Genomic DNA, 108,523 nt, shown 5'->3' with positions numbered 1-108,523 from the left:
CTTGAACGCCTCCGCAGCACCTACAGACATGATCGGGTGGGTGCTGTGCGTCGGCGTCCTGCTTCTTTAGACGACGGACACTCACGGCCATCACCCTCTCCCCCCACGGCATCCCGCTCCCTCCGTCGTTTCTGCCATAGCCGCTTTTCGCAAGCGTATTAGCCTGTCATGGACGGCTCGCGTATGATATTGGGTTTTTTACTCCCCGAATGGGGTGACATTTGGAGACCGATACGTGAAACAAACAATCCCACTGCTTGCCACTGTGGCATTGCTGTCAACGTTGGGGGGATGTGCGACCGAGAGCTCCCGCTCCCTGCCGGCACAGAAGGTTGAAAGTGCGAGCAAGCCCTATGCCGGCGCACGGACCCTGATTGCGGTTGGTAAGTTCGACAACCGCTCCAGTTACATGCGCGGCATTTTTTCCGATGGCGTTGATCGTCTGGGCGGGCAGGCCAAGACCATCCTGATCACCCACATGCAGCAGACCAACCGCTTCAACGTCCTGGACCGGGACAATCTGGGTGAAATCAAGCAGGAAGCCGCGATCAAGAAACAGGCCCAGGCACTCAAGGGGGCGGATTACGTCGTGACCGGCGATGTGACCGAGTTTGGTCGCAAGGAGGTGGGTGACCATCAGCTGTTCGGCATTCTGGGCCGCGGCAAGTCGCAAACCGCCTATGCCAAAGTCAACCTGAACATTGTCAACATCGTGACTTCCGAGGTGGTGTACTCCAGCCAGGGCGCGGGCGAATACAGCCTGTCCAACCGCGAAATCATCGGTTTCGGCGGTACGGCCAGCTACGACTCGACCCTGAACGGCAAGGTGCTCGACCTGGCGATTCGCGAGGCCGTCAATAATATGGTCGCGGCCATCGATTCTGGTGCCTGGCAACCGGGCAAATAACGATAACTAGCAACATTAAAAACAACATGAAGAAGAACAGATTTTCAGAACGGCGTATTTTGACATTGGCCCTGCTGGGCAGTGCCCTGCTGGCCGGGTGCAGTACCGCGCCCAAGACCCTCTACCAATGGGAGGGCTATCAGCCGCAGGTGTACGAATACTTCAAGGGACAGGGTACGGAAGAGCAGATCACGATTCTTGAGAAGGATTTGCAGAAGATTCGAGCGAAAGGGAATATGCCGCCACCAGGCTATCACGCTCACCTTGGCCTGTTGTATTCCGCTATCGGCAAAGGTGATCAGGTGGTGCAAGAATTCCAGACGGAGAAAGAACTGTACCCGGAATCGTCGGCCTACATGGATTTTCTGCTGAAAAAATTCAAGAAGCGCGAGGGTTGAGATGTTGAAAAAGATTCTGAAGCGGCTGGTTTGCTTGTCGGTGGTCATTCTGGCCGCAGGGTGTGCCGCGCCCAAAAACTATGATTACTCGGCCTTCAAGCAAAGCCGTCCGCGCTCGATCCTGGTGCTGCCGCCGTTGAACGAATCGCCGGATGTCAAAGCGACCTACAGCATGCTGTCGCAAATGACATACCCACTGGCCGAGGCCGGCTATTATGTGCTGCCGGTTACGCTGGCCGACGAAACGTTCAAGCAGAACGGCCTCACCACCGCCGGGGACATCCACGCGGTGGCGCCGGCCAAGCTGAAGGAAATCTTCGGCGCCGACGCCGCGCTGTACGTGACGGTATCCAAATACGGGACGACCTATACCGTGTTTGACAGCGTAACGACGGTATCGGCCAATGCCAAGCTGCTCGATCTGAAAACCGGTGAAACGCTGTGGACGGGCTCTGCTTCCGCCTCAAACAATGAAGGCGGCAACAATTCCAACGGCGGTTTGATCGGCGTGCTGGTTGCGGCGGCCATCAAGCAGATCGTCAATAATGTCAGCGATGCCGGCCATTCAATTGCAGGTGTCACCAGCCAGCGCCTGCTGGCTGCAGGTCGGCCGAACGGCATTCTTTACGGTCCGCACTCGCCGGTATACGGAACAGATTGACCGCAGGTCGATCATGCCAAAGGCCGGCATGATCATGTAAATCTGCAAAATTTTCAGATAGCCAACGAAAATGCCAGTCAGCTTACCTGACTGGCATTTCTTTTAAACGAAGCAAGCAATTCGGCTGGATTGAGCTGGGTCTGTCTCGCGCCTATGTGTTGGGTCCCGGACGTTTGATTACAACGATTTCCAGCGTTCCTGACCGACGAGTTGCCGTTTCAGGCTGGTCATGACAGGCGACCGATTGCTTGTTCAACGAGGTTTGGTGATCGGGTCTGAGGCAAGATCAACCGTTTACCAGTATTTCTCGAACAGCATGTTGCCGGCTAACCCACGGCGGCAGGGAGAAAAATTCCGCTCGTTAAGCATTTTCCGCATGTCTACCGTAAAGTCCGGATTGCCGCACACCATGATTCGGTCGCGTTCGGCATTGATCGGGGAAAGGCCGAGTTGGTTTTCCAGCTGGCCGGTTTCGATTAGTACCGGGATGCGATCCGCTAGCCGTCCAGAATCGGGCTCGCGGGTGACGACCGGGATGTAATGGAATTGGCCATCCGACTGCTGCTGCATGGCTGTCAGCTCCTGGTCGTAAGCCAGCTCGACCCGCTGGCGGGCGCTGTAAACCAAGACTATCCGTTGATACTTGGTGAAGATGCTGCCTTCTCTCAGCAGGGATACGTATGGCCCGACACCGGTGCCGGTTGCCAGTAGCCATAGCACCTCACCTTGAGACAGGCTCTCTTCCAGGAAGAACCCCATGGGGTTTCGGTCGATCAGGATCGAAGCATTGATCGGCAATTCCGCAAGCAAGGGCGTCAGCTTTCCTTCCGGGATGATGGTGAGCAGAAATTCCAGTTGGGGCTGGTCGGTAGACGACACAATCGAATAAGGCCGCCAGACGGGCCTGTCGAAGCACGGCAGGCTCAGACGGGCGTAGTGCCCGGGTCGGAACAGGTAGTCGCTGGGACGGGTGGTGGTGATTGAGAATGTCTGCTCTGACCAGTAGTGAATCGCCGTCACGGTCTCCAGATGGCTGGCGCCGATATCCATTCCATTTCCTCCCTGCTAATGCATCGCCCTCGCCTTGCTGGACCAGCCATCAGCCTGACCAAGTGGCTCATGGCTTGAGCAACGGCCCACTCGGGGCCGTCTCCCTCTTCCAAGAGGAAAGGGTTTAGTACGCCCCCATATAGTCACGCTTACCCACTTCCACCCCGTTGTGGCGCAGGATCGCGTATAGGGTGGTGACATGGAAGAAGAACTGCGGCAGCCCGTAGTTCAGCAGGTAAGCCTGGCCGGTGAATTTCCGCTCTTTTGGCGTGCCCGGGCGCGTAATGATTTCACGCTCTTCGTTGCCGTCAATTTGTGCCGGCGTGAAGCCGTCGACGAAAGCCAGGGTCTTGCTGATCAGCGCTTGCAGGTCCGCAAACGTCTGTTCGTTGTCCTCGTACTTGGGCACTTCTACGCCGGCAAGCCGTGCCGATACGCCACGGGCAAAGTCGGCGGCAATCTGCACCTGGCGAATCAACGGGAACATATCGGGAAACAGGCGGGCTTGCAGCAGTGCGTTCGGGTCGATGTTCTTCGCCGCGGCATGCTCTTCGGTCTTGGCCAGAATAGCGCTCACGCTGTTCAGCATTTGCTTGAAGACGGGCACGGAGGTGGCGTACAGGGAAATGGTCATGGGGCTTCCTTGGGGAGTGTGGCGTGAGTGTCGTGGTCAGGATTATAGGCAGGAACGGCCGAGGCTCGGCATCGGTGTCGCCCTCACACCGGCGTCATTGCCGCGAAGGCGGGGCTGGCCGCCAAGCCGTTGGCACGTCGGCCGAGGTGACGCGGCCCGGTCTCGGTCGTTAGCTTCTCATGCCAGCCGGTCGGCGTGCTCCTGTATCACTGCCGCAATCAGTTCGGCGATGAGCTGTACGCGGGGCGAGCGCCGCACGTCGGGATGCACTGCCAGCCAGATGTCTCGCTGCATCGGCGCGACCGCCCCATCCAGTGCGATCAGGTCCGGATCGTTTCTGGCGATGAAGTGCGGCAACACGGTCACGCCCAGCCCAGCGCGGCAGGCCTGATGCAAGGTGGCGAAGTCGTTGGCGACCAGCAAGCACGGCGCCCCGCCGGCGTATTCGGCCAACCATGCCTGCTGCGGCCCGCCTTGCAGGGATTCGCCATAGCCGAGAAACGCCCATTCGGCACGGGGTATCTGCTGCCAGCGGCGGCTCCCGTACAGTCCGTAGCCCATGCTCCCCAGGCGGCGGGCAACCAGGCCGGGGGCGTCCGGGCGCGAGAGCCGGATGGCCAGATCGGCATCGCGACGATGCAGATTGGCGGCGCGCACTTCCCCCACCAGATCCAGCACGATGCCGGGCCAGCGATGGCGCTGCGCCGCCAGCAGCGGCATCAGGAACTGGCTGGTCAACACCGGCGGTGCGGACAGCCGGACGGTGCCTTGCATGGCGGTCATGCTCTGGGCGGCGCGGCTGAACGCGAGCGCTTCGGCTTCGAGGCGTTGCGCGGGCTCCAGCAACGCGCTGCCTTCGTCCGTCAGTTGCCAACTGCGCTGCAGACGGTCGAACAGGCGCAAGCCTATCCTCGCCTCCAGCGCGCCGACCCGACGTGCCACCGTGGAGTGCTCGACCGCCAATGAGCGCGCGGCGGCGGACAGGCTGCCCAGCCGGGCCAAAGCAAGAAAATAGCGCACGTCGTCCCACGCGAGTTCATCCGGGCGCGCAGCCGCCCGCTCTTCTGTCGAATTTTGCACAATCACTGGGCCGATATTGGGAATTCCGGTTGATTCTGCACAAGGCTATCGTGGCTGTACATCGTCAACGGAGCAAAATCATGAGCCAGCCATTCACCCGCGCCATCCGCATCGCCGAGCCCGGCGACCCGTCTGTCCTCCAGGCCGCAACGATCCCGCTGCCGCCGCTCGCACCGAATGCGGTCCGGCTGCGTCAGAGCGCGGTCGGGGTCAATTTCGTCGACATCTACCAGCGCAATGGTTTCTACCCGGTGCCGCTGCCGGTGGTCCTGGGCGTGGAAGGCGCCGGCGTGATCGAGGAAGTCGGCAGCGCCGTCACCGCCTTCACCATCGGCCAGCGGGTTGCCTGGGCCGGAGCATCCGTCGGCGGTTATACGGGCGTGCTCGACTTGCCGGCAGACCGGGCGATCGCCCTGCCCGATTCGGTGGCCAGCGATGTCGCGGGCGGCAGCCTGCTGCGTGGCATCACCGTCTATATGCTGCTCCAGCAGGTGTGGCAGTTGACGCCGGGCCAGACGGTCTTGGTGCACGGTGCCGCGGGCGGGCTCGGCCTGCTGCTGATCCAGTGGGCCAAGGCGCTGGGCGCGCGTGTGATCGGCACCGTCAGCGGCCCGGACAAGGCGGCGCTGGCCTATGCCCGCGGGCTGGACCGGGCGGTGGATTACCGGCAGGAGGATTTTGTCGCGGCGGTGCAGGACTATGCCGGCAAGGGCGGGGCAGACCTGGTGATCGACGGAATCGGCGGCGAGACGCTACTGCGCAGCATTGCCGCCGCGCGGCCGGGCGGCATGGTGGCGAGCATCGGCTGGGTGTCCGGGGCCGGGGAGCCCGCCGAGGCCGGCGAGATCGCGGCAGCCCGCGGAGTCACGCTGACGCGGCCCAGCGTGCTCGGCTTCATGGCCGACCCGCAGCACTACCATGCCGGGGCGCAGGCCACGCTGGCGCGGCTCGCCTCCGGCCTGGTCGTCGATATTGCGGCACGCTTGCCGCTCGAGCAGGCGAGTGAAGCGCACCGGCGTCTGGAGGCCGGCGAAGTGCGCGGCGCCTTATTGCTGGAACCCTGAGCGGCGGTTTGCCCGACCGGCTTGGGCCCGGACCTGCTCGTCCCGGCCCAGTCGGGGTGACTATCGCGGCAGGAAGAACCGTTTGAGGCGTCCGTTCTGGCCGGCAATAGTCCCTGACCAGGACGGACGACTGGCGCATCTCACCGTTAATTCTGGGGGGCGAGCGACTTCTTTTGGCTAATGGACAAATACGATACCAAGCCGAGGATGGTCGCGAGGAAGATCGCACTCGTACCTACGGTCCCCAAGCCTAAACCGCCGTTGCTAGCGGGTTGCGACAGGAGGTCGCCGCACGACGCGCCAAACGGCCGGGTAAGCACGTAGGCAATCCAGAACGCTGCGATCGCGTTGGCTTTGAAGGCGTAATGGCCAATGGTGACGGCACCGATCAGAGCAATAAAGATCAGCGCAGAGGTCGCGTAACCTAGGTGCAAACCTTCTGCGACAAGGTCACCCGCCGCCGTACCCAAGGCAAACGTGAACAGGATGGCCGCCCAGTAAAAGAACTCGCGTTTGGTGGTGTAAATGGTGTGAATGGACAGGGTTTTTTCGCTGGCATACCAACCCGCAAACGTCGCCAACAGTGCCACGCTAAACACGGTGGTGGTCGTTTCCAGTGTCACATCAAAGTGATCCACCAGATTGTCGGTAATGAGCGTCCCGAAAATACTGATGAGGACGACGGTGATCCAGTAAACCCACGGGACGTATTTCTTGGACCGAATCTGAGCGAACAGCGCAATCAGAAGCAACACCCCCATTATTATGGAGGTGCCGGTCAGGCCGAAATTCAGATTGAATGAAAGAAAATCGGCGGCCGTTTCTCCGACGGTCGTGGCCATGATTTTGATTATCCAGAAGAAAATCGTGACTTCTGGAACCTTGTTCAGCATTCGCGCGTTGCTTTCACTCAGAGCAGTGTTCATAGGGTTTTCTCCTGACAGGATCAATGGGGGTACGAGATGGCAGGGCTCACTCTGGTCGGCGAAGCTTAAGAGGAGCTTATGATCTCATCTCACCCCCAACCGCCAGGGCTGTTCCGTTCTAGAGCAGCGCCTTGAAGCGTAGTAAGCGGTTGAATTGATAGCGTTTTTAGAAGGGTGCCTGAGCGATGTTGGCTTTGTGGTTGAAGCGCAACAGCTGAACGTCCAACGGCGGAAACTGGCCAAGATGGCGGTGGAATAAGGCAGCTGCCCCCTGTCGAACACAGCGTTACATCTCCTCACATTTGGTGAACAGACGGGCGGGGTCGGGCTTCGTAGTATTCATCTCAAGGACGCGCCGAACCAGACGCCACACCGATACGAAACCAAACGACTGAGGAATACCATCATGAAAAAACTGACCCTGATCGCCCTGTCCGCTGTGTTTGGTCTGGCTTCGGCTGCCGGCTTCGCCGCTGATGCCAAACCGGCCACCGCCGTTAAAGTAGCCGCTTCGGCCCCGGCCGCGGCTTCCGCCCCGGCCGCCAAGCACCACCACAAGAAGGCGCACAAGCATCACGCCAAGAAGGCCGCTTCGGCCCCGGCGGCTCAGAAGGCCCAGGCCGCCAAGGCCAACGCTTCGGCTCCGGCGGCTTCCGCCCCGGCTGCCAAGAAGCACCACAAGGCCACCAAGCACATCCACAAGGCCACCCCGAAGAAAGCCGCTTCGGCTCCGGCGCAGAAAGCCCAAGCCGCCAAGCACCACAAGGCGACCAAGTCGCACAAGCACAGCCACAAGGCTAGCGCCAAGAAGCCGGCCGCTTCCGCCGCCAAGTAAGCTGATGGCTCGGAGCCTGGGGCTCCCCCATGACGCCGCTACCGTATTGGCCGAACCGGCCGGTTTCGGTGGCGGCGTTGTCGTTTTCTGCCCGCCTGGGCACCGTGTTACCCAACGGGCGTGATGTCATGCCTTCTACATGGACACTTGATTATCGTCAGGCGGCAGTGCAACACTCCTAAGGGAGTCAGCCTCGACGAGCCGCGCCTTCCGGCGGGCTTGGGGCTGGATCGTGATGTTCCCACTTCGGCAACGACAAGGAAGATGACTATGCGCAAGTTCGTGATGATCGCTCTGGTAGCGCTGGCTTCGGCCAACGTGGCGGCCTACGCTGCCGACGCTTCGTGTACCGCCAAGGCGGCCGAGAAGAAACTGGCCGGTGCCGCCAAGGACAGTTTCGTGAAGAAGTGCGAGAAGGACATGAAGGCGGCCTCGCCGCAGACGATGTGCGAGGGCAAGGCGGCCGAGAAGAAGCTGGCCGGCGCGGCCAAGAACAGCTTCGTGAAGAAGTGTATGAAGAGTTAAGCGGCTCGGCAGCCCGCCGTCGCTTTCTTAGCGAGGCCCAGCCAGTGATGGCTGGGCCTTGTTGCGTTCAGTGGGCCGGGTTTTATGGAGCGCGGGTTTGGACTGTGGCTTTGTCGGTCTCGCCCGACCGGCGACCTACTTTTCTTGCTTCGCCAAGAAAAGTAGGCAAAAGAAGGCGACCCCGATGCGCTGGCCTTCGGCTTCCCTCGCGCCTGCCAAGCGGCCAGGCGCCGCCGAACTCGCGCCGCGCTAACGTCGCGGCACTCGAACATGCGGGGCTTAAGACCTGGCCGCTTGACGATCGCTCGGCAGCGCAAAGGGGGATGGGCAGGACGATTGCAGCGGCAGTGGATTCGGAAGATTGAACACCGCGACGAACTGAACCGCGGACTATCTTTGCCATGGTTGGCCGAAATCGACCTTATCCGGTAGATCACCCATAGCGCTCTTTCGGCCAACCTTTACACTTACCCACAGCAAGGCGCAAGCAGGCGGTTTTATCCACAACCCCCAATCGCTCTCGCACTCTGTTGATTTTCCAAGCCAATTCACGACTGCCACCTACCACCACCAATTCCCCTTCGACGCCGCCGAGGACGACCCGCTCAGCGGGCCGGCGTCGTGGGGTCGCCTTTTCTTTGGGTTCTTTCTTTTGGCGAGACAAAAGAAAGAACCTCGCCGGTCGGGCGAGACCGACAAACTCACAGCCCAAACAAGCGTCTCCTACGGCCTCTACCTCGATCCCATAAAGAACCTTGGTCTGGCCAGTTCCCGGTTGATCCACTTCCTCAATGAATACGATCGACCGGGTGGCAGCCGCGCCTGCACGGACTAATACGGGGTATGGAGCGGTGTTTCTACTTGGGAAGGAGGAGCCAAGATGCGCCAGCTCGATTATCAGATCCTGACCGTGGACAACGGCGCGCCGATCAAGCTGTGGACCAACGGCGTACCGGTCGACGAAGCGGCCAAGCTCCAATTGATGAACACCGCACGGCTGCCGTTTATCTTCGACCACATCGCGGTGATGCCGGACGTGCACCTGGGCAAGGGCTCGACCATCGGCAGCGTGATCCCGACCCGCGGCGCGATCATCCCGGCGGCGGTCGGCGTCGACATCGGCTGCGGCATGATCGCCGCGTGCACCTCGCTGACGGCAAAGGACCTGCCGGACAACCTCGGCCCGCTGCGCCGCGCGATCGAGATCGCGGTGCCGCACGGGCGCTCACCGGGGCACCGCGACCCCGGCGCGTGGAACACCCCGCCACGCGAGGTGGACGCGGCGTGGCAGCAGCTCGCGCCGGGTTTCAAGCGGATCACCGACAAGTACCCGAGGCTCGCCAAGACCCACCACCGCGTGCACCTGGGGACGCTCGGCACCGGCAACCACTTCATCGAGGTGTGCCTCGACGAGGCGGACCGGGTGTGGTTCATGCTGCATTCGGGCTCGCGCGGCGTCGGCAACGCGATCGGCTGCCTGTTCATCGAGCTGGCGCAAGACGACATGCGCCAGCATATCGCGAACCTGCCGGACCGCGACCTCGCGTATCTGAAGGAGGGCAGCCGGCATTTCGACGACTACGTCGAAGCGGTCGGCTGGGCGCAGGCGTTCGCGCGCCAGAACCGCGAGCTGATGATGCAGAACGTGATCGCCGCGGCGCGCCAGGCGCTCGGCCGGCCGTTCGACGCCAGCGTCGAGGCGGTCAACTGCCACCACAACTACGTGCAGCGCGAGCGCCATTTCGGCACGGAGATCCTGGTGACGCGCAAGGGCGCGGTGTCGGCGCAGCGCGGCGAGCTCGGCATCATCCCAGGCTCGATGGGCACCAAGAGCTATATCGTGCGCGGGCTCGGCAACGAGGACAGCTTCTGCTCGTGCAGCCACGGCGCCGGCCGGGTGATGAGCCGCACCGAGGCGAAGCGCCGCTTCACCGTGGCGGACCAGGTGCGCGCGACCGAGCACGTAGAGTGCCGCAAGGATAAAGACGTGATCGACGAGATCCCGATGGCGTACAAGGACATCGACGCGGTGATGGCGGCGCAGCAGAGCCTGGTCGAGGTGGTGCATACCTTGCGCCAGGTGGTGTGCGTGAAGGGCTGAGAGCCGCCAGCAAACCCCTCCCGGCGTTGTTGCGCTGCCTTGCCGTACTAGCTGTACTGTCTGCGGCAGCGCGCCTAGCCGGGATCGCTGCACTGGGGTTTGTTAGCGGCTCTAGCGTTCGGCCAACGTTGGCCGAACGCTTTCCCCGTCAACCCGCCGGCTGCAGCACCGGCATCACGCTGTCGCTGACCTTCCAGCGGCCTTCGCCGCTCAGCTCGAGCTGGCGCGGGTGATGGGTGAGCAGCGTGCTGCGGTGGCCGACGCTGACCAGGATGGTGTCGGCCAGCCGCTCGCGCACCAGCCGGTACATCGCGTCCTCCATGCCCTCGTCCATCGCCGAGGTGGCCTCGTCGAGGAAGGCGGCCAAGGGGCGGGCGAGCAGCAGCCGGCCGAACGCCAGCCGCTGCTGCTCGCCGAGCGACAGGATCCGGCCCCAGTCGGCGGGCTCGTCGAGCTGGTGGGTCAGGTGGCCGAGCTGCACGTCGAACAGCGCCTGCTGGGCGCGCGGATCGTCTTCGAGGCCGGGCGCGGCCGGGTAGTACAGCGCGTCGCGCAGCGTGCCCAGCGGCAGGTAGGGCTTCTGCGAGAGGAACAGCACGTTGCTGGCCGGGCGGACGATCTTGCCGTCGCAATACGGCCACAACCCGGCGATCGCGCGCAGCAAGGTGGTCTTGCCGGCGCCGGAGCGGCCGCGGATCAACAGCGGCGAGCGGGCGTCGACGCTCAGCGACACGTCTTCGAGCAGCACCACATTGGCCGGGGTGCGCACCGTCAGCCCTTCCAGCGCGACGCGGTGGCCTTCGTCGCGCACGTCCGGCGTGGGCAGCTCGTTCGCGTTGACGATCGAGTCGGTGAAGCCGGACAGACGGTTCAGCACCGCCCGGTAGCCGGCGAAGTCGTCGTACGCGCCGCGGAAGAACGACAGATTGCCGTGCAGCGTGTCGAACGCCTGCGTGGTCTGCATCAGGTCGCCGAGCGTGATCTGCTTGGTGAAGAAGCGCTGCGCCTGGATGATCATCGGGAACACCACCGCGATCTGGCTCGCGATCAGGTTGAAACCCTGGAATTTCATCGACCGGAACACGATCCGCCAGACGTTGTCGATCAGCCGGCCGAAGCGAGTGCGCAAGAGCGCGCCCTCGACCTTCTCGCCGCAGTAGAACGCCACGCTTTCGGCGTATTCGCGCAGCCGCACCAAGGTGTAGCGGTAGTCGGCGTTGAAGCGTTCGTTGAGGAAGTTCAGCCGGATCAGCGGGCGGCCGACCTTGAACGCGATCACCGTGGCGACCAGCACGTACAGGTAGACCAGGAACACCATCCCCCTGGGGATCACCTGGCCGAACAGGTGCACCTCGCCGGACAGCCCCCACAGGATCAGCGTGTAGGCGAAGGTGGAGACCATCGCGTTGACCACGCCCATCGACAGCGACAGCGAATTGGACACGAAGCTGGCGATGTCCTGCTGGATCCGCTGGTCCGGGTTATCGCCGACATCGGACAGGTACTGGCTGCGATGGTAGGCCTGCTTGTCGAGCCAGCGGGACAGCAGGTGCTCGTTGAGCCAGACCCGCCAGTGGATCGAGAAGCTCTGCTGGATGTAGTAGTCGATCAGGATGCGCACGATGTGCACGCTGGCGAGCGCCCCGAAGGTCCACAGGCTCAGCCAGAACGCCGGCTCGTCGAGCTTTTGCAGCGCGGTATAGAGGCCGTTGTACCAGGTCGAGATCAGCACGTTGATCCGCACCGCCATCAGCGTCAAGAGCAGGATCAGCGCCAACACCGCGAGCGGTTTCCAGCTGCGCCGTGGCGAGAAGTAGGGGCCGGCCAGCGCCCAGAACTGCTTGCCCCAGAGGGTAGAGCGGACCAGCAGATAGCCGACCGCGATAAACAACACCACGGTGATGCCGTAGGCCTTGGCCAGCCACACGGCGCTCGCGAACAGTTCCTGATTCCAGTGCATTTTTACTCCAGGACAGCCCTTGTCGTTGGGATACCGGCGCTACGCCGATAAATCACCATACTACGGCAACGGCGGAACCGCATTCATTGCTTCCATCGCCATCGGCCAGCGCACGCTCACCCGCAGGCCAGGCGCGCCCTCGTGCAGCGTCACGCGGCCGCCGCTGCGGGTGACGATACTGTTCACGATCGCGAGCCCCAGCCCCGAGCCGACCTCGTCGTTGCCGAGCATGCGGTAGAACGGGTCGAACACCCGCTCGCGTTCCGCCGCGGGAATGCCCGGGCCGGTGTCCGCGACCGTCAGCACGACCGCGTCCGGCTCGCGCCGCACGCCCAGGTCGACCCGCCCGCCCGCCGGGGTGTAGCGGATCGCGTTGTCGACCAGGTTGCGCAGCACGGTCAGCAGGTCGAGCTGCGGCAGACCGAGCGACAGTTCTTCCGCCTCGACCACGCCCAGGTCGATCCGCTTCGCGTCGGCGAGCGGCAGCAACTCCTCCAGTACCCGCCGAAACACCGCCGGAACCGACACCGGCGCCGCCGCGGCGGGCGGCTGCGCCTGCGCCTGCGCGCGCGCCAGGCTCAGCAGCTGTTCGAGCAGCGCCTGCGTGCGCTGCATGCCCTCGCGCAGTGCCGCGAGCCGGTCGCGGGCCGCGGCCGGCAGCGCGCCGTGCGCCAGGTTGTCCACCTGCAGCGACAGCGCGGTCAGCGGGGTGCGCAGCTCGTGCGCCGCGTCGGCGACGAAGCGCCGCTGCTGCTCAAGCGACTGGCCCACCCGGCCGAGCAGGCGGTTGATCGCGGCGCTGAACGGTTGCAGCTCGGCCGGCAGCTCGTCGTCGGCGAGCCGGGCCAGGTCGTGTTCGCTGCGGCGATCCAGTTCGGCCGACAGGCGGATCATCGGTTTGAGCATCTGTCGGACCAGCACGCCGACCAGGCCCACCAGCAAGGGGATCAGCACCAAGAGCGGCACGATGGTCTGAAACGCGCTGTGCCGGGCGACTTCGTCGCGCACCTCGGTCTGCTGGCCGACCGCCAGCCGTTGCCCGTTGCGCAGCGTCCGGACATACAGCCGCCACGAGGCGTCGCCCACCGTGACGGTCTGCAAGCCGTCCGGCAGCTGCCGGGGCAGCGCCAGAGCGCCGGCCGCGTCGAGCGGCTGCACCACCAGCCGCGACGCCGGGTCGGCGATGGGTGCGAGGCGGTTGCCGACCGGCAGATTGTGTTCGTCGATCAGCGCCGCCACCTGGCGCAGCTGGTCGTCCTGCAGCTCGTTGGCCTCCTGGAACGCCCAAACGAACGCGGCGGCGCCGGCGATGATCGCGATCGCGACGATCAGCACCGACAGCCAGACCGACAGCCGCACCCGCAGCGAGCGGTTCAACCGTCTTTGGACACCATCCATCCCACCCCCCTGACGTTCTTGATCGCGCTGCTGCCGAGCTTCTTGCGCAGCGAGTGGATCAGGAATTCGACCGCGTTGCTTTCCACCTCTTCGTTCCAGCCGTAGATGCGGTCTTCCAGCTCCTGGCGCGACAGGATCGCGCCGGGGCGCAGCAGCAGCGCCTGCAGCAGCGCGAACTCGCGCGCCGACAGCAGCGCCGCGATGCCGGCCGAACGGGCTTCGCGGGTGGTCGGGTCGAGCGTGATCGCGCCGTTGCTCAAGAGCGGGCTGGCTTGCCCGCCCTTGCGCCGGAGCACCGCGCGCATCCGCGCCAGCAATTCGCCCATCGCGAACGGCTTGAGCAGGTAATCGTCCGCGCCGAGGTCCAGGCCGCGGATCCGCTCGTCGACCCCGTCGCGTGCGGTCACGATCATCAGCGGTACCGGGTTGTCGCGGCTGCGGGTCTGCCGCAGCACCTCCAGGCCGTCCTTGCGCGGCAGGCCCAGGTCGAGCAGCACCAGGCCGTAGCTCTGGGTCTCCAGCGCGGCGAGCGCCTGCTGGCCGTCGCGGACCCAGTCCACCGCGTACGCGGCTTCCTTCAGCGCCTGCGCCACCGCCTCGGCGATCATCCGGTCGTCTTCGACCAGCAGTACCCGCATCTGCGCCCCCTCGCTCCGAACCCGCTTATCCGACCAAGCCCGCCTTGCGGCGCTTGGTCCAGCGCAACAGCACCGGGACGCCGAGCAGCAACAGCGAGGTGGTGGGCATCATGCCGACCGACAGCCAGCCCAAATGCTGCTGTATCCAGCCGATGCTGCCGAGCCAGTACCCGCCGAGCATCAGGCTGCCGCACCACATGATCCCGCCCACGCAGTTGTACAGCGCGAAGCGGCGCGGGCACATGCCGGTGAGGCCGGCCAGAAACGGGGCCATCGTCCTGACGATAGGCACGAACCGGCCGATCGACACGGTCGGCCCGCCGAAACGGTCGAAATAGTGTTTGGTCTTGGCGAGATGCTGCGGCTTGATCCAGCCGCGCCGGACGATCTGCTGGCCCAGCCGCGACCGGCCGATCGCGTAGTTGGTGCCGTCACCGGCAATCGCCGCGGCGGTCACCATCGCCACCGGCACCAGCGGCGACAGGCCCGCCAGGCCGAGGAAGGCCCCGGCCGCGAACAGCATCGAGTCGCCCGGCAAGAAGGGCAGCACCACCAGGCCGGTTTCCAGGAAGACCACCAGCGCGATCAGGCCGCAGCCCAGCGGCCAGTTCTGCGCCAAGAGCGCGATCAGGCCCTGGTCGTTGCTCACCCAGCTCAGTAGTCCGGTAAACAGCATTGCCTCACTCCGTCACCCCAGATGCTCAGTCGCCGGCGGCCGCCGCGACGAGAAAACCGCGAGTGTAACGCAGCAGGATGACCTTGCCGCGCTGGAGCACGACGGGCGGCGCAGCCGCAGGCAGACCGAGTTGGAGTTTGACCAAAGAAAAACCGGCAAGCGCTGCTTGCCGGTTTTCATCAGCTTGGCCGAAGCGCAGGCGCTCAGGCGTTGGGGCGCCCGAATTTCTTCGCCATGCCGGCGATCAGACCCAGCGTGGTCAGGTAGGCGACGATCTGCATGCCGGCCGGACGTGCGGTGTAGCCGATCAGCGCGTGCAGCATCTTGCCGATCACGCTGGTATCGGTGATCAGCCAGGAGCTATCCCAGACCATATCGCCCCAGGCCGGCAGCAGGTCCGCCGCGATCAGGAAGCCGACGCCCTGGCTGGCCATCCCGGCCGCGAGGAAGATGATCAGCGCGTTGGTCACCGAGAACAGCCGACGCGTCGAGATCTGCAGCAGGCCGAAGTACAGACCGGCGCCGAGCGCCACGCCGCCGGCCAAGCCGATCAGCGCGCCGACGACCATCTGCCCGGTCTGGCCCGGGTCGCCGGCGGCGATGCCGTAGAGGAACAGCACCGCCTCCGAGCCCTCGCGCAGCATCGCTACCCCGACCACGATCGCCAGGCCCGACAGCGAGCGCGTGCCCGCCGTCACCGCCTTGCCGACCGCGCCGAGCTGCTGCGCCATCTCCCGACCATGCTTGCCCATCCAGATGCTGTGCCAGGCCAGCATGACCACCGCGATGAACATCACCGCGGCGTTGAAGATTTCCTGGCCCATCCCGGACGCCCAGGACGAGATCGCGCCGGCGAACGCGGCGACCAGGCCGGCACCGACCAAGCCGCCGAGCACGCCGGTGCCGACCCAGAAGCCACGGCCGGGCACCGACTTGGTCGCCGCCATCACGATCGAGACGACCAGCGCCGCCTCGAGGATTTCCCGGAAAACGATCAGTATCGTGGAAAGCATGCTCGGGCCACCCGCTTACTTGACGATCAGGCGGGTCTTCGACGCCGCTTCGTGGTACTCGTCGTGGAACTCGTACTGGCCGGCCTTCAGGGGCCCGATGAAGAAGCTGGCTTCCTTGCCGCCTTCGACCAGCTTGCCGCCCTTGAAGTCGTCGCTCATGAATTCGGCGGTGGTCTTGTCGAGGTTCTTCAGCGTGATCTTGACCTTGGTGTTGGCCGGAATGGTCAGCTCGGCCGGCGTGAACTTGTGGTCTTTCAGCGACAGCGAGAACGCTTGTTCGGCGGCGAACGCCGAACTTGCCAACGGCAGTGCCAACGCCAGCGCGGCGGCAAACTTGGAAAGCTGATTCATGTCGTGACCTCGAGGGTAGATGCAAGGAAGTGCCCGAGCCGCAGCCCTGGCGATTAAATAAGAAGCGTTATCATCGTAGGACGAGATACTTAGCTGAAACTTAGCCACCGCGCCGCGGTAACGCCAAGCCGGCCCGCTCCGACCATCCGGCGGCGGCGCTGGCCGCCGCGCCCGCTTTGCGTTAGGGTGGCGGCGCCCGTCAACCCCTGGAGTGCATCTTGGAACGCATCGCCGTCATCGACTTTGAAACCACCGGCATCAGCCCCGGTGCCACCGGCCGCGCCACCGAGATCGCCGCGGTGCTGGTCGAGGACGGCCGGGTGGTGGACCGCTACCAGAGTCTGATGAACGCCGGGGTGCGCGTGCCGCCGTTCATCGAGCAGCTGACCGGGATCAGCACCGCGATGGTGAAGAACGCGCCGCCGGCCGCGACGGTGATGGCCGAGGTCGCCGACTTCGTCGGCGAGTCGCCGCTGGTGGCGCACAACGCCGCGTTCGACCAGAAGTTCTGGGACGCCGAGCTGGCACGGATCGGCCGGACCCGCCGCCAGGCGTTCGCCTGCTCGCTGCTGCTGTCGCGCCGGCTGCTGCCCGAGGCGCCCAATCACAAGCTCGGCACGCTGACCGCCTGGGCGCGACTGCCCGCCACCGGCCAGGCGCACCGGGCGCTGGCCGACGCCGAGATGGCCGCCAACCTGCTCGGCCACCTGAGCGAGCGGCTGACCCGCCAGTACGGGCTCTCCCATGTGTCGCACCGCCTGCTGTGCGAACTGCAGAAGGTGCCGGCCGCCAAGGTCGGCCAGTTCCTGCAGCGCGCCACCGCCCGGGCTTAAGTGCCTCGGCCAGGCCCTTCTTAACCGTCGATTCCTTAATTCACGAATTCACGCCTTCAGCAGATTGATCGCGGTCGGGTCGACCGTGGCGCCGCCGCCGCTGACGCTGGCGCGCGCGCCGTGGCCATCGAGCGTCAGTCGACATGACAGCTTACTGATCGCCGCGCCGGTGCGCTCGACCAGCAGCTCGACCGCACTCAAATCGCCCTTGGCCATCAGCCTGACGTATTGGCGCTGACTCTGCGCCGCGATCTGCCAGGCATCTCGGTGCCGGCCGCGCTGAGCTGCACGAAGCGATTCTGCAGCCCCTCATCGGCGGCGAACAGCGCCTCGATCCGCGCCTTGTCGGGGTGAGCATTACTGACCGCCGTGGCGCCGTTGAAGCCCGGCGACAGCTCCAGCTCGGGCGGGATCGCGATGCCCAGCTCGCGGCAGCGTCGGTTCAGGTCGGCCGAAAAGCGCTGCAGTTCGATCGCGAGGCGCTGCGGCAGCGAGGACTTGTCGATCATGTTGCCCGTCTGCGGGAACGACTCCTTGTCGAGCAAGGAGAGAGGGGGTGCGTCGGCGGCAGTCGCTGCCGGCGCAGGGGCAAGATCTGCCGACGCGCTCTGGCGCGCCAGCTCGGCGACGAAGCCGGCCGCGGCCGGCACGACCGGTGGTCAGCCGGTCTGGCGATGGGTGGAATCGTTGGCGCTGCCTGCGGGGCGGGCGGGGTTGATGACGGGCATCGCGAACTCCTCGCTGTGATGGAAAGCCACTGCAGCAGCAAGTTTCATGCCAATAAAATATTGCCTACATAATTCTATATGCCGTGCAGGCACGGCGTCGGCATGCTGGTAGGATAATCCGCTGACATACCCCGCCGGTCGGCCTACCCCTCCCGCCCGGCGGGTCCGCCCACAAGGACCCCCACCATGCCTGCCCTCTCGCTGCCGCTACCCCGGCAACTGCTCGCCCCATCCGCGGCCTGCCGCGCTCGGCCTACGTACAGGTGCTCGCCACACTGATCAACAATATGGGCGGCTCGTCCAAGCTGTTCCTGCCGCTGTACTTCCTCGAACACTACCGGCTCGGCTACGCACGCATCGGCCTGATGATGGGCGTGTACGGCCTGGGCAGCTTTCTCGGCGCCTACTTCGGCGGCAGCCTGTCCGACCGGGTCGAGACGCACCGGCTGACGCTAGCTCTGTTGGCCTGCAGCGGCGTGATCAGCCTGCTGCTGGCGACCCCGCTGCCGTTGGCGGCATTCCCTGCTATTGCTGATCGCCGGGCTGTGCGACGGCGGCTTCCGCCCCGGCAATATGCGGCTGGCGCTGGAGCCGTGTAGCCCGGCGCAGCGGCCGACCGCACAGGGGCTGCTGCGGATGGCAACCAATCTCGGCGGCGCGCTCGCCGGCATCAGCGGCGGCCTGCTCGCCAGCGTCGGCTACCACTGGGTGTTCCTCGCGCAGGGCGTCGCCAGCCTGCTCGGCGCCGCCTGGATGCTGCACAGCTACCGGCGCGAGCCACCACCGCCGCGCCTGGCGCCGCCGCTCGCCGGCCGCGAGGCCGGCCGCTCGGCCTGGCTGGATAAGCCGTTCCTGGTGTTCATCGCCGGCCAGCTATTGGCGCTGACCGTGTTCGATCAGATCTACGGCACGCTCGGGCTGTTCCTGCGCGAGCAGTATCGGCTCGGGCCGCAGTGGCTCGGCTACCTGTTCACGCTGAACTGTCTGATGGTGGTCGGGCTGCAGCTGCCGATCGCGCACCGAGTCGGCCACTGGGGGCTGGCGCGCAGCTCGCACGCAGGCGTGCTATGCGTCGGCGCGTCGTTCCTGGTGCTGAACCTCGGCGACAGTGCGCCGTGGGCGCTGGCGGCGATGGCGGTGCTGACGGTGGGCGAGCTGTTGATGTTGCCGACCTGGGCGGCGATCGTGATGTTGCGCTCGGAAGGGCGGCGGCGCGGCCAGTATATGGGCATCTACAATGCCGCCTGGACCGGCCGCACGCTGTTCGCGCCGGCCTTGGGCACCTGGGCGTATGGCCAGTTTGGCGGGCCGCTGTTGTGGTGGCTGTGTGCGGGGGTGGCGGGGCTGGCGCTGGCCCTGCATGGGCCGACGCTGCCGCGGATGCTGGGGCGGGAGTAGTTGCGCTGTCCTGTAAAAAAGGCGGCCTTGTGGCCGCTTTTTTTGATTCTGCATCGCTTCGTTGGAATGGTGGTGGGGACGGCGGCTTTGTCGGTCTCGGCCAGCCGACCATGCCTTTACTACTAATTCATCGGTCGATGGTAGTCGGCGTGAGTGGTGCGACAGCGCCGGTCCCGCCCGGCGGGGCGGCTCACTTTTCTTGCTTCGCCAAGAAAAGTAAGCAAAAGAAGGCGACCCCAGTGCGCTGGCCTTCGGCTTCCCTCCCGCCTGCCAAGCGGCCAGGCGCCGCCGAACTCGCGGGCGGCTAACGTCCGCCCACTCGAACAAGCGGCGGCTTAAAACCTGGCCGCTTGACGATCGCTCGGCAGCGCAAAGGGGACGGGCAGGATGATTGCAACGGATGTGGATTCGGGAGGTTAAAAAGGCGACGGCAGACTTGTGGACTTACTCGCCAAGGTTGGCCGAAGCAGACCTTATCTGGCGGGATCACGCATCAGGCACTTTCGGCCAACCTTGCGTTTATCCACAGTAAGTCGTCGATCTCAGCCTTTATCCACAACTATCAATCGTTCCAGCAAACTGCTGACGTTCCGAGCCCACTCACGACGGCCACCTACTACCACCCCTGCCCCTTCGACGCCGCCGAGGACAGCACGGCCAACGGGGGGTGTCGGCGAGCACTGTCCGAGTGCCGGCTTCAGCCGGCGCGAGTTGCGCAGCCGCCGTTGGCCGTGGCGCCCGTAGGGCAGCCCGCAACGCGGGCCGGCGTCGTGGGGTCGCCTTTTCTTTGGGTTCTTTCTTTTGGCGAAACAAAAGAAAGAACCTCGCCAGTCGGGCGAGACCGACAAGGCCTCAGCCCTCACCTACGTTGGCCGAAAGCACAGATCTGATGAGGTGTTGCCCCCTCCCCCTCATCCACAAGCATGAAGCCCGCCCCTTACAAAAAAAGCGGCCCAGCGGCCGCTTCTTCACTCCGAAACCACGCCTTTCGGCCAACGTTCAGCCGCGCTGAACCGCCAGACTCCGCCGCGGCGCCCGCACCAACTGCCACACGCACAACACCCCGGCAAACCCCGCCCCCGCCAGACACACCCCATACCAACCGACCGCCGCGTAGGCAACGCTCGCCGCACTCGAGCCGGCCGCGCCGCCGATGAAGTAGCTGGTCAGGTAGACGGTGGTGATCCGGCTGCGCATCTCCGGCGCCAGCGTGTAGATCACGCTCTGGTTGGAGATGTGCAGGCCCTGCACGCCGATGTCGAGCAGCAGCACCCCGGCCAAGAGCGCCACCAGCGACTGTGCGCCGAGCGCGATCAGCCCGAACGAGAGCAGGATCGCGCCGCTGCACAGCACCGTCGCCACCCCGCCGCGGCCGCGGTCGGCGAGCCGCCCGGCAAAGCCGGCCGACAAGGCGCCGGCGGCACCGGCGAGGCCGAACAGGCCGATCTGCCCCTCGGAGAAGCCGTACGGCGGCTGGCTGAGCAGGAAGGTCAGCCCGGTCCAGAATACACTGAAGCAGGCGAACGCCAGCGCGCCGTACAGCGAGCGCAGCCGCAGCGCCGGCTCGGTGCGGATCAGCGTGACGAGCGACTTGAGCAGCGCGCCGTACTGGAACGAAATGTCGCGCGGATCGCGCGGCAGTGCCCGCGCCAGCAGCAGGGTCAGCAGCGCCACCAGCAAGGCCGCGACCACGTACACCGCGCGCCAGCCGGCCAGCTCGGCGATCAGCCCGGACACGGTGCGCGCCAACAGGATGCCGAGCAGCAGACCGCTCATTACCGTGCCGACCACCCGGCCGCGCTGGCGCTCGTCGGCGAGCGACGCGGCGAACGGCACCAGCAATTGCGCCGAGCAGGAACTCATGCCGACCAGCACGCTCGCCAGCGCGAAGCTGCCGAAGCCCGGGCTGAACGCCGCGACCAGCAGCGCCAGCACGCTCGCCGCCAACAGGCCGAGGCTCGCCGGCTGACGGCCGAAGCTCGTGGCGATGGTCGCGAGCAGCGGCTGCGAGTAATAAAGGTTGGCGATGACGGTGCCGCAAGCGATAGCGAACAGCAGCGTCAACGGCCGCGACAGGTGGTGGGGGTAGTGGTCATCGGTGCATCAACCCAGGTTAGGGCAGCCAACATGGCAGCGTAGCGCTAGGCGCCCTGCCGTAGACAGTACAAGTAGTACGGCAAGGCGGGGCAACAACGCCGGGAGGATTTTAGCTACGCAGAAACTCGCAAAAGCCTCGTTTTGTTGGCGGCTCTCAATCGGACGTCGCCACGCCGCGCATCGCGGCGGCGTAGCCCTGCGGTGTGTAACGGCTGGTCACCAACAGCATCGCCGCGGCCGACACGATCAACAGCAGCCAACCGGCGGTGAAACTGCCGCTGGCGTCGCGGATCCAGCCGATTGCGAACGGCGCCAGCGCCGCGATGATGAAGCCGAGCCCCTGCACGAACGCCGCCAGCTCGCCGGCGGCGCGCGGTTCGTGCAGGTGGTCGAGCGTCAGGATCAGGCTGAGCGCGAAGCAGCCGCCCAGGCCGAAGCCGGTAGCACTCACCCACAGCCAGGCTAGCCGTTCCGGACACACGGTCAGCCCGACGAAGCCGACCAGCTGCAGGCACAGGCCCAAGGCCAGCCAGGGGCGGCGGTCGGCGCTTTTGAGCGCCAGCGCCGGCAGCGTCAACGCGGCGACCACCTGCGCGGCGGTCATCAGGCCGAGCAGGCTGCCGCCCTGCTGGGCGCTCAGGCCGCGCTGCACGAAGAACGGCGGCAGCCACGCCACCATGCTGGTATAGCCGCCGTTGATCAGGCCGAAATAGAGCGCCAACAGCCAGGCGCGACGGTTGCGCAGCAGCGCCCCGAGGCCGCGACCGGCGGCTCGCGCCGGCTCGGGCATCTCGCCCGGCGCCGTCCGCCACACTGCGAGCGCCACGACCGCGAGCAGCGCCCAGACCCCCAGCCCGGCGTGCCAGTCGTGCAGGCGCCGCGCGAGCCAGGGGCTCGCCACCGCACCGAGCCCGCCGCCGCCCATGATCGCCGCCGAATAGAGGCCCATCGTCTGCGGCAGCCGCGCCGCGTAGTTGTGCTTGATCACGCCGGGCAGCAAGGCCTGGATCAGCGCGACGCCGACGCCGACCAGCGCGGCGCTGGCGATCAGCGCGCTGCTCGTGGCGGCGCTCCAGCGCCAGCCGCAGGCGGCGCCGATCACCGCCAGGCCGAGCGTCACGCCGTGGCGGTCGCCGAGCACCCGGCTGACCCGACCGCCGGCCAGCGCGAACAGCCCCATCGCCAGCACCGGCAGGGTGGTCAGCAAGGAGGCGAGCCGAAACGGCAGGCCGGTGGCGGCGCGGATGTCGCCCAAGAGCGGACTGATCGAGGTCAAGGTCGGGCGCAGGTTCAGCGCCACCAGCAGCAGCGCGGCCAGTAGTGCCGCGCCGCCGCGCGCGCCGACGCGCGGTGCGGCGAGTGCCGCCGAGGACTCAGCCATGCTGCGCTCCCCGATATAGGCCCGGCGCACACTGTCTCATCGGTTCCATTGATTGCTTCTCCCTGTCTACTGCTTGCCGAGTGTAGGGACGCGCTTGGCTATTTAGAAATGAAATGATTGAATGTCTGCTAGTGGCATTTACACTGGAAACACCATGCTCGACTTAACGCTGCTGAAAAGCTTCGTCGCGGTCGTCGACTGCGCGAGCTTCACCCGCGCCGCCGAGCGGCTGCACCTGACCCAGTCGACCGTCAGCCAGCAGATCCGCCGCCTCGAAGACGCGGTCGGCCGGCCCTTGCTTGAGCGCGGGCCGCGGCTGGTGCGGCCGAGCGAAGACGGCGAGCGGCTGCTCGGCTACGCGCGCCGGCTGGTCGCGCTGGCCGACGAGGCGAGCGACCTGTTCGGCGCCTCGCCGCTCGACGAGGTGCTACGCCTCGGCCTGCCGGAGGACTTTGCCGCCGGCCGGCTCACCCCCTTGCTCGCCGCCTTCGGCCGCGACCACCCCGGGCTGCGCCTGGAGGTGACCAGCGGCCTGAGCGGCGAGCTGCAGCGCCTGTACGACGCCGGCGAACTCGACCTGATCCTGGTCAAGCAGCTCACCGGCCAGCGCGCCAGCGTCGCCGCCTGGCCGGAGCCGCTGATCTGGGTCGACAGCCTGGCACACCCGGCCTTAGGCAGCGAACCGCTGCCGCTGGCGGTGTTCCCGCCCGGCGGCCTGTACCGCAACGAGATGATCCACGCGCTCGAGGTGCTGGGGCGACGCTGGCGGATCAGCTACTGCAGCACCAGCCTGACCAGCCTGTGCGCCGCGGTCGGCGACGGCCTCGGCATCAGCCTTATCCCGCGCCGCGCGCTGCTGGCAACGCACCGCGTGCTCGGCGCGGACCTGCCGGCGATCGAGGTGATGGAGCTGTCGCTGCAGCACCGCGCCGGCCTGTCGCCGCTGGGTCTGGCGCTGGCGGCGCGGCTGGCCGCCGCCTGCCGCGACGGCGCGACACAGGCCGAGGCGGGCTGAGTGCCTTTCAGCCAACGTTGCCAGCCGACCTCGCTCAGACAGTCCATGAAGCGACGCCGACCCGCCCCGGCGTGCAGCCGAACTGGCGCTGGAACGCCTCGATAAACGCCGAGGTCGAGCCGTAGCCGCAGTCGGCCGCGACCCGGGTCACCGCCTCGCCGGCCTGCAACCGCGGCAGCGCCGCGAACAGCCGCAAGCGCTGCCGCCAGGCGCGGAAGTTCAGCCCGGTCTCGGCGCGAAAATGCCGCGCCAGCGTGCGCGCGCTGGCGCCGACCCGCTGCGCCCAGTCTTCCAGCCGGCGCTCGTCGCCCGGTTCGGCCAACAGCGCGTCAGCGATGCGGCGCAGCCTCGGGTCGGCCGGCAAAGGCAGCACCAGCCTGGCCGGCTGCAGCGCCCGCAGCTGGTCGAACAGCACCGCCACCAGCCGGTCCACTTCTGCCGTGTCCGGCTCGGCGGCGGCGAGTGCGGAGCCGGCGACGATCAGCTCGCGCAGCAGCGGTGTCACCGTCAGCGGCTGGCAGGCTTGGCCGAAGCCGGCCGGCAAGGCCGCGTCCAGGTACAGGCTGCGGCACCACACCTCATGCTCGACCCGCACCCCGTGCGCCAGCCCGGGCGGAATCCACAGCGCCTGCTCGGGAGAGAGCAGGTAGCGGGCGCGTTCGGTCTCGACCTGCATCAGGCCGCGGCTGGCGTAGAGCAGCTGCGCCCACGGGTGGCGGTGCAGTGGCACGGTCGCCCCGGCCGGGATGGTGTGGGCGCGGAAGTACACCGGGCCGGGCAGCGTGGTCCAGTCGGGGATGAATACGGCAGGCTGTCCGGTTGGCGGCATGGTCTGGCGGCTCGGCGCAAGTGGCGGGATCAGCGCGCATGATAGCGTGGCGCTCCATTGCAATGACAAGGAGCTAACCATGAGCAGCCATACCTCCCTCGCCCGCTTGGGCGTCCCCGAACTGGCGAAACGCAAGGGCGCCGGCAGCCTGGTGTCGCTGACCGCGTACACCACCCCGATGGCACGGCTCGCCGACCGCCATGCCGAACTGATCATCGTCGGCGATTCGCTCGGCATGGTGCTGTACGGGCTGCCGAGCACGCTCGGCGTGACGCTGGAGATGATGATCGCGCACGGCCAGGCGGTAATGCGCGGCAGTAGTCGCGCGGTGGTGGCGGTCGACCTGCCGTTCGGCAGCTATCAGGGGTCGACCGAGCAGGCGTTTGCCAGTGCCGCGCGGGTGCTGGCCGAAACCGGCGCGCAGGCGATCAAGCTCGAAGGCGGGGTGGAAATGGTCGAGACGGTGCGTTTCCTGACCGCGCGCGGCGTGCCGGTGCTGGCCCACGTCGGGCTGATGCCGCAGCAGCTGAACGCCTTGGGCGGCTTTCGCGCGCAGGGCCGCGACGCCGCCGGCGCCGCCAAGGTGCGCGCCGACGCGCTGGCGATGGCCGAGGCCGGTGCGTTCGCGGTGGTGCTGGAGGGCATCGCCGAACCCTTGGCGCGGGCCTTGAGCATCGAGTTGCTCATCCCGACCATCGGCATCGGCGCCTCGCCGGCCTGCGACGGCCAGGTGCTGGTCAGCGAGGACGCGCTCGGCCTGTTCGGCGACTACACGCCGCGCTTCGTGAAGCGCTACTCCGAGCTGCTCTCCGACGCCGACGCGGCACTGGAGCGCTACGCCGCCGAGGTGCGCAGCGGCGCGTTCCCCAGCTTGGCGCACTGCTTCGGTGTGGAACGTGCATGAGAAAGGGGAGCCGGCAGGCTCCCCTTGCTGTGACATTGCGTTCGGCCGCCGAATCACTCGGTGGTGCTCGGGTTCCAGAACGCCTGGCTGACGAAGTCGTGGCTGACCAAGAGGCCGACGATGCGGTCGAGCTCGGCCGAATCGACCGAAGTGGCCTGCAGGGTCGCGTTGATCTCGACGTCGTCGTCGCCGAACGGCAGCACGTCGAGGTCGGCGACCGGGTAGTTGGCGGTCTCGAGCATCGCCTCCATCGCCGCGAGCGCGGTCTTCTGCTCGGCGCGGCTGGCGATCACGCACAGGATGTAGGTGAGCTCGCTGGCCGCGTCGTCGATCGGCCGGCGGTTGATCGCGTTGGCGAGCGGGCGCAAAAGCGTGTTGGCCGACAGCACGAAGCCGGCAGCCAGCACCGCCTCGCCGATCAGCGACGCGCCGGCGCAGGCCCCGGCCGCGGCCGAGCCCCACAGGGTCGCGGCGGTGTTCAGGCCGCGCACGTTCAGTCCTTCCTTCATGATCGCGCCGGCGCCGAGGAAGCCGACCCCCGACACCACGTAGGCGACCACCCGGGTCGCACCGTCCGGCCCGGCCAGGCGCCCGGCCAGATCGACGAACACCGCCGCGCCGACCGCGACCAGCGCGTTGGTGCGCAGCCCGGCGGTGCGCTGCCGGTACTGGCGCTCGTAGCCGACGATAGAGCCGAGCACGAACGCCACCGCGAGACAGATCAGAGTGTTGAGCAGCAGCCAGGGGCGGAAGTTTTCGATCACGTCCAGGGTCATGATCTTCCCCTTCTAAAAAGACGAGCGATGCTGACGGCATCGCTCTGGATTATTGCGGGATTCGGCCAACCTTGCTGCCGCAAGGTTGGCCGAATCGATTTCGATCGCGGCCAAGTCCATCGTTTCCCCGATCAATGACTTGCCCAACGTAGCCGCGGAGAAACCCCAGCGCAGCGGTTCCGGCTAGGCGCGCCGCCGCAGACAGTACGCACTGTACGGCAAGGCGGCGCAACAACGCCGGAAGGGGTTTATCCGCGGCGGCCCAAGACCTACTGCCACCCGTAGCGGCGGGTGTAGATCCCCTTCATCGCCTGCACCAGCGCCATATAACCGAACAGGATCACCACCAGCCACGGGAAGTAGGAGAGCGGCAGCGCCGTGAGGTGGAAGTAGTGCGCCAGCGGGCTCATCGGCAGCGCGATGCCGATCACGATGATTGCGGCGGTCATCGCCAACAGCGGCCAGGCGGCGCGGCTCTGCAGGAACGGCACCTTGCGGGTGCGGATCATGTGCACGATCAGCGTCTGCGACAGCAGGCCCTCGACGAACCAGCCGGACTGGAACAGCGTCTGGTGTTCCGGGCTGTTGGCGCTGAACACGAACCACATCAGCGCGAAGGTGGCGATGTCGAACACCGAGCTGAGCGGCCCGAAGAACACCATGAAGCGGCCGATCTCGTTCGGGCTCCACTGCTGCGGCTTCTCCAGCAGCTCCTTGTCGACGTGATCGAACGGGATGGCGATCTGCGACACGTCGTAGAGCAGGTTCTGCACCAACAGATGCAGCGGCAGCATCGGCAAGAAGGGGATGAACGCACTCGCCACCAGCACCGAGAACACATTGCCGAAGTTCGAGCTCGCGGTCATCTTGATGTACTTGAGCATATTGGCGAAGGTGTTGCGGCCTTCGACCACGCCCTGCTCCAGCACCATCAGGCTCTTCTCCAGCAGGATGATGTCGGCCGCTTCTTTCGCGATGTCGACCGCCGAATCGACCGAGATGCCGATGTCGGCCGCGCGCAGCGCCGGCGCGTCGTTGATGCCGTCGCCCATGAAGCCGACCACGTGGCCCGCCTCGCGCAGCGTGCGCACGATCCGTTCCTTCTGGCTCGGGTTGAGCTTGGCGAACACGTTGGCGGTCTGCACCACCGCCGCGAGCTGCGCGTCGCTCATCGCGTCGACCTTGTCGCCGAGCACCACGCCGCGGATGGTCAGCCCCACCTCGCGGCAGATCTTCTGCGTCACCAGCTCGTTGTCGCCGGTGAGGATCTTCACCTCGACGCCGTTGGCCGCCAGCGCCGTCAGCGCCGGCCGGGTGGTTTCCTTCGGCGGGTCGAGGAAGGCGATGTAGCCGGTCAGCGTCAGCTCGCTCTCGTCGCCGACGCCGTAGCTGTCCTTGCTCGGCAGCAGCTCTTTCGCCGCCACCGCCACCACGCGCAGCCCCTGGTGGTTCAGCTCGGCGGTCACCTTGCGGATGTCGGCCAACAGCGCCGGGGTCAGCGGCTCGACCTTGTCGCCGTGGCGCACGTGGGTCGACACCGCCAGCACTTCCTCGAGCGCGCCCTTGCAGATCACCAGGTGGGTGTCCTCGTGGCGGCTCACCACCACCGACATGCGGCGCCGCTCGAAATCGAATGGGATCTCGTCGACCTTGCGGAACGCCTGCGCGACGTTCAGCTCGCGGTGCACCTCGGCGTGCTCGAGTACCGCCACGTCGAGCAGGTTCTTCAGGCCGGTCTGGTAATAGCTGTTGAGATACGCGTACTCGAGCACCTCGTCGCATTCCTCGCCGTACACGTCGGTGTGGCGCTCGAGGAAGATCTTGTCCTGCGTCAGCGTGCCGGTCTTGTCGGTGCACAGGATGTCCATCGCGCCGAAGTTCTGGATCGCGTCGAGCCGTTTGACGATCACCTTCTTGCGCGACAACAGCACCGCACCCTTGGCGAGCGTCGAGGTGACGATCATCGGCAGCATTTCCGGGGTCAGGCCGACCGCGATCGACAGCGCGAACAGCGAGGCCTCGACCCAGTCGCCCTTGGTGAAGCCGTTGATGAACAGCACCAGCGGCGCCATCACGAACATGAAGCGGATCAACAGCCAGCTGACCTTGTTCACGCCGTGCTGGAACTGGTTCAGCGTGCGGTCGCTGCGGGTGACCCGTTCGGCCAAGGCGCCGAAGTAGCTGTGGTTGCCGGTGCCGACCACCACCGCGGTGGCCGAGCCGCTGACCACGTTGGTGCCCATGAAGCACAGGTTGTCGAGCTCGAGCGGGTTACCGGTCTTGCCGTCGCGCTGGGTCGGGAATTTTTCCACAGGCAGCGATTCGCCGGTCATCGCCGCCTGGCTGACGAACAGGTCTTTCGCCGCCAGCACGCGCAGGTCGGCCGGGATCATGTCGCCGGCAGACAGCCGCACCACGTCGCCCGGCACCAGCTCTTTGATCGGCAGCTCGAGCTGGCGCACCCGGTATGCGGTCGATGCCGCGCCGGCGCCGTGCCCGGCCCGCGGGGCCAAGAGCTTGGCCGAACGGCGCGACAGGCCGTCCGGCACCAGCAGGCTGGCCGGCAGCTCGGCGTTGCCTGCCGCCTGCAGCTGCAGCCGGGCGGCGAGCGCGCGCTCGGCCCCGACTGCGGCGACATCACCGTCCTCGACCGGCTCACGGCGCAGCACCGTGGCGGTGTTGCTGACCATCGCCTGCAGCTTCTCGGCGGCGCGGTTGGAGCGGCCCTCCTGCACGAAACGCAGCAGGGTCGACACCACCACCATCGTCGAGATGACCACGGCGCCCTTCATGTCGTCGGTCAGGTAGGACACCAGCGCCAGCACCGTCAACAGCACGTTGAACGGGTTGCGGTAGCACAGCCACAGGTGCTGCGCGCCCGAGATCGGCTTCTCGTGCTCGACCTCGTTCGGGCCGACCCGCTCGCGGCGCTCGGCGGCGTCCGCCTCGGTCAGGCCGTCTTCGCGGCTGTGCAGCTTGGCGAGCAGCGCCGACGGCTCGAGCCGCGCGGCGGCGGCGAGATCACGCGCCAGCTCGGCCGGCAGATCCTTGTTGGTATTGGCGCCGCGCAGCATGTCGAGTATCGCTAGGCGGCGGAAGTGGCGGGTGTTGACGCCCTTGTTGAGCAATTGCAGCAACTGCTGCTTGAAAAAATCGAAACGCATGATCTCTCCTCGGCCGCGGAGTGAATGGCCGGCCTCGGCCATCGCCCGGCGGCGATCCGATGTTGAGTCGAGCAAATCAATGCGCACCCGCGTCTGCCAGCCCTACGGACAGGCACACGCCGGCGCACCCTCGACCGGCCGAAACGCACGACGCCAACGGCGCCGCACCGCGGCGAGCGGCGAGGGTTGATTCGCAAAACAAGTAGTGGGAGAGCGCGGAACCGGCGAAGACCGGCTCGGACACCGCTGCCCGTGTCAGGCACGGCAGCGGCAGTGAAGACTGTCGTTACCTATGCCTGGACGTGGTTGGCCGATACCGGCCTGGGACCGTTACTAGAACAACTGTCCAAGTCAGGAACTCCATTCGAAATGACGGGCGGACCATACCACAGCCCGGCGCCACTGGGTATGACAATAGGAAAGAAAAGCGCCGATTCGTCGCCAATGTGACGAAAAATGGCACAACTTCGTCATTCACGACTACTTCAGGTAGGAACGCAACACCGCGAGTACCCCTTCCAGCTCGCGCTCGCGCTCCTCGGGTGAGGTCACCTCCGGGCCGAGATGCTCGCGCAGATGGCCTTCCAGCACCTGCGACATCAGGCCGTTCACCGCACCGCGGATCGCGGCGATCTGCTGCAACACCGCCATGCAGTCGGCCTCCTGATCGAGTGCCTTTTCCAGCGCCTCGGCCTGGCCCTTGATGCGGCGCACCCGGGTCAGCAGCGGTTTCTTGTCGCGCGTGGTATGCGGCATTCTGCTCGGTCCTCTTAAGATCAGATACAGGGGGATAGTATTAAGAGACGCCACAGGGAAACCTCAGCCATGCCGTTCGGCCAACCCTGGCACGAGGTCCTCATGCCGACCCTCACCGAGCTGTTGCATGGCAACGCCTGCGTCTAGGGCGCGATTCTACCCGGCGCGCGGCATGGGCTGGAACCGGCTTGCTCGAAATGGCAGCGATTCGCGGCCGCATCAGCCAGGCGGCGGTGCTGTCGCACTCGCCGATCGTCTGGCCGGGCTGTCGAGGGTGGGGGACAGTGCTTACTGCAGCGGCGCCGGGGGCGCCCCGCGGCCGGATGCCAGCAGCGTGGCGCGGGCGGTGCCGAGGTAGCCGTGCAACAGCGCACGGTGGCGCCGCGTGTCGTAGCGCAGCCAGATCGCCAGCCAGTGGGGCGGCAGGCCGAACGCGGCGAGCGACGCCAGCGCGTCGTGCTGCAGCCGGCAGCCGGCGTCGGTGCAGTCGTAGGCGAGCGCCAGCGTGTCCGAATAGCTGCGTCGGCCGACCCGGCCGAGCTTGTCCGGCCACGGCGCGGGGCCGAGCAGCACCCGGCCGGTGTAGAAGCACTGAGAACGCAGGTAGCTCTGGCAACTTTTCAGCTGTGCCGCCCAGCAAGCCACGAGACGCGGTGGCAAGGTCAGCGGCGAAGGTGGTCCTGTCATGGTTTCGCTCCGCTTTTGTTGCAACGCAGCATTTTTTATACGCCCCCATCCCGCCGACCGCAAGCCGCGTCGCACGCCTTTGTGGCCGGCGCGCCACGCGGTTCTGCGCCCGACCCACGCAAAAAAGCCGGGCGGCAGGGCCATTCGGCTTCGGGGCACAGCGCTGTCGCACCGGCTTATTTCTTCTCGCTGATCTGGTCGAACACGCCGCCGTCGTTGAAGTGCTTGGCCTGCGCGCGGCGCCAGTCGCCGAACTGCTCGTTCAGCGTAAACAGCTTCACCTTCGGGAACTGGCTGGCGTACTTGGCGGCCACCTTCGGGTCACGCGGACGGTAGTAGTTCTGCGCGGCGATCTCCTGCGCCTCCGGGGTGTACAGGAACTTCAGGTACGCCTCGGCGGCCTTGCGGGTGCCGTGCTTGTCGACGTTCTTGTCGACCACCGCCACCGTCGGCTCGGCCAGGATCGAGACCGACGGGGTCACGATGTCGAACTTGTCCGGGCCCAGCTCCTTCTGCGACAGGATCGCCTCGTTCTCCCAGGCGAGCAGTACGTCGCCGAGGCCGCGCTGCACGAAGGTGATCGTCGCGCCGCGCGCGCCGGTGTCGAGCACCGGCACATGTTTGAACAGCTCGGCGACATAGTCACGCGCCTTCGCCTCGTTGCCGTTGTTCTTCTTCAGCGCGTAGCCCCAGGCGGCCAGGTAGTTCCAGCGCGCGCCGCCGGAGGTCTTCGGGTTCGGGGTGATCACCTGCACGCCCGGCTTCACCAGGTCGCCCCAGTCGCGGATAGCTTTCGGGTTGCCCTTGCGCACCAGGAACACGATGGTCGAGGTGTACGGCGCGCTGTTGTTGGCCAGACGGGTCTGCCAGTTGTGCGCCAACAGGCCGTGGTCGGCCAGCGCGTCGATGTCGTAGGCGAGCGCCAAGGTGGCGACGTCGGCCTCCAGGCCGTCGATGATCGAGCGCGACTGCTTGCCCGAACCGCCGTGCGAGGCCTTGATCTCCAGCGCCGGGTTGCCCTGTTTCTGCCAGGCGGCGTTGAACGCCTTGTTGACGTCCTGGTAGAGCTCGCGGGTCGGGTCGTACGACACGTTGAGCAGGGCTTGCGCCGAGGCGGTAAAGGTCAGGCCCAACAGGGCGGCGGCAAGCAGCGAGCGGCGAAGATTCAGCGTCATGATTGGTCTATCTCCAGATAGCGTTGGCAAGCAGGCCCCGAGTCCGAGCCGACCCGAGTGTTGGACGCAGTCTAAAATCAATTTGCATATGAGCTGAAATGATTAAATATTACTTGTTGATAACTAAAAAGTTTTTGCCACCGGGATTTCAATATTCCTGAAACGCATTTGGTATTAAATTTAAATCACTTCCGGATATATATTGATTGCTTTAACCTGCAGCCTGAATGCGATTGAGGACCACCCGATGTTCAAACTACCCGACACGGTCGAGTACCTGATCCAGCCCGGCTGGAAAAACTCGCCGGACGACCACTGGCAGAGCCACTGGCAGCAGGCGCTGGGCGCGCGCCGGGTGGAGAACCGCGACTGGGACACGCCGCGGCTGGCCGACTGGCTGGCCGGGCTGGAGCGCGCGGTGGCGGCGGCCACCCGTCCGGTGGTGGTGGTGGCACACAGCCTCGGCTGTATCGCCGTCGCGCATTACGCGCAGCGCCACGGCAAGGGGCTGGCCGGGGCGCTGCTGGTCGCGCCGGCCGACGTCGAACGCGCCGCCGCGCCGTCGACCTTGGCCGAGTTCGGCCCGATCCCGCGCGAGCGGCTGCCGTTCCCGGCGCTGGTGGTCGCGAGCACCAACGACCCGTTCTGCCACGCCAGCCGCGCGCAGGAGATGGCGCTGGCGTGGGGGGCGCCGGTGCACTGGTTGGCCGAAGCGGGCCACATCAACGTCGACTCCGGCCACCGGGTCTGGCCGGACGGCTGGCGGCTGCTGGCGGCGCTGGCCCAGGCCCTGCGCCTGCCGCCGGCGCAGATGGCCTATTAGAGCCGCTAACACGGCGTTGTTGCCCTGCCTTGCCGTACTCCTTGTACTGTCTGCGGCAGGGCGACGAGCAGAACCGCTTCGCTGGGTTTTGTTCGCGGCTCTTGAAGATCAGATCAGAGCGAACGGCCCCGGCAGACGCGCATAGCGCTGCCGGGGCCGCTGCTTTTGGATCAGTGCCACCGTGTCGAGCCGGCCGCCCGGTCTTTGAGCGAATACCGGTTGGCGCCGGATCGAGCCGGCTTGCCGGCCGGGCTTGGCGACATTAGGGTTAGGCCATTCCTCCTCCCCCGGGACTCCCGATGTCGACCCTCGAAGCGCTACCCGGCCTCGCCGTCCGCCAGCACGGCGACCGCCTCTCCTTGGCCACCGCCGCGTTCAACGCCGAACTGTCGCTCGCCGGCGGCCAGCTGCTCGGCTACGCCCCGACCGGCCAGCAACCCTGGCTGTATCTGTCGCCGCAGGCGCGGTTCGCGCCGGGCAAGGCGATTCGCGGCGGCGTGCCGCTGTGCTGGCCATGGTTCGGCGCGCACCCCGACGATCCGAACCAAGCGGCGCACGGGGTGGCACGCACCGCCCCGTGGCAGCTGGCGAGCGCCACGCTCGACGAGGGGGTGCTGACGCTGCAGCTCGCCGGGCCGCGCTACCAGGCGCTCGCCGCGGCGCTGACGCTGGAACTGGGCCCGGACTCGTTCGCGCTGACGCTCACCACCCGCAACGACGGCGACACACCGTGTCGGCTCAGCCAGGCGCTGCACAGCTACTTCGCGGTCGGCGACTGCCGCGAGGTGACGCTGTACGGCCTGGAAGGCGCCGGCTACGATGACAAGCTCGGCCCATACGGGCAACCGGCCAGCGGCGCGCCGCTGCGTTTCACCGGCGAAACCGACCGCATCTACTACCCGGGCGCCGACGCGACGCTCCGGCTGGCCGACCCGCTCTGGCAGCGCATGCTGCGGCTGCAGAGCCACGGTTCGGCAAGCAGCGTGGTATGGAACCCGTGGCAGGACAAGGCGGCCGGCTTGACCGACCTGCCCGATGAGGACTGGCCGCGCTTCGTCTGCGTCGAGACCGCCAACGCCGGCGCCGATGCGCGCACGCTGGCACCGGGCGCGACGCAGCGGCTCGGGGTGCGGGTGAGCTCAGAAGCCCTCAATCCGCTCTAGCACCCGGCAGACGCGGTATAATCGGAACCGTTCTCAGCCTTATACCCGACACTTGCCCTATGGCCCGCCAGGACCCGATCGCCCGTTATCTGCCGCACACCTTCGCCAACGGCACCACCGTGCGGCGCTTCGCCAAGCCGTGCCCGCGCTGCCGCCAGGTAGTCGAGGCGGCCGATATGTACGGCCAGCTCGCGGTGCTGCAGGACCGGCTGTTCGTCGCTGCCGAGGGGCGCTGCCGCCATTGCGGCCACCGCTTCGCGATCGCCTGCCTGATCAGCAACGACAGGCACGTGCACCGGGTGGCGCTGCCGATGTGGGCGTTCAAGCTGTGGCTGAAGCTGGCGACCCGCAATACCATCCAGCCGGCCGACCCGACCTGGTCGCTGCCCGAGCCGGAAGCGGAGCCGGCCGCGCCGTCGCTGGCCGAGGCCGACGTGGTCGCCGCCGACACCATCGTCGGCCGCTACGACGGGCTGGAGATCCCGGCGTGGATCCGTCACGACGGCCGGCGCTACAACTTCGAGCGTACCGTCGCCACCGGCCAGCCACCGCGCCTCGCCGCCAGCGAGCAGCTGTATCGCGAACGGCTGGTGTACCGGCTGGAGAGCAGTCCGACGCTCGACGTCACGGTCTGACGAGCGAGCCCGGCCGACACGACAACGCCCGCAGCCTGCGGGCGTTTTTGTTGGTGGCGACGCGGATCAGATGCCGGCGTAGTCGCCCCACACCGTCTGCAACGCCGCCACCGCGGCGAGCGCGGCGGTCTCGGTGCGCAGCACCCGCGGCCCGAGCGTCAGCGGCGTCCAGCCGGCGTCGACCGCCGCCTGCTCCTCGGCGTCGGTGAAGCCGCCCTCCGGACCGGCCATCAGCCACAGCCGCTGCGGCGCGCTCGCCAGATCCGCCAGCCGGCCCCGGCCGAGCGGCGACAACAGCAGCCGCGCGTCGGCCGCCGGCGTTTCGGCCAACCATTGCGGCAAGCTGAGGATCGGCCGCACCTCGGGCACGGTGTTGCGGCCGCACTGCTCGCAGGCGGCGACGACGATCTCCTGCCAGCGCGCCACGCGCTTGTCGGCGCGCTCGCCGGACAGCTTCACCACCGCGCGGGCGCTGGCGAGCGGCTGGAACACGCTCACCCCCATCTCGACGCCCTTCTGCAAGGTGAATTCCATCCTATCGCCGCTGCTGATCGCCTGCGCGAGACCGATCGCTAGCGGCGACTCGCGGCTGACCGCCAGCGGCGCGTCAACCTCGACGACCGCCTCGCGTTTACCGAGCTGCAACAACGTCGCCGGATGCTCGCCGCCTCGGCCGTTGAACAGCGTCAGCGCGTCGCCGGCAGCGAGGCGCAGCACCTGAACGTGGCGCACCACCTCGGCCGGCAGCGCCAGCGTCTGGCCGGCGTGCAACTCGGTATCGACATAGAATCTTGGCATGGTGGGGAAAGTCCTGTGTAATGGGTGGCGGCAAGCCGCCGGCCGTATTGTGCCGGCTTTGCCGCCGCCATCCAACCGGAGTCCGTCCCGCATGACGTCCCGCCTCCTCGCCGCCTTGTTCGCCGCCACGCTGGCGCTGTCCGCCCACGCCGACGACGACCCGCGCCAGTACCAGCACGGCGCGAGCGTAGTCGACTTGCCCGGCCGGCCGCCGCAGCTGATCTGGTCGAGCTCGGGCCTGCCGCCGAAGGGCGAAGAGCCCGACGGCAGCTGGAGCCACGACGTCTACGCGGTGCCGTTCGACGCCGCGATCGTGCACGGCGTGCCGCAGGGCGCGCGGCGGCTGATCGCCAAGCCCGAGGCACAGGAACCGGCGAGCGCGGCGGTGAACCGCGCCGGGCACTTGATGATCACGATGGAAGACGGCTGGAACGCCCGCCACGTGGTGGCGCAGCGCTACGGCGTCTACGACGCCCGGCTCAAACCGGTGCGCGGCTACCCGCAAATGGTCGAGGACGGCGGCCACTCCGGCCACGTCGTCGCCGCCGGCGAGCGCTTCGTGGTGTTCTACTCGACCGAGTGGGTGCAAGGCGGCGGCGAGAACAACCTCGGTTCCGGGCGCGACGTGCGGGTGCGGGTGTACGATGGCGACGGCCGGCTCGTCCACAGCACGCCGATCAGCGTCGGCCAGCGCGACTGGTGGCCGGTGCTCGCCTCGTCACCGACGCGCAGCCTGTTGGTCTGGCAGCGCTTCGTGCCGAATGCGCTGCACGCGCAGCTCTTGGCCGCGGTATACGACCCCGAGCGCGGCAAGCTGCTCGGCCCGCCGCACGAGCTGATGCGCGACGTCGGCTACTACCGCTACCAGGTGGCCTGGCTGCCCGCCGCCGAGCGCTTCGTGCTGGCCGCCACCCGGATCAACGGCGAGGGCCGCGCCTGGCTGATCGACCAGGACGGCCGCCGCGAGGCGCAGCTCGCCTGCCTGCCGCCGCCGCAGCGCGAGGGCACGCCGGTGGTCGACGGCAACCGGCTGGCGCTGCCGCTGGCCGACGGCGGCGCGCTGCTGTTGAACGTCGCGCCAGGAATACTGAAGGCGGTCGGCCGCAGCCCGGGCCGGCCGCTGTTGTCCGAATCCGGCGTGGTCGGCCGCTTCACCGGTTTGCACGAGCTGACGCTGATCAGCCTGGACCGGACCGGTCTCACCCGCCATCGCCTGAATTTTGCCGAACCCGAGCCGGTGGCCGATTGCACTCTGCCGCCGACGGCCCTGGAGTAAGAGCCTATTTCAGTAGATATTCGCTTTGCGTTGCGGGCAGAAACGCTCGCAGGCAAGGCGCGAGGAGGCAATATGGCATTCCATATAACGACGAGCAACACAGCATGCGAGCGTTTCTGCCCGCAACCCGGAGGGCCAGTGCCGCTTTGGGCGCAGGGCGTTGTTGCGGACCACTGGCAGTGAATGACACTGCGGCGTGTCCCGCGCCTAGCCCTGCGCCCAAAGCGACACTGGCGCAAAGCGAATATCCACTGAAATAGGCTCTACTATGCCCGTACTCGATGAGGTCATCCGCGTGGTGCGCGAGGTGGCACACAGCGAGGTGATGCCCCGCTTCCTGCGCGTCGGTTCCAGCCGCAAGGATGACGGGTCGCTGTTTACCGAAGCCGACCTCGCCTGCCAGCAGGCGTTGGCCGAACGCTTGCCCAAGCTGCTGCCGCACCCGGTGCTCGGCGAGGAGATGACCGAGGCCGAGCAGACCACCTTGTGGCAGGCGCACCGCGACGGCCTGTGGGTGGTCGACCCGATCGACGGCACCACCAACTTCGTCAACGGCCTACCGTATTTCGCGATCTCGGTGGCGCTGATGGTCGACGGGGTCAGCCAGCTCGGGGTGATCTACAACCCGGTCAGCAAGGAAATGTTCTACGCCGAGCGCGGCTGCGGCGCCTACCTGAACGGCACGCCGCTGCCGCTGAAGAAGACCGTCAACTCGATCGGCGACGCGATCGCCGGGGTCGAGGTGAAGTACCTGCGCTCGGGCAAGCTGGCCAGCCGGCTGGCCAGCCTGGCGCCGTGCGGCAGCCAGCGCAATATGGGCTCGTCGACGCTCGACTGGTGCTTTCTCGCGGCCGGCCGTTACGACGTCTACCTGCACGGCGGCCAGCGGCTGTGGGACTACGCCGCCGGGGCGCTGATCCTGGAAGAGGCCGGCGGTCGGTTGGCGACGCTGAATACCGACTACTACTGGAGCGATACGGTGTGGAAGCGCTCGGCGATCGCCGCGCTGCATCCGGAGTTGTTTGCGCAATGGCACCGCTGGGTGCGGATGAACCAGTAGCGTCGCGAACAAAATCCTCCCGGCGTTGTTGCGCTGCCTTGCCGTACCACCTGTACTGTCTGCGGCAGCACGCCTAGCCGGGATCGTTATCACTGAATTTTGCTAGCGACTTCAAACACCGCGCCGGCGCGGCAATGAAAAAGAGGAGCCCCCCGGCTCCTCTTTAATTTTCTGCGCGTTCTGGATGGACGCTTACTTGGCCGCCGAGGCGGTCGGCAGCGCCGGTTTCAGCCGCTTGGCGTCTTGGTCTTCCCGCTCGATCGGCTTCTTGGCGCCGAGCCGGGCGTGGTGGATCGGCTTCAGGTGATGCGGCTTGGCCGGCGTCTTCACTTCCTTGACCGGCACCTTCACTTCGGCCGACTTGGCGACCACGATGGCCGGGTGACTGGCCGGCTGGCTGTCGGCGGCGTAGCCGCTGGCCGCGACCGCGCCCAGCGCCGCGGTGACGACCGCGAGGGTCAGGTGTTTCATGGCATCCATCCTTCCGGGCTCGATTCTGAACAATTATTGTGAGGCGCTATAAGCACCCCCTTATTTTTTGCCATGGTACGAAGCCGGTCGGACAGCGTCTGTAAGCGAAATGTCAGCAGATGTAACCAGTTGTTCGACATAATAAGACGCATTCACGTCTTGCGGCGGTATACCTCAGGGTCGTGGCGCTCCATGATCCGCTCGGGGGCCGCCAGCGCGGTGAAGCCGAATTGCGCGTACAGGCCGTGCGCGTTGGCGGTGGCGAGCAGTATCCGCCGCAGCCCCTGCAGCTCGGGCTGGTCCAGCAGGAAGCCGACCAGCCGCTTGCCGACGCCGTGGCCGCGCACCTCGGGCAGCACGAACACGTCGGCGAGATACGCGAAGGTGGCCCGGTCGGTCACCGCACGGGCAAAGCCGAGCAGCCGGCCGTCCCGATACGCCGCCGCGCACAGCGAGCCGGCGATCGCCCGCTCCAACACCTCGCGCGGCACGCCGCGCGACCAGTACGCCTCCTCGCTGAGGAAACGGTGAATCACGTCGAGATCGAGCCGGGCCGGGTCGGTGGAAAACTCGAGATTCATCGGTGGCTCCGCGCAGAGGGCAATCCCGGCAACATAGCATGGCGTGATGCGCCCCGAAACGATTCGGCCAACCGTTGAGGTTGGCCGAACTTAGAACGGCTAACAAAACCCAGTGCAACGATCCCGGCTAGGCGCCCGGCCGCAGACAGTACTAAGGAGTACGGCAAGGCCGGGCAACAACGCCGGGAGGGTTTTAGCTGCGCAGAAACTCGGCGAGGCCTCGTTTTGTTAAGCCGCTCTTAGCCGCGGCGCAGCCGGACCATGCGCATGAGGCCGGCGCCGGTATATAGCGCGAGGCCGCTCCAGATCAGCCCGAAGCCGACCAGCCGCGCCGCGTCGAACGGCTCCTGGTACAGCCACACGCCGAGCAGGAACTGCAGCGTAGGCGACAGGTACTGAATCACCCCGAGCGTCGCCAGCGTCAGCCGTCGTGCGCCGGCGGCGAACAGGATCAGCGGCACGGTGGTGACCACGCCGGCGCCGACCAGCAGCAGGTTCGACGCGGCGTCGAGGTGGCCGAAGGCGCCCGTGCCGTGGCTTTCGGCCAGGCTGAGGCCGACCAGCGCGATCGGCGCCATCAGGAACGTCTCCAGCGCCAGCCCCTCCAGCGACGGCAGCTGCGCGGTCTTGCGCAGCAGGCCGTACAGCGCGAACGTGACCGCCAGGATCAGCGCCACCCACGGCACGCTGCCGACGCGCAGCGTCAGCCACAGCACGCCGAGCGCGGCGAGCCCCAGCGCCGCCAGCTGCGGTTTCGCCAAGCGCTCGCCCAGCACCAGCCGGCCGAGCAGCACGTTGACCAGCGGGTTGATGAAGTAGCCGAGGCTCGCCTCGACCACCCGGCCGTGGTTCACCGCCCAGATGTACACCAGCCAATTCAGCGACAACAGCGCCGACGACAGCGCGAACAGGCCGAGCCGGCGCGGATTGCGCAGCGATTCGGCCAGCCAGCCCCAGTGGCGGCGCAGCGTCAATACGCCGGCCAACAGCAGCGCCGACCAGACGACGCGGTGGCCGAGGATCTGCTCGGCCGGCACCGCGGACAGCGGCTTCCAGTACAGCGGGAACAGTCCCCAGCACAGGTAGGCGCCGATCGCGTAGACAGCGCCGCGGCCGGCGTCGCGGGATTCGGGAGTGCTCATCGATAGATTTCGTCAGTGATAATCACGGCGATTATGCCTGCCGAATCGCCGTGCTGCACTGGCACAAAAGCTGCAAGAAGCTTGACCGATCGTCGTGCGCCGCGCCGGCTCTTTGACGTTTACGTAAGCGGAATCTATAGTCGAGCGACGCCCGTTGCCCTATAACCAGAGAAAATCGGCAGCCTGCGGCCTACCCGGCCCGGGCCACGGAGCGAAAGCGCCACAAGCGCCCGTCTCACTAGAGGAGAAACGACCCGATGTCCTCACACGACCATCCGCTGCGCGAGCTGACGCTCGACGACAAATACGTCCGCCCGACCGGCCAGGTGTTCATGACCGGCATCCAGGCGCTGGTGCGCCTGCCGCTGTTGCAGGCCGACCGCGACCGCGCGGCCGGGCTCAATACCGGCGGCTACGTCACCGGTTACCGCGGCTCACCCTTGGGCGGCGTCGACCAGGCGATGGCCAAGGCAGGCAAGCTGCTCGAGCAGCACCGCGTGGTGTTCCAGCCCGGCATCAACGAAGACCTCGCCGCCACCGCCGCCTGGGGCACCCAGCAGGTCAACCTGTTCGGCGGCGCCAAGGTCGATGGCGTGTTCACGCTCTGGTACGGCAAGGGCCCGGGCGTCGACCGCTCCGGCGACGTGATCAAGCACGGCAACGCCGCCGGCACCAGCCCGCACGGCGGGGTGCTGCTGGTGTGCGGCGACGACCACGCCGCCAAGTCGTCGACCTTCCCGCACCAGTCCGACCATATCCTCGCCGCCAGCATGATCCCGGTACTGTCGCCGTCCGGCGTGCAGGAGGTGCTCGACTACGGCCTGATGGGCTGGGCGATGAGCCGCTACTCCGGCTGCTGGGTGGCGCTGAAGGCGATCTCCGACACGGTCGAGAGCTCGGCAGTGGTCGACATCGGCCAGGAACGGCTGCCGATCGTGATCCCGGACGATTTCCCGATCCCCGAGGGGGGACTCAACATCCGCTGGCCCGACCCGCCGCTGGCTCAGGAAGAACGGCTGCTGCACCACCGCCTGTACGCCGCGCTGGCGTTCGCGCGCGCCAACCACTTGAACAAGGTGGTGCTCGACTCGCCGAACGCGCGGCTCGGCATCATCACCACCGGCAAGAGCTATCTCGACGTGCTGCAGGCGCTCGACGACCTCGGCATCGACGAGGCGACCGCCGCCGAATTCGGCCTGCGCATCTACAAGGTCGGCCTGGTCTGGCCGCTCGAGTCGGAAGGGGTGCGCCACTTCGCCGAGGGCCTCGACGAGATCCTGGTGGTCGAGGAGAAGCGCCAGATCATCGAGTACCAGCTGAAGGAACAGCTGTACAACTGGCGCGAGGACGTCCGCCCGCGCGTGGTCGGTAAGTTCGCCGAGAAGGGCGAATGGGCGCTGCCGCACGGCGACTGGCTGCTGCCGGCGGCCGGCGAGCTGACCCCGGCGATGATCGCCCGCGCGATTGCGGCGCGGCTGACCCAGTACGTCGACAGCGCGGCGATCCGCGAGCGGCTGGCGTTCTACGACGACAAGGAAGCGCAGCTGGTGCGCCCGCGCGAGTCTATCCAGCGCGTGCCGCACTACTGCTCGGGCTGTCCGCACAACACCAGCACCAAGGTACCCGACGGCAGCCGCGCGCTCGCCGGCATCGGCTGCCACTATATGGCGATGTGGATCGAGCCGAACACCAGCATGTTCAGCCAGATGGGCGGCGAGGGCGTGCCGTGGATCGGCCAGGCGCCGTTCACCGACACCCAGCACGTGTTCGCCAACCTCGGCGACGGCACCTACTACCACAGCGGGCTGATGGCGATCCGCGCCGCGATCGCCGCCAACGTCAACATCACCTACAAGATCCTCTACAACGACGCGGTGGCGATGACCGGCGGCCAGCATGTCGACGGCCCGCTCGACGTGCCGATGATCACCCGCCAACTCGCCGCCGAGGGCGTGCAGCGCATCGTCATCACCAGCGACGACGCGGGCAAGTACGCCGACCACAAGGGCCTGGCCGACGGCGTCGAGGTGTACGACCGCCACGAGCTCGACCGGCTGCAGCGCGAGCTGCGCGAGGTGAAGGGCGTGTCGATCCTGATCCACGACCAGACCTGCGCGGCCGAGAAGCGCCGCCGCCGCAAGCGCGGCGAGTACCCCGACCCGGCCAAACGGGTGTTCATCAACCAGGCGGTGTGCGAGGGCTGCGGCGACTGCGGCGAAAAGTCCGGCTGCCTGTCGATCCTGCCGGCGGAAACTCCGCTCGGCCGCAAACGCCGCATCGACCAGAGTAGCTGCAACAAGGACTACTCCTGCCTCGACGGCTTCTGCCCGAGCTTCGTCACCGTCGAGGGCGGGTCGGTGCGCAAACCGGCCGGCCGTTCGGCCAACCTGGCCGCGCTGCCGACGCTGCCGGAACCGACGCTGCCGGCGTCGCACGAGCCGTACGGCATCATGGTCACCGGCGTCGGCGGCACCGGCGTGGTGACGATCGGCCAGGTGCTCGGCATGGCGGCGCATCTGGACGGCAAGGGCGTCACCATCCTCGACATGGCCGGCCTCGCGCAGAAGGGCGGCTCGGTGTGGTCGCACGTGCGGATCGCCGATGGCCAGGACGCGCTGCACGCGGTACGCATCGCCGCCGGCGACGCCAACCTGGTGCTCGGCTGCGACCTGGTGGTCAGCGCCAGCGCCGAGGCGCTCGCCAAGCTGCGCGAGGGCTACTCGTCGGTGGTGCTGAACACCTACGAATCGCCGACCAGCGCGTTCCTGAAAGACCCGAACGCGCCGTTCCCGGCACGCAGCATGCGCGACGCGCTGCGCGACGCGGTCGGCGAGTCGCACTTCCACGAGGTCAACGCCACCAAGCTCGCCACCGGCCTGCTCGGCGACGCGCTGGCGAGCAATATGTTCATGCTCGGCTACGCCTGGCAGGAGGGGCTGGTGCCGGTCGGTCGCGAGGCGATCGTCAAGGCGATCGAACTGAACGGCGCGCAGGTGGCGTTCAACCAGCAGGCGTTCGAGTGGGGCCGCCACGCCGCGCACGACGTGCGCGAGCTGGACAAGCTGGTGACGCCGAACGCGGTGCTGAGCTTCATGCCGCGCGAGACGCCGGACGCGTTGCTGCACGACCGGATCAACCGGCTGACCGCCTACCAGAACGCCAAGTTGGCCGAACGCTACCGCGCCCGGGTGCAGGCGATCCGCGCCGCCGAGGAACGCGCCAAGCCCGGCAGCACCGCGCTGACCGTGGCGGTGGCGAAGGCCTACTACCAGCTGCTGGCGTACAAGGACGAGTACGAGGTGGCGCGCCTCTACAGCGACGGCGAGTTCGCCCGCCAGCTGGGCGCCGAGTTCGATGGCGACTTCACGCTGCGCTTCCATCTCGGTGCCAGCTGGCTGACCGGCGGCAAGCCGAAGAAGGTCAGCTTCGGCCCCTGGCTGCTGCCGGCGATGAAGTGGGTGGCGAAGCTGAAGGTGCTGCGCGGCACGCCGTTCGACCCGTTCGGCTGGCAGGCCGACCGCAAGCTCGAACGTCAGATGATCGGCGAGTTCGAGGCGCTGCTCGACGAGCTGGAGACCAGTCTCAACCGCGACAAGCTCACTACCGCGGTCGAGCTGGTGCGGCTGACCGAACAGGTACGCGGCTACGGCCACGTCAAGGCACGCCATGCCGGCGAAGTGGCGCCGAAGCGCGAGGAGTTGCTCGCCGCGTTTCGCCGCACGCCGCCGGTGCGACACGCCGCCTAGTCGTTGTTGATGACGGAAGCGCCCGGCCGTAAGGCCGGGTTTTTTTACGTGCTCTTGGCGTTAACGCGGCAAGGCCTGTGGGAGCCATCGTGCGGTTCGGCCAACGTTGGTGAGAACTGTGGCCTTGTCGGTCTCGCCCGACTGGCCACGCCGTTTATGTGTCGGGCTATGGAGACAGACGCGCGCATTGCAACAGCGCCGGTCCCGCCCGGCGAGGCGGGATACTTTCTTTTGCTTCGCCAAAAGAAAGTATCCAAAGAAAAGGCGACCCCGATGCGCTGGCCTTCGGCTTCCCTCGCGCCTGCCAAGCGGCCAGGCGCCGCCGAACTCGCGCCGCGCTAACGTCGCGGCACTCGAACAAGCGGCGGCTTAAAACCTGGCCGCTTGACGATCGCTCGGCAGCGCAAAGGGGAATGGGCAGGACTTATGTGGCGTTGCAGAAACAGCAAATAAGACGTCGTAAATCTGGGATGACTCGTCAACGTTGGCCGAAGACGACTGTCGTTGACTTGATCTAGCATTCAGTTCTTTCGGCCCAACCTTAGGCTTTATCCACAGCAAAGCGCCGACCATCGCTTTTATCCACAGCCAGCAACTACCCAAGCAATCCGCTGATTTTCAAACCCATTTCATGACCGCGACCTACGGCCACCTCTCCTCCTTCGACGCCGCCGAGGACGCCACGGCCAACGGGGGATGTCGGCGAGCACTGTCCGAGTGCCGACGCAGTCGGTGCGAGTTGCGCAGCCGCCCGTTGGCCGGGGCGCCCGCAGGGCAGCCCGCGCAGCGGGCCGGCGTCGTTGGGGTCGCCTTCTTTTGGTTCCTTTTCTTGGCGAAACAAGAAAAGGAACTCGCCCGTCGGGCGAGACCGACAAGGCCACCGTTCGCACCAACGCAACCTTCAGCACAATCCCCCGGATCCCCACGACGCCGAGAAAACCCGTTTCGACCGCTTTTCGGCCAACGTTGACTAACGCGGATAGATCGACCCGCCGCCGAGCAACCGGCTCGCCACCACCGCCAGCACCGCCGCCAGCATCACCGGCAGCAGCATCGCGTACTGGCCGGTCATCTCCATCAGCATCAGCATCGCCATCAACGGCGCCTGGGTGGCGCCGGCGAGCAAGGCGGTCATGCCGATCAGCGTGCACGCCGGCAGCGACAACCAACCCGGCCACAGCGCGGCGGCGGCGAGGCCGGCGAGCGTGCCGAGCGCCGCGCCGACGAACAGCGTCGGCGTGAACACCCCGCCGACCGCGCCGGAGCCGGTGCTCGTCGCAGTGGCGACCAGCTTGGCGAGCAGGATGCCGAGCACCAGAGACCAGGCGAGCGGCGTGTTGAGCAAGCGCGACACCGTGCTGTAGCCGTTGCCCCACACCTCCGGGTAGACCAGCGACAGCAGCCCGACCAACAGGCCACCGGCCGCCATCCGCCACGGCAGCGCCAGCGGCAGCCGGCCGAACAGCCGGTGGGTGCGCTCGAGCAGGCCGACGTAGAGCGGCGCCGCCGCGCCGAGCAGCAGCGCGATCAGGCCGTAGCCGGGCAGCTGCCATAGCGACAGCGGCGGCAAGCCGGCGAGCCGGTAGACCGGCGCGTAGCCGAACAGCTGGTAGACGGTGCTGCTCGCCAGCACCGCCGCCACCACCAGCGGCACGAGGCGCCGCACGTGCAGCCGCCCCCAGACGATCTCGGCGACGAACAGCACCGCCGCCAGCGGCGCGTGGTAGGCCGACGCGAGACCGGCCGCCGCGCCGCACGACACCAGAAGCCGGCGCCGGTAGCGCGGCAGGCCGCGCAGCTGGCCGAGCACCGAGCCGAGCAGCGCCGAGAGCGCCACCATCGAGCCCTCGCGGCCGATAGCACTGCCCGAGGCGATCGACAGCAACGACGAGACGCTCTTCACCAGCGTGGTGCGCACGCCGAGCCGGCCGTCGCCGACCCGCACCGCCTCCATATAGTCGCCGGTGGCCGAGCCGCGCGCGAGCATCAGGCCCTTCTGCAGGATCAGCCCGGCGGCCAGGCCGCCCGCCAGCGGCACCAGCACCCGCTGCCACGGCGCGAGGCCGCGGGCGAGGCTGACCAGGCCGTGCTCCGGCGCGGCGGCGAGCAGCGACTCGACGAGATAGAGCAGTTCACGGAACAGGATGGTGGCCAAGGCACCGAACACGCCGAGCACGGCGGCCAGCAGCAGGTCGGTCAGCGCGGCGCGCACGCGCCGGCGGCGGAAGGTGGGACGGAACGAAACGGGAAGCGGCAGCATGCCGGAACTCTGGCAGCGCCGGCCGGTCAACGCAAGACCGCTGTCGGCAAAATGAAAAGCGCCACGGAGACCCGTGGCGCTTTCCTTCTTTTTTGACGCCGTCGTAGCAGCGCTTCTTGTACAGCTTCTCCATAAACCTGTGCGACGCGTCGGTGCGTCTGTCGACAACCGAGCGTTTACTTCACTTCCGCTACGATATCCTTACTGAACACCTTTTCGCAATACTTGCATTTCATTTTTGTGTCGTTAGCGGTCGGTTTGACGTAGAAAAAGCTCTTCACCGGCTCGCCGTGTGAGATGCAGTTCGAGTTCGGGCAGTCGAAGATGCCCTCGATCGTTTCCGGCAGTTCCAGCTGGTGTTTCTTCACCACCTCGAAGTTCTCGATCACGTTGACGGTGGCGCGCGGCGCGAACAGCGCCAGCTCGTTGGCCTGTTCCTCGGTCAGCGCGATGTTCTCGACCTTGATGATGTCCTTGGCGCCCATGTGGCGGCTCGACAGGTTCAGGCCCACGGTGACGCGCTCGCCGGTGTCGGCCAACTTGAACAGGCGCAGGATCAGCAGGCCCTGCCCGGCCGGCAGGTGGTCGATGACGGTGCCTTCCTTGAGCGCTTCGACGGTACGGGTGTATTGCATGTCAGTTCCTTTATTCGCTATCCGGTAGGGGCCGCTCAGACGGTCTCGTTCAGCACCAGCGCCAGCAGCGCCTGGCGCGCGTACACGCCATTCTTGGCCTGCTCGAAGTAGTAGGCGTGCGGCGTGCTGTCGACATCTACCGCGATCTCGTCGACGCGCGGCAGCGGGTGCAGCACCTTCAGGTTGGCGCGGGCGTCGGCCAGCATCTCGGCGCGCAGCACGTACTTGCCCTGGATCTTCTTGAACTCGGCCTCGTCGAAGCGCTCGCGCTGCACCCGGGTCATGTACAGGATGTCGACCTGCGGGATCACGTCGTCCAGGCTGTTGACCAGCGTGTACTGCACGCCGTTCTCGTCGAGCTCCTCGCAGATGTAGTCCGGCATCGCCAGCGCCTCCGGCGACACGAAGTAGAAGCGGCAGTTGAACTGCGACAGCGCCTGGGTCAGCGAATGCACGGTGCGGCCGTACTTCAGGTCGCCGACGAAGGCGACGGTGAGGTTTTCCAGCGTGCCCTGCGTTTCCTTGATGGTGAACAGGTCGAGCAGCGTCTGGGTCGGGTGCTGGTTGGAGCCGTCGCCGCCGTTGATCACCGGTACCGTCGAGAACTGGCTGGCCAGGCGCGCGGCGCCCTCCTTCGGGTGGCGCATCACCACCGCGTCGGCGTAGGAACTGATGATCTTGATCGAGTCGGCTAGCGTCTCGCCCTTCTTCGCCGAGGTGTTGGCGCCGTCGGCGAAGCCGATCACGTTGCCGCCGAGGCGCTGCACCGCGGTCTCGAACGACAGCCGGGTACGGGTCGACGGCTCGAAGAAACAGCTGGCGACCAGCTTGTCCTTGAGCAGGTCGTTGCGCGGCGAGCGTTTGAGCTGGCCGGCGGTGTCCACGACGAGTTCCAGTTCCTCCCGGCTGAAGTCCGGGATCGAAATGATGTGCTTTCGGTAGAGTGGATTGGCCATGGCTTCGCTTTCCTTAAATGCGCGTCTCGTCGGATTTTGGCCAAAAAAAAGCCCCTGAATCAGGAGCTTATTTTCTGGAAACACTGAGGGCTCGGAACACCGCGGCGGCCAGCAACGACCCAACCCCTCCGGCGCGGGAGGCCTGCGGCAGCGCAGCACGGGTCGATTTCTGGGTCATGGCTAGGGGTATTCCGAACAAAACTGCGGGATTCTAAAACAAAGCGGTGCCCGAGCAAAAGCTCCATCGTCGCAATTTGGACAGAAAGCTACCCAAAAACGCAAACCGCCGCGGCGGCGGCGGTCTGCACACCCGTATGGCATCAGTGCTTGCGCAATACCACCGCCTGTTCCGTTACTGGGTAACCGGCGCGGCCCAATTCCTCGCAGATCGCCAGGTTGCCGTCGAAGTACACCTGCCAGTAGTCGGCCGGCTTGCAGTACGGCCGCACCGCCAACACCGGGCCGAGCTCGGTGAATTCGAGCAGCGCGACGTCCGGCCGCGGCTCGGCCAGCACGTTCGGGATCGTGGCGAGCTTGTCGCGCAACAGCGCGATCGCCTGCGCATGGTCGGCGCCGGCCGCCAGCTGCGCCTTCAGATCCACCCGGCGGTACGGGTTGACGCTGTAGTTCTGGATGTTGTCGGAGAACAGCTTGTTGTTGCCGACCAGCGTCCTGACGTTGTCGGAGGTATCGATGGTGGTGGCGAACAGGCCGATCTCGGTGACGGTGCCGGTGACGCCGGCGGCGCTGATTTTGTCGCCGACCTCGAACGGCCGCAGCACGATCAGGAACAGGCCGGCGGCGAAGTTGGCCAGGAGACTACTCCAGGCCAGGCCGATCGCCACGCCGGCGGCGGCGAGCACCGCGGCGAAGGTGGTGGTCTCGACGCCGAGGAAGCCCAGGATGCCGATCACCAGCAGGATGGTCAGCAATCCCGACACGAACGAGTGCACATAGCGCACCAGCGTGGCGTCGACGTCGCGTCGGCTCAGCTCCCGGCCGAGCAGGCCGGCGGCGAAGCGGATCAACCAGCGTCCGACCACCCAGAACACCAGCGCGCCGGCCACCTTGATGCCGAGCTGGACGGCGATATTACGCCAATAATCCCAGTCGATCTGGTTCATCATTCCCCCTTTGCGATGCATGTGACGAATTGACTGCCGTTCCAGCATAGGAAACCAACGTTCTATACGCCAAAAGGGCAGCTTCGTCCTACATCGCCGGCGGCGCCGGGTACTTCAGCGCGTTCTTGGCGAGCTTGTCGCGCACCGCGTGGTCGAGGTCGACGCCGAGTACGGCGGCGAGCCGCGCGAGATACAGCAGCACGTCGGCCAGCTCCTCGTTCAAGTGGGTCCAGGTCGCCGGGTCGTCGCCGAGGCGCGCGCACTCGGCGTCGCTCTTCCACTGGAAGATCTCGGCCAGCTCGCCGACCTCGCCGGTCAGCGCCAGCATCAGGTTGCGCGGGGTGTGGAAGCGCTGCCAGTCGCGTTCGTCGGCAAAGCGTTGCAGCGCGGCGCTCAGCGGCGCGAGGTCGAGCAATGGGGAATCGTTCATCAGAATGCTTTCGAGACAGTAGCAAGGCGGCGGCCAAGCTCGGCCGAAGCCGCTCTTGCGAGAGGGACGATTCAGCGCCGGCGGCGCAGCGCGGCGAGGCTACCCAACACGGACAGCAGCGGGAGCCCGACGATAAAAAACAATGTCACCAGCAGATCCATAGCAGCTCCTTGCATCAGCGCGTCCAGCCCAGTATCGCGAAACCGGCGAGCCAAAACAAACGCCCCGCGAACGGGGCGTCGGATCGAAAGGTCGGCAGGCTCAACCGAGCAGCCCCTCCGCCTCCATCGCGCTCTTCACCGCCGGGCGGGCGGCGACGCGGGCGACGTAGGCTTTGAGCGTTGGCCAGGCGTCCAGCGACAGATTGTGGTAGTTCGTCCAGTTGAGGATGGTGAACAGGTAGGCGTCGGCGACGCTGAAGCCACCTAGCAGATACTCCTTGCCGGCCAGCTGCGTGTCCAGCCAGGCAAAGCGCCGCTCGAGCCGCTGCTGCGCGCCGGCCTTCTCCTCGGCGCCGGCGCTCGGATTCCACAGCGGCGAGAAGCCCTTGTGGACTTCGGCGGAGATGAAGTTGAGCCATTCCTGCAGCCGGTAGCGCTCCAGCGTGCCGTTGGCCGGTGCGAGCCGGTGCTGCGGCGCCTGATCGGCCAGGTACTGGACGACCGCCGCGCATTCGGTCAGCAGCGTACCATCGTCGAGCTGCAGCGCCGGCACGTAGCCCTTGGGGTTGATGGTGGCGAAGTCGGCACCGCTGGCGGTCTTGTGCGGGGTGGCGCGCAGGTCGACCGCTTCCAGTTCGCACGGCAGGTCGGCTTCGGCCAACACGATATGCGGCGACAGCGAGCAGGCGCCGGGGGAATAGTACAGTTTCATGAAGGCCTCCTGGTGGACAGGTGACGCGGCGGGGCGCCGCCGGCGGATGCTCGAGCGCTAGAGCAGCTTGCACGCCTCGTCGAAATCGAGGCGCGGGCTGCGCGGGTACAGTTGGCTCGCATCGCCGTAGCCCAGGTTGCACAAGAAGTTCGACTTGATGTGGCTGTCCGGGAAATTCTCCAGCTGGAACTGGTTCTGCGCCGGGTCGGCGGGGAAGAACTCGTGATCGACCTTGGCGTTGTCGAAGCCGGACATCGGCCCGCAATCGAGCCCCAAGGCACGCGCCGCGATGATGAAATACGCGCCCTGCAGCGAGCTGTTGCGCCGCGCGGTGACGCTGGCCAGCTCCGGCGTGTCGACGAACCAGGCGCGCGCATCGGCATGCGGAAACAGCTTGGGCAGCGCCTCGTAGAACTTCACGTCGTAGCCGATGATCGCCGTCACCGGCGCGCTCATCGTCTTGTCGACATTGCCCGGCGCCAAGGCGGGCAGCAGGCGCTGCTTCGCTTCCGGCGTGCGCAGGAACAGGATGCGGGCCGGGCTGCAATTGGCGCTGGTCGGCCCCCATTTCATCAGATCGTAGAGCTGGCGCAAGGTATCGTCGGATACCGGCTTGTTCAGCCAGGCGCTATGGGTGCGGGCCTGGCGGAATAGCAGGTCCAACCCCTCTTCACTCAAGCTGGTACTCATCATCGTGCTCCTCGAGACAGGTTGACGACATGACCGTTGCGCTCGGAACAACCGCACCGGTCCAAACAATGAACGGCCGTACTTGTCTGTAGCACCTTAACCCCGGCTCTGCGACCCGATTTTCCCAACGGTGCGGCGGCTAGGCCGGCAGCAATCCGGCATCGCCAGTCCGTCGACTCCATTGACGCGTCATTAAATCGTCACCGTCACCGCTTATTCTCTCGACACAAAGACATTTAACCGCCACGCCACACCGTTCGCTGACGTGTAGCCCCCGTTCGTCGACCGCCCCGCCGCGCTTGCCACAAGCGGGTCGCCGCCACAACCCTCATCCGAGGTGTTCGTGCCGTTTTGCCCGTTCACAGAATGACATTTCCATCAACAGCCCCGAACGACACTTCCACTATGAAACCCGCCAAGCAACTGATCTGGCTGCCGCTGCTGGCCGCCCTCGCCGCGCCGTCCGCGCACGCGCTGAACATCCTGATGTGCAACGACGACGGCTTCACCGCCGCCAATCTGCGCGCCACCGCCCTACAGTTGAAGGCGGCCGGCCATAATGTCATCGTCTCCGCTCCGGTCGACAACCAGTCCGGCAAGGGCGGCGCGATGAACTTCCTGGCAGCGATTCCGGCCGTCACCGCCAGCGAACGCGGCGTGACCGACGGTAGCCTGACCGCCGGCACCGCCGGTGTCGGCACCGCCTCGGACGACGCCAGCGTCAGCTACGTCAACGGCACACCGGTGATGGCCTGCCTGTATGGCCTCGACGTCGCCGCACCACAGGCGTTCGGCAAGCAGCCGGACCTGGTGATCTCCGGCCCGAACGAAGGCCCCAACACCGGCCACATCAATATGAGCTCCGGCACCGTCAACAACGCCTTCTACGCGATCAACCGCGGCCTGCCGGCGATCGCGTTCAGCGATGCCTACACCACCGTCACCTCGTTCGCCAGCATCGCCAGCAACCAAAGCGCCCACGCCTTCGAGGTCGGCAACATCGTGGTGAAACTGGTCGGCACCCTGGTCGCCAACCAGAGCAAGGCCGGCGGCAAGCTGCTGCCGGACAACACCGGCCTGAACGTCAACATTCCGCTGTTCACCGCCGGCCAGGGCGCCAGCCTGCCGTTCATCCTGACCCGGATGGGCACCGCCACCGACTACTCCCCGGCCTTCTACACCGACCTGTCGAAGAACCCGATCGCCGCCCAGTACGGCCCGGCCTTCGCCGGCAAGCCGGGCATCGGCCTGGCCGCCGGCGGCACCACGCTGCCGTCGGGCAACACATTGCCGAAGGACAGCGGCCTGAAGTCGGAAGGCAATGTGATCTCGCAGAAGCTCGGCGTGTCGGTGACCATCATGGAAGGCGTGCCGCAGGCGCGCCGCTACCTGGTCGAGGCGGTGCGGCTGAAGCTCAAGTCGCTGGCCCAATGATAAGGAGCGCGGCATGAAACGACTCTCCAGCCTCGCGCTCGTCGCGCTGCTCGCCGCCTGTTCGTCGGGCGGCGACGGCACCGGACCATCCAGCGGCAGCGCGCCGATCGGCGGCGTCGCCGCCAACGGCACGCAAAACGGCCTGGTCAGCGGCGATCCGGCCGGCGGCTACGGCGAAGCCTACGTCAGCAACGGCAAGGGCTATCTCTTGGTATCGCCGAGCGACGACGAACCGGCCACGGCGCTCTACAAACTCGGCAACGGCAACCAGCGCGTGCCGGCCGCGGCGGCCGGTGCCAGTCCCAGCTTCGATAGCGGCGCCGCCAGCGACACCGCCACCGCCGCGCCGACACTGGCTCAGCTGGCCGGCAACTACAGCACCGTCGCTGGCCAGCAGGCGCTCGACTTCAGCGTCGCCGCCGACGGCACGATCACGGGCGGCGGCGGTTGCACGATCAGCGGCAAGCTCGACGGCAGCAACAGCTACGGGAGCGCCCTTCCGGCCAGCTTCACGCTGCAAGGCTGCGGCAGCGCGCTCGACGGCAGCTACAACGGCCTGGCACTGCAACCGGCCAACGCCGCGCCGACGCGGCTGCGGCTGGTCGGCGAGAACGGCAGCCAACTGCTCGATCTGTTCGCCTACTGAGCCGGCTTCGGCCAACCCACAACGGCAGCCCGCGGGCTGCCGTTTTTTCGTTTGGCGCGATCGTCTGCGCCGCTTAACACTTCGCAATCATTTGCTCGGCCGAGGCAAAACTTGCTTCACATCTATCGACCACACTGGATATCAGCAGGACGGCATCAGGTCGTCCGGTCGCCACCACAAGGAGCCCGCAATGAATGTGTTGAATAAGCTGCTGATCGTCAGCCTGCTCGCCGGCGCCGCCGCCACCCCGGTACTGGCCGCCGAGGCCGCCGCTCCGCAACAGAAAGTCCACCGCCTGGACCCGGCGCAGCGCGACGCGATGATGGCCAAGCGCCAGCAGGAACTGCACGACAAGCTCAAGCTGCAGTCTAATCAGGAAGCTGCCTGGCAGCGTTTCGCCACCGCGCTGAAGCCGGGTCCGCGCCCGGAATTCCCGAGCCGCGACGCGATCGCCAAGATGAGCGCGCCGGACCGGATGGACTTGGAGCTCAAGCACCTGAAGCAGCATGAAATCATGATGGGGCAGCGTCTGGACGCACTGAAGGCGTTCTACGCCCAGCTGACACCGGAGCAGAAGAAGACCTTCGACGCCGAGACGATGCCGCGCCATCACCACGACGAGGCAACAGCCCCCGCCCAGTAAGCGCAAGGCCGCCGCGCCGACGGGCCGAGGGGAGAGGACACGACGATGAGAACGACGTTACGCCTGGCCAGCCTGAGCCTGCTGGCCATCCTGGCCGCCATACAGGCTCCCGCCGCCCAAGCCGAGCGTAATGATCATTTTTGGCACGGTGACATGCGCGGCGGTTGGCACGATGGCCGTCGCGACGACGGGCGATGGCACCACGGCTGGCGGGACGGCTGGCACGACAACTGGCATGGCGGTTGGCACGATGGCCGTCGCGACGACTGGCGCTGGCACCACGGCTGGCGGGACGGCTGGCACGACAACTGGCATGGGGGTTGGCACGATGACTGGCGGCACCGCGATTGGCACGATGGCCGTCGCGACGACTGGCGCTGGCGGGACGGCTGGCACGATGACTGGAATAACGACTAGCGCTGGCGGGACGGCTGGACCCCGGTACCGGCGCGCTGAGTCCTGATCCCAACGACAAGGCCCCGCCTGCGAACAGCCGGCGGGGCCTTGTCATGAGCGGGGTGATGCGAGGCTACGGCCAACAGGGCCCCTCGGATAACCGCGCTATCGCTACCGCACGACGATTATCCACAGCCCAAGCCATAACGTGAAAGTTACCCCAAGGGCAGTTACGCCTCGACCCGCACCGTGCGCTTGAGCCGCAACGCCGCCGATTCAGGCGTACAGCGCGCTCGACACGAACACGCCGAACACCACCAGCAGCGCCGACCAGACCCGCACCATCACCGGCGACTGGTGGGTCCACCAGAACAGCACCGCCCTGAAGCGCGCCAGCCCGATCAGCGGCAGCGCCACCGCACCGAGCAGCGACAACAGCGCCAGCACCTGGAACGCCAGCGGAAAGCGCGCCAGCGGCGCGACCAGCCACAGCCCGACGCCGAGCAACAGGCGCAGCAGCGTCGCGCCCCACAGCCCGGTCTTCGACTGCCAGTCGGACACGAACGCCACCAGCGACGCCGGCGACGCCAGCCCCAACACCCCCACGAAGGCGACAAATACCGCGACCGCCGCCACCAGAAATGCCACCATGCCGTTCTCCTTGTCGTCTCTGCCGATCATTCGGACCGGCTGCTGCACGGGTCGACGCCGGCTTACGCCTGAGTCATTGCCAGTATAGGCAGGCGGCTTGCGACACCGCAGCGATCCTGACCTGAACCGTGCCGCTGGCGGCATAGCTTGGGCGCGCGTTCCCAGGCGATCTCACCTGGCAGCAGTCGAGCCCCCGCTAAGGTGCCTTATCGGGCTGCCGCGTTGCCCGTCTTGAAGCGCACGTAGAGCTCCTCGACCTGTTGGCGCGCCCAAGGCGTGCGGCGCAGGAAGATCAGGCTCGACTTGAGGCTCGGGTCGTGGGTGAAGCAGCGGATCACGATGCGTTGGCCGAGCTCCGGCCAACCATAGGCGGCCACCAGCTCGGTAAGCATCTTCTCCAGCGTCACGCCGTGGGTGGGATTGTTGGCTTGCGGGTGGCTCATGGTGAGATAGGCACTCAGAACAGGGCCGCCAGTGTACCCCGGCGGCGAAATGGAACGATAAAACCCGGACGCTGGCCTCGACCCGCCCCCGGGTTCCGTCTGCTATTCGGCGGTGACGGGTGCATGTATCGTAGCCTGCCGCTACGCCGAAGCAGGGTCGGCCGCAGCGCCGCACTCACACCAGCAGGTAGCGGTCGACCAGTTGTTCGACCGTGTTGAGGCCGCGCACCGTCGCCTTGGCGCCGAGCCGCTGTTCCAGTCGCGCCCCGGCAAACGGCGAGTCGCTGAAGCGGCCGGCGCACCACCAGTACAGTTCGCGGCCATGAAACTGGAAGCGGTCGGCTTCACCCGCCTCGGCGAGCAGCCGCTGCTGGATCTCAGGTGCCGGCGGCGCGGCGAGGAAGGCGACGTACTGCCCGCCGTCGTCGCGGCCGAACGGCTGGTAGGCGGCGATCGCGACGAGCTCGTCGGCGCTGCGCACGAAGGTCGCCACCTCGTAGCCGAGCGCCTGCTGCAAGCCGCTGGCGATGTGCGCCTCGAACGCCGCCGTATCGTCGTCCGGCGCCGAGAAAATCACGTTGCCGCTGGCGAGATGCGTCGCCACCTCGGCAAAGCCCATCGTCTCGAACAGCCGGCGCAGCTCGTCCATCTTGACGGTGTGCCCGCCGACGTTGATGGCGCGCAGGAAGGCGAAATAGCGTGGCATGGGGTCCTCCCGGTCAGTAGAACAGCGCAGGCAGGTCAACACCGCGGCCGGTCACTCAGCCGATCAGCAGCCCGGCTTCGGCGAGCCGGGCCCTCATCACCGCCAGGCCGCCCTGGTATTCCCAGTACATCACCCGGCCGTGCGACGAGGTCACCAGCAGGTATTTCTCGCTGACCGACTGGATCCGGTCGATCAGCACCAGCTTGTCGGCGAACTGCGCTTCGTTCACCTCTTCGACGATTTCCTGGTTGGCCGCATCGTAGCCGTGGACGACCAGGGCGGTGCGGACAGAGACGGACAGGTATTTCATGGTGACTCCGGGGCAAGGTTCGGATGTGGGGAGGGGGTCGTGCCGGCCCGCAGGCCGGATACATTATGCCATTTGGTTAGCTTGGGCAGCGATATTTTCGGTCAGGAGGGGGTCTAGTCAGCGCGCCAGCGCCCACCAGACCAGCGCGGCGGTCGCCAGCAGCAGCAGGCCGCCCAGCCCGAGCAGGATCCGGGTGCGCACCCGCAAGATCTCGACCGCGCGCACCAGTTGGTCGTTCTGTTCGGCCAGCGACTTGATCAGCGCCGACGACGCCAGCACCTCGCCGCGCAGTTCGGCCACCTGTGCCTCCAAGAGCCGCACCCGCGCGTCGACACCGGACGGCGGCGCTATCCCGTTGTCCTCGCCGGCTGTCCCCTGCTTCTTCTTCACGCGGTGCCAGAGCTTCTCGGCGCCCTGCACGATGGTCGGCGTGGCCGACAGCACATCGCTCCACGGGATGGCTTTGAACGCCGCGATCCAGCTGATCGCCATGGTTTTCCTTTCCGGACGGTGAGCCACGCAGTGGCGGATGGCCGGGTAGGACCGCGCCGGCCGCCATACCGTTCCAAAACAACGGCGGCAGTCAGCCGACTGCCGCCGCCTCATGCCGGCCCGATCAAACCCTGCCTCACTCTTCTTCCAGCTCGACCTGATAGCCCGCCGACAGCCGCTGCTGCACCTCCTGTGGCACCGCGTCGTAGTGGCTGAACAGCAACGCGTAGGCGCCCTGGCCGGCGGTGATCGACTTGAGCCGGCCGGCGTAGCCCTCCAGTTCGGCCAACGGCACCTGGCCGCGGATCAGCACCATCGCCTGCGACAGCGGCTCGGTGCCGGTCACCTGGCCGCGCCGACCGATCAGGTCGGCGGTCAGGTCGCCGAGCCTGGTCTCCGGCGCGGTGATCTCGATCGCGACCACCGGCTCGAGCACGATCGGCCGCGCCGCGCGCAGCGCCTCGAGCATCGCCTTGCGGCCGGCCGCCTGGAACGCAACGTCCTTCGAATCGACCGAATGGCTCTTGCCGTCGTAGACGGTCACCTTGACGTCCTCGACCGGGCAGCCGGCCAACGGGCCGGCCGCCAGCACCGAGCGCACGCCCTTTTCCACCGACACGATGAATTGCGACGGGATCACCCCGCCCTTCACCTCGTCGACGAAGGCGAAGCCGGCGCCGCGCTCCAGCGGCTCGATGCGCAGGTACACCTCGCCGAACTGGCCGGCGCCACCGGTCTGCTTCTTGTGGCGGTTGTGGCCGGCGGCCGGGTGGGTGATCGTTTCGCGGTAGGGCACCCGCGGCGGACGGGTCTGCACCTCCAGCTTATAGGTAGTCGCCATGCGATCGAGCAGGTAGCGCAGGTGCAACTCGCCCATGCCGCGCAGCACCGTCTCGTGCGTGATCGGGTGTTGCTCGACGCGCACGCACGGGTCTTCGGCCGGCAGCCGGTGCAGCACCTCGGCGATGCGCTGCTCGTCGCCGTGCCGCTTTGGCTCGATCGCCAGGCCCTGCATCGGCGTCGGGAACGCCAGCGGCTTCAGATGGATCTGGTCCTCGTCGTGCGAGTCGTGCAACACCGCGTCGAACTCGATCTCGTCGACCTTGACGACCGCGCCGAAGTCGCCGGGAATCAGGCTGTCGACTTCGTCGTAGCGCTTGCCCTGCAACCGCAGCAGGTGGCCGACCTTGAACGGCTTCTTGCCGTCGCCGACGTACAGCAGGCTGTCGCGGCGCACCGTGCCCTGGTGGACGCGGAACACCCCGAGCTTGCCGACGAACGGGTCGATCACCACCTTGAACACGTGCGCGAGCACGTGGCGGGTCGGGTCGGGCGCCGAGCGGAACGGCACCGCCGCGTCGCCTTCGCCCTTATAGAACAGCGGCGGGTTGCCCTCGGCCGGGTTCGGTGCCAGTTTGGCAAGCACGTCGAGCAGTTCCGGCACCCCGGCGCCGCTACGCGCCGACACGAAACACAGCGGGATCAGATGCCCGTCGCGCAGCGCCCGCTCCAACGGCGCGTGCAACTCCTCCGGGCTGACCTCGCCCTGCTCCAGATAGCGCGCCATCAGTGCCTCGTCGACCTCGACCACCTGGTCGACCAGCGCCTGGTGCGCCTCGGCCACCGATGAAAAATCGGCCTCGCCGGCCGGATTGAAGAAGCAGTCGACCACCCGGCTCGCGCCGCCGGCCGGTAGGTTGATCGGCAACACCTCACGGCCGAACGTCTCGCGCAGCTGCGCCAGCAAGCCCGGCAGGTCGACCCGTTCGGCGTCGATCTTGTTGACCACCAGGATCCGGCACAGGCCGCGTTCGCCGGCCCAGTTCATCATCCGCCGGGTCGACAGCTCGATGCCGTTCTGCGCGTTGACCACCACCAGCGCCGTCTCCACCGCGGTCAGCGCCGCCAGCGCTTGGCCGATGAAGTCGTGATAGCCGGGGGTGTCGATCAGCCGCACCTCGGCGCCGCCGTGGCGGAAGTGCGCCAGCGCCGAGCCGAGCGAGTGCAGGTACTCGCGCTCCAGCGGATCGAAATCGCACACCGTGTCGCCGCGCTCCACCGTCCCCGCCGCGGTGATCGCACCGCTCTTGAACAGCAGCGCTTCGGCCAACGTTGTTTTGCCGCTGTCGCCGTGACCGACCAGTGCGACAGAGCGGATGGCTTCGACCGGGTAGTTAGGCATGACCGTCTCCGAGCGTAAGGTGTTTGGAGTATAGGCAGACGCCGCACGGGCGCGTCAGGGAGAAAATGTGTATGGGGTCATTCGGCTTCGGCGCGCGGCAACGGCGGGAAGATTTCGTTAGCGACTCTTAGCCGTTAGTTTCGCTCGGCCGATAGCTCCAGCGCGGGATCAAGAGCAGCACGAGCAGCGACAGCACCGCGACCAGCGCGGTGATCCACACCACCGCCGCGTTGGCGGCGATCCGCTCCGGGTAGATCTTCACCACTACCAGAGCGGCCGGCTCAGGTTCTCGGTGAAGGCACTGAACATGATATTGAAGCTGACGCTGATCCGTTCCGCCTCGCTCCGACTCGCGTCGACCGAGTGCTGCAGGTAGGACGGAAACAGCAGCAGCGTGCCGTTCTGCACCTGGACCACCACCTGGTCGGTATTCTCGGCGGTGAGCTCCACCACCGGCGGCCGGATGATCCCGGTCTGCACACGCGGGTCGTGGAAATTGATCGTGTCGGCGCCCGGATGGGTGCGCACGTAATACGCGCCGCTCAAGAAATTGTTCGGGTGGCTGTGCGCCCGGTGCGCCGCCCCCGGGGCCAGCACCGTGGCCCAGCAGCCGGTGATCTCGAAGTCGTCGTAGCCGATGCGCAAGAAGCGCAGAATGCCTTTGGCCGCCTTGTCGATGCAGGCGACCAAGTCCTGCAGTTCGTCGCGTTGATGCAGCGTCTGCTCCGACTGCCAGCCCTGGCCCGCTGCCAGCCCGGCCGGCCGGAGTCCTGCCAGCACGCGCAGAATATCGGCGTCGATCGCCTGATGCCGCGCCGGCTGGAGCTGGATCTTCCATACCAGCGACGGAAACATCGGCAACACCTCCGACGTCTCGAACCACGAGTCTTGCTGTTTCGCCATGAGCCGGCCCGTCCCGTGCGTTGATGCCGATTCGGTCTGTTAGGCAGCGTACCGCGACCTTGGTAGAAAGCCTGTTATAGACCCGATCACAGCCGGGTTGGCGGCAAAAAGGCGGGAAGAGGCAAACCGGAACGCGGCTTCGCTGCACAGAAGCGCGGCCACGCCCCGTGTCTGCTCAGCGACCGGGATACCTGCCCCGCGCGCGCCGATACAGCAGCAGCCCGTAGATGGCGCCGTTGACGAGCAGCACCACCGCCCCGAGCACCAGCTGAACGGAGCGGGTCAGGCCGGCCGGGTACAGCAAGGGGAGGAGGTAGTGCGCGATGAAACTGCCCCGATACGGCACTTCGCCGGCGGCTTGGCGCAACTGCTGCTCGAGCGGCGTCAGCGGGCAAATCCAGCCGAAGAACTCGAGCAGCGCTCCCCAGACAACGGCCGGCAGGTGAACATAGGCAAGCCGGGGCCAACGCAGCACCAGCAAGCCGCCCAGCACGACGAACAGCACGAAACCGAAGTGGATCAGTACGACGATGTCTGCCGCAATGTGTTCGACCATGGGACCTCGCTCGAGGCAGCACGATGACGCCAACAGGCTGGGGCCGAGCCGCTAAGCGGCAGGCATGAGCTCGGCGAGCCTTGTCCGCCGATGGCTAACGTTGGCCGAACGGTTACCGGGCACCGCCCTCTCACTTCGCGAGCTGGCTCACCAACGCGTCGACCGCGCTCTTCGTGGCGTCGGCCTCCGGGCCCGCCGCCCCGACGATGATCAGCGACGCGGTCTGTGGACACGACAGCAACACGGTATTTCCCTGTAACGCACCGAACCAGAGCAACCCGCCTTCGCCGCCCCAGGTGGCCTGGTGGACATTGCTCACCTGGGCCCGGCCCAGCGCGGCGGGCAGCCGTTCCGGACACTCCGTCGTGGGGAACACCCGCGTCACCGTGTCGATACTGACTCTCGGCAAACTGGGCTGTTTGGTCGAGGCCGGGCCCGACGCTTCATTCCTCGCGTAGATCTTCGGCGGCCACAGTTCCACCGTCCGGTTGTCGATGATGGCGTAGCTCACCAGCAGGACGACATAGGCGGCCGCCGCCAGGATCAGCCAATTCGGCAGCTTCTTGAGGAGTTCCTCCATGCGGCGCCTCCTGATTCGTGGGTCCTTACGCACCGCTAGCCGGGCACCCGGCAAGGGCTTCGACTGCCCAACAAACTCAAGCTAGGCCAAGCCTCCCGACGCCGCCAGCCTAGCCGTCCCCAGGGCCACGAAAACCGACCGCTAGAAGACGTGCGGCAGCATCCGTTTCGTCGTTCGAGCGTACTCGCGATACTCCGGGTAAACCGCCGCCACTAGCCGCTCTTCGCACAGCATTCGAGCCAGCGCGCCGCCAACGAGCACCCCGCCCAACAGGATACTCATCACCGCCCCATCCACCAGCACGCCGGCCCAGCCAAACAAGCAGGCCCCGGTGTAGATCGGATGCCGAATGAAGCGGTACGGCCCCGAGGTGACCAGCCCGCCGGCCGTGGGATTCGCCGCCGCGTGGAAGCTGCGCCACCCGAAGCTCACCCGGGCCCAGACCATCAGCGCGACCGCGGCGCACTGCGCCGCAACGACGACAGGCGCCGCCGAGAACAACGCACCGCGCAGCCACAGCCCCGTCATCGCCAGCGCCATCAGCAGCAACGCCCCGAGTGACAGCACCCTTAACATGTCAGCCGCGCCGCACCCAGATGACCTTGCCGCCGGCGAGCCCCAGATTACGCCGCTCCGGCACATAGTCCATCGTGCCGGGAAGGCTCTGACCATCCCGTTCCGAAACCCGCCATGGGCAGCCCTTCAGCAAGGTCGCGGCGTCCGTTTCGGTCTTGCCGACCAGTGCCTGGTCATCCAGCTTGTTAGCGCTACAACTGAGGCCCACCGTCTCAGGCATGGGTAGTGCTTCCTTCGCCGCGCAGCCGGCTATCGCCAGCAGGGCGGTCAATGCAAAGGCCATTCGATACATCACGTCTCCTTTCCCAAATGGGGTCTTGTCATTGCTGGCCGGCCTGCCGTCAGGCGTGACCAGGCTCCAGATAAATCCGTTCCCAGATATCGCCGTCCAGATCCTGGAAACCGTGCCCGGACATGAAACAGTGGTCCTACGGCGCCTTGTACGTGCTGCCGGCGGCGGTGGCGGTCTTGCGCACCGTCTCGTCGACCGCTTGCCGACTGTCGCACGACGGCAAACCAGCTCCTCGGTGGTGCGCGTCGCGTCGCAGATCGGGTTCGGCGTGAAGGTCCTGAATTTTTCCTCGGTCGGCAGCATGACGTCGATGTCGTCGGACACCACCATGCACGCGGCTTCCTCGTTGGTGAAATGCGGATTGTAAGAGTCGCAAACAAAACTCTCCTGCACTAGTCAATGCGAGCCGCTTTTGTCCTGGACCCGTTAACCCGCGATACCAAAGCGGAAACAGCGCTCAGCACTGCGCGCCCGGGCAAATGACCCGCTAGTTGTCCTCGATCAGCCCCTTCTCCAGCGCCCGGACCGGGTTGTCAAACAAGGCCATGGCGGTAGTCATGCGCTGAAAGCCGAGCTGCTGGTAGAAGCCCTCCTTGCCGGGAAAGGTGTACAGGATGATCTTCCTGTGCCCCTGCGACAGCGCGACCAGCCGCGCCACGATCGCCTTGCCGATACCCTGGCCCTGATGGCTAGGATGCACCGCCACATCACAGATGTAAGAACAATCGACCCCGTCGGCCAACGCCCGCCCGGCCCCGACCAACCGCCCCTCGTCGAACACGAAGCAGCGAAACCGGCTGTTGGCAAACGCCACGGCCAGATCGGCCGCCGGCTTCTCGCCCAGCGGGGTGGCGCGATATAGTGCGGCGAGCGCCGCCCAGTCCACCCCGTCCAACGTCTCTTTCCATTCCAATGCCAAGGCAAGGCTCCTATGCAGCAAATCGGTTCGGCGCATAACGGCGCAGAGCTCTCAGCTCGTCTTGAGCCGCCACGGCGGGTTCTTGCGCTGCTCGCCGGCCCAGAACAGGCAAAGCTCGTTACCCGCCGGGTCCTTCAGGCGGGCCTCACGCCACAGCCAAGGCTCGTCGGTCGGTGGCTGGGTGAACGCAATGCCTTGCGCCTGCAGCTGCGCCACCCGGGCATCGAGATCGACACACTCGAAATAGACAACGACGCCGGACTCGGCCGGCAAGTGATCCACCTGATGGATCGAGAAGGTCGCCTCACCCTCCGGGCATTCGAACCGCGCATAGTGGGGCGCACCGACGATCTGGGTGAAGCCCATCGCACGGTAAAACGCGGCGGACCGCTCGATGTCGGCAGCGGGGAGGGTGACTTGGTTGAGGTTCATACAGGCATGTCCCTCGAGGAGTGACGTTGGCGTTCCGCCCCCGCCCAAAACGGCTCAGCGGAACGGTTGATTAGACTAGACGGCCGGCGGCCAGCCGGCTTGAGCCTGGCGCTCCAGCGCCCCCAGCCACAGCTGGTGATACTTGTGCATGCGCCAGGGCATCACCAGGTCGCTGAGACGGGCCAGCCAACCGTGCTGGGTTTCCTCGGTCAGCACCCGGCAACCCCGCTCGGATGGCTGCAACACCCAGGCGTGATAGGCGTCGATGCCGAAAGCCCGGGCATCCCACGCGATCCTCTCCCCCGGCACATACTCCAGCACCGTCGACGTGATGGTGATGCCGAAGGTCTTCCAGCGGAAGCGGGTGCCTGCCTGAAGGTCGTGCCCCAGCCCGTCGAGAAGGCGGACGCTCGCGGAATTGGCATACCAACCGGGCCACAGCGTGGCGCGCGTCAACCATGCCCACACGCATGCCGGACTGGCCGCCATGTCCAGTTCGTTACGCACATGGACGGGGCAGTGGCCGGGTTGGTAGGCATCGGGCCATTGCACTTCGGGGGACGGTGTCATCTGCTCCTCACGCTAACGCCTGAGTTAAGGGGCTGGTAAAAGCGGCACGCTTTTACCAGCCCCTTTGAACGAAAAGTTAGAACTAGACTTCCACCTTGAAGCCCAACTCAACATCACAACCAGCTTGGCCCCCACGAATACCCCAATTCTCTTTTGATATTTCCCTGAGAAGAATTTTTACGTGGTCTTTTGGTATGCCAAATAGCTCAAGGTTATTAACGATGGCCTGATAAAGAGTCCGTTTTGCATCGAGGGAACGCCCCGCAAAAGCGTCAATGCTTATGTGGGTATAAAACTCAGGCTTTTCTCTAGTGAGAGGACATGCAAAACGATGTGGCTCGTGAACAATTAGGCGAACATTTTTGTCACCCGGCAGAATTTTGAAAGCCTCACGCAGAGCCAAATGAACAGCTTCCATAAGAGCTATTTCTTGCTCCTGCGTGTATTGTTGCCTTACTTCAATTAGCACGCTTGGCATAACGTCTCCATTGGTCTCTTCTAACGCGCTAAATAACCGGCGCGCGCAGCGCGTCCGGTTGATTTTGGTGTTAGGCTGCCTGATAAGTACCACCTTCCCAAGCAGCCCTACTGCTTCGCACTTTACTTTTAGCGTCTGCTAAATCCATTCGCCATTTACATTTACGAGCGCACAGGGACGCTCACCAGATTTCAGGGATTTCGAGCATTCACGCAATGCGGCCTCTTTGGCAAATTCAGCCGTGGTCATATCACTAACAAAGCCCCATGCGCCGTCTGGAGATAGAGCGAAGGCCTTGTTATTTTCAGATTTAACATAATGGTCTTTGTAATCAGCCATGGCCTCTTTATACATTAGCGCGTCTTCTCCTGCAATTGCCCCACCAGCATACAGAAAGATAGAAGCTGCAAGTATAGTTTTTAATTTATTCATATTTAAAATTGTTCCAAAATCAAAAACAACTACAATTTTAAACAAAGACTCGCTACCCAGCGACCTAAAAAACATCACCATTCAGCCAAACTGTAGTTGATTTGCAAAATCGTTAAACTTGCCGTACCTAACGAATGACACAACGGGCACGCGGCGCGCCGCGTGTCCCAGTTAATGGCAATGTTAGGATGCCTACCAAGAAGCACGGACCTACGCGTACCACCGTCTTTTACTGGTGGCATTCACCACCATCGTTTTTAATTACCACCCGGTTTTTACCACGATGGCATCAAAAATATCACTAGCTATTTATCTTTTCACTTGGCGAACAAGAAGCGAATAAGCCCAAGTGAGAAGGCAAATAGATACCCATACGCAAATCGGTCTATGCGCAGCAATGTCTGACCACGGCGTGCCCGCAAAGCTCCTATGGCATACATAAGCAAGCCAACCATGATGGGAGTGATCATAAGGTTGATTCGTCGTAAATGTTCAGTGTGCATCAAGTGCACGGGAAATGCCAAGAGACTAATGCCGCCAATAACAGCGCCAAAAATGCAGTAGCCGAGAGCGGAAAGCCAAGGGTTCGGTGATGGCCGAAATGGTTCTACTACCGAATGTAGCCCAAGCTCAACTAGCATTTCTAGAAGTAACTGAAGCAGAAATTCACCAAAAATTTCTAACATAAACTCAAGCATGAGCAGCAAAGTAGATAATGTCTAATCGGTGTAGCCATAGCCACCGACCGTAATTGGCCACGAAATCGCGGATGAAAAACAAACCAACGCGGGGCGAATTAATTGGCCCTAACGATAAAGGTAACTGGTGGCAAAATGCGCCAGCATTTTGGCATCCCGGTTGACCGCCGTGTTAGCCGTTTTCTGGAAAGCGCTGCATTGTATTGGCCAAAACAGTAACACCACTATACGAAGCCTCAAATTCCTTGACAATTTTGAATCCGTATTGAGTGTATAGGTTCTTTGCTACGGTATTGGATTTTGCAACGTGCAAAGTAACTGATCCGGATATTTTGGATAGCATATGTTCCAAGAGACGCTTTCCAATACCTTTTCCTCTGCCGTTTGGATGAACAAATAGCGATCTGATTTCCGTTCCGCAACTTGCAGCAAAACCAACAATTCCATCATCCTCGCAGACAATAACATCTGATTCGTTAAACAACGCTAAACGAGCCAAGTCTTTATCCAGTGGAATGAGCTCAAAATGGCGATCTTCAAACCTGAGTTCATCAAGCTTGGATAGCGCGTAAATCTCAAGAACGGTGGCAAAGTCGTTGTCGGTGAATTTTCTGATGTTCATAGAAGGCTAACGCCTGAGTTAAGGGGCCTGCGCCAGCAGGTCCCAGCGCCCAAAGGGCGCGTCTTCAACGAAATGTTAGACCGTGGGCTCAATAACCACACTATCAGCAGTAATGGTGATTGCCCCAATGTCGCCTTCTAAGGTCAAAATGTTTGAATGCATACTGATACTTTCAATTTCCCCTAGTGAAGGCACCCCTTCATAAGTGGTAAAGCCAGCCCTTATATTTAACCCAATAAACTTTACCTGAATCTGGCTTGTATCTTTGTTATGCGCAAACACTTTGTATTTAGCACCATCAGAGGCCAACACAATGAGTTCTACATACAGTGAATTATCATCGCACTGTAGTGATAGAAGATTGGACTCTTCAATAACCTCTAAACTCATTCTTGCCTTCTAACGCCTGAGTTAAGGGGCCGACAAAAGCGCCAGCTTTTGGCGGTCCCGTTTGAACGAACAGTTAGGCACAAACCACTCCTACGACCCGATGCCTAACAAAACCTGAAACCGCGCTTTTACGCCAAACAGCCTGACACCGTCTGAACCCTGAAACCCCGCCGGCTTGCCCCACCGGAGCAAACTGCTCAACGCCTGGCCCACTTACCCGGTGGGGAAAACGGATGGCTCCGACGAAGAGCACCCAAACAAGCAACGGGCACCTTCGGCCAACCTGCTGAAACAGCCAAAACGCTAAGGTTGGCCGAACCTCTTTGGTTTTAACGGTTAACGCCTGAGATCAGCGGCCCGCTTCAGCGGGTCCGCTGGATTGACTTGTTAGGTGCTTAGTTGACTAGGCCATATTCCTCCAATGCTCTTCTAAGCCTTCCAAATCCCTGAGCATGGTTGTTCCGAGCATATCTCGCGCCTTCAAGAAAGCTTGGGCAGACTCGCCGAGAAAGACGTTTTCCAGATACGACACAACGATCGCATTCAATAGCTCACTGGAAGCCCTGCTACGGACCTCCTCCAAGAAGCGAAAGTGCTCTTCAACTAGGGTGAAGTTACCTACCTGGATTGCACTAAGCGTGCAACGTGCAAAGTCTCCCATTTCGCAATGAAGTAGTCCCTCTGAGATGTCCATGATCTCAGATGCAACCTTGGGGAATCGCAAAGTAAGCGCGGAAATAAATTCATCACGCCCCCACTGCTCTTGGTGAGTAGTCATGCTGCACCTAACGTTTGACTTAAGTGGACCGCCGTAGGCGGGTCCGCTTGAAGGAAGGGTTAGGCCTGTCCAATTTGATGCTCCCACAACGCGGACTCCAATTGCACAGATTGTGGCAAGAGCCGATCGATCGCAGTCGCAAGCTCCTGAAGATCGTATTCCTCGCCGCGAAAGCTAAACGCATTCCTCGACGGATCGAACCAGCGCATCATGTCCGTGGCGGCCAAGCCGACGATTGCGTTCCGAGGGCCAATTGTGTCACTTGCGATATTTCGATTGACGCTGGTTTGCCGCCAATGATCTAGTCGTTCGTCGTAGTGCTCTAGGTGGTCGCGGAGCGTCCGATTCCGCAGGCAGTTGTGTTCGTCTAGCGCGTATAGCTGCCTTAGTGAGACTGCTCGCTGAACCTTGTCGATCTGTCCGATCCGCGCTTCGTACTGGTTCGCGGATTCGTTCTCCCGTTGCTTCGGAACAGGCGGCCAGAACAATCTGGATACGTTGCTAGCGTGGGTGAGAAAGCTATGTATCTGTCGGAACACCTCAGCATGAAAGAACGTACGCCTGGCTGCGTCTGGAGTGGAGCCGACCCCAAGCTGCTGTAGCGCATTGTTCAAACCGCCTATCGCGTTTAGCGCGAACTGGCACTGAGTCTTGATCTCGCCGACATACACGCGCTGAAGGAATGTGTCCATGAGCTCTGGGGCCTAACTAGAATTAGACGTCCTAAAAGACGTAAAAAAAAGGCGTCGGTTGCCGTTTTGTTCAGCCCCGACCACTCTGGACAGCTTGCCACATCAGCGTCTATGACAAAAGGGTTGACGTAAACATACAGGCAAACACGTCGTGTCTTCGCCCGAGCGGCTCGATCAGTAGGGCTGGCGCCCGCTTCGGCGCCCCTGGTAAGACCGCCCATTGGAATACATCTACGGCCAGCGTACCGTCCTTGGCGCCGGGCGCCCGCTCGCGATTTCCCCACCAAGCCGACACCAGCGGCCGGATCCTGTGCATCTCGTAACAAATCCGTTCACACGGGCCCGCTACAATTCCCGGCAGTTATCCACAGGACCCTGCCATGACACTGCTGCAAACCATTCTGATGGCCATCGTGCAAGGCATCAGCGAGCTGTTTCCGATCTCCAGCGTGGCGCACGCGGTGCTGACGCCGTGGGCGTTTCACTGGAACCTGACGCCCGAATTCCTGAAGGTGCATTTCCTGCCGGTGGTGGTGCTGTTGCACCTCGGCACCGCGGTGGCGCTGCTGCTGTATTTCCGCCAGGACTGGATCGCCTACGCGAAGAGCCTGGTCGGCGGACGCGACCCGGTGGCGCGGCGTGAGCTGCAGCTGGTGGTGGTCGGCACGGTGCCGGCAGCGCTGCTCGGGCTGATTTTCGAGAAGGCACTGAAGGGGATGTTCGCCAACGTGATGTTTGCGGCGATCTTCCTGATCGTGAACGGGGTGATCCTGTTCGTCGGCGAGAAGGCGCGCAGCCGCGGCCGCAAGGAGCTGACCGAGCTGACCTATTCGCAGGCGCTGGGGGTGGGTCTCGCGCAGTCGCTGGCGCTGATTCCGGGCTTTTCGCGCTCGGGCGCCAGCATGGTGGCGGGCTTCTGGGCCGGGCTGAGCCACGGCGCGGCGGCGCGCTTCTCGATGCTGCTGGCCACACCGATCATCGTCGGCGCCAGCGTGCTGGAGATCCCGAAGCTGGCCCGCCAGGCCGACCCGGCGATCTTCCAGACCGCGCTGGTCGGCGGGGTGGTGGCCGGGGTGGTGGCGTATTTGAGCGTGTGGGCGCTGATGAGCTGGTTCAAGCGCCACGAGGTGAACGCGATGCGGCCGTTTGCGCTGTATTGCTGGATCGTCGGCGCGCTGGTGCTGTTCTTCCACTGAGCCAGCGTCCGGACCTATGTAAAACGGCAGCCCACGGGCTGCCGTTTTTCGTCGACCATTTGCGCAGCCTTCATCGGGCGGGCAGCCGCTTGCTGGTGACCACCCCCTCGATGGACAGCTTAGGTGGCGCTTCAGTCTTCATCCTCACGGCCTTCGCCGTGGTTTTCCATAGAGTGCACGGAGTTCATCCTTTGCCATCTCCAGACGTTCACGCTGTGGGGCTGACAGCTTGCGTCCCATTCGATTGATGTAGAAGTTGAGCATCGACATCGCCGAGCGAAACGGGTCCGTCTTCCTTCTGTCGCTACGCTCGGCCGACCTCTGCAGCGACAAGGCGATTTGACGAGGGTCATCGAGAGTGAACACGCCGGGCTCCAGATCCAAGGCATTGCTGTTTTCCGTCACCCTCTGGGACCATTGCTGTCGTGTCTGAGCAACCATTCTGCCAATCCGGTTCGTACCGCTCTGTCCGCCCAACACTTGAGTTAAGGGGCCTGCTTTAGCAGGTCCTGGCAGGCTGCGAGTTATGTTCATAGACCATTTGCGCGGCCTTCACCCCTACTCGGTCACTATCCGGGGTACGCGGCGTATTGCTGGATCGTCGGCGCGCGGGTGCTGTTCTTCCACTGGGCCACCGTCCGGACCTACGCAAAACGGCAACCCATGGGCTGCCGTTTTTCATCTGATCCCAGCGCTCACGCTTGCCGTTAAGGACCGATGCCCTGTACAGGATCTAGCCGAAGAAGACGTATTTGATCAGGAATAGTGCGGCGATGACCCAGCTGGCCGCATGGACCTCCTTGACGCGGCCGGTGAACAGCTTGAGCACGGCGTAGGCGATGAAGCCGAACGACAGGCCATTGGCGATCGAGTAGGTGAACGGCATCGCCAGCACGGCCAGTGCGGCCGGCGTCGCCTCGGTGATGTCTTCCCACTCGACGTCGAGCAGTTCGTGCAGCATCAGGCCAGCCACGTACAGTAGAGCGGGCGCGGTCGCGTAGGCCGGCACCGAACCGGCCAGCGGCGCCAGGAACAGCGAGGCGAGGAACAATACCCCGATGGTCAGCGCGGTCAGCCCGGTGCGGCCGCCGGCCTGCACGCCAGACGCGCTCTCGATGTAGGCGGTGGTGCTGCTGGTACCCACCAGCGAGCCGAGGAAGATCGCGATACTGTCGGCGAACAGCGCACGGCCCAGGCCCTTGTAGCGTTCCCCTTCCATCAGACCGGCGCGGCGCGCCACGCCCATCAGCGTGCCGGTCGCGTCGAACACCTCGACCAGCACGAACACCAGGATCACCTGGATGAAGCCGCCGTGCAGCGCGCCGGCGATGTCGAGCTTCAGGAAGGTGGGCGCAAGGCTGGGCGGTGCGGAGAACACGCCGTTGAACTGGTTGAGACCGAGCAGCATGCTAAGCACGGTCACCGCGATGATGCCGATCAGGATGGCGCCGCGCACGCGCAGCGCGTCCAGCACCGCGATCACGAAGAAGCCGAAGATGGCCAGCAGCGCCGTCGGCGAGTGCAGGTTGCCGAGGCCGACCTTGGTGGCCGGATTGGCGACCACGATGCCGGCATTGCCGAGCGCGATGATCGCGAGGAACAGCCCGATCCCCGCCCCGATCGCACAGCGCAGCGACTTGGGCACCCCGGAGATCAACCAGGAGCGGATGCCGGTGACGGTCAAGATGATGAACACCGTCCCCGAGATGAACACCGCACCCAGCGCCTGTTGCCAGGTGTAGCCCATCGCGGCGACCACGGTGAAGGCGAAGAACGCGTTCAGCCCCATGCCGGGCGCCAGACCAATCGGCCAGTTCGCCACGAAGGCCATGATGATCGTACCGGTCGCGGCAGCCAGGCAGGTAGCGACGAACACCGCGCTCTTGTCCATGCCGGTGGTCGACAGGATGGTCGGGTTGACGAAGATGATGTAGGCCATCGTCAGGAAGGTGGTGAGGCCGGCGATCACCTCGGTGCGGGCGTTGGTGTTGTGTTCGGTCAGCTTGAATAACCTGTCTAACATGGCGATGCTCCCCGTGGCGTAGCATTTTGGGTTTTTAGCTCAACCGCGCCTTGCCGGCGCAATCATTCTTTATTCATAAAAATTAATTGTTAAGAAATCAATTTCAGCCTGCCGGGCAGCATGTTGGGATACAGGGAAAAACGCGATTTCAATCGCCAGGCAGCCTGTTTGGCTGACCCTGGCGCTGGCTCATCGGGATGGGTGGCGTTAAGTCGCCTCGGGGAGGCTGTACTCGAACTCGTAACGGTGCACTCCGTCGACGATCTCGATCGCTAGCTGACCGGAAAGCCCCGACAGCTCACCGGTAGCGGAGTCCGGAACGACGGAAATCAGCAACTGGGGCGAGCCGCGCGTCATCGTTCCGCTGTGTTGGAGGACAAATGTGCCAGTGCGGCCCTGCAGCGTGCCGGTCACTTGCTCTATCGCCACGTACCCCGCCGAGCCCTTGACGGCCGTTCCGGCCGACAGCATCTCGCCTTTGCTGCTCGCCTCGAGGTCGCCGAAAAACTGCTTGTCGATCGACATCCTGCCCAGCGCCGAGCCTGCCGCTGCGTCGTGCAAGGGTTGTGGGGACAGGTTGACCTCAAACGTTCCTGTTGCATGCAAGTTCATGATGTTCTCCTCAACGGTGGGATGAAAGCGGCGACGGTGTGCAGACAACTAGCGGGACCGGCCTCAGGCTATGGCCAAGGCGGCGACGGCGGCCAACCGGCTCCATGACCTGCCGACTCACCGCCCGCGGCACCGTCAGCCGGATGATCGCGGTGGGCTGGGCGCAGGTCTGCACGATCTGGGGTTGATCGAGCATGAGGGCTCCTCGTAGGCGTCTAACGTTTGAGCTCAGCGGCTGGGCCGTGCGCTGGAAGGAACGATCAGTCAGTCATCTCAAGCCTCTCTATCCCACGGCTGACCTTTGCCCTTCTCCAGGTAGCCGTGCAGGCTCTCATTGAGGAAAAACGACCACCCGCTGCTGCACGAGGTGAGGCACTCCAACTGATTGAGACGAACGTGCGTGAAGTCGAGTTGTGACTCGCCGTTAGCCAAGTCCTTAATCTCGAATCGAATCCGCGTGCCGACCCAGTCATGCAAATCGGTGTATCCCGTGGTTTCGCTGTGCTTGGAGGCAACGCATTCCCACTCCAACAGCCGTGGCGGTTCCCGCCGTAAAATTTTCATCACGGCAAAGAAGCCGTCGCCGGGAAAGTGGAACGACGACCGACTACCGACGCTCTCGCCCACTTCGCTAAACGGCGTCCACCACCCCTTGACCCCATCCGCGGTAGCGAGCGCGGCGAAGAGGCGTTCGCCGGGAACGGCAAAATGCAGGTGCAGCTCGAAGTCAGCGGGGGAGTTCGTCGAGTCGGTATTCATAGCCTTCTCCTCGCAGAGGATTCTCACGCGATTGATGCGGCCTAACGTTTGGGTTATGCCCCTGTTACTTGTTCTCCGGCATGACCGACGAGTGATGACTGGTAATTAGCCATTGCGACCCATCCCAGCGATAGGTGTAGGTATAGCGGGCATGAACGACGGCGCCCGTTTTTGCGAAGGTGAAAGTGTATAGCCCGGCATCAAGGGCAGAGTTGCAGCCCAGCTCAATGCTACGCAGGTCAATCTTTCCGGATGGGCCGTTTTCTAGGAAGTGATGGAAGTAGTCCAACTTCTCTGCAACGGTGAGGCGAGGCGTATTGGATACCGTAGGAAGCAGAATTGACCGCTCCGCATAGTTGGCGACCACTTTGTGCGGATCGTGTGTTTGCAGTGACTGATTCCACCGATCAAACAACGCCGCAATCTCTTGCTCTGACGTGACCTTGCAGCTTTCTGTGCGCGAGGCCTGTGTATTGGCTGGCATGCCTTGCTGCGTGGCGCATCCGGTAAGCGCGAACGCCAATACAACAGCGCTAAATAGCTTCATGGGAGAACTCCTCCGGTTGTGGGAGTCATAACGAACATTGAACGTCCTTAACGACGTAAAAAAGGCGTCAGGACTGCCACCGAGGTCTTCCAGCCGCTCTTATCCACACCCGCCTCTATGACAACATAGTCTGCACAAGCCCGCAGGCAAACCCGTCTCAGCGCGTTGAGGCACGAACGCAAAAACGGCAGCCCGCAGGCTGCCGTTTTACTATCCAACGTTGGCCGAACGGCCCGCGCTTACACCTTGTCGTACAGCTTGGCGCCGCCCTTCACGAACTCGATCGCCTTCGCTTCCATGCCCTTGACCAGCGCCTCGCCTTCGGCGAAGCCCTGCTTGGCGGCGTAGTCGCGCACGTCCTGGGTGATCTTCATCGAGCAGAAGTGCGGGCCGCACATCGAGCAGAAGTGCGCGACCTTGGCGCTGTCTTTCGGCAGCGTCTCGTCGTGGAAGGAACGGGCGCGGTCCGGGTCGAGGCCGAGGTTGAACTGGTCTTCCCAGCGGAACTCGAAGCGGGCCTTGGACAGCGCGTTGTCGCGGATCTGCGCGCCCGGGTGACCCTTGGCGAGGTCGGCAGCGTGCGCGGCCAGCTTGTAGGTGATGATGCCTTCCTTGACGTCGTCCTTGTTCGGCAGGCCGAGGTGCTCCTTCGGGGTGACGTAGCACAGCATCGCGGTGCCGTACCAGCCGATCTGCGCGGCGCCGATCGCCGAGGTGATGTGGTCGTAGCCCGGCGCGATGTCGGTAGTCAACGGCCCCAGGGTATAGAACGGCGCCTCGTCGCACCATTCCAGTTCCTTGTCCATGTTCTCCTTGATCAACTGCATCGGCACGTGGCCCGGGCCTTCGATCATCACCTGCACGTCGTGCTTCCAGGCGATCTGGGTCAGTTCGCCCAGCGTCTTCAGTTCACCGAGCTGTGCGTCGTCGTTAGCGTCGTAGATCGAGCCCGGACGCAGGCCGTCGCCGAGGCTGAACGCCACGTCGTACGCCTTCATGATTTGGCAGATGTCTTCGAAGTGGGTGTAGAGGAAGTTTTCCTGATGATGCGCCAGGCACCACTTGGCCATGATCGAGCCGCCGCGCGACACGATGCCGGTCATGCGGTTGGCGGTCATCGGCACGTAGCGCAGCAAGACGCCGGCGTGGATGGTGAAGTAGTCGACGCCCTGTTCGGCCTGCTCGATCAGCGTGTCCTTGAAGATTTCCCAGGTCAGGTCTTCGGCCTTGCCGTTGACCTTTTCCAGCGCCTGGTAGATCGGCACGGTACCGATCGGCACCGGGCTGTTGCGCAGGATCCACTCTCGGGTTTCATGGATGTTCTTGCCGGTCGACAGGTCCATGATGGTGTCGGCGCCCCAGCGGATGCCCCAGGTCATCTTGTCGACTTCTTCGCTGATCGACGAGGTGACGGCGGAGTTGCCGATGTTGCCGTTGATCTTCACCAGGAAGTTGCGGCCGATGATCATCGGCTCGGATTCCGGGTGGTTGATGTTGTTCGGGATGATCGCGCGGCCACTCGCCACTTCCTGGCGGACGAATTCCGGGGTGATGGTGTCGACCTGGGCGGCGCCGTAGTTCTGGCCCGGGTGCTGGCGCATCATCAGCTTGGCGAGCTTCTCGCCCATCGGGCCGGTAGCCAACAGCGATTCCAGGTAGGCCTGGCGGTTCTGGTTCTCGCGGATCGCGATGTATTCCATCTCCGGCGTGATGATGCCCTGACGCGCGTAGTGCATCTGGGTGACGTTACAGCCCGGCTTGGCGCGGCGCGGCTTGCGTTTCAGGTTGAAGCGCAGGTGGTCGAGGCTCTGGTCGGCTTCGCGCTGACGGCCGTACTCGCTGGACAGACCGGCGAGCTGTTCGGTGTCGCCGCGCTCGTCGATCCAGGCGGCGCGCAAGGCGGCCAGACCGTCGCGCACGTCGACTTTCACCGCCGGGTCCGAATACGGGCCGCTGCAGTCGTACACGTAGATCGGCGGGTTCTTCTCGCCGCCGAATTGGGTCGGGGTGTCGTGCTGGCTGATTTCGCGCATCGGCACGCGGATGTCGGGGCGGGAGCCCTCGACGTAGACCTTGCGGGAATTGGGCAGCGGCTGGATGGCGGCTTCGTCCACCTTCATCGCCAGGTTGAGGTCGGCGGGTGTAGTCATCGGAGTAACTCCTGCGAAAAGTGTGGGGTTTTCGACGCAGGAGACGGGATGGCCGCACGGACTGCCCCCAAGCAGGGGCTGGCGGCTTGTACGCTTCCCTACGCCGGTATTAACCGGGTCAGGTTCCAAGGGTGTTTCTCACCGGCGCGAAAACCGCGCAGGACCCCTAGCGATGCCAGACATTCGGGCGGGCAAACCACTGGAAACGATTTCCAGCCTGCCCGCAGTGCTGTGAAGGTACGGCAAATATGGGATAATCGCAAGTTATCTCATGCACTTGCAGCCGGAGTCGGTCAATGAATTTTGAACAAGCCCGTTTCAATATGGTTGAGCAACAGATCCGTCCGTGGGACGTGCTCGATCTCAAAGTGCTCGACCTGCTGATGGAGGTCAAGCGCGAGGAATTCGTCGCCGAGGCGCAGAAGACCCTGGCGTTCATCGACACCGAGCTGCCGCTGCCCAACGGCAGCCGCATGCTGCAGCCGAAGGTGGAAGCGCGCCTGCTGCAGGACCTGGACGTCGAAGCCGACGACAAGATCCTCGAGATCGGCACCGGCTCGGGCTACGTGACCGCACTGCTCGCCGCGTTCGGCCAACATGTGTACAGCGTCGAGATCGACCCGGCGCAGTCGGCGCTGGCCGCCGCCCACCTGAGGAAGGCCGGCGTGAAGAACGTCACGCTGGTCGAAGGCAACGGCCTGCACGGCCACGCCGCGCAGGCGCCGTACGACGCGATCTACGTCGGCGGCTCGCTGCCGGTGGTGCCGGAAACGCTGAAGGCGCAGCTGGCGGTCGGCGGCCGGATGGTGGTGGTGGTCGGCGACCTGCCGATGATGCGCGCGCTGCGCATCAAGCACGAAAGCCAGGGCGTGTTCAGCGAAACGGTGTTGTTCGACGTGGTGATCGACCGCCTGAGCGCGATCGACGCCGCCGAACCGGACCGTTTCAGCTTCTGATGAGCGGCGTCCAGGAAATCGGCGCGGTCGAGCTGGCCGCCTGGCTGGCCGACGCGTCGCGCCAGCCGCCCTTGCTGCTCGACGTGCGCGAAGACTGGGAGGTGGCGATCGCCGCCATCCCCGGCGCACGCCACATGCCGATGAACCGGATCCCCTTGCAGATGGGCGAGCTGCCGGACGGCGTGACCATCGTCACCGTCTGCCACCACGGCGTGCGCAGTTACCACGCCGGGCTGTTCCTCGCCAACGCCGGTTTCGAGCCGGTGCTGAGCCTGAAGGGCGGCGTCGACGCCTGGGCGAACGAGGTCGACCCGAGCATGGCGCACTACTGAGCCAGCCGGCCAGCACCACGAGGCGGCCGCAGGCCGCCTTTTTTCTTGCGCGCCGCATGGCGCGCGCAGGCCGATGGCCAACCCGCAGGCAAGCCATGAATTTCGACTACCTTTCCCCCGCCCTGAACCGCGTCCACCCCGACTGGGAAGCGGTGCTGCGCCAGCCCGGCTGCGCCCGCACGCTTGCCACGATCGACACCGCACTGTCGGCCGCGGCGCACGACGGCAAGACGATCTACCCGCCGCGCGAGCTGATCTTCAACGCGCTGACCTTCGGCGCGCCGGCCGACGTGCGGGTGGTGATCCTCGGCCAGGACCCGTACCACGGCGCCGGCGAGGCGATGGGGCTGTCGTTCTCGGTGCCGGACGGGGTGCGCGTGCCGCCGAGCCTGCGCAACATCTACAAGGAGCTGGCGGCGGATCTCGCCGTCGGCCCGGCCAACAGCGGCGACCTGACGCCGTGGGCACGCCAGGGCGTGCTGCTGCTCAACAGCGTGTTCAGCGTCGAGGCCGACCGCGCCGGCAGCCACGGCAAGCTCGGCTGGCAGCGGGTCAGCGACGCGCTGATCGACGCGGTCAACGTGCAGAATCCCGGCTGCGTGTTCCTGCTGTGGGGCAACTGGGCGCAGGGCAAGATCGAGCGGATCGACACCGGCCGGCACGGCGTGTTGAGCTCGGCGCACCCGTCGCCGCTGGCGGCGCACCGCGGCTTCTTCGGCAACCACCATTTCTCGCAGGCCAACGCCTGGCTGGCCGCGCGCGGCCGCGGCACCGTCGACTGGGCGCTGACGGCGACGCCGAGCCTGTTCGACTGACCGGGTAGCGCATTGAACGACGACGATGAAAAAAGCCGCCGAATGGCGGCTTTTTTGCGCGTTGACCGGCTCGCTACACGTCGCCGACCAGCACGATCAGGTCGGTAACGCCCGGATCCAGCCCGAGCTGCGACATCAGCGTAGTCAACTGGCCGCGGTGATGGGTCTGGTGGTTGAAGAAGTGCATCAGCACCGGGAACAGCGGCTTGGTGGCGGCCACCCCGCGCATAGAGCGGTAGCTGAGCGGCTGGTCGAGTTCGGCCTCGGACAGCGTCGCGCACCAGTCGAGCAGCAGGCGGTCGAACAGGCGGCGCTCGGCCAGACCGCCGGCCAGGCTGTGCGTCAGCCAGCTGTTCAGCGCGACCGGCGCGGGTCGCTCGCGCAGCGATGCCAGCGCGGCCGCGCCCGGCAGCTCGGCGAAACGCTTCAACCAGAGCAGGTCGGCGACCAACAGGTGGTTGAGCGTGCCGAGCAGCGAGCCGAAGTAGGCGCCCATATTGCTGCTCAGCGCCGCCTCGGGCAGCTCTTCCAGCGCGTGGTAGAGCTTTTCGTTCATCCAGTGGTTGTACTCGGCCATCCGCCGCACATGCGCCAGCCGGCTGCCCGCCTCGTCCAGCCGCCGGCCGCACACCGCGGTGCGGCGGTTGCCGGCGTGGCGGCGCCGCGGGTCGTCGTACGCGGTCAGCACGCTGTAGCCAGCCTTGCGCATCATCCCGGCCGAGCCGAGGTTTTCCTCGTGCCGTTCGGCGCACAACCAGCGGATGCCGCGTTCGGCCAGCCGGCCGTTCAGTTCGCGCAGCAGCCGGCCGCCGAGTCCCCGCCCGGCGAAGTCGCGGTGGACCACCGCCTCGGCCAGATACGCCGCCTGTTCAGGAGGAATATCGGCCGGCCGCACCGCCGGGTACGGGTCGTCGCGGCGCCAGATCAGCGCGGCGACGATATCGCCGCCGGCCCACGCCAACAGCGCGCCGCCGCGGCCGGCGGCCAGTTCGGCCAGCGTCGCGGCGACGCCGTCCTCGGGCAGCCAGTTCCAGGCGTTCGGGCCGTGTTCGCGCAGCAGCAGGCCGATCGCCGGCGCCTGCTCGGGTGTCGCCTCGCCGAACTCGATGCTTGCCGTGTCCATGACCGTCCTCCTCCGTGGGCCGCGGCATGCTCCCTCGGCATGCCATCAGACTAAATCTAGCCCAGTTTGGCGGTCGGTGTCGAACAAATCGTGCAGTGCAATAAAGCCGGCATCAGCCGGCTTTTTACGTTATCGAGTCGCGATCAGCGCGCTTTCTGCTTGTTCATCAGCATCAGCTTGACATACTTGTAGTATGACACCTCGGCGTTCGACACCGCCAGCACGAAGCCTTCGGCGCCGTCGAGGAAGCCGCGCTTGATCACATAGGTGCGGAAGAACGCCCAGAAGCCGTGGCCGATCGCCGAGCCGAGCGAGGCGCGCTTGCCGCGTTCCTGCATCGTCAGCGCGCCGGCGCTCGAGTAGTCGTTCACCTTGGCGAGCGACTCGTGCAGGTCGGCGACCGCATAGTGGATGATAGGGCCGTCGAAGCGGCCAGTGGAACCGTCGATCTGCAGATGCGTATGGGTGCGCACGTCGGTGAAGCGGCCTTTTTCGCGGCGGAACAAGCGCACGATGCGGTCCGGCCACCAGCCGGAATGCGCCATAAAACGACCGCAGAACCGCGAACGGCGCGGCGTGGAGAACGCCGCCTGTTCGCTGTTATTTGCGAGCAATTGCAGGATTTCACCGCGCAACACCTCACCGACATGCTCGTCGGCATCGAGGCACAGCACCCAGTCGCTGGTCGCCTGATCGAGCGCGCGGTTCTTCTGCGGGCCATCGCCCGGCCAGTCGGTCTCGAACACCTTCGCGCCCAGTTCGCGGCACAGCGCCTGCGTGCCGTCGGTGCTGCCCGAGTCGAACACGATCATCTCGTCGGCCCAGTCGCGCACCGAGCGCAGGCAGTCGCCGATATCGTGGGCTTCGTTCATCGCCACCACGATCACGCTAATCGTGGCGCGCTTGGCAGGAGCAGTCATAAGGGGACAAGCCGGAACAAAACGCCGATTCTACCGCACGCCGGCGGCCGCCAGCAGCTGTTCGACGTGACGGGTGACGTCGACGTCGTAGCCGATCTCGCGGCGCGGTTCGGCCAACCTGGCCTTGCCTGCCGTCACCCGGCGTACCGCCTCGGCCAGCGCTGCGGCGAGGCTGGCGGGGTCATTACGCTCGAACAGCAGGCAGGCGGCGTCGCCGAGCACCTCGGTACAGGCGATATTGCGCGCCAACACCAGTGGCGTGCCGCACAGCGCCGATTCGATGCCGACCAGGCCGAACGGCTCGTAGCTCGACGCGAGGATGGTGTAGTCGGCCGCCTGGTAGAGCTGTTCGATGTTCTTCTGATAGCCGAGGTCGACCAGATTACGGCCGGGCTGGTCGAGCGGCCGGCCGGCCACCACCAACAGCACCGGCAGGTCGCTCGCTTCGAATACCGCGCGCAGCACGGCGAGCCCCTTGCGCTGGTGGCTGGACGACGGGAACACGAACACGACCTTGTCGGCCGGCAGGCCGAAGCGGTGGCGGAGCGCCAGCCGCTGCTCATCGCCGACAGTAGTGAAGCGTTCGCCGCTGACCGGCGGATAGAGCGTCGCAAGCTTGTCTGCCGGCACCCGGTAGAGCGCGGTCAGTTCCTCGGCCATCAGCGCCGAGTGCGCGATCACCCGGCGCGCATTGGCGTAGAAGCGTTGTTCCAGCGCGATCTGGCGGCGATCCCAGAAACCAGCCGACTTGCCGCTGGCGGCGAGGTAGCCGCGGTGGGTGCCGCCGCACACCGCGATCTCGGATGCGGTGTTGCGGTTGCAGCCGATCATGAGCTCGACGCCGTGGCGGGCCTTTTCCTTTAACAGTGCGCGGGAAAACGCGCCGTCGCGCAGCTTGCCGGGCAGCCAGCCGACCGCAATCTCGACCGGCTCGATCATCCGGTATTCGGCGAGCGTGCTGTCGAAGCGGCGGGCAAAGAAGGTCGGACGAATCCCCAGCCGGTTCAGACCGTTCACCAGGTCGAGCGCGTAGCGTTCGAAACCGCCGCTGTAGCCGAAGGCGTTGCAGGCAATGCCGATCTTCATGCTTGTTCTGTCCATCGTGTCGTGGCGGCACTTTACCACGTCCGGAAAGCCGCCATGCCGACGGGCGCCTGTCGTTACGGCCGACCTTACGATGGCAGACACTGGATAAAGCCAACCGTGTTGCGGCTTGAACCGGTCGAGTTGGCGCGTACTTATCCGGCCGTTGCGGTTTATCCACATCGTGTCGACCTGGTTTTCCGGTATCCGGGCCGTTCTGGCCGACCCCATTCAAATGGCATCCGCAAGACAATCCAAACGCATAAAAGGCCGTATTTCTGGGGGTAAAACTGCCTCGATAGCGCCTTGCTATCGGCCTGGCTGCCTTTCTGGTGTGCCACTTCTCTCAGTCACAACCTGATTGTTCCCACGTCCATGTGCCGTTCGTTTTTGCAGACAGGAAAATGGTTCGGTTCACACGTGCGGTTCTTTTCTTAGTTATTCTTTTTTAAATTTGATGAAACTGATACTAGTCGGCTCCTTGTTGTTGATAAGTCGTTTTCACTCATTGTTTCAATGACTTGTATCGTAATTTTCCCTGTTGGCGATTGCTGTCGTAGACCGGTAGCGGATGTGGATAAGTTGAGGCTCTCGTCGGATCGAGCAGTTATCCACACTCTGCGACACGGTTGGCCGTCGTTGCTTGTGTATGGCAATTCGCTGTCGTTTTTCTTACTAATCTCTTTGCCCTTTTATAAAAGGAAACTACTGATGTACTCGGGACAATTGTGTGGATAAGCAGAAAAAACAGCTTGTTTTCAGTGCCTTCACTTGTTGATAGCCAGGCTGACGAGCAGGCTGGGGAGGCACCAGTAAATTGTGGATAAAACCGCTGCTGCTTATCCACAACCGCTTATCCACACCTGGTTCTGCCGGCTTGCGCTTGGTTAACCACAGCCGCGCTCGGTTACAATGCGCGGCATGATGAACGTGCTGATCGTGCGCACCTCGTCGATGGGCGACCTTATCCACACCTGGCCGGCGCTCACCGAGCTCAAGACGCACTACCCCAATCTTTCGCTGACCTGGCTGGTCGAGGATTCCTTCGCCGACATCGCCGCGCTGCACCCGGCGGTGGTCCGGGTGATTCCGATCTCCTGGCGACGCTGGCGCCGCGCGCCGCTCTCTCCTAATACCTGGCGCGAGATCCGTGCCTGCCGCGCGGCGATCGCCGACGGCGGCTGGGACCAGGTGGTCGACCTGCAGGGCCTGGTGAAGAGCGCGATCCCGGCCCGCTGGGGCCGCGCCCCGCTGGCCGGCTACGACCGCCACAGCGTCCGCGAGCCGCTCGCCTGCCTGTTCTACGACAAGACCTACGCCGCGAGCTGGCAGCTGCCGGCGATCGAGCGTTGCCGCCGCCTGCTGTCGCAGGTGTTCGGCTACACGCTGGCGGGCGCGCCGCGCTTCGGTGTGCCGGCGCCGACCAAGCCGGCCGCCGCGCCGGCCGAGCCTTATGTGGTGCTGCTGCACGCGACCAGCCGCGACAGCAAGCTGTGGCCGGAGGCGCACTGGATCGCGCTGGGGAACAGGTTGGCCGAACGGCACGGCTGGCGCGCGGTGCTGCCGTGGGGCAATGCGAAGGAGAGGGAACGCGCCGTGCGGCTCGCCGCCGCGCTGCCGGGTGCGCTGGTGCCGGAGCGGTTGTCCTTGCGCGACGCCGCCGGCCTGCTCGGCCACGCCGAGGCGGTGGTCGGCGTCGACACCGGGCTGCTGCACCTGGCGAACGCGCTCGATCTGCCGCTGGTCGGCATCTACACCGACACCGACCCGGCCGCGACCGGGGTGGTCGAGACGGTGCGTTCGGCTAACCTCGGCGGCGAGCGGCAGTGCCCGGACGTCGACAGCGTCTATCAGACCCTGCTCGCGATGCACGGGGCGCCGCGATGAGCGTGGCGCGGTTGCTGTATACGCTGGCCGGCTGGCTGATCAGGCCGCTGTTGAAGCGCTATCTGCGAAAGCGTGCGACGAAGGCGCCGGCGTATCTGGAACACTGGGACGAGCGCTTCGGCGAGCGGTATGAACCGCGAGCGACCGGGGCGATCTGGATCCACGCGGTGTCGGTCGGCGAAACCCGCGCCGCGCTGCCCTTGGTGCGGGCCCTGCGCGCGCGCTACCCGGGCGCGCCGCTGTTGATCACGCAGATGACGCCGACCGGCCGTGCGACCGCGCTGGAGCTGTACCCGGACGCCGAGGTGCGCTACCTGCCGTACGACTTCCCGCGCGCGGTCGCGGGCTTCTTCGCCGCCTACCGGCCGAGCTTCGGCGTGCTGATGGAAACCGAGCTGTGGCCGAACCTGATCCACGCGGCCAGCGAAGCGAGAATACCGCTGCTGCTCGGCAACGCACGGCTGTCGGACAAGTCGTACCGCGGCTATCGGCGCATCGGGCCGCTGATCTGGCCGGCGCTACAGGAGCTCGCCGGGGTGGCGGCGCAGACCGAGGCCGACGCGGCGCGGCTGGTGTTGCTCGGCGCCCGCCATGTCAAGGTCTGCGGCAACACCAAGTACGACTTCAGCCCGCCGGCAGAACAACTAAAGCTCGGTGCAACGTTCCGAAGCTGGATCGGCGGCCGGCCGGTGCTGGTCGCCGCCAGCACCCGCGACGGCGAGGAGGCGCTGCTCCTCGCCGCCTGGCGCGCCGCGTGGCCCGACGCGTTGCTGGTGATCGTGCCGCGCCACCCGGAGCGCTTCGGCCCGGTGGCGATGTTGGCCGAACAGCAGGGCTTCAAGGTCGCGCGGCGCAGCGCCACGAGCGGGCCGCTCGCGGACGACGTCGACGTGTGGATCGGCGACAGCATGGGCGAGCTGTTCGCGTATTACGTGGCGGCGGATCTCGCCTTCGTCGGCGGCAGCCTGCTGCCGCTCGGCGGCCAGAACCTGATCGAGCCGGCCAGCGTCGGCGTGCCGGTGCTGTTCGGCCCGTCGATGTTCAATTTCCCGCAGGCGAGCGAGCTGGCGCTCTCGGCCGGTGCCGCGCTGCAGGTGGCCGACGCCGACGCGCTGGTCGCCGAGGCGGTGGCCTTGCTCGGCGATGCCGAGCGGCGTGCGGCGATGGGGTCGGCGGCACTGCGCTTCACTGCCGCGCACCGCGGCGCCAGCGAACGCATCGTCGACTACTTCGCCGAGCGGCTGGACGCCGCGGAGTAAGCTGGTGCTCGCCACGCAAAACGGCTCGGCCAACCCCAAGGTTGGCCGAGCCGTTGTTGTTTTTGCCGGGTGTGATGCCGTCAGCCGGTCAGGTCCTCAGCTCCAGCTCGTCGTAGCGGCGCCATTTGTAGATCGCCGCCGACACCAGCCAGCTCGCCGCGAACAGGCCGATGATGAAGTAGCCGATGGTGCCGAAATTGTCGTTGAGCGCGCCGATCGCCTCCCAGAACGCGCCCTTCAGCTGCAGCTTGTCGGCCGCGAGGCCCAGGGCCTCGATGCCGCCCACCACCAGCGCCACCAGCACCGACACCAGCGTGATGGTCATGTTGTAGTAGAGCTTGCGGATCGGCTTGATGAAGGCCCAGCCGTAGGCGCCTAGCATCAGGATGCTGTCGGTGGTGTCGATCAGCGTCATGCCGGCGGTGAACAGGGCCGGGAACACCAGGATCGACCACACCGACATCCCCTTGGCGGCCGACGCTGCCGAGATGCCCAGCAGGCCGATCTCGGTCGCGGTATCGAAACCGAGGCCGAACAGCAGGCCAAGCGGATACATGTGCCAGCCCTTGGTCACCAGGCGGAACACCGGGCGGAACAGTCGCGCCAGCAAGCCGCGGTCGGCCATCAGCAGGTCGAGATCCTCCTCGACGTAGCGCTCGCCGTTCTTCACGCGCTTGAAGGCCTGGTACACCGAACGCAGGATCATCAGGTTCATCAAGGCGAGTGTCAGCAGGAACAGCGACGATACCGTGGTGCCGATCACGCCGCCGACGTCCTTGAATTCGTCGAACTTGGTCTGCAGCGCCATGGCGGTGGCGGCCACGGCGACCGACAGCACCACCACGATGGTGGAGTGACCGAGCGAAAACATCAGCCCGACGGTGACCGGGCGCTTGCCCTCCTGCATCAGCTTGCGCGTCACGTTGTCGATCGCGGCGATGTGGTCGGCATCCACCGCGTGGCGCAGGCCGAAGCTGTACGCCAGCAGCGCGGTGCCTAGCAGCACCGGGTGGTCGTGGAAAGCGATCAACGCCCATGCCCAGGCTGCCAGATTGAACGCCAGCAGTAGGCCGTAGATGCCGAGCACCTTGCCGCGCAGATTGTTTTCATTATCGTTGAACACGTGTTTCAGCACGGTCAACAAGTTTCTACCTGCCATGTCAGGCACTCCTTTGCCCAGTGTTTATCGAGGCTGTCCGCCGAGTTTGAGCATGCCCTTATCCTCGATGAAGGCGATGATGTCATCGAGGCCCTGGCCGATCTTCTGGTTGGAAAAGACGAACGGCCGCTCGCCGCGCATTTTTTTCGCGTCGCGTTCCATCACCTCGAGCGAGGCGCCGACCAAGGGCGCGAGGTCGATCTTGTTGATCACCAACAGGTCGGACTTCATGATGCCCGGCCCGCCCTTGCGTGGGATCTTGTCGCCGGCCGACACGTCGATCACGTAGATCGTCAGGTCGGACAGCTCCGGGCTGAACGTCGCCGCCAGGTTGTCGCCGCCCGATTCGACGAACACGATGTCGAGGCCGGGGAAGCGGGCGTTCAGGCGGGCGATCGCCTCGAGGTTGATCGACGCGTCCTCGCGGATCGCGGTGTGCGGGCAGCCGCCGGTCTCGACGCCGATGATCCGTTCCGGGTCGAGTGCGGCGTGCTTGACCAGGAACTGCGCGTCCTCCTGGGTGTAGATGTCGTTGGTGACGGCGGCGATATTGTACTTGTCGCGCAGCGCCCGGCACAGCGCCAAGGTCAGCGCGGTCTTGCCGGAGCCGACCGGGCCGCCGATGCCGACGCGCAGGGGGTTGGAAGCCATGGGGTTCTCCTCGGGTTAAAAACGGTAGCGGGGAAAGCGGTTTTCAGCATCGTTGAAACCGTTTTACGAACGGAACAGCCGCGAATATTGGGTCTCATGCTGCATCGACAGCCAGGCGAGGCCCGGTGCGAAGCCCGACTCGGGTGCGGCCGGCAGCAGTGCAAGGGTTTCGGCCAACTGCGGCAGCAGCGCCGAGAACAGCTTCTGGCCGGCCAGCTGGCCCATCGGCAGCGCCTTCATCAGCACCATCACCTGGTTTTCCAGCCAGGCCCAGACGTAGCCGGACAAGGCCGCATCAGGGTCGACGCCGAGCACCGCCGCGGCCAGCGCCCAGGCCGCCGGCAGGCCGAGCGGATCGAGGCTGGCGAGCGTGGCGCGCTGGTGTTCATCGAGCTCCGGCAGCTCGAGCAGCAAGGCCTTGAGCGAATAGCCGGTCTGCACCGTCTCGGCGTACAGCTCGGCCGCCTCGCGGCTGGCCAGCCACAGCGTGTTGACGGTGGTGAGCGTGGCGGCGTCGCCGGCGGCCGCCAGCGCCTGGCGCAGCAGCGGCAGCTCGAAGCGCACCAAGGGGCCTTCCAGCTGCTCGGCAAGCCAGCCCCGGGCGCTCTCGGTGTCGTGCACCCAGCCGTGTTCGATCGCCGATTCGAGCCCCTGCGAGTAGCTGTACGCGCCGATCGGCAGCGCCGGGCTCGTGAGCCGGAACAGTTGCAGCAAGGAGAGCGTATTCATGCGCGCACCTTGCTGAACTGGTGCAGCTTCGGCGCGTAGTGGAACTCGGCCTCCTGGCCGTGCGAATGGTGGTGGCCGCCGCCGTAGGCGCCGGTCTCGGGATTGAACGGCGCGTCGACGCTCGACAGCGTCACCGCGAAGTGGCGGCTCAGCATGTCAATCAGCACGTGGTCTTCGGCCAACCTTAGCCAGCCGTCGCCGACCTCGACCGGCACGTGGCGGTTACCGAGGTGGTAGGCGGCGCGCGCGAGCTCGGTGGCGCTCGCGGCGACCACGTGGCAGAGCGTCTCGGTCGCGGCGCGCACCACCACCACCCGGCCGTCGTCGGTGCCGAGCAGCTGGCCGTCGGAGAGCAACTGGCCGCGCTCGAGGAACAGCCCGACCTCCTCGCCGGACACCGCGCGGGTGCGCAGCCGGCTCTTCTGGCGCAGCTCGAAGGTCAGCGCCAGGGTGTCGTCGACGCGGGCGGCGTCGTCGACAATGCGGGTCAATACCAGCATGGTTTTCTCCTTCAAAGCCTATTCATAATCTTGCTGCGCGGCCCTGATCGGGGCTCATGCGCTGCTCGAAATCCTCATGTACTTCCATGTACATTCCGGTTTCTGCGCTGCTCTTCACTCCGCTGAGGGCCGCTCGCGACAGATTCTGAACAGGCTTTTAGAACAGGAAATAGCGCTGCGCCATCGGCAGCACATCGGCCGGTTCGCACCACAACAGTTCGCCGTCGGCGTAGACCTGGTAGGTCTGCGGGTCGACCCGGATGTCGGGCAGCCAGCTATTGTGGATCAGGTCGGCCTTCTGTACCTTGCGGCAGCCCTCGACCGCCACCAGGCGTTTACGCAGGCCGAGCCGTTCGCCGATGCCGTCGGCCAGCGCCGCCTGCGACACGAAGGTCAGGCTGGTGTCGGCGACCGCCGAGGGCAGTGCGCCGAACATCGGCCGGTAGTGCACCGGCTGCGGGGTCGGGATCGAGCCGTTGATGTCGCCCATCAGCGCGGCGACGATCACGCCGCCCTTGAGGATCTGGTTCGGCTTCACGCCGAAGAACGCCGGTCGCCACAGCACCAGATCGGCGAGCTTGCCGACCTCGATGCTGCCGACCTCGTGCGCGATGCCGTGGGTGATCGCCGGGTTGATCGTGTACTTGGCGATGTAGCGGCGGGCGCGGAAGTTGTCGTTGCCCGGCGCGTCCTCGGGCAGCGGGCCGCGCTGCTTCTTCATCTTGTCGGCGGTCTGCCAGCAGCGCAGCACCACCTCGCCGACCCGGCCCATCGCCTGGCTGTCCGACGACATCATCGCGAACGCGCCCTGGTCGTGCAGGATGTCCTCGGCGGCGATGGTTTCGCGGCGGATCCGGCTCTCGGCGAACGCCACGTCTTCGGCGATCGCCGGGTCGAGGTGGTGGCACACCATCAGCATGTCGAGGTGCTCGTCGATGGTGTTGACGGTGAACGGCCGGGTCGGGTTGGTCGAGCTCGGCAGCACGTTCGGCAGGCCGCAGGCCTTGATGATGTCCGGCGCGTGGCCGCCGCCGGCGCCCTCGGTGTGGTAGGTGTGGATGGTGCGGCCGCGGAACGCGGCCAGCGTGTCCTCGACGAAGCCGCTCTCGTTCAGCGTGTCGCTGTGGATCGCCACCTGCACGTCGTACTGGTCGGCCACCGACAGGCAGTTGTCGATCGCCGCCGGGGTGCTGCCCCAGTCCTCGTGCAGCTTCAGCCCGATCGCACCGGCCTTGATCTGCTCGATCAGCGGCCCCGGTTCGCTGGCGTTGCCCTTGCCGGTGAAGCCGAGGTTGATCGGCAGGCTGTCGGCGGCCTTGAGCATGTTCGCCATATGCCACGGCCCCGGCGTGCAGGTGGTGGCGCTGGTGCCGGTGGCGGGTCCGGTGCCGCCGCCGATCATTGTGGTGACGCCGGAGTAGAGCGCCTCGTCGACCTGCTGCGGGCAGATGTAGTGCACATGCGTGTCGACGCCGCCGGCGGTGACGATCAACCCCTCGCCGGCGATGATCTCGGTGGCCGCGCCGATGACGATGGTCACGTCCGGCTGGATGTCCGGGTTGCCGGCCTTGCCGATCGCGGCGATGCGGCCGGCCTTGATGCCGATGTCGGCCTTCACCACGCCCCAGTGGTCGAGGATCAGCGCGTTGGTAATCACCGTGTCCATCACGTCGGCCGAAAGCGCCTGGCCCTGGCCCATGCCGTCGCGGATCACCTTGCCGCCGCCGAACTTCACTTCCTCGCCGTAGACGGTGTAGTCGCGCTCGACCTCGATGAACAGCTCGGTGTCGGCGAGCCGCACCTTGTCGCCGACGGTGGGGCCGAACATCTCGGCGTACGCCTGACGGGAAATCTTCATGGCAAGTCCCCCATCACTTCGCCGCGAAAGCCGACCACGCGGCGACGGCCGGCCAGCGCGACCAGCTCGACGGTGCGGGTCTGGCCCGGCTCGAAGCGCACCGCGGTGCCGGCAGCGATATTGAGCCTAAAGCCGCGCGCCGCGGCGCGGTCGAACGCGAGCGCCGGGTTGGTTTCGGCGAAGTGGTAGTGCGAGCCGACCTGGATCGGCCGGTCGCCGGTATTGGCCACCGTCAGCGTCACGGTGGCGCGGCCGGCGTTGAGTTCGATATCGCCCGGCTGGGCGACGATTTCACCGGGAATCATCAGGTATTTCTCCGGAACAGGGTCTTGAAATAGATCGCGTTGGCGCGGAATACGCCGTCCGACCCGCAGGCGTAGTCGGGCAGTCCGCCGAGGTACTGGTAACCGAGCGCGCGGTAGAACGCCTCGGCCGGCGAGCCCGCTTCGGTGTCGAGAAACAGCAGGCCGCGCTCCAAGACCAGCGCCTCGGCCTCGAGCGTGGTCATCAGCCGCCGCCCGCAGCCCTGGCGGCGCTGGCCGCTTTTGACCAGCAGCTTCTGCACCTCGGCGCGGTTGACGCCGTTCTGGCGCCGGCTCAATTCCAGCTGCACGCTGCCGACGAGCTCGTCGCGGTCGAGCGCCAGCCACAGCCGGCGCGAGCCGTCGGCGAGCGAGGCGGCCAGGCTGTCGACCCAGTCGCGCGCGCTAGCCAGCGAAATCGGCAGCACGTAGCCGACCGAGGCGCCGTGCTCGACCGCGTCGATCAAGAGGCCCGCGAGCGCGTCGCGCTGTTCGGCCAACCGTGAGGGAGTCAGCGGCAGGATGGTCATCGCTCAGGCGATCGGCTGGTGGACGGTGACCAGCTTGGTGCCGTCCGGGAAGGTCGCTTCGACCTGGATGTCCGGGATCATCTCCGGCACGCCGTCCATCACCTCGTCGCGGCCGAGGATGGTGGTGCCGTAGTGCATCAGCTCGGCGACGGTCTGGCCGTCGCGCGCGCCTTCCATGATCGCGGCGGAGATCAGCGCCACCGTCTCCGGGTAGTTGAGCTTCAGGCCGCGGGCGCGACGCCGCTCGGCGACCAGCGCGGCGGTGAAGATCAACAGCTTGTCTTTCTCGCGGGGGGTCAGGTCCATATCAGGTGTTCCAGATGCGCGGCGCCACCGCGGCGAGGCCGACGGCCTCGGGGCGGATCAGGCGCCAGAGTTGGCGAAATGAGGCGTGCGCCGCTTCGGTCGAGTCGCCGAGAAAGCGCGCCACCCAGAGCTCGGGCAGCTGGCTGATCGCGAGCAAGCCGTCGGCTTCGAGCTCGCGGCAGGCGGCGGTCAGCTCGTTGGACAGTCGTGGCCCGGCGAACAGCAGGGTGCCGACCACGCTGTGACCGGCCAGACCGATGCGGCTCGAAAGCAGCGGGTCGGAACCTTTGAGCCGTACCGGCTCGGCCCAGACCAGCCGGCCATCGCGGTAGATACGGCTGTCCTGGCGCCACTGGCCGCTCGTGTAGCGTTCGCCGGCGGCCGGGCGGCCCAGGCAGACCACATCCGAGTAGATCAGACGCGCACTGCCGGCGAGGTCGAAACGGTTGGTCAAGGTGGTGTCGCTGCCGTCGAACAGGATGGTCTCCTGCGGCAGCCACTCGAGCAGCGCACCGTCGGCCAGGCGGACGTTCAGGGTCTGGCTCGCGGCGCGGCCGTGCGCGCGGTACCACTTGGCGGCGCCGGGGCTGGTGATCAGCGCGTGCGCGCCGTGGGCGAGCTCGATGTCGAAGGCGAGCGCATCGCCGCCGGCGATGCCGCCGGGCGGGTGGACCAGGATCTGGTGACAGACGCCGGATGCTTCGGGGTGGAAGTGTTTCTGCACCCGAAGCGGGCCATAGTGGCGACGATGCACCGGGATGGTGCGTTCGCCGTGCCGGGCGTAGCCCAGTTCCAGCCGGGCCGACCAGCCGGGCAACAGGCCGGTCGCGGCAGTGGGTAGATCGCGGTGCATGGGGCGTTGGCTGCGTCGTTGGCGGGCACCGAAACGGGGCAGGCGGCCGGGTGAGCACGCCAGGTACGCGCGGTGCTGACCGCCGTTGGGTTGGTCAGTAACACAGTTTTATGTCAAGAGACTACGCGGCGTTTTGTCGAAAATCATTTCCAAAAGCGTAACCGTTTGTAAGGCAGTCGGTGGGCACGATCCGGTGCCGCTAAGCGCTGCGGCCTGACCGGATCGAGCCGGCCCGCTACTTGGGAATAGCAACAAGCGTGCCAAAAGACAACGCCGTCCGCTGGGCTGCGTGACGGCGTGAATGGAAGGGGTTTTCGGTGGAGACTCAGCCGGGCGGCTCGCCCTCGTCCTCGTCGACGCCGCCGCGCGCCCAGAACAGCCGGTCGGGGATGTATTGGCCCATGCCGGGGCGGAACGCATGCTTCAGTGTCTGCCAGGTGTATTCCTGCGCCTCGCGCACCGCTTCGGGCACCTGCGCGCCGCTGGCGAGCATGCCGGCGATCGCGGCGGCCAGGGTGCTGCCGGCGCCGTGGTAGCTGGCCGGCAGCCGCTCCCAGTGGTCGGCGCGCACCACGCTCGACCCGTGGTACAGGGTGTTGGTGACCTGCCGGGTGTTCTCGTGCGCGCCGGTCACGAGCACGTACTCGCAGCCGAGCGCGGTGAGGCGGTGCGCCGCGTCGGCCAGCTCCAGGCTGTCTTCCTCGTCCGGGTCGTTGGCGGCGAGCCGGCGTGCCTCCTGGCCGTTCGGCGTCAGCACGGTGACCTGCGGCAGCAACAGGTCGCGCAGCGCCTCGACCAGGTCCTCGTCGGCGAACTCGTGGCCGGCACCGCTGGTCAGGATCGGGTCGAGGATCAGCGGCACGTCCGGGTAGTCGGATACCAGTTCGGTGATCGCCGCGACGTTCTCGACGCTGCCGATCAGGCCGACCTTGAACGCGGCGACGCGCATGTCCTCGAGCAGCAGCCGCGCCTGGTCGAGTACCCATTCGGCGTCCATCACCAAGAGGTCGGCGACGCCGCTGCTGTCCTGCGCGGTGATCGCGGTGATCACCGACAGCGGGTGGCAGCCGAGGCTGGCCAGCGTCAGGATGTCGGCCTGGAGGCCGGCGCCGCCGGACGGGTCGGAACCGCTCAGGCTCATCACCACCGGGGGCAGTAGAATGGACGTGCTCAAGGCGAACCCTCGTTGTGATCGGTGACTATCCTGCCGGCATTCAAGCGCGAAACGGCCCGGCAGGCAAGCCCGGCGCCGCGGCGAGCAACGCGGGCGCGATTGCCATTACAATGTTCATTTTACCCGAGCGTAAGGACAAAGCATGCGTACCTGGATGTGTCTGATTTGCGGTTTCATCTACGACGAGGAAGCCGGCCGTCCGGAGGATGGCATTGCGCCGGGTACCCGTTGGGAAGACGTGCCGCCGAACTGGACCTGCCCGGACTGCGACGCGCGTAAGGAAGACTTCGAGATGATCGTGATCTGAATATCCACCGAGTGCCTGGGAGAAACCACATGCGTACCCACCTGATCACCCTGAGTCTGGCCGCGCTGTTGGGCGGCGGCCTCTTGGCCGGCTGCCAGAGCACCACGATGGGCGGCGCGACCCAGTCGTCGCGCAGCCAGCTGTTGCTGATCTCGTCCGACGAGGTCAACCAGGGTTCGGCGCTCGCGTACAACAAGGAGCTGGCCAAGGCCCGCTCGAGTGGCACGCTCAACACCAACAAGGCCTATGTTGCCCGGGTGAACGCGATCTCGCGCCGGCTGATCGCGCAGGTCGGCGTGTTCCGCCCGGACGCGGTCAACTGGCCGTGGCAGGTGAACGTGTTCCAGAGCGACGAGGTGAACGCGTTCTGCATGCCCGGCGGCAAGATCGGCGTCTACAGCGGCCTGATCGACAAGCTCAGGCTCACCGACGACGAGCTGGCCGCGGTGCTCGGCCACGAGATCTCGCACGCGCTGCGCGAGCACAGCCGCGAGCAGCTGTCGCAGGAAGTGGCCAAGCAGCAGGGAATGGCTATCGTCGGCGCGCTGGCCGGACTGTCCGGCGACACGATGGGGCTGGTGAACATGGCGAGCCAGTACGCGCTGACGCTGCCGTTCTCGCGCACGATGGAAACCGAGGCCGACACGATGGGGCTGGAATTGATGGCGCGCGCCGGCTACAACCCGGAGGCGGCGGTCAACGTGTGGCGCAAGATGGAACAGCTCGGCAGCGGCGGCGGCGTCGAGCTACTGTCCACCCACCCGTCCGGCGCGACGCGGATCCAGGATCTGCAGTCGCACATTCCGCAGGTGATGCCGCTCTACCAGGCGGCCAAAGGGAAACGCTGAGCGTCCCCGTGAAACCCGATACCGCCGCGCTCTTGGCGCACGCGCTGACCTTGCCCGGCGCCAGCCACGACCTCAAGTGGGGCCTCGACGTGGTCAGCGTCGCCGGCAAGATGTTCTGCATCGTCGGCGCCGACTGGGTCGACTATAAGGTCGACGTCGACGAATTCCTGGCGCTGACCGACCTGTCCGGAGTGCGCCCGGCGCCGTACCTGGCGCGGGCGCGCTGGGTGCAGGTCGAGGACGACCAAGCGCTCGACATGGCCGCGCTCAAGGACGGCATCGTCCGTTCCTGGCAGCAGGTGGTGGCGCGGCTGCCCAAGCGTGCCCAGCGCGAGCTCGGAGTGATCGTATGAGCTACCCGGTGCTGAAGGCGCTGCACATCTGTTTCGTGATCGCCTGGTTCGCCGGGCTGTTCTACCTGCCGCGGCTGTACGTCAACCTGGCGATGGCCGAAACGTCGGCCGAACGCGAGCTGCTGCTCCTTATGTCGCAGAAGCTCTATCGCTTCATGACGCCGCTCGGCGTGCTGGCGGTGGTGTTCGGCTTATGGCTGATGATCGCGTTTGGCTTCGCCGGCGGCTGGCTGCATGTCAAATTGGTCTTAGTCGCGCTGTTGATCGGCTATCACGGCTGGTGCGGGCGCTTGCTGAAACAATTCGCTGCCGGGCAAAACCGCCGCAGCCACCGCTGGTACCGCGTGTTCAACGAGGCGCCGGTGCTGGTGATGTTCGCGGTGGTGTTTTTGGTGGTATTGAAACCGTTTTGACGCCGTGGCCCGCGCAGGCGGGCGGCGGCATGAGGATTTTGCATGGCTCTGGAAATTGAACGCCGCTTCCTGGTGGCCGGCGACGCCTGGCGCGTCGGCGCGGTCGGCGAACGCTACCGGCAGGGTTATCTGTCGGTCGACCCGGCGCGCACCGTGCGGGTGCGGGTGGTCGGCGAGCAGGCCTGGCTGACGCTGAAGAGCCAGATCAGCGCCGCCAGCCGGCACGAGTTCGAGTACGTGATCCCGCGCAGCGACGCGGAAACGATGATGGACGCGATGTGCCCGATGGTGGTCGACAAGATCCGCTACAAGATCGCCTTCCAGGGCTTCATTTGGGAGGTCGACGAGTTCTTCGGCGACAACGCCGGGCTGGTGACGGCCGAGATCGAACTGCCCGACGAGGCGACCGCGTTCGAGACGCCGGCGTGGATCGGCGCCGAGGTGACCAGCGACGGCCGCTACACCAACGCCTATCTGAGCACGCATCCGTACACCCGCTGGCCGAAAGATTGACCGCGGCCGACAAACTCTTCCTGCGTTGCTGTGCCTCGTACTACGTGTACTGCCAACGCTACGCTGAGCTTGTCAGCCGCTCTTCTACATGAAGGAAACCCTATGTCCCGCAACCTCGAGCTGTTCGAACGCGCCAAGGCGCACATCCCGGGCGGCGTGAACTCGCCGGTGCGCGCCTTCGGCAGCGTCGGCGGCACCCCGCGCTTCGTTTCGCGCGCGAACGGCGCCCACTTCTGGGACGCCGACGGCAAACAGTACATCGACTACATCGGCTCCTGGGGCCCGGCCATCGTCGGCCACGCCCACCCGGAGGTGATCGCCGCGGTGCAGCAGGCGGCCGTCGGCGGCCTGTCGTTCGGCGCGCCGACCGAGGCCGAGATCGACATCGCCGAGGCGATCTGCCGCCTTGTGCCGAGCATCGAGCAGGTGCGGCTGGTGTCGAGCGGTACCGAGGCGACGATGAGCGCGATCCGCCTGGCGCGCGGCTTCACCGGCCGCGACACGATTATCAAATTTGAAGGTTGCTACCACGGCCACTCCGACAGCCTGCTGGTGAAGGCCGGCTCGGGCCTCTTGACCTTCGGCAACCCGAGCTCGGCAGGCGTGCCGGCCGACTTCACCCGCCACACCCTGGTGCTCGAGTACAACAACGTCGAGCAGCTGGCCAAGACCTTCGCCGAGATCGGCGACAGCATCGCCTGCGTGATCCTCGAACCGATCGCCGGCAATATGAACCTGATCAAGCCGTCGGCCGAGTTCGTGAAGGCGCTGCGTCAGCTTACCGAGCAGCACGGCACGGTGCTGATCTACGACGAGGTGATGACCGGCTTCCGCGTCGCGCTCGGCGGCGCGCAGAGCCTGCACGGCATCAAGCCCGACCTGACCACACTCGGCAAGGTGGTCGGCGGCGGCATGCCGCTGGCGGCGTTCGGCGGCCGCGCCGACATCATGGCCAAGATCGCGCCGCTCGGCGGCGTCTACCAGGCCGGCACCTTGTCCGGCAACCCGGTGGCGGTGGCGGCGGGTCTGAAGACGCTGGAAATCATCCAGCGCCCGGGCTTCTACGAGCAGCTGTCGGCACAGACCGCCAAGCTGGCGCAAGGGTTGGCCGAAGCGGCCAAGGACGCCGGCGTGACGATGTGCGCCGATTCGGTCGGCGGCATGTTCGGCGTCTACTTCAGCGAGGCTATCCCGACCGGCTACGCCGACGTGACGAAGAGCGACCTGGAACGCTTCAAGCGCTTCTTCCACGCGATGCTCGACGAGGGCGTGTACCTCGCACCGTCCGGCTACGAGGCCGGCTTCGTGTCGGCCGCGCACGACGACGCGATCATCGAGCAGACGCTGGCCGCCGCACGCCGCGCGTTCACCAAGGTCGCCGGCTGAACGACCGTCACAGAAGCGGCGTTTAGTCTGCAAACAAGAAACGGCACGTTGCTAACGTGCCGTTTTTGCGTCTGGCCGAACGGCTCAGCTGCCGCGTGCGCGCCGCACCGTGACGCTCTCGCCGCCGATTCCCCAGTTGTCGGTGTCGACCTCGTCGATCACCACTACGGTGGTCGCCGGGTTCTTATTCAGCGTCTTCTGCAGCAGTTCGGTCACGCCGGCGATCAGCTCGGCCTTCTGCTCGGCGGTGGCGCCTTCGCGGGTGATCTTGATGTTGACATAGGGCATGGCTTTCTCCTGTTGATCTTACGGTGGGGAGGGTTCAGGCGCGTACGGGCGCGAGCGCGGCCTTAAGCGGGCGGGACGCCAGCAGTGCGCCGAGCGACACGCTGACCATGCCGGCGGCCAGCCAGGTAGTGAGCGGCTCGCCGAGTAACGGCACGGCGGCGAGGCCGGCGAGCACCGGCACCAGCGCGATCAGCGCGCTGACCCGTGAGGGGCCGAGCGCCTCGACCGCCTTCAGGAACAGCACCATCGCCAGGATGGTCGGGCCGATGCCCTGGTAGAGCGCCTGGATCGCGATCGTCGTCAGCGGCGCGGCGGCGAGCGCCTTCGGCAGCGCGACCAGGTACACCGGCAGGTAGAGGATGGCCGAACCGAGCGCGATGAAGCGGGTCAGCAGCCACGGCGAAAAGCCCCAGCGCTTGGCGAGCACGCTGAACAGCGCCCAGACCAGCGACGCGGCCAGCAGCAGCGCGTCGCCGCCGAGCTGGCCGGTCGGCGCCGGGTCGTGCATCAGCGGCACCGCGGTCAGCGCTACGCCGGTGCCGATCAAGAGGTAGCCGGCGACCCGTCCGGCGCCGGGGCGTTCGCCGGCCAGCCACCAGGCGATCACCGCGATCAGGAACGGCTGGATGCCGGGCAGCAGGATCGCGCCGTGCGCGGCCGGCGCGTGCTTGAAGCCGGCGTAGACCAGCACGCCGTAGCCGACGCCGCCGAGCACCGCCAACAGCCATAGCCGCGCGTCGCGCAGGCTGGCCTTCGGCAGCGGGCCGAACATCAGCAGCAGCAACAGCGACGCGGTGGAGAGACGCAGCGCCAGGATGTCGTACGAGGTCAGCACGCTCTTGCCGCCGAGGCGCGAGATCACGATGAAGCCGGTCCAGATGACCAGCGTGCCGAAGGCGGCGAGGTAGCCGGCGCGTTGCGAGGTGGGGGACATGCTCGTCTTCCGGGTGAAGGTTGCCCTCTAGGCTAGGCCGGATTTATGTTCTTGAAAAATGAATTATCCTGATAGTTACGATCCCCAGGAGAGAACGATGGACCTTGACGACCTGAGCATCTTCCAGGCGGTGCTGCGCGAAGGCGGCATCACCCGCGCTGCCAACCGGCTCAACCGGGTGCAGTCCAACGTCACCACCCGGATCCGCCAGCTGGAGGACGACCTCGGCGTGGCGCTGTTCCTTCGCGAGGGCAAGAAGCTGATCCCGTCTGCCGCCGGCCGGGTGCTCGACGGTTACGCCCGGCGCCTGCTCGACCTGGCCGACGAGGCGCGCGCCGCGGTCGCCGACAACGTGCCGCGCGGCCGGCTGCGCTTCGGGTCGATGGAGAGCACCGCGGCGGCGCGGCTGGCGCCGGTGCTGGCGGCGTTCCACGAACGCTATCCGGAGGTGCAGCTGGAATTGCGCACCGGCGGCACCGGCAGCCTGGTCGGGCGGGTGCTGGACGGCGAGCTCGACGCGGCGCTGGTGTGCGGGCCGGTGCTAGACCCACGGCTCTTGAGCCTGCCGCTGTTCGACGAGGAACTGGTGGTGGTCGCCGCGCTCGGCCACCCGACTATCAACAGCGCCGCCGACGTGCGCACCCGCAGCCTGCTCGCGTTCGAGCCCGGCTGCGCCTATAGGCAGCGGCTGGAGAGCTGGCTCGCCGGCGCCGGGGTGACGGCGGAGCGGATCGTCGAGCTGTCGTCGTACCACACGATGGTCGGCTGCGCGGCGAGCGGCATGGGGATCGCACTGGTGCCCAAAAGCCTGCTCGAGAGCCTGCCGGCGCGCGGCGCGGTGTCGGTGCACCCGCTGCCGGCCGAGATCGCCCACGCCAGCACCGTGCTGGTGCGGCGCGCCGGCGTGGCGGCGCCGGCGGTGGACGCGTTGGCGACGCTGCTGCAGGAACCCGCCCTCAACGCTACTGCGCAGGCGTGATCTCGGGTTGGGCGGTGCTCGGAATCCTCATGTACTCCAGTACATTCCGGTTCCTGCGCTCCGTCCGCCCCTCGCTGACGCCCGCTCGCTACGCGTTGAGAACAGGTTCTGAGGACTGAATCAGCCGGCCAGCGCGGCCAGCACCGCCGGGTCTAGCGCCTGCGGGTGGGCGGTGACGCGCAGCAGCGCCCTCAGCGCTGGGTGCGGCGGGCGGTGCACCGCGACCCCGTCGGCGAGCAGGCCGCGCTGAATCCGTTCGGCCAACGCCGCGTCCGTATAGTGCAGCGCGACGAAGTTGGTGTGGCTCGGCAAGGGGTTCTGCCCGCGCGCGCGCAGCGCGGCGGCCAGCCGCTCGCGCAGCGCCAGCGTCTCGTCGACCAGGTCGCGGGCGTAGTCCGGCGTGTCGAACAGCGCCTGCGCGGCCGCCTGTGCCAGCCCCGACAGCGCGTACTGCGGGCGGATCTGGTCGGCCTTGGCGACGATCTCGGCCGACGCGATCGCGTAGCCGACCCGCAGCCCGGCCAGCGCGTACGCCTTCGACAGCGTGCGCAGCCGCACCGTGTTCGGCAGCACGCCGTGCGGAGGCGCGTCGGCCGGGTCGGTGCAGAAGTCGACGTAGGCCTCGTCGAGCAGCAGCACCGTGTCGGTCGGCAGCGCGGCGCGCAGCGTGGCGATCTCGGTGGCGCGGTAGTAGTGGCCGCTCGGGTTGTCCGGGTTGGCGAGGTAGACCAGCGGCGCGCCGAGCGCGTGCGCGCGGGCGGCCAAGGCGCCTAGGTCGGGCGCCAGCAGGCCCTCGCCGGCGAGGTACGGCACCTCGTCGACCTTCAGGCCGCAGCCCTCGGCGAAGTAGCGGAAGGTCGGGTAGGTGCCGGCGCTGGCGACGACGGTGTCGCCGACGTTGCCGATCAGGCGCAGCGTCAGCAGGATCAGGCTGTCGGCGCCGGTGTCGAACAGCACCTCGGCCGGCTTCACGCGGTTGAGCAGGGCCGCCCGCTCGCGCAGCGCGTGCGCGTACGGGTCGGGGTAGAGCCGTGCGAGCTCGGTGGCGGTGGCGCCGAGCAGCTGCAAGAGCGCCGGCGCCGGCTGCGGGATGCTCTCGTTCGAGCCGATCCGCGCGGTGATCGGGCGGCCGAGCGCGGTCTCCAGGTTCACGATGCCGGGGAAGGGGTTGACGATTGGGTGGTGGTCGAGGTGGCGGGCGAAGCGGGTCATGGTCGGCTCCTGGTCGTTCGCCCCATTCTAGAGCGGGTGGTGGGTCGTATTACAGCGGTATTGCCGCTCGGGCCCGGCGCGTGTTGCGCCGAAGTCCTTCTTCCCAAGCATAGGCCCGTCACAGCTCGTTCTGCAGCACCTTGTCGCCTGTGTGGGCCGCTCAGCCGCTCGTCGCCTGTTACTGCGGCAGCCGCCGCTGCGCTTCGGCCAACAGCGTGGCCGAGAAGCGCTCCAGCCGCGGTGTCTGCAGCGCCCAGCTGTGCCAGTACAGCGTCACCTCGGGCGGGTCGTCGGGCAAGAGGTCGACCAGCAAGCCTTCGGCCAGCCGCTCGGTCACCTGCAGCTCCGGGCAGATGCCGTAGCCGAGGCCGCGCTCGACCGCTTTGAGCAGGCTCTGCACCGACGGCACGATCAGCACCGGAAACTCGGTGATGCCGATCCCGAAGCGCGTCTCGAGGGTGCCCAGGTGCAGCGTGTCGCGGCGGTTGAAGATGATGCCCGGCGCACGCTGCAGCGTGGCGCGGTCGACCCCGGAAGCGAAGTGGCGGGCGGCGAACTCGGGGGTGGCGATGCAGCGGTAGCGCATCAGGCCGAGCCGCTGGCTCAGGCAGCCGGTGGCGGGTGTCGCGGTGCTGCTGACGCAGCCGATCACGTCGCCGTTCTTCAGCAGCGCGTGCGTGTGCGCCTCGTCCTCGACGGTGATCTGCAACAGCAGCCGCTCGCGCGCGACAACGTCGCTCACCGCATCGAGAAACCAGGTGCTGAGCGAGTCGTTGTTGAGGCCGACCGGCAGCACGACGTAGTCCTCGTCGGCGTCGCCCTGCAGCTCGCCGAGCAGCTCCTGTTCGAGCAGCCCCACCTGGCGCACATGGCGCAGCAGCCGCTGGCCGGCGGCGGTGGCGCGCGCCGGCGTGCCGCGGACCACTAGCATCTGGCCGAGGCGTTCCTCGAGCAGGCGGATCCGTTGCGACACCGCCGACTGGGTGATGCACAGCAAGCGGGCAGCCTTGTCGAATGTGCCTTCCTGGACCACCGCCTCGAGCGCGGCGAGCAGCTTGTAGTCGAACATGATTTTTTCTAATGGTTCGTAAATTTAATTAGCTTTTCTTCATTGTAGCGGCGGCCCACCATGAGCGAGGGAAAACGTTGATGAGGGAGAGTTGAGATGACCCTAGTGCCGCTGGTGGAGGGATTCGGTATCGGCGCCAGCCTGATCGTGGCGATCGGCGCGCAGAACGCCTTCGTGCTGAAGAGCGGGCTGCACGGCCGGCATAGGCTGCCGATCGCGCTATGCTGCGCGCTGTCCGATGTGCTGCTGATCGCGCTCGGCGTCGCCGGCGTTGGCGCGCTGATCGCCGCCAGCCCGACGCTGCTGCAGCTGGTGCGCTGGGCCGGCGTGGCGTTTCTGCTCTGCTACGGCGTATCGGCGCTGCGGCGCGCCTGGCGGGGCGAGTCGATGCAACTCGCCGGCGACGACGACCGCGGCGTGGCGGTGGCGCTGCTGACCACCTTGGCGGTGACCTGGCTCAACCCGCACGTCTATCTGGATACGGTGGTGCTGCTCGGCGGGCTGGCCGCGCGCTACCCGGGCGAGGGACGCTACCTGTTCGGCGCCGGAGCGATCGTCGCGTCGTTCGTGTGGTTCTTCGCGCTCGCCTACGGCGCGCGGCTGTTGGCGCCGCTGTTCGTGCGGCCGCTGGCGTGGCGGGTGCTCGACGTCGGCGTCGCGGCGATCCTGCTGGCGCTGGCGTGCGGGCTGGTGCGCGGCTAGCGGCAGCTTGGGAAACCACAACGCCCCGGCATGCCGGGGCGTTTCACGTGGAACCTCACGGAGGGGGCTTAGAGGTCGAGCACCAGCCGGCCGCCTCTGGCGCGCGACACGCACAGCATCATGGTCTTCTGCGCGGTCTTTTCCGCGTCGGACAGGTAGCTGTCGCGATGGTCGGCCTCGCCGTCGATGATGGCCGTCTCGCACGAGCCGCAGATGCCCTCGCGGCACATGCAGTCCACCGTCACACCGGCTTTTTCGATCGTGCGCAGCAGCGTTTCCCCGGCGGCGACCTGCAGCGTCAGCCGGCTCTTGGCGAGCGTCACCTCGAACGCGCCGCCGGTGGCGTCGACCTCGTTGCGGAATTGTTCGTAGTGGATGCGCTCGTCGTTCCAGCCGGCCTGGCGTGCGGTCGCGATCACCGCGTCGTTGAGCGAGGCCGGCCCGCAGACGTAGACGTGGGTGTGCTCCGGCTGGGCCTCGAAGAGCGCGGCGAGGTCGAGCCGGCCGCCGTCGTCGCTCTCGTAGAGGCTCAGCTGCGCGTCGTTCAGCCACAGCGGCAGGCTGTCGAGGTAGGCGGCACTCTTGCGGTTGCGGAAACAGTAATGCAGCTCGAAGTCGGCGTGCCGCTGCTTGAGCGTCTGGATGTGGGTCATGAACGGCGTGATGCCGATGCCGCCGGCGATCAACAGGTGCTTGCCGGCCGCGTCGGCCAGGCCGAACAGATTGCCTGGCGGGCCGATCTCGAGTTGGTCGCCCTCGGCGACGTTCTCGTGCAGGAAGCGCGAGCCGCCGCGCGATGCGTCTTCGAGGCGCACGCTGATCCGGTAGCAGCTGGTGTCGTCGAGGCTGCCGGTCAGCGAGTAGGCGTTGCTGATCCGGCCGTGGTCCATGTGCACCACGATATGGCTGCCGCTGTCGAAGGCGGGCAGCGGCGCGCCGCACATGGGCTGCAGGGTGAAGCGTTTGATGCCGGTGGCCAGCTGTTCGATGCCGGCGACCCGGACTCTGAGCGTGTCGTTCATCTTGGAATCCTTGGAAGAGGTACGGCGCCGGGAAGGCGTTGTCCCGCCTGCCCGGCAGCGGCTCAGTTGATGACCGTCAGCTTGGCGGCGATCCACACCACCGCGACGCCGGCGGCGAGCGCGAGGTAGGGCAGCAGCCCGGCGCGCGCGTGCGGCAGTTCCATGTCGCGGCGCATCGACTCGGGGAAGCGGCCCTTGTCCTGCACGTAGTGGCGGTAGACGAACACCGGCACGATCAGGAAGGTGGCGATCAGGCCGTTGCGCAGCGTGTTCTCGCCCTGGAAGTTGGCGCCGGCGCCGACGAAGGCGAGGTCGAAGAAACCGCAGAACGCGCCGAGCGCCAACAGCCAGTTCTTGCACTTGTACGGGCGCGGCCAGTCGGCGCGGTCGAGGCGGTGGATCCAGCCCGACTGCAGGTTGAGGAACACGAAGATCATGTAGCAGACGTTCGAGATCGACAGGATCGCCATGTAGTTCGACATCAACAGCAGGAACAGGTTGAAGACTAGGTCGGTCCACATCGCGCGGGTCGGCGCGCCGTGTTCGTTGACGTGCGACAGGTAGCGCGGCAGCCAGCCGTCGAGCGACGCCTGGTACAGCGTGCGCGACGAGCCCATCATCGACGTCATCACGATCAACAGGATCGACAGCACCAGCATCACCACGATCACGTTGAACACCACCGCGCCACCGCCGACGAACTTGGCCATCGCCGCGCCGACGCCGGAGCCGTCGACGATGCTCGGCGCGAGCATGCCGGACAGGCCCAGTTCGCCCTGGAACGCGATCGGCACCGCGATGAACATGAACAGGCACAACAGGCCGGACGAGAAGATCGCCTTGAAGGTGTCCTTCTGCGGATTCTTGAACTCGCGGGTGTAGCACACCGCGGTCTCGAAGCCGAAGGTCGACCAACAGGCGAGGAACACCGCGCCCATCGCGGTGCTGATGCCGGCGGCGTTCCAGCTGCCCATCACCGACGCGCCGCTCGTGTCGTGCGTCAGTGGCAACAAGGGCAGGAAGTGGGTCGACGGCATGTCGCCGGTGATCAGCGGCACCAGCGCGATGACGAGTAGCGGCGTCAGCGAGGCGATGCCGAGGATGCGCTGCGTCTTCGCGGCCGCCGCGGCGCCGCTGTGCTGCAGCTTGAACGTCATCAGCAGGAACAGCGTCGCGAGGATGAAGGTCGAGTTGACGCGCAAGGTCAGGCCCTTGCTGATGAAGCCCATGTCGAGCAGCGTCAGCTGCCAGGTGTTGATCACCGAATTGGCCGGGAACAGGCAGCTGAGCATGTAGCCGGCGGCCAGGCTGGTGCCGAGCGCCAGCATCGGCGACCAGGCGATCCAGTTGCACCACACCGACACCGGCGCGACGAACTTGCTGTAACGCACCCAGCCGAGCGCGCCGTACACCGAAGCACCGCCCGATTTGTGCGGGTAGAGGCCGGAAATCTCCGCGTAGGTGAAGCACTGCGCGAAGCCGACCAGGATCGCGACGATCCAGATGATCCAGGCCGGTTGGCCGATGGTGGCGGACACGCCGCCGATGGTGAACAGGACACCGGCGGGCACGCCGCTGGTGACCCAGAACGCGTCTTTCCAGCTGAGGGTACGCTGCAGGTCGTGGCTGTGCGCCGGGGCCTGCGTCTGGGCGTGCGGGGCTAGCGCGCCGACTGGTAGCACATCTTCTTGCGAACTCACGATATCTCTCCTTCGTTTTCCCAGGACGCCGTTTGTCGGGAGCCAGGCTCCGTCACGGTCTGCCGTCTTCAGGTCTAGTGATTGCCCGATTGTCGGACGGCCGGGTGGTGAGTCGCTTCGATTCTGGTCGCTCGTTTCATCGTTGTCTCCTTTGTCGTGATGTATGGCTGCCGCTCTGTGGCTGGCTGTTGCCTTGCTGGCCGTCGCTTGCGGCAGCGGTGCGGTGGACCCGCTTGGTGTTTCCGAATGGTGAAATTAACTAAAAGTAAATTAATTTACCAAAGGTTACGATGGCGAGTATAGGAACGGCGTTTGGGAAAAAACAATAAAAGATTTATATCGATCGCCGAGAGGCGTTAGCTTCGTAGACGGGAGGTGGGGCCTGAAGGTTGGCCAAAGCCGGGGCGCGGCAGGTTCTTCAGGAATTGAGGGAATTCGGGGATGTATGCCGTAGGACGCGCTGGTGCGAACGGTAGCTTTGTCGGTCTCGCCCGACTGGCGAGGTACTTTGCTTCGCCAAAGAAAGCACCCAAAGAAAAGGCGACCCCGCGACGCCGGCCCGCTGCGCGGGCTGCCCTGCGGGCGTCACGGCCAACGGGCGGCTGCGCAACTCGCGCCGGCTAAAGCCGGCGCTCGGACAGTGCTCGCCGACTTCCCCCGTTGGCCGCGCCGTCCTCGGCGGCGTCGAAGGTGAATGGGTGATTGTAGGCGACAGACACGACATTGTTCGGTTTGAAAATCTGCGGGTAATTTGGCTCCTCAACTGGCCGCTGGTTTTTTTACCAGTCCGAATCCACATCCGCTGCAATCATCCTGCCCATCCCCCTTTGCGCTGCCGAGCGATCGTCAAGCGGCCAGGTTTTAAGCCGCCGCTTGTTCGAGCACCGCGACGGTAGCGCGGTGCGAGTTCGGCGGCGCCTGGCCGCTTGGCAGGCGCGAGGGAAGCCGTAGGCCAGTGCAGTGGGGTCGCCTTTCTTTGCTTTCTTTCTTTGGCGAAGCAAAGAAAGGAAGTCGCCAGTCGGGCGAGACCGACAAAGCCACGGTCCAAACTCGCGTTCCCACGATTCCGTGAAGAACAAAAAAGCCGCCCTAACGGGCGGCTCGGTTTATGTGGCGTAACGTCGCTCAGCCGGCGCGGGCGCCGAGCTCCTCGACGATGGTGATCAGGTGCGCCGGCTGGCCGCTGACCGGGTGGCGGCTCAGCGAGGTGGTGACCTTGGTCCACACCGTGTCGCCGCCGCGGCGGACGAAGCGCTTTTCCAGCGTGTAGGTGTCGATCCGGCCGGCCAGCAGGTTGTCGAGCAGCGCCAGGTTCTGGTCCAGGTCATCGGCGACGGTGAGTTCCTGGAAGGTGTGTTCGGCCAACGTGGCGTCGTCGTAGCCGAGGATGTCGCACAGTTTCTTGTTGGCGCGCAGCCAATGGCCATCGAGGCTGACGTGGGCGATGCCGACCGCAGCCTGCTCGAAGATCGCGCGAAAGCGCTCTTCGCTTTCGCGGAACGCCAGTTCGGCCAGCTTCTGGCCGGTGACGTCCTGCGACGCGCCGATCATCGTCAGGGCGCGACCGTTCTCGTCGAAGCTCACCTCGCCCTCCTCGCGGATCTCCCGCCGGCTGCCGTCGGGCAGCGAGATCGCGTACTCGACCCGGTACGGCTGCCTGTCGACGATTGCGGTGCGGATCGCCTCCTGGATGCGCACGCGATCTTCCTCGACGATAGACTGCAGGTAGCGGTCCATCGTCACCTTGAACGCCTGCGGGGCCCAGCCGAATATCCGGTATGCCTCGTCGGTCCACGAGCAGTCGTCGGTCTGGATGTTCCAGTACCAGCCTCCCAGGTGGGCGATCTCCTGGGCTTTGGCGAGCAGGGCCTCGTTCTGGCGCAGTGCCGCCTCGGCGCGCCGCCGCTCGGTGATATCGAGGCTGACGCCGATCATCTTCACCGGCCGCTGCTCGAGATCGCGCACCAGCGTCGCGCGCGACGAGATCCAGCGGGTGTCGTCAGCGACGACGATGCGGAATTCCCACTCGTGCATCTCCTGCGCGGCCAGGCTCCTCTGCAGCACCTCCTTCAGGTGTACGACGTCGTCCGGGGGCACGCACGCCCAGAAGTCGTCCATCGAGCGGATGTGGCGGCCGAACAGCGTCTCGTCGTTCGACGAATAGGTGAGCGCGTCGGTCAGCACGTTCCACTCCCAGGTGACAATGCCGGACACCTCCTGCGCGAATTTCATCCGCGCCTCGTTTTCCATGATCTCGGCCAGGTGCTTCTGGCGCAGTTCCTTGATGTGCGGGTCGCTGGCGCTGCTCGCTTCGAGGTCGGCGATCGCCTGCTCGCCGTAGCGCAGCCACAGCCAGTTGACGCCGATGAAGCGCGCGAGCGCCAAGAGCCGCTCGTATTCGATCTCGCCGCCGCGAGTCCACTTGTGCACCGCCGACGGCGACACCGACAGCGCCTCGGCCACCTGCTTCAACATGATCCGTTTGCCGTCGAGCACGCCCTTGAGGCGCGTGGCAAAAGTATCTTCGCTCATGGCACCGTCCTTTAACTGATGGTGAATCGTTGCTGCGCACCTTACACCAGCCGGGGCGGTCTGCGCGACCTTGCCGCGGTGCTCATCGGCCGCAAAATAGCCAATACAAATCGAATTTCAATTTCCGATATGTTTTTTGTAGTTGATTTACCGGTGGCGCTGTTACTAGACTCCAGTCAAATCACTAATGGTGATTTATTTTACCAATAGTAAATTATCCCGCAGAGGACTAAAGAGGAGACACTATGCAACACGCCCACACCGCCCCGGTCTGCGACATTGCCGGCCAACTCGCCTACACCCTGCCCGCGCACTACTACACCTCGGCCGAGGTGTTCGAACAGGAGAAGCAGACCATCTTCAGCAAGAGCTGGGTCTGCGTGATGCACAAGAGCCAGGTCGCCGAGCCGAACCAGTACGCGACCGCCAAGGTGGCCGGCGAGAACGTGCTCGTCGTGCGCGGCCGCGACGGCGTGTTGCGCGCGTTCTACAACGTCTGCCCGCACCGCGCGCACGAGCTGTTCGCCGAAGGTTCGGGCAAGGTCAAGAACGTGATCACCTGCCCGTACCACGCGTGGGCGTTCGGTCTGGACGGCAAGCTGATCCACGTGCGCAACGCCGAGAACGTGCCGGGCTTCTGCAAGGACAGTGCCGGCCTGACGCCGGTGCGGGTCGAGGAGTTCTGCGGTCTGGTGTTCGTCAATCTCGACATGGACGTCACGCCGCTCGCCGAACAGGCGAAGGGGCTGAACGACGAGATCCGTTCGCGCTGCCCGGACGTCGACAGCTTGGTGCCGGCGCATAGGCTGACCTACGAGATGAAGGCGAACTGGAAGGTCGTCGTCGACAACTACCTCGAGTGCCTGCACTGCCAGACCGCGCACCCCGCTCTCGTCGAGTCGATCAAGATGGAAACGTACAAACACGAGGTGCGCGGCATCTATACCAGCCAGGTCGGCCAGACCCGTTCGGACAGCGACGCGTTCAACTACGGCGACGAGGCCGCGCACACCGAGTTCGCCGCGTTCTGGCTGTGGCCGAACGTGACGATCAACGTGCTGCCGGGCTACGGCAACTACGGCGTGTTCTACATGTTCCCGGCCGACGCCGACACCACCATCCAGCACTTCGAATTCTATTTCCGCGATAGCACCCCGACGGCCGAGCAGCAGCAACTGATCGAGTACTACAAGAACGTACTGAAGCCCGAGGACCTGTCGATCGTCGAATCGGTGCAGCGCGGCCTGAAATCGCGCGGCTACCGCAACGGCCAGGGCCCGCTGCTCGTCACCGACGACAAGACCTCGGCGATCGGCGAACACGGCGTCCAACACTTCCAGCAAATGGTGCTCAACGCGCTCGCCTAAGCCTTATCCACAGACATCAGGAATAACGACATGATCCACTCCCAGCTCTATATCGACGGCCAGTGGCAGGCCCCGCTCGCCGGCGGCACGCGCGCGATTCTCAGCCCGACCGACGAGACCGTGATCGCCCAGGCCGCCGAGGGCACGCGCGACGACGCGCGCCGCGCGATCGCCGCCGCACGCAACGCGTTCGACCACGGCCCGTGGCGCAACAGCACGATCCGCGAGCGCGCGAAGCTGCTGAACAAGATCGCCGAGTTGATCGACCGCGACGCCGAGAACCTCGCCAGGCTCGAGTCACTGAACACCGGCAAGACGATCACCGAGAGCCGCACCGACATGGGCGACATCGCGGCGACCTTCCGCTACTTCGCCGGCCTGGTCGCGTCCGAGTCGGGCGCGGTCAACGAGGCGCCGCAGCATGTGATCAGCCGCACCTTGCGCGAGCCGGTCGGCGTGTGCGGGCTGATCACGCCGTGGAACTACCCGCTGTTGCAGGCGGCGTGGAAGATCGCGCCGGCGCTCGGCGCAGGCAACACGGTGATCATCAAGCCGAGCAACCTGACGCCTCTGACCACGCACCGCTTCACCGAGCTGTTGGCCGAGCTCGACCTGCCGGAGGGCGTGTTCAACCTGGTGACCGGCGGCGCCGAGGTCGGCGCCGAGCTGGCCGAGAGCCATGACGTGGATCTGGTGTCGTTCACCGGCGGCGCGTACGCCGGCGAGAGCATCATGAAGGCGGCGATCGGCAACTTCAAACGCATCGGCCTGGAGCTCGGCGGCAAGAACCCGAACATCGTGTTCGCCGACGCCGATCTCGACACCGCGGTCGACTACGCGCTGAACGCCGCGTTTTTCCACGCCGGCCAGGTGTGCTCGGCCGGCTCGCGGCTGATGGTCGAGGACGCGATCTACGATGAATTCGTCGAGAGGTTGGCCGAACGCCTGCCGCGCATCGTGATCGGCAACGGCTTCCACGACGAGACGCAGATGGGCCCGGTGCAATCGGCGCAGCAGCACGAGAAGATTCTCGGCCTGGTCGAGCTGGGTCTCACCGAAGGCGCGCGGCTGGTGCACGGCGGCAAGCGCCCTGCCGGCGAGATCTATCGGAAGGGCTTCTGGCTCGAGCCGACCCTGCTCGCCGACGTGACAGCCGAGATGAAGATCGCCAAGGAAGAAATCTTCGGCCCGGTGATCACCGCCGAGCGCTTCACCAGCGAAGCCGAAGTGCTGCGCCTGGCGAACGACACGCCGTACGGTCTGGCCGCCGCGGTGTGGACGAAGGATCTCGACAAGGCGAACCGGATGTCGCGCGCGCTGCGCTTCGGCACGGTGTGGATCAACGACTACCACCCCTACTTCCCGGAAGCGCCGTGGGGCGGCTACAAGGCGAGCGGCATCGGCCGCGAGCTGGCGCGCATCGGGCTCGACGAATACACCGAGCTCAAGCACAGCTACATCAACCTGGCACCGAAGGCGATGGGCTGGTTCGGCGCGTAGGCGTCGTCCACATCTGCCGTCGTCGCGCCGGCTGTACTGTGTGCGCTGGCGCGCCCCGGCAGAACCGCTGCGCCGGGCTCGGTGAACGACACCGGGTTCGGCCAACGTTTCCCTCATCGAAGAGGAGATTGCGATGAGCGCAATCAAGGAATACGACTACATCATCGTCGGCGCCGGCTCGGCCGGCTGCGTGCTGGCCGCACGGCTGACCGAGGACGCCGACGTGTCGG

Annotated in this window: 117 protein-coding genes, 1 other RNA gene and 1 riboswitch; of the genes, 40 read left to right on the top strand and 78 right to left on the bottom strand. The window is 65.7% G+C overall.

All coding sequences use genetic code 11. From position 1 onward, the window contains the following. Window positions 1–235 precede the first annotated feature (235 nt). From ACZ2IA_RS14670 to ACZ2IA_RS14660, 3 genes are read left to right on the top strand one after another with little or no spacing between them, the layout of a single operon-like run. Window positions 236–907, top strand: coding sequence for a CsgG/HfaB family protein (locus tag ACZ2IA_RS14670; protein WP_470293333.1), 672 nt, complete (start codon window positions 236–238; stop codon window positions 905–907). Window positions 908–933: 26 nt separating this feature from the next. Continuing rightward, window positions 934–1,305 (top strand): DUF4810 domain-containing protein, encoded by a 372-nt coding sequence (locus ACZ2IA_RS14665; protein WP_470293332.1) that lies wholly within the window; start codon window positions 934–936, stop codon window positions 1,303–1,305. 16 nt (window positions 1,306–1,321) lie between these two features. Beyond that, window positions 1,322–1,966: a DUF799 domain-containing protein gene (locus ACZ2IA_RS14660; RefSeq protein ID WP_470293342.1), complete on the top strand. Its 645-nt coding sequence runs from the start codon at window positions 1,322–1,324 to the stop codon at window positions 1,964–1,966. Between the two features lie 294 nt (window positions 1,967–2,260). On the opposite strand, the gene ACZ2IA_RS14655 is transcribed toward ACZ2IA_RS14660, so the two are convergent. The 3 genes from ACZ2IA_RS14655 to ACZ2IA_RS14645 form a co-directional block, all read right to left on the bottom strand. Then, window positions 2,261–3,016, bottom strand: a complete 756-nt coding sequence (locus ACZ2IA_RS14655; RefSeq protein ID WP_470293331.1) for a ferredoxin--NADP reductase — start codon at window positions 3,014–3,016, stop codon at window positions 2,261–2,263. Between the two features lie 124 nt (window positions 3,017–3,140). After that, window positions 3,141–3,650 (bottom strand): DUF1993 domain-containing protein, encoded by a 510-nt coding sequence (locus ACZ2IA_RS14650; RefSeq protein ID WP_470293330.1) that lies wholly within the window; start codon window positions 3,648–3,650, stop codon window positions 3,141–3,143. A 177-nt stretch (window positions 3,651–3,827) separates the two neighbouring features. Continuing rightward, window positions 3,828–4,730 carry a LysR family transcriptional regulator gene (locus tag ACZ2IA_RS14645; RefSeq protein ID WP_470293329.1) on the bottom strand — a complete coding sequence of 301 codons (903 nt, stop codon included), beginning with the start codon at window positions 4,728–4,730 and terminating at the stop codon, window positions 3,828–3,830. 80 nt (window positions 4,731–4,810) lie between these two features. On the opposite strand from ACZ2IA_RS14645, the gene ACZ2IA_RS14640 reads away from it, so the two are divergent. Then, window positions 4,811–5,794 carry a quinone oxidoreductase family protein gene (locus ACZ2IA_RS14640; protein WP_470293328.1) on the top strand — a complete coding sequence of 328 codons (984 nt, stop codon included), beginning with the start codon at window positions 4,811–4,813 and terminating at the stop codon, window positions 5,792–5,794. A 146-nt stretch (window positions 5,795–5,940) separates the two neighbouring features. Here the strand turns inward: ACZ2IA_RS14640 and ACZ2IA_RS14635 are convergent, their stop codons facing one another. After that, entirely contained in the window at window positions 5,941–6,720 is a 780-nt protein-coding gene (locus ACZ2IA_RS14635) for a COG4705 family protein (protein WP_470293327.1), read from the bottom strand. Between the two features lie 406 nt (window positions 6,721–7,126). Between ACZ2IA_RS14635 and ACZ2IA_RS14630 the strand changes: the two genes are divergently transcribed. From ACZ2IA_RS14630 to ACZ2IA_RS14620, 3 genes are all read left to right on the top strand, one after another. Next, window positions 7,127–7,555 carry an acid-shock protein gene (locus ACZ2IA_RS14630; protein WP_470293326.1) on the top strand — a complete coding sequence of 143 codons (429 nt, stop codon included), beginning with the start codon at window positions 7,127–7,129 and terminating at the stop codon, window positions 7,553–7,555. Between the two features lie 264 nt (window positions 7,556–7,819). After that, window positions 7,820–8,080, top strand: coding sequence for a hypothetical protein (locus ACZ2IA_RS14625; protein ID WP_470293325.1), 261 nt, complete (start codon window positions 7,820–7,822; stop codon window positions 8,078–8,080). Between the two features lie 880 nt (window positions 8,081–8,960). Further along, window positions 8,961–10,181 carry an RtcB family protein gene (locus ACZ2IA_RS14620; RefSeq protein WP_470293324.1) on the top strand — a complete coding sequence of 407 codons (1,221 nt, stop codon included), beginning with the start codon at window positions 8,961–8,963 and terminating at the stop codon, window positions 10,179–10,181. Between the two features lie 148 nt (window positions 10,182–10,329). Here ACZ2IA_RS14620 and ACZ2IA_RS14615 read toward each other — a convergent pair whose 3' ends face one another. From ACZ2IA_RS14615 to ACZ2IA_RS14590, 6 genes are all read right to left on the bottom strand, one after another. Next, window positions 10,330–12,141, bottom strand: coding sequence for an ABC transporter ATP-binding protein/permease (locus ACZ2IA_RS14615; RefSeq protein WP_470293323.1), 1,812 nt, complete (start codon window positions 12,139–12,141; stop codon window positions 10,330–10,332). Between the two features lie 60 nt (window positions 12,142–12,201). Continuing rightward, window positions 12,202–13,539, bottom strand: a complete 1,338-nt coding sequence (locus tag ACZ2IA_RS14610; RefSeq protein WP_470293322.1) for a sensor histidine kinase — start codon at window positions 13,537–13,539, stop codon at window positions 12,202–12,204. After that, on the bottom strand, window positions 13,515–14,177 hold the full coding sequence (locus tag ACZ2IA_RS14605; protein WP_470293321.1) for a response regulator: 663 nt from the start codon (window positions 14,175–14,177) through the stop codon (window positions 13,515–13,517). The genes ACZ2IA_RS14610 and ACZ2IA_RS14605 overlap by 25 nt, the downstream gene beginning before the upstream one ends. Before the next feature lie 25 nt (window positions 14,178–14,202). Continuing rightward, window positions 14,203–14,853 carry a VTT domain-containing protein gene (locus ACZ2IA_RS14600; RefSeq protein ID WP_470293320.1) on the bottom strand — a complete coding sequence of 217 codons (651 nt, stop codon included), beginning with the start codon at window positions 14,851–14,853 and terminating at the stop codon, window positions 14,203–14,205. 203 nt (window positions 14,854–15,056) lie between these two features. Then, window positions 15,057–15,866: an FTR1 family iron permease gene (locus ACZ2IA_RS14595; RefSeq protein ID WP_470293319.1), complete on the bottom strand. Its 810-nt coding sequence runs from the start codon at window positions 15,864–15,866 to the stop codon at window positions 15,057–15,059. Window positions 15,867–15,881: 15 nt separating this feature from the next. Then, a complete protein-coding gene (locus ACZ2IA_RS14590) occupies window positions 15,882–16,217 on the bottom strand; it encodes a cupredoxin domain-containing protein (RefSeq protein WP_470293318.1) in 336 nt (111 codons plus the stop codon). A gap of 218 nt (window positions 16,218–16,435) precedes the next feature. Here ACZ2IA_RS14590 and ACZ2IA_RS14585 point away from each other — a divergent pair, with 218 nt between their 5' ends. Further along, on the top strand, window positions 16,436–17,050 hold the full coding sequence (locus ACZ2IA_RS14585; RefSeq protein WP_470293317.1) for a 3'-5' exonuclease: 615 nt from the start codon (window positions 16,436–16,438) through the stop codon (window positions 17,048–17,050). 48 nt (window positions 17,051–17,098) lie between these two features. Here ACZ2IA_RS14585 and ACZ2IA_RS14580 read toward each other — a convergent pair whose 3' ends face one another. Further along, window positions 17,099–17,266, bottom strand: a complete 168-nt coding sequence (locus ACZ2IA_RS14580) for a hypothetical protein (RefSeq protein WP_470293316.1) — start codon at window positions 17,264–17,266, stop codon at window positions 17,099–17,101. Then, a complete protein-coding gene (locus tag ACZ2IA_RS14575) occupies window positions 17,266–17,700 on the bottom strand; it encodes a hypothetical protein (RefSeq protein WP_470293315.1) in 435 nt (144 codons plus the stop codon). Before ACZ2IA_RS14575 ends, ACZ2IA_RS14580 begins: the two co-directional genes overlap by 1 nt. 341 nt (window positions 17,701–18,041) lie before the next feature. Here ACZ2IA_RS14575 and ACZ2IA_RS14570 point away from each other — a divergent pair, with 341 nt between their 5' ends. Both ACZ2IA_RS14570 and ACZ2IA_RS14565 read left to right on the top strand, forming a co-directional pair. Further along, window positions 18,042–18,377 (top strand): hypothetical protein, encoded by a 336-nt coding sequence (locus ACZ2IA_RS14570; protein WP_470293314.1) that lies wholly within the window; start codon window positions 18,042–18,044, stop codon window positions 18,375–18,377. Next, window positions 18,307–19,176, top strand: coding sequence for an MFS transporter (locus ACZ2IA_RS14565; RefSeq protein WP_470293313.1), 870 nt, complete (start codon window positions 18,307–18,309; stop codon window positions 19,174–19,176). Before ACZ2IA_RS14570 ends, ACZ2IA_RS14565 begins: the two co-directional genes overlap by 71 nt. A gap of 999 nt (window positions 19,177–20,175) precedes the next feature. Here ACZ2IA_RS14565 and ACZ2IA_RS14560 read toward each other — a convergent pair. Both ACZ2IA_RS14560 and ACZ2IA_RS14555 read right to left on the bottom strand, forming a co-directional pair. Next, a complete protein-coding gene (locus ACZ2IA_RS14560; RefSeq protein ID WP_470293312.1) occupies window positions 20,176–21,240 on the bottom strand; it encodes an MFS transporter in 1,065 nt (354 codons plus the stop codon). A gap of 187 nt (window positions 21,241–21,427) precedes the next feature. Further along, window positions 21,428–22,654: a cyanate transporter gene (locus tag ACZ2IA_RS14555; RefSeq protein ID WP_470293311.1), complete on the bottom strand. Its 1,227-nt coding sequence runs from the start codon at window positions 22,652–22,654 to the stop codon at window positions 21,428–21,430. A gap of 154 nt (window positions 22,655–22,808) precedes the next feature. Here ACZ2IA_RS14555 and ACZ2IA_RS14550 point away from each other — a divergent pair, with 154 nt between their 5' ends. Further along, window positions 22,809–23,669 (top strand): LysR family transcriptional regulator, encoded by an 861-nt coding sequence (locus tag ACZ2IA_RS14550; protein WP_470293310.1) that lies wholly within the window; start codon window positions 22,809–22,811, stop codon window positions 23,667–23,669. Window positions 23,670–23,703: 34 nt separating this feature from the next. Here ACZ2IA_RS14550 and ACZ2IA_RS14545 read toward each other — a convergent pair whose 3' ends face one another. After that, entirely contained in the window at window positions 23,704–24,579 is an 876-nt protein-coding gene (locus ACZ2IA_RS14545) for an AraC family transcriptional regulator (RefSeq protein ID WP_470293309.1), read from the bottom strand. Here ACZ2IA_RS14545 and panB point away from each other — a divergent pair. Further along, on the top strand, window positions 24,578–25,402 hold the full coding sequence (gene panB / locus ACZ2IA_RS14540) for a 3-methyl-2-oxobutanoate hydroxymethyltransferase (RefSeq protein WP_470293308.1): 825 nt from the start codon (window positions 24,578–24,580) through the stop codon (window positions 25,400–25,402). The genes ACZ2IA_RS14545 and panB overlap by 2 nt on opposite strands. A 53-nt stretch (window positions 25,403–25,455) precedes the next feature. Here the strand turns inward: panB and ACZ2IA_RS14535 are convergent, their stop codons facing one another. From ACZ2IA_RS14535 to ACZ2IA_RS14515, 5 genes are all read right to left on the bottom strand, one after another. Next, window positions 25,456–26,178, bottom strand: a complete 723-nt coding sequence (locus ACZ2IA_RS14535; protein ID WP_470293307.1) for an MgtC/SapB family protein — start codon at window positions 26,176–26,178, stop codon at window positions 25,456–25,458. 269 nt (window positions 26,179–26,447) lie between these two features. Continuing rightward, complete coding sequence (mgtA, locus tag ACZ2IA_RS14530) at window positions 26,448–29,342, bottom strand: magnesium-translocating P-type ATPase (protein WP_470293306.1); 2,895 nt, start codon at window positions 29,340–29,342, stop codon at window positions 26,448–26,450. Window positions 29,343–29,822: 480 nt separating this feature from the next. Further along, on the bottom strand, window positions 29,823–30,098 hold the full coding sequence (locus ACZ2IA_RS14525) for a metal/formaldehyde-sensitive transcriptional repressor (RefSeq protein ID WP_470293305.1): 276 nt from the start codon (window positions 30,096–30,098) through the stop codon (window positions 29,823–29,825). Between the two features lie 288 nt (window positions 30,099–30,386). Next, the gene (locus tag ACZ2IA_RS14520; RefSeq protein ID WP_470293304.1) at window positions 30,387–30,785 is read right to left on the bottom strand and encodes a hypothetical protein; all 399 of its coding nucleotides are present in this window, start codon (window positions 30,783–30,785) and stop codon (window positions 30,387–30,389) included. Window positions 30,786–30,961: 176 nt separating this feature from the next. Then, window positions 30,962–31,960 carry a sulfate ABC transporter substrate-binding protein gene (locus ACZ2IA_RS14515; protein ID WP_470293303.1) on the bottom strand — a complete coding sequence of 333 codons (999 nt, stop codon included), beginning with the start codon at window positions 31,958–31,960 and terminating at the stop codon, window positions 30,962–30,964. A gap of 247 nt (window positions 31,961–32,207) precedes the next feature. Between ACZ2IA_RS14515 and ACZ2IA_RS14510 the strand changes: the two genes are divergently transcribed. The 3 genes from ACZ2IA_RS14510 (at window position 32,208) to ACZ2IA_RS14500 (ending at window position 34,581) form a co-directional block, all read left to right on the top strand. Next, window positions 32,208–32,783, top strand: a complete 576-nt coding sequence (locus ACZ2IA_RS14510) for an RBBP9/YdeN family alpha/beta hydrolase (RefSeq protein WP_470293302.1) — start codon at window positions 32,208–32,210, stop codon at window positions 32,781–32,783. A 299-nt stretch (window positions 32,784–33,082) separates the two neighbouring features. Further along, on the top strand, window positions 33,083–33,946 hold the full coding sequence (locus tag ACZ2IA_RS14505) for a D-hexose-6-phosphate mutarotase (RefSeq protein WP_470293301.1): 864 nt from the start codon (window positions 33,083–33,085) through the stop codon (window positions 33,944–33,946). A gap of 59 nt (window positions 33,947–34,005) precedes the next feature. Continuing rightward, window positions 34,006–34,581 carry a hypothetical protein gene (locus tag ACZ2IA_RS14500; protein WP_470293300.1) on the top strand — a complete coding sequence of 192 codons (576 nt, stop codon included), beginning with the start codon at window positions 34,006–34,008 and terminating at the stop codon, window positions 34,579–34,581. A 66-nt stretch (window positions 34,582–34,647) separates the two neighbouring features. On the opposite strand, the gene ACZ2IA_RS14495 is transcribed toward ACZ2IA_RS14500, so the two are convergent. Then, window positions 34,648–35,379 carry a 16S rRNA (uracil(1498)-N(3))-methyltransferase gene (locus tag ACZ2IA_RS14495; protein WP_470293299.1) on the bottom strand — a complete coding sequence of 244 codons (732 nt, stop codon included), beginning with the start codon at window positions 35,377–35,379 and terminating at the stop codon, window positions 34,648–34,650. A 91-nt stretch (window positions 35,380–35,470) separates the two neighbouring features. On the opposite strand from ACZ2IA_RS14495, the gene ACZ2IA_RS14490 reads away from it, so the two are divergent. Both ACZ2IA_RS14490 and ACZ2IA_RS14485 read left to right on the top strand, forming a co-directional pair. Then, a complete protein-coding gene (locus ACZ2IA_RS14490; RefSeq protein WP_470293298.1) occupies window positions 35,471–36,655 on the top strand; it encodes a hypothetical protein in 1,185 nt (394 codons plus the stop codon). Window positions 36,656–36,923: 268 nt separating this feature from the next. Further along, the gene (locus ACZ2IA_RS14485; protein WP_470293297.1) at window positions 36,924–37,715 is read left to right on the top strand and encodes an inositol monophosphatase family protein; all 792 of its coding nucleotides are present in this window, start codon (window positions 36,924–36,926) and stop codon (window positions 37,713–37,715) included. A gap of 192 nt (window positions 37,716–37,907) precedes the next feature. Here ACZ2IA_RS14485 and ACZ2IA_RS14480 read toward each other — a convergent pair whose 3' ends face one another. From ACZ2IA_RS14480 to rarD, 3 genes are all read right to left on the bottom strand, one after another. Then, window positions 37,908–38,186 (bottom strand): hypothetical protein, encoded by a 279-nt coding sequence (locus tag ACZ2IA_RS14480; protein ID WP_470293296.1) that lies wholly within the window; start codon window positions 38,184–38,186, stop codon window positions 37,908–37,910. A gap of 152 nt (window positions 38,187–38,338) precedes the next feature. After that, entirely contained in the window at window positions 38,339–38,767 is a 429-nt protein-coding gene (locus tag ACZ2IA_RS14475; RefSeq protein WP_470293295.1) for a GNAT family N-acetyltransferase, read from the bottom strand. A gap of 239 nt (window positions 38,768–39,006) precedes the next feature. After that, on the bottom strand, window positions 39,007–39,909 hold the full coding sequence (gene rarD, locus ACZ2IA_RS14470) for an EamA family transporter RarD (protein ID WP_470293294.1): 903 nt from the start codon (window positions 39,907–39,909) through the stop codon (window positions 39,007–39,009). Between the two features lie 257 nt (window positions 39,910–40,166). On the opposite strand from rarD, the gene ACZ2IA_RS14465 reads away from it, so the two are divergent. Continuing rightward, window positions 40,167–43,655: an indolepyruvate ferredoxin oxidoreductase family protein gene (locus tag ACZ2IA_RS14465; RefSeq protein WP_470293293.1), complete on the top strand. Its 3,489-nt coding sequence runs from the start codon at window positions 40,167–40,169 to the stop codon at window positions 43,653–43,655. A gap of 970 nt (window positions 43,656–44,625) precedes the next feature. On the opposite strand, the gene ACZ2IA_RS14460 is transcribed toward ACZ2IA_RS14465, so the two are convergent. The 7 genes from ACZ2IA_RS14460 to ACZ2IA_RS14430 form a co-directional block, all read right to left on the bottom strand. Further along, window positions 44,626–45,915: a chloride channel protein gene (locus ACZ2IA_RS14460; RefSeq protein WP_470293292.1), complete on the bottom strand. Its 1,290-nt coding sequence runs from the start codon at window positions 45,913–45,915 to the stop codon at window positions 44,626–44,628. 176 nt (window positions 45,916–46,091) lie between these two features. Then, window positions 46,092–46,550, bottom strand: coding sequence for an aspartate carbamoyltransferase regulatory subunit (pyrI, locus tag ACZ2IA_RS14455; RefSeq protein WP_470293291.1), 459 nt, complete (start codon window positions 46,548–46,550; stop codon window positions 46,092–46,094). Window positions 46,551–46,585: 35 nt separating this feature from the next. Further along, window positions 46,586–47,506, bottom strand: a complete 921-nt coding sequence (pyrB, locus tag ACZ2IA_RS14450) for an aspartate carbamoyltransferase (protein ID WP_470293290.1) — start codon at window positions 47,504–47,506, stop codon at window positions 46,586–46,588. Between the two features lie 320 nt (window positions 47,507–47,826). Continuing rightward, window positions 47,827–48,633 (bottom strand): mechanosensitive ion channel family protein, encoded by an 807-nt coding sequence (locus tag ACZ2IA_RS14445; RefSeq protein ID WP_470293289.1) that lies wholly within the window; start codon window positions 48,631–48,633, stop codon window positions 47,827–47,829. An 85-nt stretch (window positions 48,634–48,718) separates the two neighbouring features. Next, window positions 48,719–49,060 carry a nucleotide pyrophosphohydrolase gene (locus tag ACZ2IA_RS14440; RefSeq protein WP_470293288.1) on the bottom strand — a complete coding sequence of 114 codons (342 nt, stop codon included), beginning with the start codon at window positions 49,058–49,060 and terminating at the stop codon, window positions 48,719–48,721. Window positions 49,061–49,321: 261 nt separating this feature from the next. Beyond that, on the bottom strand, window positions 49,322–49,933 hold the full coding sequence (gene gstA, locus ACZ2IA_RS14435; protein ID WP_470293287.1) for a glutathione transferase GstA: 612 nt from the start codon (window positions 49,931–49,933) through the stop codon (window positions 49,322–49,324). 57 nt (window positions 49,934–49,990) lie between these two features. After that, window positions 49,991–50,623 (bottom strand): malonic semialdehyde reductase, encoded by a 633-nt coding sequence (locus ACZ2IA_RS14430; protein WP_470293286.1) that lies wholly within the window; start codon window positions 50,621–50,623, stop codon window positions 49,991–49,993. Between the two features lie 405 nt (window positions 50,624–51,028). Here ACZ2IA_RS14430 and ACZ2IA_RS14425 point away from each other — a divergent pair, with 405 nt between their 5' ends. The 4 genes from ACZ2IA_RS14425 (at window position 51,029) to ACZ2IA_RS14410 (ending at window position 53,763) form a co-directional block, all read left to right on the top strand. Continuing rightward, window positions 51,029–52,057: a 5'/3'-nucleotidase SurE gene (locus ACZ2IA_RS14425; RefSeq protein ID WP_470293285.1), complete on the top strand. Its 1,029-nt coding sequence runs from the start codon at window positions 51,029–51,031 to the stop codon at window positions 52,055–52,057. Window positions 52,058–52,070: 13 nt separating this feature from the next. Then, window positions 52,071–52,703 (top strand): hypothetical protein, encoded by a 633-nt coding sequence (locus ACZ2IA_RS14420; protein ID WP_470293284.1) that lies wholly within the window; start codon window positions 52,071–52,073, stop codon window positions 52,701–52,703. A 190-nt stretch (window positions 52,704–52,893) separates the two neighbouring features. Continuing rightward, on the top strand, window positions 52,894–53,346 hold the full coding sequence (locus tag ACZ2IA_RS14415) for a Spy/CpxP family protein refolding chaperone (protein WP_470293283.1): 453 nt from the start codon (window positions 52,894–52,896) through the stop codon (window positions 53,344–53,346). Window positions 53,347–53,391: 45 nt separating this feature from the next. Continuing rightward, on the top strand, window positions 53,392–53,763 hold the full coding sequence (locus ACZ2IA_RS14410; protein ID WP_470293282.1) for a hypothetical protein: 372 nt from the start codon (window positions 53,392–53,394) through the stop codon (window positions 53,761–53,763). Between the two features lie 255 nt (window positions 53,764–54,018). Here ACZ2IA_RS14410 and ACZ2IA_RS14405 read toward each other — a convergent pair whose 3' ends face one another. From ACZ2IA_RS14405 to ACZ2IA_RS14350, 12 genes are all read right to left on the bottom strand, one after another. Beyond that, window positions 54,019–54,393, bottom strand: a complete 375-nt coding sequence (locus ACZ2IA_RS14405) for a hypothetical protein (RefSeq protein WP_470293281.1) — start codon at window positions 54,391–54,393, stop codon at window positions 54,019–54,021. 206 nt (window positions 54,394–54,599) lie between these two features. Then, window positions 54,600–54,836: a VF530 family protein gene (locus ACZ2IA_RS14400; protein ID WP_470293280.1), complete on the bottom strand. Its 237-nt coding sequence runs from the start codon at window positions 54,834–54,836 to the stop codon at window positions 54,600–54,602. A gap of 175 nt (window positions 54,837–55,011) precedes the next feature. Beyond that, a complete protein-coding gene (locus ACZ2IA_RS14395; RefSeq protein WP_470293279.1) occupies window positions 55,012–55,542 on the bottom strand; it encodes a DUF1697 domain-containing protein in 531 nt (176 codons plus the stop codon). A gap of 55 nt (window positions 55,543–55,597) precedes the next feature. Next, window positions 55,598–55,852 carry a hypothetical protein gene (locus ACZ2IA_RS14390; protein WP_470293278.1) on the bottom strand — a complete coding sequence of 85 codons (255 nt, stop codon included), beginning with the start codon at window positions 55,850–55,852 and terminating at the stop codon, window positions 55,598–55,600. 117 nt (window positions 55,853–55,969) lie between these two features. Further along, complete coding sequence (locus ACZ2IA_RS14385) at window positions 55,970–56,344, bottom strand: hypothetical protein (RefSeq protein ID WP_470293277.1); 375 nt, start codon at window positions 56,342–56,344, stop codon at window positions 55,970–55,972. A gap of 136 nt (window positions 56,345–56,480) precedes the next feature. Further along, window positions 56,481–58,526, bottom strand: a complete 2,046-nt coding sequence (gene fusA / locus ACZ2IA_RS14380; protein WP_470293276.1) for an elongation factor G — start codon at window positions 58,524–58,526, stop codon at window positions 56,481–56,483. Window positions 58,527–58,653: 127 nt separating this feature from the next. Continuing rightward, on the bottom strand, window positions 58,654–58,791 hold the full coding sequence (locus tag ACZ2IA_RS14375; RefSeq protein WP_470293275.1) for a hypothetical protein: 138 nt from the start codon (window positions 58,789–58,791) through the stop codon (window positions 58,654–58,656). Then, entirely contained in the window at window positions 58,791–59,429 is a 639-nt protein-coding gene (locus tag ACZ2IA_RS14370; protein WP_470293274.1) for a 2OG-Fe(II) oxygenase family protein, read from the bottom strand. Before ACZ2IA_RS14370 ends, ACZ2IA_RS14375 begins: the two co-directional genes overlap by 1 nt. A gap of 175 nt (window positions 59,430–59,604) precedes the next feature. After that, window positions 59,605–59,985, bottom strand: a complete 381-nt coding sequence (locus tag ACZ2IA_RS14365) for a DUF2784 domain-containing protein (RefSeq protein ID WP_470293273.1) — start codon at window positions 59,983–59,985, stop codon at window positions 59,605–59,607. Window positions 59,986–60,115: 130 nt separating this feature from the next. Beyond that, window positions 60,116–60,565: a hypothetical protein gene (locus tag ACZ2IA_RS14360; RefSeq protein WP_470293272.1), complete on the bottom strand. Its 450-nt coding sequence runs from the start codon at window positions 60,563–60,565 to the stop codon at window positions 60,116–60,118. A 141-nt stretch (window positions 60,566–60,706) separates the two neighbouring features. After that, on the bottom strand, window positions 60,707–61,141 hold the full coding sequence (locus ACZ2IA_RS14355) for a methyltransferase family protein (protein WP_470293271.1): 435 nt from the start codon (window positions 61,139–61,141) through the stop codon (window positions 60,707–60,709). Window position 61,142: 1 nt separating this feature from the next. Further along, window positions 61,143–61,433: a hypothetical protein gene (locus ACZ2IA_RS14350; RefSeq protein WP_470293270.1), complete on the bottom strand. Its 291-nt coding sequence runs from the start codon at window positions 61,431–61,433 to the stop codon at window positions 61,143–61,145. Between the two features lie 31 nt (window positions 61,434–61,464). On the opposite strand from ACZ2IA_RS14350, the gene ACZ2IA_RS14345 reads away from it, so the two are divergent. Then, complete coding sequence (locus ACZ2IA_RS14345; protein ID WP_470293269.1) at window positions 61,465–61,800, top strand: hypothetical protein; 336 nt, start codon at window positions 61,465–61,467, stop codon at window positions 61,798–61,800. A 120-nt stretch (window positions 61,801–61,920) separates the two neighbouring features. On the opposite strand, the gene ACZ2IA_RS14340 is transcribed toward ACZ2IA_RS14345, so the two are convergent. The 9 genes from ACZ2IA_RS14340 to ACZ2IA_RS14300 form a co-directional block, all read right to left on the bottom strand. Beyond that, window positions 61,921–62,352 carry a GNAT family N-acetyltransferase gene (locus tag ACZ2IA_RS14340; protein WP_470293268.1) on the bottom strand — a complete coding sequence of 144 codons (432 nt, stop codon included), beginning with the start codon at window positions 62,350–62,352 and terminating at the stop codon, window positions 61,921–61,923. Between the two features lie 51 nt (window positions 62,353–62,403). Further along, window positions 62,404–62,784: a VOC family protein gene (locus tag ACZ2IA_RS14335; protein WP_470293267.1), complete on the bottom strand. Its 381-nt coding sequence runs from the start codon at window positions 62,782–62,784 to the stop codon at window positions 62,404–62,406. Between the two features lie 75 nt (window positions 62,785–62,859). Then, window positions 62,860–63,354, bottom strand: coding sequence for an SRPBCC domain-containing protein (locus tag ACZ2IA_RS14330; RefSeq protein ID WP_470293266.1), 495 nt, complete (start codon window positions 63,352–63,354; stop codon window positions 62,860–62,862). A gap of 82 nt (window positions 63,355–63,436) precedes the next feature. After that, a complete protein-coding gene (locus tag ACZ2IA_RS14325; RefSeq protein ID WP_470293265.1) occupies window positions 63,437–63,832 on the bottom strand; it encodes a tautomerase family protein in 396 nt (131 codons plus the stop codon). Window positions 63,833–63,970: 138 nt separating this feature from the next. Continuing rightward, complete coding sequence (locus ACZ2IA_RS14320; RefSeq protein ID WP_470293264.1) at window positions 63,971–64,345, bottom strand: hypothetical protein; 375 nt, start codon at window positions 64,343–64,345, stop codon at window positions 63,971–63,973. Window positions 64,346–65,134: 789 nt separating this feature from the next. Continuing rightward, window positions 65,135–65,584: a GNAT family N-acetyltransferase gene (locus tag ACZ2IA_RS14315; protein ID WP_470293263.1), complete on the bottom strand. Its 450-nt coding sequence runs from the start codon at window positions 65,582–65,584 to the stop codon at window positions 65,135–65,137. A gap of 75 nt (window positions 65,585–65,659) precedes the next feature. Further along, a complete protein-coding gene (locus ACZ2IA_RS14310; RefSeq protein ID WP_470293262.1) occupies window positions 65,660–65,974 on the bottom strand; it encodes a hypothetical protein in 315 nt (104 codons plus the stop codon). A gap of 403 nt (window positions 65,975–66,377) precedes the next feature. Next, window positions 66,378–66,752: a DUF7674 family protein gene (locus ACZ2IA_RS14305; RefSeq protein WP_470293261.1), complete on the bottom strand. Its 375-nt coding sequence runs from the start codon at window positions 66,750–66,752 to the stop codon at window positions 66,378–66,380. 59 nt (window positions 66,753–66,811) lie between these two features. Further along, the gene (locus ACZ2IA_RS14300) at window positions 66,812–67,444 is read right to left on the bottom strand and encodes a hypothetical protein (protein ID WP_470293260.1); all 633 of its coding nucleotides are present in this window, start codon (window positions 67,442–67,444) and stop codon (window positions 66,812–66,814) included. A 380-nt stretch (window positions 67,445–67,824) separates the two neighbouring features. Between ACZ2IA_RS14300 and ACZ2IA_RS14295 the strand changes: the two genes are divergently transcribed. After that, window positions 67,825–68,640 carry an undecaprenyl-diphosphate phosphatase gene (locus ACZ2IA_RS14295; RefSeq protein ID WP_470293259.1) on the top strand — a complete coding sequence of 272 codons (816 nt, stop codon included), beginning with the start codon at window positions 67,825–67,827 and terminating at the stop codon, window positions 68,638–68,640. A gap of 144 nt (window positions 68,641–68,784) precedes the next feature. Here ACZ2IA_RS14295 and ACZ2IA_RS14290 read toward each other — a convergent pair whose 3' ends face one another. From ACZ2IA_RS14290 to thiC, 6 genes are all read right to left on the bottom strand, one after another. After that, on the bottom strand, window positions 68,785–69,081 hold the full coding sequence (locus tag ACZ2IA_RS14290; protein ID WP_470293258.1) for a DUF3175 domain-containing protein: 297 nt from the start codon (window positions 69,079–69,081) through the stop codon (window positions 68,785–68,787). A 292-nt stretch (window positions 69,082–69,373) separates the two neighbouring features. After that, a complete protein-coding gene (locus ACZ2IA_RS14285; protein WP_470293257.1) occupies window positions 69,374–70,663 on the bottom strand; it encodes an NCS2 family permease in 1,290 nt (429 codons plus the stop codon). A 207-nt stretch (window positions 70,664–70,870) separates the two neighbouring features. Then, the gene (locus tag ACZ2IA_RS14280; RefSeq protein ID WP_470293256.1) at window positions 70,871–71,275 is read right to left on the bottom strand and encodes a DUF3224 domain-containing protein; all 405 of its coding nucleotides are present in this window, start codon (window positions 71,273–71,275) and stop codon (window positions 70,871–70,873) included. 273 nt (window positions 71,276–71,548) lie between these two features. Continuing rightward, window positions 71,549–72,034: an SRPBCC family protein gene (locus ACZ2IA_RS14275; RefSeq protein WP_470293255.1), complete on the bottom strand. Its 486-nt coding sequence runs from the start codon at window positions 72,032–72,034 to the stop codon at window positions 71,549–71,551. A 64-nt stretch (window positions 72,035–72,098) separates the two neighbouring features. Then, complete coding sequence (locus ACZ2IA_RS14270) at window positions 72,099–72,581, bottom strand: SgcJ/EcaC family oxidoreductase (RefSeq protein WP_470293254.1); 483 nt, start codon at window positions 72,579–72,581, stop codon at window positions 72,099–72,101. A gap of 239 nt (window positions 72,582–72,820) precedes the next feature. Beyond that, window positions 72,821–74,701: a phosphomethylpyrimidine synthase ThiC gene (thiC, locus tag ACZ2IA_RS14265; protein ID WP_470293341.1), complete on the bottom strand. Its 1,881-nt coding sequence runs from the start codon at window positions 74,699–74,701 to the stop codon at window positions 72,821–72,823. Window positions 74,702–74,809: 108 nt separating this feature from the next. Next, a riboswitch (TPP riboswitch) is annotated at window positions 74,810–74,909 on the bottom strand. Window positions 74,910–75,027: 118 nt separating this feature from the next. Here thiC and ACZ2IA_RS14260 point away from each other — a divergent pair. The 3 genes from ACZ2IA_RS14260 (at window position 75,028) to ung (ending at window position 76,834) form a co-directional block, all read left to right on the top strand. After that, window positions 75,028–75,687 carry a protein-L-isoaspartate O-methyltransferase family protein gene (locus tag ACZ2IA_RS14260; RefSeq protein ID WP_470293253.1) on the top strand — a complete coding sequence of 220 codons (660 nt, stop codon included), beginning with the start codon at window positions 75,028–75,030 and terminating at the stop codon, window positions 75,685–75,687. Further along, window positions 75,687–76,019, top strand: a complete 333-nt coding sequence (locus ACZ2IA_RS14255) for a rhodanese-like domain-containing protein (RefSeq protein ID WP_470293252.1) — start codon at window positions 75,687–75,689, stop codon at window positions 76,017–76,019. Before ACZ2IA_RS14260 ends, ACZ2IA_RS14255 begins: the two co-directional genes overlap by 1 nt. A 95-nt stretch (window positions 76,020–76,114) precedes the next feature. After that, window positions 76,115–76,834, top strand: a complete 720-nt coding sequence (gene ung / locus ACZ2IA_RS14250; RefSeq protein WP_470293251.1) for a uracil-DNA glycosylase — start codon at window positions 76,115–76,117, stop codon at window positions 76,832–76,834. A gap of 73 nt (window positions 76,835–76,907) precedes the next feature. On the opposite strand, the gene ACZ2IA_RS14245 is transcribed toward ung, so the two are convergent. The 3 genes from ACZ2IA_RS14245 to ACZ2IA_RS14235 all read right to left on the bottom strand — a co-directional run bounded on the left by ACZ2IA_RS14245 (window position 76,908) and on the right by ACZ2IA_RS14235 (window position 79,963). Beyond that, window positions 76,908–77,957, bottom strand: a complete 1,050-nt coding sequence (locus ACZ2IA_RS14245; RefSeq protein WP_470293250.1) for a DinB family protein — start codon at window positions 77,955–77,957, stop codon at window positions 76,908–76,910. 143 nt (window positions 77,958–78,100) lie between these two features. Next, window positions 78,101–78,877 (bottom strand): glycosyltransferase family 2 protein, encoded by a 777-nt coding sequence (locus tag ACZ2IA_RS14240; protein WP_470293249.1) that lies wholly within the window; start codon window positions 78,875–78,877, stop codon window positions 78,101–78,103. A gap of 30 nt (window positions 78,878–78,907) precedes the next feature. Next, on the bottom strand, window positions 78,908–79,963 hold the full coding sequence (locus ACZ2IA_RS14235) for a glycosyltransferase family 4 protein (RefSeq protein ID WP_470293248.1): 1,056 nt from the start codon (window positions 79,961–79,963) through the stop codon (window positions 78,908–78,910). 918 nt (window positions 79,964–80,881) lie between these two features. Between ACZ2IA_RS14235 and waaC the strand changes: the two genes are divergently transcribed. Both waaC and waaA read left to right on the top strand, forming a co-directional pair. Beyond that, window positions 80,882–81,847 (top strand): lipopolysaccharide heptosyltransferase I, encoded by a 966-nt coding sequence (gene waaC, locus ACZ2IA_RS14230; RefSeq protein WP_470293247.1) that lies wholly within the window; start codon window positions 80,882–80,884, stop codon window positions 81,845–81,847. After that, the gene (gene waaA / locus ACZ2IA_RS14225) at window positions 81,844–83,106 is read left to right on the top strand and encodes a lipid IV(A) 3-deoxy-D-manno-octulosonic acid transferase (protein ID WP_470293246.1); all 1,263 of its coding nucleotides are present in this window, start codon (window positions 81,844–81,846) and stop codon (window positions 83,104–83,106) included. Before waaC ends, waaA begins: the two co-directional genes overlap by 4 nt. 88 nt (window positions 83,107–83,194) lie before the next feature. On the opposite strand, the gene ACZ2IA_RS14220 is transcribed toward waaA, so the two are convergent. From ACZ2IA_RS14220 to thiD, 10 genes are all read right to left on the bottom strand, one after another. Continuing rightward, a complete protein-coding gene (locus ACZ2IA_RS14220) occupies window positions 83,195–84,265 on the bottom strand; it encodes a HoxN/HupN/NixA family nickel/cobalt transporter (RefSeq protein ID WP_470293245.1) in 1,071 nt (356 codons plus the stop codon). A gap of 24 nt (window positions 84,266–84,289) precedes the next feature. Continuing rightward, entirely contained in the window at window positions 84,290–84,916 is a 627-nt protein-coding gene (gene ureG, locus ACZ2IA_RS14215) for an urease accessory protein UreG (protein ID WP_470293244.1), read from the bottom strand. A gap of 63 nt (window positions 84,917–84,979) precedes the next feature. Further along, entirely contained in the window at window positions 84,980–85,645 is a 666-nt protein-coding gene (locus tag ACZ2IA_RS14210; protein ID WP_470293243.1) for an urease accessory protein UreF, read from the bottom strand. Further along, window positions 85,642–86,145, bottom strand: coding sequence for an urease accessory protein UreE (ureE, locus tag ACZ2IA_RS14205; RefSeq protein ID WP_470293242.1), 504 nt, complete (start codon window positions 86,143–86,145; stop codon window positions 85,642–85,644). Before ureE ends, ACZ2IA_RS14210 begins: the two co-directional genes overlap by 4 nt. 157 nt (window positions 86,146–86,302) lie before the next feature. Next, window positions 86,303–88,003 (bottom strand): urease subunit alpha, encoded by a 1,701-nt coding sequence (gene ureC, locus ACZ2IA_RS14200; RefSeq protein ID WP_470293241.1) that lies wholly within the window; start codon window positions 88,001–88,003, stop codon window positions 86,303–86,305. Beyond that, window positions 88,000–88,308 carry an urease subunit beta gene (locus ACZ2IA_RS14195; protein WP_470293240.1) on the bottom strand — a complete coding sequence of 103 codons (309 nt, stop codon included), beginning with the start codon at window positions 88,306–88,308 and terminating at the stop codon, window positions 88,000–88,002. The genes ureC and ACZ2IA_RS14195 overlap by 4 nt, the downstream gene beginning before the upstream one ends. After that, window positions 88,308–88,835: a GNAT family N-acetyltransferase gene (locus ACZ2IA_RS14190; RefSeq protein WP_470293239.1), complete on the bottom strand. Its 528-nt coding sequence runs from the start codon at window positions 88,833–88,835 to the stop codon at window positions 88,308–88,310. The genes ACZ2IA_RS14195 and ACZ2IA_RS14190 overlap by 1 nt, the downstream gene beginning before the upstream one ends. Window positions 88,836–88,838: 3 nt before the next feature. Further along, window positions 88,839–89,141, bottom strand: coding sequence for an urease subunit gamma (locus ACZ2IA_RS14185; protein ID WP_289838699.1), 303 nt, complete (start codon window positions 89,139–89,141; stop codon window positions 88,839–88,841). Window position 89,142: 1 nt separating this feature from the next. Then, window positions 89,143–89,994 carry an urease accessory protein UreD gene (locus ACZ2IA_RS14180; RefSeq protein ID WP_470293238.1) on the bottom strand — a complete coding sequence of 284 codons (852 nt, stop codon included), beginning with the start codon at window positions 89,992–89,994 and terminating at the stop codon, window positions 89,143–89,145. 325 nt (window positions 89,995–90,319) lie between these two features. Further along, window positions 90,320–91,168 carry a bifunctional hydroxymethylpyrimidine kinase/phosphomethylpyrimidine kinase gene (thiD, locus tag ACZ2IA_RS14175; RefSeq protein ID WP_470293237.1) on the bottom strand — a complete coding sequence of 283 codons (849 nt, stop codon included), beginning with the start codon at window positions 91,166–91,168 and terminating at the stop codon, window positions 90,320–90,322. A gap of 142 nt (window positions 91,169–91,310) precedes the next feature. Between thiD and ACZ2IA_RS14170 the strand changes: the two genes are divergently transcribed. The 6 genes from ACZ2IA_RS14170 to hemL all read left to right on the top strand — a co-directional run bounded on the left by ACZ2IA_RS14170 (window position 91,311) and on the right by hemL (window position 94,988). Next, the gene (locus ACZ2IA_RS14170) at window positions 91,311–91,475 is read left to right on the top strand and encodes a rubredoxin (RefSeq protein ID WP_470293236.1); all 165 of its coding nucleotides are present in this window, start codon (window positions 91,311–91,313) and stop codon (window positions 91,473–91,475) included. Between the two features lie 29 nt (window positions 91,476–91,504). Then, a complete protein-coding gene (locus tag ACZ2IA_RS14165) occupies window positions 91,505–92,323 on the top strand; it encodes a M48 family metallopeptidase (RefSeq protein WP_470293235.1) in 819 nt (272 codons plus the stop codon). Between the two features lie 8 nt (window positions 92,324–92,331). After that, window positions 92,332–92,676: an MmcQ/YjbR family DNA-binding protein gene (locus ACZ2IA_RS14160; protein ID WP_470293234.1), complete on the top strand. Its 345-nt coding sequence runs from the start codon at window positions 92,332–92,334 to the stop codon at window positions 92,674–92,676. Further along, window positions 92,673–93,089 carry a CopD family protein gene (locus ACZ2IA_RS14155; RefSeq protein WP_470293233.1) on the top strand — a complete coding sequence of 139 codons (417 nt, stop codon included), beginning with the start codon at window positions 92,673–92,675 and terminating at the stop codon, window positions 93,087–93,089. Before ACZ2IA_RS14160 ends, ACZ2IA_RS14155 begins: the two co-directional genes overlap by 4 nt. Window positions 93,090–93,131: 42 nt before the next feature. After that, a complete protein-coding gene (locus tag ACZ2IA_RS14150) occupies window positions 93,132–93,602 on the top strand; it encodes a CYTH domain-containing protein (RefSeq protein ID WP_470293232.1) in 471 nt (156 codons plus the stop codon). 102 nt (window positions 93,603–93,704) lie between these two features. Next, window positions 93,705–94,988, top strand: a complete 1,284-nt coding sequence (hemL, locus tag ACZ2IA_RS14145) for a glutamate-1-semialdehyde 2,1-aminomutase (RefSeq protein WP_470293231.1) — start codon at window positions 93,705–93,707, stop codon at window positions 94,986–94,988. A gap of 84 nt (window positions 94,989–95,072) precedes the next feature. Here the strand turns inward: hemL and ACZ2IA_RS14140 are convergent, their stop codons facing one another. Further along, window positions 95,073–95,276, bottom strand: coding sequence for a 2-hydroxymuconate tautomerase family protein (locus tag ACZ2IA_RS14140; protein WP_470293230.1), 204 nt, complete (start codon window positions 95,274–95,276; stop codon window positions 95,073–95,075). A gap of 34 nt (window positions 95,277–95,310) precedes the next feature. After that, on the bottom strand, window positions 95,311–96,210 hold the full coding sequence (locus ACZ2IA_RS14135) for a DMT family transporter (RefSeq protein WP_470293229.1): 900 nt from the start codon (window positions 96,208–96,210) through the stop codon (window positions 95,311–95,313). 97 nt (window positions 96,211–96,307) lie between these two features. Here ACZ2IA_RS14135 and ACZ2IA_RS14130 point away from each other — a divergent pair, with 97 nt between their 5' ends. Beyond that, on the top strand, window positions 96,308–97,189 hold the full coding sequence (locus tag ACZ2IA_RS14130) for a LysR family transcriptional regulator (RefSeq protein ID WP_470293228.1): 882 nt from the start codon (window positions 96,308–96,310) through the stop codon (window positions 97,187–97,189). 29 nt (window positions 97,190–97,218) lie between these two features. Beyond that, window positions 97,219–97,293: non-coding RNA, sX9 sRNA (locus ACZ2IA_RS14125), on the top strand. A gap of 16 nt (window positions 97,294–97,309) precedes the next feature. Here ACZ2IA_RS14125 and ACZ2IA_RS14120 read toward each other — a convergent pair. Together ACZ2IA_RS14120 and ACZ2IA_RS14115 are read right to left on the bottom strand one after the other, a co-directional pair. Beyond that, window positions 97,310–98,401, bottom strand: coding sequence for an aminotransferase class I/II-fold pyridoxal phosphate-dependent enzyme (locus ACZ2IA_RS14120; protein WP_470293227.1), 1,092 nt, complete (start codon window positions 98,399–98,401; stop codon window positions 97,310–97,312). Window positions 98,402–98,579: 178 nt separating this feature from the next. Then, on the bottom strand, window positions 98,580–99,470 hold the full coding sequence (locus tag ACZ2IA_RS14115) for a LysR family transcriptional regulator ArgP (protein ID WP_470293226.1): 891 nt from the start codon (window positions 99,468–99,470) through the stop codon (window positions 98,580–98,582). A 96-nt stretch (window positions 99,471–99,566) separates the two neighbouring features. On the opposite strand from ACZ2IA_RS14115, the gene ACZ2IA_RS14110 reads away from it, so the two are divergent. Further along, the gene (locus tag ACZ2IA_RS14110; RefSeq protein WP_470293225.1) at window positions 99,567–100,172 is read left to right on the top strand and encodes a LysE/ArgO family amino acid transporter; all 606 of its coding nucleotides are present in this window, start codon (window positions 99,567–99,569) and stop codon (window positions 100,170–100,172) included. A gap of 68 nt (window positions 100,173–100,240) precedes the next feature. Here ACZ2IA_RS14110 and ACZ2IA_RS14105 read toward each other — a convergent pair whose 3' ends face one another. The 3 genes from ACZ2IA_RS14105 to ACZ2IA_RS14095 all read right to left on the bottom strand — a co-directional run bounded on the left by ACZ2IA_RS14105 (window position 100,241) and on the right by ACZ2IA_RS14095 (window position 105,426). After that, on the bottom strand, window positions 100,241–101,194 hold the full coding sequence (locus tag ACZ2IA_RS14105; RefSeq protein ID WP_470293224.1) for a PDR/VanB family oxidoreductase: 954 nt from the start codon (window positions 101,192–101,194) through the stop codon (window positions 100,241–100,243). A gap of 62 nt (window positions 101,195–101,256) precedes the next feature. Continuing rightward, window positions 101,257–102,894 carry a trimethylamine N-oxide permease gene (locus tag ACZ2IA_RS14100; RefSeq protein ID WP_470293223.1) on the bottom strand — a complete coding sequence of 546 codons (1,638 nt, stop codon included), beginning with the start codon at window positions 102,892–102,894 and terminating at the stop codon, window positions 101,257–101,259. Between the two features lie 1,125 nt (window positions 102,895–104,019). Beyond that, window positions 104,020–105,426 carry a PAS domain S-box protein gene (locus ACZ2IA_RS14095; RefSeq protein WP_470293222.1) on the bottom strand — a complete coding sequence of 469 codons (1,407 nt, stop codon included), beginning with the start codon at window positions 105,424–105,426 and terminating at the stop codon, window positions 104,020–104,022. Window positions 105,427–105,671: 245 nt separating this feature from the next. Here ACZ2IA_RS14095 and ACZ2IA_RS14090 point away from each other — a divergent pair, with 245 nt between their 5' ends. After that, complete coding sequence (locus tag ACZ2IA_RS14090) at window positions 105,672–106,793, top strand: aromatic ring-hydroxylating oxygenase subunit alpha (RefSeq protein WP_470293221.1); 1,122 nt, start codon at window positions 105,672–105,674, stop codon at window positions 106,791–106,793. 30 nt (window positions 106,794–106,823) lie between these two features. Then, window positions 106,824–108,293, top strand: coding sequence for an aldehyde dehydrogenase family protein (locus tag ACZ2IA_RS14085; protein ID WP_470293220.1), 1,470 nt, complete (start codon window positions 106,824–106,826; stop codon window positions 108,291–108,293). Window positions 108,294–108,523 lie beyond the last annotated feature (230 nt).

The sequence above is a fragment of the Crenobacter sp. CS_VA4 genome (assembly GCF_055597485.1).
Note: the sequence above shows the minus strand (reverse complement) of the source record. Positions and strands in the feature narration are given on the sequence as shown.

Bases quoted from the DNA above. Each gene is read 5' to 3' on its own strand.
- ACZ2IA_RS14275 (WP_470293255.1), bottom strand. From the start codon at position 72,034: ATGAATACCGACTCGACGAACTCCCCCGCTGACTTCGAGCTGCACCTG.
- ACZ2IA_RS14235 (WP_470293248.1), bottom strand. From the start codon at position 79,963: ATGAAGATCGGCATTGCCTGCAACGCCTTCGGCTACAGCGGCGGTTTC.
- ACZ2IA_RS14665 (WP_470293332.1), top strand. From the start codon at position 934: ATGAAGAAGAACAGATTTTCAGAACGGCGTATTTTGACATTGGCCCTG.
- ACZ2IA_RS14655 (WP_470293331.1), bottom strand. From the start codon at position 3,016: ATGGATATCGGCGCCAGCCATCTGGAGACCGTGACGGCGATTCACTAC.
- ACZ2IA_RS14385 (WP_470293277.1), bottom strand. From the start codon at position 56,344: ATGGCGATCAGCTGGATCGCGGCGTTCAAAGCCATCCCGTGGAGCGAT.
- ACZ2IA_RS14295 (WP_470293259.1), top strand. From the start codon at position 67,825: ATGACACTGCTGCAAACCATTCTGATGGCCATCGTGCAAGGCATCAGC.
- ACZ2IA_RS14595 (WP_470293319.1), bottom strand. From the start codon at position 15,866: ATGCTTTCCACGATACTGATCGTTTTCCGGGAAATCCTCGAGGCGGCG.
- ACZ2IA_RS14155 (WP_470293233.1), top strand. From the start codon at position 92,673: ATGAGCTACCCGGTGCTGAAGGCGCTGCACATCTGTTTCGTGATCGCC.
- ACZ2IA_RS14425 (WP_470293285.1), top strand. From the start codon at position 51,029: ATGAAACCCGCCAAGCAACTGATCTGGCTGCCGCTGCTGGCCGCCCTC.
- hemL (WP_470293231.1), top strand. From the start codon at position 93,705: ATGTCCCGCAACCTCGAGCTGTTCGAACGCGCCAAGGCGCACATCCCG.
- ACZ2IA_RS14475 (WP_470293295.1), bottom strand. From the start codon at position 38,767: ATGAATCTCGAGTTTTCCACCGACCCGGCCCGGCTCGATCTCGACGTG.
- ACZ2IA_RS14415 (WP_470293283.1), top strand. From the start codon at position 52,894: ATGAATGTGTTGAATAAGCTGCTGATCGTCAGCCTGCTCGCCGGCGCC.
- ACZ2IA_RS14515 (WP_470293303.1), bottom strand. From the start codon at position 31,960: ATGACGCTGAATCTTCGCCGCTCGCTGCTTGCCGCCGCCCTGTTGGGC.
- ACZ2IA_RS14420 (WP_470293284.1), top strand. From the start codon at position 52,071: ATGAAACGACTCTCCAGCCTCGCGCTCGTCGCGCTGCTCGCCGCCTGT.
- ung (WP_470293251.1), top strand. From the start codon at position 76,115: ATGAATTTCGACTACCTTTCCCCCGCCCTGAACCGCGTCCACCCCGAC.
- ACZ2IA_RS14095 (WP_470293222.1), bottom strand. From the start codon at position 105,426: ATGAGCGAAGATACTTTTGCCACGCGCCTCAAGGGCGTGCTCGACGGC.
- ACZ2IA_RS14430 (WP_470293286.1), bottom strand. From the start codon at position 50,623: ATGAGTACCAGCTTGAGTGAAGAGGGGTTGGACCTGCTATTCCGCCAG.
- ACZ2IA_RS14365 (WP_470293273.1), bottom strand. From the start codon at position 59,985: ATGGTCGAACACATTGCGGCAGACATCGTCGTACTGATCCACTTCGGT.
- ACZ2IA_RS14605 (WP_470293321.1), bottom strand. From the start codon at position 14,177: ATGCGGGTACTGCTGGTCGAAGACGACCGGATGATCGCCGAGGCGGTG.
- ACZ2IA_RS14260 (WP_470293253.1), top strand. From the start codon at position 75,028: ATGAATTTTGAACAAGCCCGTTTCAATATGGTTGAGCAACAGATCCGT.
- ACZ2IA_RS14110 (WP_470293225.1), top strand. From the start codon at position 99,567: ATGACCCTAGTGCCGCTGGTGGAGGGATTCGGTATCGGCGCCAGCCTG.
- ACZ2IA_RS14115 (WP_470293226.1), bottom strand. From the start codon at position 99,470: ATGTTCGACTACAAGCTGCTCGCCGCGCTCGAGGCGGTGGTCCAGGAA.
- ACZ2IA_RS14395 (WP_470293279.1), bottom strand. From the start codon at position 55,542: ATGCCACGCTATTTCGCCTTCCTGCGCGCCATCAACGTCGGCGGGCAC.
- ACZ2IA_RS14310 (WP_470293262.1), bottom strand. From the start codon at position 65,974: ATGAGTTTAGAGGTTATTGAAGAGTCCAATCTTCTATCACTACAGTGC.
- ACZ2IA_RS14220 (WP_470293245.1), bottom strand. From the start codon at position 84,265: ATGGCAGGTAGAAACTTGTTGACCGTGCTGAAACACGTGTTCAACGAT.
- ACZ2IA_RS14285 (WP_470293257.1), bottom strand. From the start codon at position 70,663: ATGTTAGACAGGTTATTCAAGCTGACCGAACACAACACCAACGCCCGC.
- ACZ2IA_RS14305 (WP_470293261.1), bottom strand. From the start codon at position 66,752: ATGACTACTCACCAAGAGCAGTGGGGGCGTGATGAATTTATTTCCGCG.
- ACZ2IA_RS14270 (WP_470293254.1), bottom strand. From the start codon at position 72,581: ATGAAGCTATTTAGCGCTGTTGTATTGGCGTTCGCGCTTACCGGATGC.
- ureG (WP_470293244.1), bottom strand. From the start codon at position 84,916: ATGGCTTCCAACCCCCTGCGCGTCGGCATCGGCGGCCCGGTCGGCTCC.
- ACZ2IA_RS14555 (WP_470293311.1), bottom strand. From the start codon at position 22,654: ATGGCTGAGTCCTCGGCGGCACTCGCCGCACCGCGCGTCGGCGCGCGC.
- ACZ2IA_RS14535 (WP_470293307.1), bottom strand. From the start codon at position 26,178: ATGACCCTGGACGTGATCGAAAACTTCCGCCCCTGGCTGCTGCTCAAC.
- ACZ2IA_RS14150 (WP_470293232.1), top strand. From the start codon at position 93,132: ATGGCTCTGGAAATTGAACGCCGCTTCCTGGTGGCCGGCGACGCCTGG.
- ACZ2IA_RS14300 (WP_470293260.1), bottom strand. From the start codon at position 67,444: ATGGACACATTCCTTCAGCGCGTGTATGTCGGCGAGATCAAGACTCAG.
- ACZ2IA_RS14170 (WP_470293236.1), top strand. From the start codon at position 91,311: ATGCGTACCTGGATGTGTCTGATTTGCGGTTTCATCTACGACGAGGAA.
- ACZ2IA_RS14495 (WP_470293299.1), bottom strand. From the start codon at position 35,379: ATGCCAAGATTCTATGTCGATACCGAGTTGCACGCCGGCCAGACGCTG.
- ACZ2IA_RS14440 (WP_470293288.1), bottom strand. From the start codon at position 49,060: ATGAACGATTCCCCATTGCTCGACCTCGCGCCGCTGAGCGCCGCGCTG.
- ACZ2IA_RS14105 (WP_470293224.1), bottom strand. From the start codon at position 101,194: ATGAACGACACGCTCAGAGTCCGGGTCGCCGGCATCGAACAGCTGGCC.
- ACZ2IA_RS14615 (WP_470293323.1), bottom strand. From the start codon at position 12,141: ATGCACTGGAATCAGGAACTGTTCGCGAGCGCCGTGTGGCTGGCCAAG.
- ACZ2IA_RS14370 (WP_470293274.1), bottom strand. From the start codon at position 59,429: ATGGCGAAACAGCAAGACTCGTGGTTCGAGACGTCGGAGGTGTTGCCG.
- ACZ2IA_RS14445 (WP_470293289.1), bottom strand. From the start codon at position 48,633: ATGATGAACCAGATCGACTGGGATTATTGGCGTAATATCGCCGTCCAG.
- ACZ2IA_RS14635 (WP_470293327.1), bottom strand. From the start codon at position 6,720: ATGAACACTGCTCTGAGTGAAAGCAACGCGCGAATGCTGAACAAGGTT.
- ACZ2IA_RS14620 (WP_470293324.1), top strand. From the start codon at position 8,961: ATGCGCCAGCTCGATTATCAGATCCTGACCGTGGACAACGGCGCGCCG.
- ACZ2IA_RS14190 (WP_470293239.1), bottom strand. From the start codon at position 88,835: ATGACCATCCTGCCGCTGACTCCCTCACGGTTGGCCGAACAGCGCGAC.
- ACZ2IA_RS14335 (WP_470293267.1), bottom strand. From the start codon at position 62,784: ATGAACCTCAACCAAGTCACCCTCCCCGCTGCCGACATCGAGCGGTCC.
- ACZ2IA_RS14650 (WP_470293330.1), bottom strand. From the start codon at position 3,650: ATGACCATTTCCCTGTACGCCACCTCCGTGCCCGTCTTCAAGCAAATG.
- ACZ2IA_RS14465 (WP_470293293.1), top strand. From the start codon at position 40,167: ATGTCCTCACACGACCATCCGCTGCGCGAGCTGACGCTCGACGACAAA.
- ACZ2IA_RS14255 (WP_470293252.1), top strand. From the start codon at position 75,687: ATGAGCGGCGTCCAGGAAATCGGCGCGGTCGAGCTGGCCGCCTGGCTG.
- ACZ2IA_RS14590 (WP_470293318.1), bottom strand. From the start codon at position 16,217: ATGAATCAGCTTTCCAAGTTTGCCGCCGCGCTGGCGTTGGCACTGCCG.
- ureE (WP_470293242.1), bottom strand. From the start codon at position 86,145: ATGCTGGTATTGACCCGCATTGTCGACGACGCCGCCCGCGTCGACGAC.
- pyrI (WP_470293291.1), bottom strand. From the start codon at position 46,550: ATGCAATACACCCGTACCGTCGAAGCGCTCAAGGAAGGCACCGTCATC.
- waaA (WP_470293246.1), top strand. From the start codon at position 81,844: ATGAGCGTGGCGCGGTTGCTGTATACGCTGGCCGGCTGGCTGATCAGG.
- ACZ2IA_RS14520 (WP_470293304.1), bottom strand. From the start codon at position 30,785: ATGACAGGACCACCTTCGCCGCTGACCTTGCCACCGCGTCTCGTGGCT.
- ACZ2IA_RS14480 (WP_470293296.1), bottom strand. From the start codon at position 38,186: ATGAAACACCTGACCCTCGCGGTCGTCACCGCGGCGCTGGGCGCGGTC.
- ACZ2IA_RS14350 (WP_470293270.1), bottom strand. From the start codon at position 61,433: ATGTATCGAATGGCCTTTGCATTGACCGCCCTGCTGGCGATAGCCGGC.
- ACZ2IA_RS14355 (WP_470293271.1), bottom strand. From the start codon at position 61,141: ATGTTAAGGGTGCTGTCACTCGGGGCGTTGCTGCTGATGGCGCTGGCG.
- ACZ2IA_RS14360 (WP_470293272.1), bottom strand. From the start codon at position 60,565: ATGGAGGAACTCCTCAAGAAGCTGCCGAATTGGCTGATCCTGGCGGCG.
- ACZ2IA_RS14130 (WP_470293228.1), top strand. From the start codon at position 96,308: ATGGACCTTGACGACCTGAGCATCTTCCAGGCGGTGCTGCGCGAAGGC.
- ACZ2IA_RS14325 (WP_470293265.1), bottom strand. From the start codon at position 63,832: ATGCCAAGCGTGCTAATTGAAGTAAGGCAACAATACACGCAGGAGCAA.
- ACZ2IA_RS14460 (WP_470293292.1), bottom strand. From the start codon at position 45,915: ATGCTGCCGCTTCCCGTTTCGTTCCGTCCCACCTTCCGCCGCCGGCGC.
- ACZ2IA_RS14485 (WP_470293297.1), top strand. From the start codon at position 36,924: ATGCCCGTACTCGATGAGGTCATCCGCGTGGTGCGCGAGGTGGCACAC.
- ACZ2IA_RS14640 (WP_470293328.1), top strand. From the start codon at position 4,811: ATGAGCCAGCCATTCACCCGCGCCATCCGCATCGCCGAGCCCGGCGAC.
- ACZ2IA_RS14195 (WP_470293240.1), bottom strand. From the start codon at position 88,308: ATGATTCCCGGTGAAATCGTCGCCCAGCCGGGCGATATCGAACTCAAC.
- ACZ2IA_RS14245 (WP_470293250.1), bottom strand. From the start codon at position 77,957: ATGGACACGGCAAGCATCGAGTTCGGCGAGGCGACACCCGAGCAGGCG.
- ACZ2IA_RS14410 (WP_470293282.1), top strand. From the start codon at position 53,392: ATGAGAACGACGTTACGCCTGGCCAGCCTGAGCCTGCTGGCCATCCTG.
- ACZ2IA_RS14400 (WP_470293280.1), bottom strand. From the start codon at position 54,836: ATGAGCCACCCGCAAGCCAACAATCCCACCCACGGCGTGACGCTGGAG.
- thiC (WP_470293341.1), bottom strand. From the start codon at position 74,701: ATGAAGGTGGACGAAGCCGCCATCCAGCCGCTGCCCAATTCCCGCAAG.
- ACZ2IA_RS14580 (WP_470293316.1), bottom strand. From the start codon at position 17,266: ATGGCCAAGGGCGATTTGAGTGCGGTCGAGCTGCTGGTCGAGCGCACC.
- ACZ2IA_RS14165 (WP_470293235.1), top strand. From the start codon at position 91,505: ATGCGTACCCACCTGATCACCCTGAGTCTGGCCGCGCTGTTGGGCGGC.
- ACZ2IA_RS14210 (WP_470293243.1), bottom strand. From the start codon at position 85,645: ATGAATACGCTCTCCTTGCTGCAACTGTTCCGGCTCACGAGCCCGGCG.
- ACZ2IA_RS14315 (WP_470293263.1), bottom strand. From the start codon at position 65,584: ATGAACATCAGAAAATTCACCGACAACGACTTTGCCACCGTTCTTGAG.
- ACZ2IA_RS14290 (WP_470293258.1), bottom strand. From the start codon at position 69,081: ATGGTTGCTCAGACACGACAGCAATGGTCCCAGAGGGTGACGGAAAAC.
- ACZ2IA_RS14490 (WP_470293298.1), top strand. From the start codon at position 35,471: ATGACGTCCCGCCTCCTCGCCGCCTTGTTCGCCGCCACGCTGGCGCTG.
- ACZ2IA_RS14135 (WP_470293229.1), bottom strand. From the start codon at position 96,210: ATGTCCCCCACCTCGCAACGCGCCGGCTACCTCGCCGCCTTCGGCACG.
- pyrB (WP_470293290.1), bottom strand. From the start codon at position 47,506: ATGGCCAATCCACTCTACCGAAAGCACATCATTTCGATCCCGGACTTC.
- ACZ2IA_RS14550 (WP_470293310.1), top strand. From the start codon at position 22,809: ATGCTCGACTTAACGCTGCTGAAAAGCTTCGTCGCGGTCGTCGACTGC.
- ACZ2IA_RS14240 (WP_470293249.1), bottom strand. From the start codon at position 78,877: ATGACTGCTCCTGCCAAGCGCGCCACGATTAGCGTGATCGTGGTGGCG.
- mgtA (WP_470293306.1), bottom strand. From the start codon at position 29,342: ATGCGTTTCGATTTTTTCAAGCAGCAGTTGCTGCAATTGCTCAACAAG.
- ACZ2IA_RS14120 (WP_470293227.1), bottom strand. From the start codon at position 98,401: ATGACCCGCTTCGCCCGCCACCTCGACCACCACCCAATCGTCAACCCC.
- ACZ2IA_RS14630 (WP_470293326.1), top strand. From the start codon at position 7,127: ATGAAAAAACTGACCCTGATCGCCCTGTCCGCTGTGTTTGGTCTGGCT.
- ACZ2IA_RS14085 (WP_470293220.1), top strand. From the start codon at position 106,824: ATGATCCACTCCCAGCTCTATATCGACGGCCAGTGGCAGGCCCCGCTC.
- ACZ2IA_RS14610 (WP_470293322.1), bottom strand. From the start codon at position 13,539: ATGGATGGTGTCCAAAGACGGTTGAACCGCTCGCTGCGGGTGCGGCTG.
- ACZ2IA_RS14405 (WP_470293281.1), bottom strand. From the start codon at position 54,393: ATGGTGGCATTTCTGGTGGCGGCGGTCGCGGTATTTGTCGCCTTCGTG.
- ACZ2IA_RS14280 (WP_470293256.1), bottom strand. From the start codon at position 71,275: ATGAACTTGCATGCAACAGGAACGTTTGAGGTCAACCTGTCCCCACAA.
- ACZ2IA_RS14625 (WP_470293325.1), top strand. From the start codon at position 7,820: ATGACTATGCGCAAGTTCGTGATGATCGCTCTGGTAGCGCTGGCTTCG.
- ACZ2IA_RS14330 (WP_470293266.1), bottom strand. From the start codon at position 63,354: ATGACACCGTCCCCCGAAGTGCAATGGCCCGATGCCTACCAACCCGGC.
- waaC (WP_470293247.1), top strand. From the start codon at position 80,882: ATGATGAACGTGCTGATCGTGCGCACCTCGTCGATGGGCGACCTTATC.
- gstA (WP_470293287.1), bottom strand. From the start codon at position 49,933: ATGAAACTGTACTATTCCCCCGGCGCCTGCTCGCTGTCGCCGCATATC.
- ACZ2IA_RS14510 (WP_470293302.1), top strand. From the start codon at position 32,208: ATGTTCAAACTACCCGACACGGTCGAGTACCTGATCCAGCCCGGCTGG.
- ACZ2IA_RS14180 (WP_470293238.1), bottom strand. From the start codon at position 89,994: ATGCACCGCGATCTACCCACTGCCGCGACCGGCCTGTTGCCCGGCTGG.
- ACZ2IA_RS14320 (WP_470293264.1), bottom strand. From the start codon at position 64,345: ATGGTGATGTTTTTTAGGTCGCTGGGTAGCGAGTCTTTGTTTAAAATT.
- panB (WP_470293308.1), top strand. From the start codon at position 24,578: ATGAGCAGCCATACCTCCCTCGCCCGCTTGGGCGTCCCCGAACTGGCG.
- ACZ2IA_RS14390 (WP_470293278.1), bottom strand. From the start codon at position 55,852: ATGAAATACCTGTCCGTCTCTGTCCGCACCGCCCTGGTCGTCCACGGC.
- ACZ2IA_RS14140 (WP_470293230.1), bottom strand. From the start codon at position 95,276: ATGCCCTATGTCAACATCAAGATCACCCGCGAAGGCGCCACCGCCGAG.
- ureC (WP_470293241.1), bottom strand. From the start codon at position 88,003: ATGAAGATTTCCCGTCAGGCGTACGCCGAGATGTTCGGCCCCACCGTC.
- ACZ2IA_RS14600 (WP_470293320.1), bottom strand. From the start codon at position 14,853: ATGCTGTTTACCGGACTACTGAGCTGGGTGAGCAACGACCAGGGCCTG.
- ACZ2IA_RS14525 (WP_470293305.1), bottom strand. From the start codon at position 30,098: ATGCCGCATACCACGCGCGACAAGAAACCGCTGCTGACCCGGGTGCGC.
- ACZ2IA_RS14090 (WP_470293221.1), top strand. From the start codon at position 105,672: ATGCAACACGCCCACACCGCCCCGGTCTGCGACATTGCCGGCCAACTC.
- ACZ2IA_RS14545 (WP_470293309.1), bottom strand. From the start codon at position 24,579: ATGGTTAGCTCCTTGTCATTGCAATGGAGCGCCACGCTATCATGCGCG.
- ACZ2IA_RS14505 (WP_470293301.1), top strand. From the start codon at position 33,083: ATGTCGACCCTCGAAGCGCTACCCGGCCTCGCCGTCCGCCAGCACGGC.
- fusA (WP_470293276.1), bottom strand. From the start codon at position 58,526: ATGCCTAACTACCCGGTCGAAGCCATCCGCTCTGTCGCACTGGTCGGT.
- ACZ2IA_RS14500 (WP_470293300.1), top strand. From the start codon at position 34,006: ATGGCCCGCCAGGACCCGATCGCCCGTTATCTGCCGCACACCTTCGCC.
- ACZ2IA_RS14185 (WP_289838699.1), bottom strand. From the start codon at position 89,141: ATGGACCTGACCCCCCGCGAGAAAGACAAGCTGTTGATCTTCACCGCC.
- rarD (WP_470293294.1), bottom strand. From the start codon at position 39,909: ATGAGCACTCCCGAATCCCGCGACGCCGGCCGCGGCGCTGTCTACGCG.